This is a genomic window from Anaeromassilibacillus sp. An172 (assembly GCF_002160515.1).
Taxonomy (GTDB): domain Bacteria; phylum Bacillota; class Clostridia; order Oscillospirales; family Acutalibacteraceae; genus Limousia; species Limousia pullorum.
The window spans coordinates 1-82,628 of record NZ_NFKS01000010.1 but is presented as its reverse complement, the minus strand read 5'-3'; the positions used below and the strand labels follow the sequence as shown (position 1 = coordinate 82,628).

96 protein-coding genes and 8 tRNA genes are annotated in these 82,628 nt (G+C 40.7%); 21 read left to right on the top strand and 83 right to left on the bottom strand.

The window, feature by feature from the left end; translation table 11 throughout:
- The first annotated feature begins 113 nt into the window (after window positions 1–113).
- Window positions 114–1,064, top strand: a complete 951-nt coding sequence (locus B5F08_RS06660; protein WP_087377629.1) for a tyrosine-type recombinase/integrase — start codon at window positions 114–116, stop codon at window positions 1,062–1,064.
- Between the two features lie 503 nt (window positions 1,065–1,567).
- Here B5F08_RS06660 and B5F08_RS06655 read toward each other — a convergent pair.
- The 17 genes from B5F08_RS06655 to B5F08_RS06570 all read right to left on the bottom strand — a co-directional run bounded on the left by B5F08_RS06655 (window position 1,568) and on the right by B5F08_RS06570 (window position 15,797).
- The gene (locus tag B5F08_RS06655) at window positions 1,568–2,503 is read right to left on the bottom strand and encodes a DUF1848 domain-containing protein (RefSeq protein ID WP_087377627.1); all 936 of its coding nucleotides are present in this window, start codon (window positions 2,501–2,503) and stop codon (window positions 1,568–1,570) included.
- A complete protein-coding gene (locus B5F08_RS06650) occupies window positions 2,504–3,358 on the bottom strand; it encodes a hypothetical protein (protein ID WP_087377625.1) in 855 nt (284 codons plus the stop codon).
- A 7-nt stretch (window positions 3,359–3,365) separates the two neighbouring features.
- Entirely contained in the window at window positions 3,366–4,517 is a 1,152-nt protein-coding gene (locus tag B5F08_RS06645; protein WP_087377623.1) for a helix-turn-helix domain-containing protein, read from the bottom strand.
- 30 nt (window positions 4,518–4,547) lie between these two features.
- Window positions 4,548–5,300, bottom strand: a complete 753-nt coding sequence (locus tag B5F08_RS06640; RefSeq protein ID WP_087377621.1) for a DUF5986 family protein — start codon at window positions 5,298–5,300, stop codon at window positions 4,548–4,550.
- Between the two features lie 1,087 nt (window positions 5,301–6,387).
- On the bottom strand, window positions 6,388–8,178 hold the full coding sequence (locus B5F08_RS06635; RefSeq protein WP_087377619.1) for a hypothetical protein: 1,791 nt from the start codon (window positions 8,176–8,178) through the stop codon (window positions 6,388–6,390).
- Between the two features lie 857 nt (window positions 8,179–9,035).
- Complete coding sequence (locus B5F08_RS06630; RefSeq protein ID WP_087377617.1) at window positions 9,036–9,887, bottom strand: hypothetical protein; 852 nt, start codon at window positions 9,885–9,887, stop codon at window positions 9,036–9,038.
- A 13-nt stretch (window positions 9,888–9,900) separates the two neighbouring features.
- Complete coding sequence (locus B5F08_RS06625; protein ID WP_087377615.1) at window positions 9,901–11,103, bottom strand: ATP-binding cassette domain-containing protein; 1,203 nt, start codon at window positions 11,101–11,103, stop codon at window positions 9,901–9,903.
- A gap of 20 nt (window positions 11,104–11,123) precedes the next feature.
- The gene (locus B5F08_RS06620; RefSeq protein ID WP_158096240.1) at window positions 11,124–11,546 is read right to left on the bottom strand and encodes a DUF6363 domain-containing protein; all 423 of its coding nucleotides are present in this window, start codon (window positions 11,544–11,546) and stop codon (window positions 11,124–11,126) included.
- 23 nt (window positions 11,547–11,569) lie between these two features.
- On the bottom strand, window positions 11,570–11,974 hold the full coding sequence (locus B5F08_RS06615) for a patatin-like phospholipase family protein (RefSeq protein WP_087377611.1): 405 nt from the start codon (window positions 11,972–11,974) through the stop codon (window positions 11,570–11,572).
- A 1,151-nt stretch (window positions 11,975–13,125) separates the two neighbouring features.
- A tRNA-Cys gene (locus B5F08_RS06605) sits at window positions 13,126–13,200 on the bottom strand.
- A gap of 91 nt (window positions 13,201–13,291) precedes the next feature.
- A tRNA-Gly gene (locus B5F08_RS06600) sits at window positions 13,292–13,367 on the bottom strand.
- Window positions 13,368–13,372: 5 nt separating this feature from the next.
- Window positions 13,373–13,448: transfer RNA gene (locus B5F08_RS06595), tRNA-Phe, on the bottom strand.
- Window positions 13,449–13,453: 5 nt separating this feature from the next.
- A tRNA-Asp gene (locus tag B5F08_RS06590) sits at window positions 13,454–13,530 on the bottom strand.
- Window positions 13,531–13,533: 3 nt separating this feature from the next.
- Window positions 13,534–13,609, bottom strand: a tRNA-Val gene (locus B5F08_RS06585).
- Between the two features lie 186 nt (window positions 13,610–13,795).
- Window positions 13,796–14,692: an Hsp33 family molecular chaperone HslO gene (gene hslO / locus B5F08_RS06580; RefSeq protein ID WP_087377607.1), complete on the bottom strand. Its 897-nt coding sequence runs from the start codon at window positions 14,690–14,692 to the stop codon at window positions 13,796–13,798.
- Window positions 14,693–14,733: 41 nt separating this feature from the next.
- Window positions 14,734–15,483 carry a class I SAM-dependent DNA methyltransferase gene (locus B5F08_RS06575; protein WP_087377605.1) on the bottom strand — a complete coding sequence of 250 codons (750 nt, stop codon included), beginning with the start codon at window positions 15,481–15,483 and terminating at the stop codon, window positions 14,734–14,736.
- Complete coding sequence (locus B5F08_RS06570) at window positions 15,483–15,797, bottom strand: YerC/YecD family TrpR-related protein (RefSeq protein ID WP_087377603.1); 315 nt, start codon at window positions 15,795–15,797, stop codon at window positions 15,483–15,485. The genes B5F08_RS06575 and B5F08_RS06570 overlap by 1 nt, the downstream gene beginning before the upstream one ends.
- A 503-nt stretch (window positions 15,798–16,300) precedes the next feature.
- Here B5F08_RS06570 and glmS point away from each other — a divergent pair.
- Window positions 16,301–18,121 carry a glutamine--fructose-6-phosphate transaminase (isomerizing) gene (gene glmS / locus B5F08_RS06565; protein WP_087377601.1) on the top strand — a complete coding sequence of 607 codons (1,821 nt, stop codon included), beginning with the start codon at window positions 16,301–16,303 and terminating at the stop codon, window positions 18,119–18,121.
- 336 nt (window positions 18,122–18,457) lie between these two features.
- Here glmS and nadC read toward each other — a convergent pair whose 3' ends face one another.
- On the bottom strand, window positions 18,458–19,297 hold the full coding sequence (gene nadC, locus B5F08_RS06560) for a carboxylating nicotinate-nucleotide diphosphorylase (protein ID WP_087377599.1): 840 nt from the start codon (window positions 19,295–19,297) through the stop codon (window positions 18,458–18,460).
- Window positions 19,294–20,763, bottom strand: a complete 1,470-nt coding sequence (locus B5F08_RS06555) for an L-aspartate oxidase (RefSeq protein ID WP_087377597.1) — start codon at window positions 20,761–20,763, stop codon at window positions 19,294–19,296. The genes nadC and B5F08_RS06555 overlap by 4 nt, the downstream gene beginning before the upstream one ends.
- A gap of 167 nt (window positions 20,764–20,930) precedes the next feature.
- On the opposite strand from B5F08_RS06555, the gene hflX reads away from it, so the two are divergent.
- The 10 genes from hflX to B5F08_RS06505 all read left to right on the top strand — a co-directional run bounded on the left by hflX (window position 20,931) and on the right by B5F08_RS06505 (window position 28,545).
- On the top strand, window positions 20,931–22,181 hold the full coding sequence (gene hflX, locus B5F08_RS06550) for a GTPase HflX (protein WP_087377595.1): 1,251 nt from the start codon (window positions 20,931–20,933) through the stop codon (window positions 22,179–22,181).
- Between the two features lie 84 nt (window positions 22,182–22,265).
- Window positions 22,266–22,445 carry a DUF951 domain-containing protein gene (locus B5F08_RS06545; RefSeq protein ID WP_087377593.1) on the top strand — a complete coding sequence of 60 codons (180 nt, stop codon included), beginning with the start codon at window positions 22,266–22,268 and terminating at the stop codon, window positions 22,443–22,445.
- Window positions 22,446–22,506: 61 nt separating this feature from the next.
- The gene (gene prfA, locus B5F08_RS06540; RefSeq protein WP_087377591.1) at window positions 22,507–23,589 is read left to right on the top strand and encodes a peptide chain release factor 1; all 1,083 of its coding nucleotides are present in this window, start codon (window positions 22,507–22,509) and stop codon (window positions 23,587–23,589) included.
- A gap of 80 nt (window positions 23,590–23,669) precedes the next feature.
- Window positions 23,670–24,728 (top strand): L-threonylcarbamoyladenylate synthase, encoded by a 1,059-nt coding sequence (locus B5F08_RS06535; protein WP_242968322.1) that lies wholly within the window; start codon window positions 23,670–23,672, stop codon window positions 24,726–24,728.
- A complete protein-coding gene (gene coaE / locus B5F08_RS06530) occupies window positions 24,715–25,323 on the top strand; it encodes a dephospho-CoA kinase (protein WP_158096239.1) in 609 nt (202 codons plus the stop codon). The genes B5F08_RS06535 and coaE overlap by 14 nt, the downstream gene beginning before the upstream one ends.
- 1 nt (window position 25,324) lies before the next feature.
- Entirely contained in the window at window positions 25,325–26,011 is a 687-nt protein-coding gene (locus B5F08_RS06525) for a lytic transglycosylase domain-containing protein (RefSeq protein WP_087377587.1), read from the top strand.
- Between the two features lie 23 nt (window positions 26,012–26,034).
- Entirely contained in the window at window positions 26,035–27,444 is a 1,410-nt protein-coding gene (locus tag B5F08_RS06520) for an aminopeptidase (RefSeq protein WP_087377585.1), read from the top strand.
- 135 nt (window positions 27,445–27,579) lie between these two features.
- Window positions 27,580–27,656: transfer RNA gene (locus tag B5F08_RS06515), tRNA-Arg, on the top strand.
- Window positions 27,657–27,826: 170 nt separating this feature from the next.
- The gene (locus B5F08_RS06510; RefSeq protein ID WP_087377583.1) at window positions 27,827–28,039 is read left to right on the top strand and encodes a hypothetical protein; all 213 of its coding nucleotides are present in this window, start codon (window positions 27,827–27,829) and stop codon (window positions 28,037–28,039) included.
- The gene (locus tag B5F08_RS06505) at window positions 28,036–28,545 is read left to right on the top strand and encodes a hypothetical protein (RefSeq protein ID WP_143256364.1); all 510 of its coding nucleotides are present in this window, start codon (window positions 28,036–28,038) and stop codon (window positions 28,543–28,545) included. Before B5F08_RS06510 ends, B5F08_RS06505 begins: the two co-directional genes overlap by 4 nt.
- A gap of 1,407 nt (window positions 28,546–29,952) precedes the next feature.
- Here the strand turns inward: B5F08_RS06505 and pheA are convergent.
- From pheA to B5F08_RS06465, 8 genes are all read right to left on the bottom strand, one after another.
- Window positions 29,953–31,074 carry a prephenate dehydratase gene (gene pheA, locus B5F08_RS06500; protein WP_087377579.1) on the bottom strand — a complete coding sequence of 374 codons (1,122 nt, stop codon included), beginning with the start codon at window positions 31,072–31,074 and terminating at the stop codon, window positions 29,953–29,955.
- Between the two features lie 16 nt (window positions 31,075–31,090).
- Window positions 31,091–32,170 (bottom strand): chorismate synthase, encoded by a 1,080-nt coding sequence (gene aroC / locus B5F08_RS06495; protein ID WP_087377577.1) that lies wholly within the window; start codon window positions 32,168–32,170, stop codon window positions 31,091–31,093.
- Window positions 32,151–33,422 (bottom strand): 3-phosphoshikimate 1-carboxyvinyltransferase, encoded by a 1,272-nt coding sequence (aroA, locus tag B5F08_RS06490; RefSeq protein WP_087377576.1) that lies wholly within the window; start codon window positions 33,420–33,422, stop codon window positions 32,151–32,153. Before aroA ends, aroC begins: the two co-directional genes overlap by 20 nt.
- Window positions 33,423–33,428: 6 nt before the next feature.
- Entirely contained in the window at window positions 33,429–34,481 is a 1,053-nt protein-coding gene (aroB, locus tag B5F08_RS06485) for a 3-dehydroquinate synthase (protein ID WP_087377574.1), read from the bottom strand.
- Window positions 34,478–35,308 (bottom strand): prephenate dehydrogenase, encoded by an 831-nt coding sequence (locus B5F08_RS06480; RefSeq protein ID WP_087377572.1) that lies wholly within the window; start codon window positions 35,306–35,308, stop codon window positions 34,478–34,480. The genes aroB and B5F08_RS06480 overlap by 4 nt, the downstream gene beginning before the upstream one ends.
- A 58-nt stretch (window positions 35,309–35,366) precedes the next feature.
- Entirely contained in the window at window positions 35,367–36,383 is a 1,017-nt protein-coding gene (gene aroF, locus B5F08_RS06475) for a 3-deoxy-7-phosphoheptulonate synthase (protein ID WP_087377570.1), read from the bottom strand.
- Between the two features lie 167 nt (window positions 36,384–36,550).
- The gene (locus B5F08_RS06470; RefSeq protein WP_087377568.1) at window positions 36,551–37,078 is read right to left on the bottom strand and encodes a shikimate kinase; all 528 of its coding nucleotides are present in this window, start codon (window positions 37,076–37,078) and stop codon (window positions 36,551–36,553) included.
- A complete protein-coding gene (locus B5F08_RS06465) occupies window positions 37,075–37,914 on the bottom strand; it encodes a shikimate dehydrogenase family protein (RefSeq protein WP_087377566.1) in 840 nt (279 codons plus the stop codon). Before B5F08_RS06465 ends, B5F08_RS06470 begins: the two co-directional genes overlap by 4 nt.
- 274 nt (window positions 37,915–38,188) lie before the next feature.
- Between B5F08_RS06465 and acpP the strand changes: the two genes are divergently transcribed.
- The 3 genes from acpP (at window position 38,189) to metA (ending at window position 41,016) form a co-directional block, all read left to right on the top strand.
- Window positions 38,189–38,416 carry an acyl carrier protein gene (acpP, locus tag B5F08_RS06460; protein ID WP_087377564.1) on the top strand — a complete coding sequence of 76 codons (228 nt, stop codon included), beginning with the start codon at window positions 38,189–38,191 and terminating at the stop codon, window positions 38,414–38,416.
- A 178-nt stretch (window positions 38,417–38,594) separates the two neighbouring features.
- A complete protein-coding gene (gene proS, locus B5F08_RS06455) occupies window positions 38,595–40,034 on the top strand; it encodes a proline--tRNA ligase (RefSeq protein ID WP_087377562.1) in 1,440 nt (479 codons plus the stop codon).
- A gap of 46 nt (window positions 40,035–40,080) precedes the next feature.
- Window positions 40,081–41,016 (top strand): homoserine O-acetyltransferase MetA, encoded by a 936-nt coding sequence (gene metA, locus B5F08_RS06450; RefSeq protein WP_087377560.1) that lies wholly within the window; start codon window positions 40,081–40,083, stop codon window positions 41,014–41,016.
- A gap of 45 nt (window positions 41,017–41,061) precedes the next feature.
- On the opposite strand, the gene B5F08_RS06445 is transcribed toward metA, so the two are convergent.
- The 11 genes from B5F08_RS06445 to B5F08_RS06395 form a co-directional block, all read right to left on the bottom strand.
- A complete protein-coding gene (locus B5F08_RS06445) occupies window positions 41,062–41,736 on the bottom strand; it encodes a hypothetical protein (protein WP_087377558.1) in 675 nt (224 codons plus the stop codon).
- A gap of 91 nt (window positions 41,737–41,827) precedes the next feature.
- On the bottom strand, window positions 41,828–42,487 hold the full coding sequence (locus tag B5F08_RS06440) for a sigma-70 family RNA polymerase sigma factor (protein ID WP_087377556.1): 660 nt from the start codon (window positions 42,485–42,487) through the stop codon (window positions 41,828–41,830).
- Window positions 42,477–42,947 carry an anti-sigma F factor gene (gene spoIIAB / locus B5F08_RS06435; RefSeq protein WP_087377554.1) on the bottom strand — a complete coding sequence of 157 codons (471 nt, stop codon included), beginning with the start codon at window positions 42,945–42,947 and terminating at the stop codon, window positions 42,477–42,479. The genes B5F08_RS06440 and spoIIAB overlap by 11 nt, the downstream gene beginning before the upstream one ends.
- Entirely contained in the window at window positions 42,944–43,243 is a 300-nt protein-coding gene (locus B5F08_RS06430) for an anti-sigma factor antagonist (RefSeq protein WP_087377552.1), read from the bottom strand. The genes spoIIAB and B5F08_RS06430 overlap by 4 nt, the downstream gene beginning before the upstream one ends.
- Window positions 43,244–43,328: 85 nt before the next feature.
- Window positions 43,329–44,630, bottom strand: coding sequence for a bifunctional folylpolyglutamate synthase/dihydrofolate synthase (locus tag B5F08_RS06425; RefSeq protein WP_087377550.1), 1,302 nt, complete (start codon window positions 44,628–44,630; stop codon window positions 43,329–43,331).
- An 18-nt stretch (window positions 44,631–44,648) separates the two neighbouring features.
- The gene (rsmI, locus tag B5F08_RS06420; protein ID WP_087377548.1) at window positions 44,649–45,479 is read right to left on the bottom strand and encodes a 16S rRNA (cytidine(1402)-2'-O)-methyltransferase; all 831 of its coding nucleotides are present in this window, start codon (window positions 45,477–45,479) and stop codon (window positions 44,649–44,651) included.
- Between the two features lie 24 nt (window positions 45,480–45,503).
- Entirely contained in the window at window positions 45,504–46,265 is a 762-nt protein-coding gene (locus B5F08_RS06415) for a tRNA1(Val) (adenine(37)-N6)-methyltransferase (RefSeq protein ID WP_087377546.1), read from the bottom strand.
- Between the two features lie 90 nt (window positions 46,266–46,355).
- Entirely contained in the window at window positions 46,356–46,526 is a 171-nt protein-coding gene (locus B5F08_RS06410) for a DUF362 domain-containing protein (protein ID WP_087377544.1), read from the bottom strand.
- A gap of 76 nt (window positions 46,527–46,602) precedes the next feature.
- Entirely contained in the window at window positions 46,603–47,472 is an 870-nt protein-coding gene (locus B5F08_RS06405; protein WP_087377542.1) for a PSP1 domain-containing protein, read from the bottom strand.
- On the bottom strand, window positions 47,460–48,320 hold the full coding sequence (locus B5F08_RS06400) for a DNA polymerase III subunit delta' (RefSeq protein WP_087377540.1): 861 nt from the start codon (window positions 48,318–48,320) through the stop codon (window positions 47,460–47,462). Before B5F08_RS06400 ends, B5F08_RS06405 begins: the two co-directional genes overlap by 13 nt.
- Before the next feature lie 81 nt (window positions 48,321–48,401).
- A complete protein-coding gene (locus B5F08_RS06395) occupies window positions 48,402–48,887 on the bottom strand; it encodes a metallophosphoesterase (protein WP_087377538.1) in 486 nt (161 codons plus the stop codon).
- A 58-nt stretch (window positions 48,888–48,945) separates the two neighbouring features.
- On the opposite strand from B5F08_RS06395, the gene B5F08_RS06390 reads away from it, so the two are divergent.
- From B5F08_RS06390 to B5F08_RS06380, 3 genes are all read left to right on the top strand, one after another.
- Window positions 48,946–49,203: a hypothetical protein gene (locus tag B5F08_RS06390; RefSeq protein ID WP_087377536.1), complete on the top strand. Its 258-nt coding sequence runs from the start codon at window positions 48,946–48,948 to the stop codon at window positions 49,201–49,203.
- Window positions 49,196–49,690: a hypothetical protein gene (locus B5F08_RS06385; RefSeq protein ID WP_087377534.1), complete on the top strand. Its 495-nt coding sequence runs from the start codon at window positions 49,196–49,198 to the stop codon at window positions 49,688–49,690. The genes B5F08_RS06390 and B5F08_RS06385 overlap by 8 nt, the downstream gene beginning before the upstream one ends.
- A 63-nt stretch (window positions 49,691–49,753) precedes the next feature.
- On the top strand, window positions 49,754–50,125 hold the full coding sequence (locus B5F08_RS06380) for a hypothetical protein (RefSeq protein WP_087377532.1): 372 nt from the start codon (window positions 49,754–49,756) through the stop codon (window positions 50,123–50,125).
- 108 nt (window positions 50,126–50,233) lie between these two features.
- Here B5F08_RS06380 and B5F08_RS06375 read toward each other — a convergent pair whose 3' ends face one another.
- The 5 genes from B5F08_RS06375 to B5F08_RS06355 all read right to left on the bottom strand — a co-directional run bounded on the left by B5F08_RS06375 (window position 50,234) and on the right by B5F08_RS06355 (window position 54,989).
- A complete protein-coding gene (locus B5F08_RS06375) occupies window positions 50,234–51,478 on the bottom strand; it encodes a glutamate-5-semialdehyde dehydrogenase (RefSeq protein ID WP_087377530.1) in 1,245 nt (414 codons plus the stop codon).
- Window positions 51,479–51,647: 169 nt separating this feature from the next.
- Complete coding sequence (proB, locus tag B5F08_RS06370) at window positions 51,648–52,475, bottom strand: glutamate 5-kinase (RefSeq protein WP_087377528.1); 828 nt, start codon at window positions 52,473–52,475, stop codon at window positions 51,648–51,650.
- A 40-nt stretch (window positions 52,476–52,515) separates the two neighbouring features.
- On the bottom strand, window positions 52,516–53,286 hold the full coding sequence (locus B5F08_RS06365) for an amino acid ABC transporter ATP-binding protein (protein WP_087377526.1): 771 nt from the start codon (window positions 53,284–53,286) through the stop codon (window positions 52,516–52,518).
- 15 nt (window positions 53,287–53,301) lie between these two features.
- A complete protein-coding gene (locus B5F08_RS06360; RefSeq protein WP_087377524.1) occupies window positions 53,302–53,943 on the bottom strand; it encodes an amino acid ABC transporter permease in 642 nt (213 codons plus the stop codon).
- Window positions 53,944–54,119: 176 nt separating this feature from the next.
- Window positions 54,120–54,989 carry an amino acid ABC transporter substrate-binding protein gene (locus B5F08_RS06355; protein ID WP_087377522.1) on the bottom strand — a complete coding sequence of 290 codons (870 nt, stop codon included), beginning with the start codon at window positions 54,987–54,989 and terminating at the stop codon, window positions 54,120–54,122.
- Window positions 54,990–55,291: 302 nt separating this feature from the next.
- On the opposite strand from B5F08_RS06355, the gene B5F08_RS06350 reads away from it, so the two are divergent.
- On the top strand, window positions 55,292–57,319 hold the full coding sequence (locus B5F08_RS06350; protein ID WP_087377521.1) for a hypothetical protein: 2,028 nt from the start codon (window positions 55,292–55,294) through the stop codon (window positions 57,317–57,319).
- Window positions 57,320–57,726: 407 nt separating this feature from the next.
- On the opposite strand, the gene B5F08_RS06345 is transcribed toward B5F08_RS06350, so the two are convergent.
- From B5F08_RS06345 to rpsJ, 33 genes are all read right to left on the bottom strand, one after another.
- Window positions 57,727–57,803 (bottom strand) — tRNA-Arg (locus B5F08_RS06345).
- An 86-nt stretch (window positions 57,804–57,889) separates the two neighbouring features.
- The gene (rplQ, locus tag B5F08_RS06340; protein WP_087377519.1) at window positions 57,890–58,231 is read right to left on the bottom strand and encodes a 50S ribosomal protein L17; all 342 of its coding nucleotides are present in this window, start codon (window positions 58,229–58,231) and stop codon (window positions 57,890–57,892) included.
- A 51-nt stretch (window positions 58,232–58,282) separates the two neighbouring features.
- On the bottom strand, window positions 58,283–59,236 hold the full coding sequence (locus tag B5F08_RS06335; protein ID WP_087377517.1) for a DNA-directed RNA polymerase subunit alpha: 954 nt from the start codon (window positions 59,234–59,236) through the stop codon (window positions 58,283–58,285).
- A gap of 71 nt (window positions 59,237–59,307) precedes the next feature.
- Window positions 59,308–59,934 carry a 30S ribosomal protein S4 gene (rpsD, locus tag B5F08_RS06330; protein ID WP_087377515.1) on the bottom strand — a complete coding sequence of 209 codons (627 nt, stop codon included), beginning with the start codon at window positions 59,932–59,934 and terminating at the stop codon, window positions 59,308–59,310.
- Between the two features lie 27 nt (window positions 59,935–59,961).
- Entirely contained in the window at window positions 59,962–60,366 is a 405-nt protein-coding gene (gene rpsK / locus B5F08_RS06325; protein ID WP_087377513.1) for a 30S ribosomal protein S11, read from the bottom strand.
- Window positions 60,367–60,385: 19 nt separating this feature from the next.
- Window positions 60,386–60,754: a 30S ribosomal protein S13 gene (gene rpsM / locus B5F08_RS06320; RefSeq protein WP_087377511.1), complete on the bottom strand. Its 369-nt coding sequence runs from the start codon at window positions 60,752–60,754 to the stop codon at window positions 60,386–60,388.
- 48 nt (window positions 60,755–60,802) lie between these two features.
- Window positions 60,803–60,916 carry a 50S ribosomal protein L36 gene (gene rpmJ / locus B5F08_RS06315; protein ID WP_087377509.1) on the bottom strand — a complete coding sequence of 38 codons (114 nt, stop codon included), beginning with the start codon at window positions 60,914–60,916 and terminating at the stop codon, window positions 60,803–60,805.
- A 62-nt stretch (window positions 60,917–60,978) separates the two neighbouring features.
- A complete protein-coding gene (gene infA, locus B5F08_RS06310) occupies window positions 60,979–61,197 on the bottom strand; it encodes a translation initiation factor IF-1 (protein ID WP_087377507.1) in 219 nt (72 codons plus the stop codon).
- Between the two features lie 29 nt (window positions 61,198–61,226).
- Window positions 61,227–61,463 carry a KOW domain-containing RNA-binding protein gene (locus B5F08_RS06305; protein ID WP_087377505.1) on the bottom strand — a complete coding sequence of 79 codons (237 nt, stop codon included), beginning with the start codon at window positions 61,461–61,463 and terminating at the stop codon, window positions 61,227–61,229.
- Window positions 61,464–61,480: 17 nt separating this feature from the next.
- Window positions 61,481–62,233, bottom strand: coding sequence for a type I methionyl aminopeptidase (gene map, locus B5F08_RS06300; protein WP_087377503.1), 753 nt, complete (start codon window positions 62,231–62,233; stop codon window positions 61,481–61,483).
- Window positions 62,234–62,236: 3 nt separating this feature from the next.
- Window positions 62,237–62,869, bottom strand: coding sequence for an adenylate kinase (locus B5F08_RS06295; protein ID WP_087377501.1), 633 nt, complete (start codon window positions 62,867–62,869; stop codon window positions 62,237–62,239).
- A gap of 28 nt (window positions 62,870–62,897) precedes the next feature.
- A complete protein-coding gene (gene secY / locus B5F08_RS06290; protein WP_087377499.1) occupies window positions 62,898–64,205 on the bottom strand; it encodes a preprotein translocase subunit SecY in 1,308 nt (435 codons plus the stop codon).
- Entirely contained in the window at window positions 64,206–64,646 is a 441-nt protein-coding gene (rplO, locus tag B5F08_RS06285; RefSeq protein WP_087377497.1) for a 50S ribosomal protein L15, read from the bottom strand. It lies immediately after the preceding gene.
- 21 nt (window positions 64,647–64,667) lie between these two features.
- A complete protein-coding gene (gene rpmD, locus B5F08_RS06280) occupies window positions 64,668–64,838 on the bottom strand; it encodes a 50S ribosomal protein L30 (RefSeq protein ID WP_087377495.1) in 171 nt (56 codons plus the stop codon).
- A gap of 18 nt (window positions 64,839–64,856) precedes the next feature.
- Window positions 64,857–65,354 (bottom strand): 30S ribosomal protein S5, encoded by a 498-nt coding sequence (gene rpsE, locus B5F08_RS06275; RefSeq protein ID WP_087377493.1) that lies wholly within the window; start codon window positions 65,352–65,354, stop codon window positions 64,857–64,859.
- A gap of 18 nt (window positions 65,355–65,372) precedes the next feature.
- Window positions 65,373–65,732, bottom strand: a complete 360-nt coding sequence (gene rplR, locus B5F08_RS06270) for a 50S ribosomal protein L18 (RefSeq protein ID WP_087377491.1) — start codon at window positions 65,730–65,732, stop codon at window positions 65,373–65,375.
- Window positions 65,733–65,751: 19 nt separating this feature from the next.
- A complete protein-coding gene (gene rplF, locus B5F08_RS06265; protein WP_087377489.1) occupies window positions 65,752–66,300 on the bottom strand; it encodes a 50S ribosomal protein L6 in 549 nt (182 codons plus the stop codon).
- Between the two features lie 14 nt (window positions 66,301–66,314).
- Window positions 66,315–66,713 carry a 30S ribosomal protein S8 gene (gene rpsH / locus B5F08_RS06260; protein ID WP_087377487.1) on the bottom strand — a complete coding sequence of 133 codons (399 nt, stop codon included), beginning with the start codon at window positions 66,711–66,713 and terminating at the stop codon, window positions 66,315–66,317.
- Window positions 66,714–66,731: 18 nt separating this feature from the next.
- Window positions 66,732–66,917 carry a type Z 30S ribosomal protein S14 gene (locus tag B5F08_RS06255; protein ID WP_087377485.1) on the bottom strand — a complete coding sequence of 62 codons (186 nt, stop codon included), beginning with the start codon at window positions 66,915–66,917 and terminating at the stop codon, window positions 66,732–66,734.
- Between the two features lie 12 nt (window positions 66,918–66,929).
- Window positions 66,930–67,469: a 50S ribosomal protein L5 gene (gene rplE / locus B5F08_RS06250; RefSeq protein WP_087377483.1), complete on the bottom strand. Its 540-nt coding sequence runs from the start codon at window positions 67,467–67,469 to the stop codon at window positions 66,930–66,932.
- Window positions 67,470–67,484: 15 nt separating this feature from the next.
- Entirely contained in the window at window positions 67,485–67,805 is a 321-nt protein-coding gene (gene rplX, locus B5F08_RS06245) for a 50S ribosomal protein L24 (protein WP_087377481.1), read from the bottom strand.
- A 15-nt stretch (window positions 67,806–67,820) separates the two neighbouring features.
- A complete protein-coding gene (gene rplN, locus B5F08_RS06240) occupies window positions 67,821–68,189 on the bottom strand; it encodes a 50S ribosomal protein L14 (protein WP_087377479.1) in 369 nt (122 codons plus the stop codon).
- A gap of 38 nt (window positions 68,190–68,227) precedes the next feature.
- Complete coding sequence (rpsQ, locus tag B5F08_RS06235) at window positions 68,228–68,485, bottom strand: 30S ribosomal protein S17 (RefSeq protein WP_087377477.1); 258 nt, start codon at window positions 68,483–68,485, stop codon at window positions 68,228–68,230.
- A 17-nt stretch (window positions 68,486–68,502) separates the two neighbouring features.
- Complete coding sequence (gene rpmC / locus B5F08_RS06230; protein WP_087377475.1) at window positions 68,503–68,706, bottom strand: 50S ribosomal protein L29; 204 nt, start codon at window positions 68,704–68,706, stop codon at window positions 68,503–68,505.
- The gene (rplP, locus tag B5F08_RS06225) at window positions 68,706–69,131 is read right to left on the bottom strand and encodes a 50S ribosomal protein L16 (RefSeq protein WP_087377473.1); all 426 of its coding nucleotides are present in this window, start codon (window positions 69,129–69,131) and stop codon (window positions 68,706–68,708) included. The genes rpmC and rplP overlap by 1 nt, the downstream gene beginning before the upstream one ends.
- Window positions 69,131–69,799: a 30S ribosomal protein S3 gene (gene rpsC / locus B5F08_RS06220; RefSeq protein ID WP_087377471.1), complete on the bottom strand. Its 669-nt coding sequence runs from the start codon at window positions 69,797–69,799 to the stop codon at window positions 69,131–69,133. Before rpsC ends, rplP begins: the two co-directional genes overlap by 1 nt.
- An 18-nt stretch (window positions 69,800–69,817) precedes the next feature.
- Complete coding sequence (gene rplV, locus B5F08_RS06215) at window positions 69,818–70,153, bottom strand: 50S ribosomal protein L22 (protein ID WP_087377469.1); 336 nt, start codon at window positions 70,151–70,153, stop codon at window positions 69,818–69,820.
- Between the two features lie 21 nt (window positions 70,154–70,174).
- A complete protein-coding gene (rpsS, locus tag B5F08_RS06210) occupies window positions 70,175–70,450 on the bottom strand; it encodes a 30S ribosomal protein S19 (protein ID WP_087377467.1) in 276 nt (91 codons plus the stop codon).
- A 26-nt stretch (window positions 70,451–70,476) separates the two neighbouring features.
- A complete protein-coding gene (gene rplB, locus B5F08_RS06205) occupies window positions 70,477–71,310 on the bottom strand; it encodes a 50S ribosomal protein L2 (protein WP_087377465.1) in 834 nt (277 codons plus the stop codon).
- 83 nt (window positions 71,311–71,393) lie between these two features.
- Window positions 71,394–71,687: a 50S ribosomal protein L23 gene (gene rplW / locus B5F08_RS06200; protein ID WP_087377463.1), complete on the bottom strand. Its 294-nt coding sequence runs from the start codon at window positions 71,685–71,687 to the stop codon at window positions 71,394–71,396.
- Window positions 71,684–72,307, bottom strand: a complete 624-nt coding sequence (gene rplD / locus B5F08_RS06195) for a 50S ribosomal protein L4 (protein WP_087377461.1) — start codon at window positions 72,305–72,307, stop codon at window positions 71,684–71,686. Before rplD ends, rplW begins: the two co-directional genes overlap by 4 nt.
- Before the next feature lie 20 nt (window positions 72,308–72,327).
- Window positions 72,328–72,960, bottom strand: coding sequence for a 50S ribosomal protein L3 (rplC, locus tag B5F08_RS06190; RefSeq protein WP_087377459.1), 633 nt, complete (start codon window positions 72,958–72,960; stop codon window positions 72,328–72,330).
- 82 nt (window positions 72,961–73,042) lie between these two features.
- Window positions 73,043–73,354, bottom strand: a complete 312-nt coding sequence (rpsJ, locus tag B5F08_RS06185; protein WP_087377457.1) for a 30S ribosomal protein S10 — start codon at window positions 73,352–73,354, stop codon at window positions 73,043–73,045.
- 500 nt (window positions 73,355–73,854) lie between these two features.
- On the opposite strand from rpsJ, the gene B5F08_RS06180 reads away from it, so the two are divergent.
- A complete protein-coding gene (locus B5F08_RS06180) occupies window positions 73,855–74,370 on the top strand; it encodes a cob(I)yrinic acid a,c-diamide adenosyltransferase (RefSeq protein WP_087377455.1) in 516 nt (171 codons plus the stop codon).
- Window positions 74,371–75,010: 640 nt separating this feature from the next.
- Here the strand turns inward: B5F08_RS06180 and B5F08_RS06175 are convergent.
- The 7 genes from B5F08_RS06175 to B5F08_RS06145 form a co-directional block, all read right to left on the bottom strand.
- Entirely contained in the window at window positions 75,011–75,682 is a 672-nt protein-coding gene (locus B5F08_RS06175) for an acyltransferase (RefSeq protein ID WP_087377454.1), read from the bottom strand.
- A 12-nt stretch (window positions 75,683–75,694) separates the two neighbouring features.
- Window positions 75,695–76,267 (bottom strand): phosphatase PAP2 family protein, encoded by a 573-nt coding sequence (locus B5F08_RS06170; protein ID WP_242968320.1) that lies wholly within the window; start codon window positions 76,265–76,267, stop codon window positions 75,695–75,697.
- Between the two features lie 168 nt (window positions 76,268–76,435).
- A complete protein-coding gene (locus tag B5F08_RS06165) occupies window positions 76,436–77,593 on the bottom strand; it encodes a 3-phosphoglycerate dehydrogenase family protein (protein WP_087377452.1) in 1,158 nt (385 codons plus the stop codon).
- The gene (serC, locus tag B5F08_RS06160) at window positions 77,586–78,671 is read right to left on the bottom strand and encodes a 3-phosphoserine/phosphohydroxythreonine transaminase (RefSeq protein WP_087377450.1); all 1,086 of its coding nucleotides are present in this window, start codon (window positions 78,669–78,671) and stop codon (window positions 77,586–77,588) included. The genes B5F08_RS06165 and serC overlap by 8 nt, the downstream gene beginning before the upstream one ends.
- A 180-nt stretch (window positions 78,672–78,851) precedes the next feature.
- Entirely contained in the window at window positions 78,852–79,784 is a 933-nt protein-coding gene (gene pyrF, locus B5F08_RS06155) for an orotidine-5'-phosphate decarboxylase (RefSeq protein ID WP_087377448.1), read from the bottom strand.
- Window position 79,785: 1 nt separating this feature from the next.
- Window positions 79,786–81,057, bottom strand: a complete 1,272-nt coding sequence (locus B5F08_RS06150) for a dihydroorotase (protein WP_087377447.1) — start codon at window positions 81,055–81,057, stop codon at window positions 79,786–79,788.
- Window positions 81,054–82,175: a hypothetical protein gene (locus B5F08_RS06145; protein WP_087377445.1), complete on the bottom strand. Its 1,122-nt coding sequence runs from the start codon at window positions 82,173–82,175 to the stop codon at window positions 81,054–81,056. Before B5F08_RS06145 ends, B5F08_RS06150 begins: the two co-directional genes overlap by 4 nt.
- Window positions 82,176–82,411: 236 nt before the next feature.
- Here B5F08_RS06145 and B5F08_RS06140 point away from each other — a divergent pair.
- A tRNA-Pro gene (locus B5F08_RS06140) sits at window positions 82,412–82,488 on the top strand.
- Window positions 82,489–82,628: the final 140 nt, after the last annotated feature.

Here is an 82,628-nt window from a genome sequence, read left to right as displayed (position 1 = left end):
CATCCTCTATCTAATAACTACAATTATACAACATTATGTTGAATAATTATACAGTTGATTTTGGGAGATAGGCTCCCTTATCAACCTAAATTTATTATACAAGGAGAATCTTTATGACAGAAAAAACATTGACAGAATATTACAAATCGGTTTGGCTTCCATGTAAAAAAATAGAGTTAAAACCAACCTCATATGATCGCCTTTACAGAACAGTAACCAAAAATGTAATTCCCTATTTAGGACATATTCCGATGTGTGAAATTGAACTTCAGCAACTGTTGGATTTCTTTGAATTTGTATACGGAACCTATTCCCTGTCCACCTCAAAGAAAATATATGAAGCTGTAAACGCCTGTTTTAAGTTTGCACAGTACATAGGAGATGTTTCCAAAAATCCTATGCTTCCGATTAAGAAACCAAAGAAAAATAATTTTTCCCCATCAAAGGAAAAATCAATTTTAACTCCCGAGGAAATCAAACGCCTTAAATTCACCATATCAGTAAGAACCTATAAGAGCAGTCTTTTAGAGCCTTATATAGGCTGGGGATATTATTTTCTTCTGAACACAGGACTGCGCCCATGTGAATTATTGGGTCTTAAATGGAGCGATATTAAAGGCGATTATATATACATACAAAGAAGCGTTGTTTCCTATCACGACGAAAAGAACGATAACTATGTGGTTCTTCTCCAAGAAACCCTTAAAACCTCAAGCAGCAGACGAAAAATCTATTTGAATAATAACGCTAAATATGCACTAAAACAAATTGCAAGTAAAACCAATCCAAAAGGTAAATTTATAATGCAGCACGAGGGGAAGATAGTAAAACCCGATATGCTAAGACGAAATTGGTACGCCCTGTTAAAGGAAGCCGAAGTCACACCAAGAGAACTGTATTGTCTGCGTCATACATTTGCTTCCCTGCTCTTCAGAGAAAACTGTGATATAAAATCCGTAAGCCATATAATGGGACACTCCAGCGTCCGAACAACCTACGATACCTATATCCACCTGTTTGAAAAAAACTACAAGGAAACCAATGTGCTGGATAGGATAATATAAAATATTTAGGATAAAATTTATTGATATTATAACGGTATACCGTTATAATATCAATAATAGGAGGTGTTCACTGTGTCAACCAACAATAGCAACGCACAAAATAAATTAACAAACTGCACTGATGAAACTTCCAGTCGCATTGACTTTGAGCTTTTCAAAATCAATGTATGCCACCGCCTTAAAAAAAGGTAATATAATAAGCTTAATAAGGTATTTGCAAGCGAAAAAGTTGAAGTAACGATTTGATTGTTTAGAATAAGTAACAGATAAGCAAAATAACCGAAATATCTTAATGTAGATAGCCAAATGGTCTATGTTATAAAATGAGTATTATCTTAGATTCCTTTATGGAAGTTATATACTCATAAACTACAGCCCACAAACTCAAAATGAGTCTGTGGGCACTTCAATTTTACTTATATTTTTTATTTTGATTATTCCCACAAGTTATTTTGACAGTTGTTTTTTATACCAGATATAAAAATCTCACCATTAGATTAATATCAAAATAACTTCATTTGACAATTTCGAAACGAATGTACTTTTCTCTCTTTTATAACATCATCATCCCTAACCACACCAAACAGTAGTGGCGATTTCGAATCGTGAAGTCCAAAATTATTGGATACTGTTTTTTGACTAAAATTGGCATAACAATATAAACACCCATTTTTGCAGGTGTTATATGTTCCTATATCGATGCTTGCAAAACATCCACATTCGGTACGTTGATTTTTATCCTTATCAATATCAAGTGTATATTGCCCTATTCGTTCAAGCCTCTCTTTGTCAATACAATGAGCATGTTTTATTCCGAATTTATCAAGATCAATTTTTTCTGCACAAGTATCAATGTAAATGCCGTATTGCACAGCAATTTTAGAGAACTGTGTTACAAGTTGTTCGATTTGTATTTCTGTCGGAACTTGTATGTTAAGAGGAGAAACATTTCTTTGCGTATTTTTATATAAATCAATAAAGCTTATTGTACATTTTTCCGTATATCCAGCAATCTTATCAGCGAGCATTCTGAAATACTTGACATGATAATCCAATGTATACTTTTCGTTAAAAAAAATCGGATCATATCTCCACACTACTTTGTCCTTTCCGATTTTTTGAGATAATTTCTGAAAAGTTGGAATTACTATATTGTTTTTTGACGGAATATTAGGTTCAACATCCGCACCATATGAATTCAGAGTAAACTGAAAATAGTAAATATATTGATCAAGTTCATCCAATCTATTTAGCATTGGAGTAGGATTTTTTGTCCAAAAAACAATTCCATCAACGACATCGGGAGAAAGTGATATTTTACTTATCTGGTGGATATTCATAGGATTTCTTACATATACAAACCCATCCGTGAGTCGATTAAAAAACCACTCAGAATAATATGTTGGTATGTCTGTTCGTCGGCTTGCACTTATTATCATCTATTCCACCTCAAATATCAATTGTGCACTCTCACATCTTATTGCTGGCTTATATAATGTTTTTATTCTATCAGGAAGATTGAACTTGTTGGCATTTGAATGGTATCTTTCCGAGTAAGGAAAGAGTCCATTTTCTTTAAAATGCCTACGATACTCATGTTTTATCGTAAGACCTTGTGATTCAATTGAATCTCGTAATAATGGGAAATCGTTTCTTCCGATATAAATACTATCAGCATCATTAATAATTATGAGCATTGGAGAATTTGATGGTTTATAAGAAACAACTTGCTGTGCCAATTTATCAAACCACTCTATTAATCCTTCTTTGCCAATAGTTGAATAAAAGAAAGAAATAAGATATTCAATAACAATAACATTGCATTGCTCGATTGTCTCGTTGTCGAAAAAATCGAGGACATTTAATCCACGATAAAATTCAACTGATTCTGCTTTGTTCATTTTTTCAATACAATTGTGAATCTTTTTCCAACTTTCATTGATGTCTAAACCTATATATTTTACTCTTTGATTTAATTTCAAATAATCAAAGGCCATAAGATCCGGAGCGCCACCGCATCCTAATGAAAGAATATTGAAGTATGGATATTGACTTAAATCTACATTACTAAGGGCATAAATAATCTCCGAGCAGTATTTATACGAATATCTACATACATAATAGTCTAATAAGTGCTCACAACTATAATCCGTCCTTATTATGTTATTATGATAATGCAAATCATCAAGACATTTTTTACAATCATGATTGCACAAATGATTATTACGACATTCTGTACACTCATAAGACGAATATTCATTATCACAAAAATCAACAATTTCATCAATCAACATTGCTATGTCACTCCTTTGATTTAAGCATTACCATTTTCATAGGTTCTGTATTTTTAACAGATAGCGTTCCCTTTGACAGATTTAGTAAAACTTCCAATTCATCCGGATTCATAGCAAGTCCCATTTCACTTAATTCGTCAACAAATTCTTTCGGAGTAAAAACTTTATTGTCAATAAGAACATCAACGGCATCTGAAAATAATGTCGGTTTTACTGCTCTCATTGTATTATCCAGCGGCTCTGATTTTCGCCATCCCTTGTTTTGCATTATACGAATCATATACTGATATTGGCCTTGAGTGATAATACCAAGGTCACAGCTTCGGTAAAGCATTGCAGCAATAGACACTTTCCATTTGCGCTTAATCTGTTTGTAATAATCTAAGTTTTGTGGCTCCAACGCTACATCACTCGCAAACGATGTTTCCGGCATTAAGAAAGCTGCAGCAAATTCATTTGCTTCCTTTTCTTTTGCCTTAAATTCTTCACGAGTAAGAACTTCTTCATCTTCACTCCATTCATGCAAAAGAATGTGTCCCAACTCATGTGCAATGTCAAAATTAATTCGAAAAGCAGATTCTTTGTTGCTGGAAAGAGCAATCAAAAAGACATCTGTCCCATTCACATCAACATATTGACTAAATGCGTCAATATCATCAGTATCAGTGGCAAAAGTAGTAACAATAATTCCGTTTTGCTCCACAGTGCGCATAAGATTTTCTATCGGATTATCTCCAAGCTTCCAGTATTCTCGTAATGCTTTTGCAGCGTCAGTTGGTGAAAGATTCTCTCCACTCAAATCCGGCAAATTAAGTTCAGGAAATGTAACATATTCATTCAAGAAAGAATAAATGACAGCAATGTGCTCCATCTTAATTTCTTGTGCCAGTCGATACTTCTTACTTGTCTTCATAAGAGAGCGGAAATAGGTTGCCCCAGTCTGAAGATTCAAACAATTTTTCTGAATAAAGTATTTATAAGGAAAATTCAGAACATTTGAAATGGAAAGTATTTTATCAAAAGGAACATTTTCAATCTTTCCGGTTTCATATTGTGATACGGTCTGCTTGCTTACATTTATTTTTTGTGCCAATTCCTCAACTGTAAGTCCTCTGTATTGACGTGCTGCTTTTAGACGATTACCATTAAATAATTTCATAACTATTACTCCCTCTTTCAAAATAGGAAATTACGATTGTTTTTGTTTTTCCTTTTCTTTCAAAGCAACCAATCCTTTTTCTTTCAAACGATCAGTAGCTTTCGATTTCAGAGTGATTGCTGGTTTGTTATATTCACGCTCTGCAACCTCAAATTCGTTACTCATCATAGGCTTAGCCATATCAAGCCAGTTTTGTTCTTCAATAATATCAAAATTGCTATCTAAAATATAAGCTTGAAGAGAACTCAATGTTTTGTACTTGTTTGAAAAACAAACAAGTACATGATGAAGTCCATTAAACTCTATTGGGCAATCAAATCCTGAACACAAGTCGTAAAGAACTTTCATTAACTCAGTTTCGTTTTTTGACTCAGAGTTTGCTATGTCATCTAAAAGTGTGAGCTGTTTATTAGTAGCTTGAAGTTCGTTATTCAAAGCAATTAAAGAACGAATATATTGTGGCTGTTTGTCCCTTTTCAAATGTTTAATACTTTCAAAACGAGTATCCCTAATAAAAGTAATAAGCAATCCACTTTCAACATCATATAATAATAATACAGTCCACATTCCTCGTTTGTTTGTAGCATACTTGACATTATCATCACCAAAAGCATTAATAAGGTTTCGGTACATTAAGTCCCAGTTCATGAAAGGACGTGATACATGTGTTTTAAGTCCCAAATGTGCATCAGCTTCTTGACTGTCTTCACAAAGTGCTTGGAATATGCATTCATAAATTTTTTGTTTAACGTTCTGAGAGATTTTATCAAGAAAATTGTCCATATAAGTATGGCACCCCCAAAAATAAATTTATTTGTCTATTATAATAACGTAAACATTAAATTTTGTCAAGTAAATCTCATAAAAAGTTAAAATATATCTTGAAAAGAAACAAAAATCTATTTTACACTTATTAGAAATACTATTTTTGATTAGATAATCTCAAAATGGTTACTGATGAAATTCTTACAATAATCAGAGATTATCGGTAAAGTCCAATTGAATGTATAATATACAGTTGTGCTTCTTAATGCTATCAACTACTATGTGCGCATACAGGACAGATAGTAAAGAAAGTGGTATACATCGCTAACTGATATAGATATAAGAATTTACTTGAAATAAGGGTAATAGAAAACACAAAATTCTTAATAACTTTTAAACAATCTCAAAATAGAGGTTTAACGATATTTAATTGCCTGTATCGATAACCTGACAGAATTTTACGCTTCAATCAATGCCCACATTACCCCCAATTATATAATTCATTATCTGAGAAAATCTAGTAAACATGTGTCACACAAAGATTTTAAGTCTGTTTATTCTGCTGTTGATAAAGAAGTCTCCTTGAAACTTTGGAAATTTTTGCTCAATGCTATGACAAAATACTCTTAAAATATCTATGTCATAGAGAACTAATTCGATTAACCTTAACAAACATTTCAAATATCCCTGGCATTCCGAATTTTGATTTATACAACAAATGTAATTGACAGATTTTATCGTCAATTCTGTAAAGTAACTAACTCAATGTCAGTGTTTCCTACATATAACAACCTGTTTAAAATACTACAAAAAGCAGATTGGCATATATCATTATTGGAGTGATATGCATGCCCAGATAGCTGTATTTTTCAAGGATCGTTTGGCAGAATAATAACGCCTATAGGGCGTATATCAAAGATAAAATAAACAGCTTCGCTGTCCTTGACATACGCCCCATAGGCGTTAAGATGTAAATCAAACTGTAACACCAAAGAATACTGCTGCCTGTGTTACATTATAATCATTGTTTATTTTTCACAACTATACTTGGAGTACACAAAATTGGGGATTATACTATTTTGAGTATATTATTACTAGTCTGCTATTATATATAATTCATTACTCCAACTGTCCACACTTCTTGTAAATAATCTCTTTTAGGGGTCAATTTCCTTTCTTGTGCAATAAAAAGGAATTCATTATAATTATCTATAATTGCAGCAGATAATTCACAAACATTTGTAATACCTTTTTCTATAGAAAATCTTGCGAGTTCAGATATATATGTAGCAAGATAATCATATAGATGCTCCGTGTAACTAACCACAGAAATACGCTGTTTATGAGCAGAATGTGCGATTTCATTACGAATCCTATATAATCTATCGAGATGCCATTTGATTGTTTCGTGGTGACTTTTAATTTGATTAATAAATTCCATCTCATTGTTTAACAATAGATGAAACTTTTCACATCTATGCTTTAATAATGAATATACATCACAACGGGAATGAAGTTCTGTATAGAGAGATTCATTACGAAATATATTTATCATATTTTGTACTAATAGCTCTTTATTAGGTTCTTGACGGCTAAGGGTAAAACTATCAAAGTCAAGTGATATTTTGCATCTGAAGCAGTCTTCGATAAAATTCCTTATTTCTTTATACACATATCTTATAGAACAAGCTGAAGACACATTAATTATAATGTTTCCAATAATATTGTCATGAGAATCCAAACGAACCAAGGACTCAATTGCAATCCACATATTAATAAATTTTTCTTCAACTGAGACAGATAATCTGCTTAAAATTGCATAATTGAATGATGATAATAATTTCTGTACAAAACCTGTATCGCCTAAATTTGAGTTTATGAGTTTTTCAACCCTTGAGTATACACTAGAGGAACTATCAAGATATTCGTATGTCTCATATATATTATTTGGCACTAACTTTCTAGTATATGGATGGTCACAATTAAATACAACCCAGGTTTGATTAGAAATATCCCAAGATTCAGTTAATGAAAAAAAGCCGAACATATTCAACATATTTGATACTTTTGTAATCGCATTATGCGAAGCAGTGAATATATCTTTAGCCACACATTTAACAATCATATATCTTTGATCATTATTCAATAAACTGTCGTCAATATTTTTAAATTCTTCAATGATTTCATCTTTACTATTAACTAGTATATCAAATTTTTTCATCTGTTCGATTACATACTTTCGACTTTCTTCTTTTGTTTTTCCAACTGGCGGTAATATTTTAACTCTAAATGGAAACAGAACTGCATAGTTCTGTTTTTGAGAATTAAATATTTTATTTAAAAAAGTATTGATGTCATCTTTATTTGAATCTATTTTTTGGTATAATGCTCTAGCAGACCATCCTTGATTAATACATCTACTTATAAATATAGAGGTTAATTTTATTGTATTATCTGTATCCATATTATCAATTGAATTACACAAGCATTCAATCAAAGCTGCATCATAAAACATTTTTAATTCGTGAAGATAGAATCTCATCTTATATAAAAGAGCTTTGTAATTTAAATTGTTGACATACTTGGATCCAAGCGTACCTAACATGCTATTTTTCAAACTGTTACATTTGTTAATTAACACGTAATCGGTTTTGATCTCTTTGGTTAATTCACCGATAACTGCAACGATAGAATGTGTTGTTGATATCATATTTTCAAGGAAACACTCAATGTTATGGATTAATTCATAAGTTCCATCAACAACATTAAATAATTTATATTGATAAGAGTCAAACGTCCTCTTATCTGTAAGTTCTTTCCAGACTTGATAAAATATAAATTGCTTTTCATCAATGCCCTCTTGTGACAATTCTTGATTGCTATAATTTTTTACCATAAAAGTACCCTCTTGACTTTTTTTGAAAAATGTAATATTATTTAACTACAGTGTATAATATTTTTGAATATAAGGAACACGTTCGGTTGTTGTTGAGATGTAGTATCCACACAATCCAACCTGTTCCTTTTAATTATACTATTATTATGCTTAAATTCAATAATAATGTAGAATCATGCATATTTTTGCTATATATTCTACAAAAACAAAACATCCTTGTAAAATTATATTATAAGATTAAGATTATAAGGAATTTATTTTAACGCAATAGTCAAATCAACCAATACAAAATGCCGTCCAAAAATAATTTCAGGGATGGCATTTTGTATTTTACACTCATATTGACTTATGACATATTCTGTCAGAACATACCAAGGTAGCAAGCTTTTGGCTTTGTTCTTTTTTGGTAAAATCTATGTCAGAAGCAGTTTCTATGAGACAAATAAAAGATTTATAGTAATCGCTTGTATTCTCAACAGAGGTTAGATTATACTGAAAACGATTAAACTTCCCGTGATTTTCTTCACTGAATGTTCTCTGCACAATAGAGCTACATATAGCTCATGATTTGAGCTTTTTGTCAGACTCACGTAGAAACATGAAATTTACGCACAACATATTGACTGCTTGTTATGTTTGTCCTGTTAATTCAGTGTTTGTATTTCTCTTCCATAAAATATACTATATGTAGGTATTTACTTACAACATTTACCTTAATTTTATCAAACAATTTTATATTTTGACGTTCACTTATTTAAACATCTAAAGTAATATCTCTATACCACAATAATCCAGATATTTTAATTAATTTTGAGATAATTTCTAATTCTTATTTCTATAAAATTGAAATACAATTTCTAAACATCTGTTCTTTGAGAGCTGTTTTTACTAAATATAGCTTCTAAATGAACATATATAAATTCTTCGTTTAAATGTGAATATAAAGCATACATTAATAAAGCTCCCATTGACACCATTTCAAGAATAAAAGTATCTGTTGTATTGATAACATTTCTCAGATATATTTCTAGAAATATTAATAAAATACCCATTAAAACGGTCTTTAACCCATAGCTTATATAGATATGTTTTCCTATCCTTGATATTTTTTTATCAACGCCAATCACTAAACTTGAAATCCCTACAAAAAAATTTCCTAGTCCTAAATATAAAAGCCAATATGGTAAATTTATTATAGATAATACACCGCATAATAATGATAATAAATATAAAAAAATTATTATACTTTTTTTTGAGTAAAATCTTGTAATGCAATAATAGAAGCTAAAAACATAAAACAGCGAACATAAAGTTAGCACAAATTTTATTACTAATAAATTATCATTATTTGTGGCACAAACATAATTAGCCGCAAAAAAAATAATACTTAAGATAATTGATAGCCAAAACATTATTATAGAATTGCTGCGCTTGCTTTTCTTCATTCTGTATTTATCAATTTCTTCATTTATACTGATATTTTTTAAAAACTCTGTTACATATTGATCAATTGCAGCTCTAACATCTACTAACATTTCTGATTTTGCATATGATTCAAAGCTTTTTGCAATAAAATCATGAGCTATTTCATATACTTCGTCAGAATTATATACTGAATGTTTAATCAACTGCAGTTCTTGCAATTTATTAATAACTTTATTAAATGTTTGTTTTTCATATTTTATATCAGCAATACACAATATTCTCATAATATCTTCTTTTTCAAAAGAAATATGATGAGAATTTCCTAGGCTTAATAAATACATTATTCGTGAAGCAATAAAAAAAATTCCCTGTACTGCATAGTTGCACATCATAAAAACGTTTTAAGTAAAAATCTTCTGTATTTTCATTAAAATTTATAAATCCACTCGATTCTTTTTCATTTGCTAGTACATTAAAAATTATTTGCTGTTGAATTAATGTTAAATCATTAAATTTATTGTAATATGAAATTCCTCTTTTTTCTCCAAAAGCTTCTATACACTGGACTTTCATAGAAAGTTTCTCATTATTAATATTTCGTTCATTTTTTTCCATGTCATCCAAACAAAAAAGTAAATATGTATTTCTTCTGTTTAGTATATTATTACTATCTTTATCTAAATATTTATTAATTCCAATTACACCATGTTTTTCTATTCCATCAAAATTATTATTACCTAAGTCATTTATATTAAATATTCTAATAAACCTAGATAGATATTCTTCTCTTATTGAAAAAATTATCGCTATATTTTTTTCAGATAGTTTTACTATTATTTTTCTTATCTCCATCTGTTTTTCTTCGCTTTTATGAAAAAATTGTTCAAATTGATCAAATATAAATACATATTTCTGATTTAAATTTTTTATATTATTTTCCCAGTTAACACCTATATCTTTTACTATATGTCTTGTTATTGAATCATATTTTTTTGAATAATTAAAAATATTAATTTTGTTTGCATATTGTTTTTGAAATAAATATAATATTGTTGATTTCCCACAACCACTTTTTCCAACTAGACATAATCCTTGTTTTTTATCTTTCTCTGGTAAAATTATTTTAATTTTACTATACAAATATTCTATTTCCTCCTGCCTATTTATTAATCCATTATCTTCACTTAATTTTAATTTTTCAATATTGTCAACACAATACAATCCAGAAAATTGTTTTGTTGCCTTATAAGACTGTATATTTTTATCACTTTTATTAAAATAATTTACAATAATTAATACAAAAGCAATTGTAATTGTCAAAAATGCTCCGATTAAGTCAGTTTTATCAGAAGGTATAAACAATTTTATAAATTCTGATATAAATGAAGATTCTAGTATAATTATTACTCCATTTAAAAAAAACTCTTTATGTAATATTCTAGATTTAGTAAATATTCTTCTATGCAAACTTTTATTTTTTTTTATTTTTCTTTCAAGCATACTTATCACCATTTTATATCTTAATCATTTATAAAATTTATAATTTCATTAATCCTTTTTTCTGCTATTTCAAAACCTTGTTTATAAAACATATTTAATTTATTTTTATTATTCGTCATTCTACCAACAAGAACTTTTTGTGGTCTTATTACGAGAATTTGCTTATTTTTCTCAAGATTTTCTAAATAATTAATTATTTTATTATATAACTCTATTCGTTTATTCAAAGCAATAATTAACTCTGGATAATCTTTATACATCTTTTTTGATAAAAAATCTAGTAAAATACTATCTTTCTTTTTATACATATTATTTCTAGTAAGAATAACAATATTTTTTTTATATCCCTTATTTATCGCACGCTTAATTGGAATAGGATCCGTAATTCCGCCATCAAGATACTCAAAATTATTAATATTAACTTTTTGACATAAATATGGCATACTACAACTTGCACGACAAATATTCATAAGTCTTTTTTTTCTCTATTTTCTGATAGATATTCAGCTCTACCAGTATTACAGTTTGTAACTACGTATTCACTTTCAACTGAAGACTCGAAATATGCATTAAAATCAAATGGTACTAGCTTATTAGGGTATTCATCAAAAACCAAATCTAAATTTATAATACTTTTATTTATCATTAAATTTCTCAAATTTATAGGTGGTATATTTCTTCCATTAGGTATCATACATTCTCGAGTTCTACCTAATTGCTTTGAAACATAATCTAGAGCATTGCAACATCCAACTGAAACCGAAATAATATAAGGAAAATATACATTATAATTCCTAAAACAGTCTAATACTCCACTAGTAAATATTCCTCTATTTGCTCCACCTTCTAAAACTAACCCTATTTTATTCATGTTTTCCTCCTATTTCTCTTCACACCTCAAAATTCTGACATAATATTTTTTACATAATTACATAATATTAAATATATAAAATATTAAAAATTATACAAAAAAAGTCAATACTTCCCCTTCGTAAGTATTGACTTTGAAAATCAAAAGGACTATAATGTATTTGTGGAAACACAAATAAGCCTCACAGGCTGCCAATAACCGCAATTACTGACAGCCTTGCGCCATGAGAGTACGCCAATACTCAGCATGACTTATGAAGCCGGATTTCCGCACGCTTTGTGGTGTGCGTTTATTTTGGATATATTTTTTGCTGTAAGTCTGTACTTTTCTGACGTGTCAGAGGTGCAGGCTTTTTGTTTTTTCGCTGTACCTTGAAAAACAGGTAAGTGCTGTTTTGCTTACCTCACGCCTGACATAACGGATACTTGAGTCATATAAGCATTCGCCGTGACGATGAACCGTTCACCCTACCAAGACAACGGTTTGTCCAGCGAGCCACTCACTCATTGACAATCTTGGAGAACACACTTCGAAAAGATGATGTGCCGAGAAGAAAGCGTTATGAGAATCGGGCGTCTATGCGGTAACACTAATATGCTCAAAAATTTTGAACATATCAGTGTTACTACATCTTACTTTCAATACCTGTCTCTATTTACAATGTAGATACTTGTAATATTCCACAGTGCAATGCCAAAGAAAGTAACAAAAGCTGCAGCATAAAGACTGTTCGCTGTGAGGTACTTAGTGCTTTCAAATAAACCAAGTACAAGAGTCTCTTTGATTTTATCAACGCATGCTATCATTGCGAAACAAGACACAATAGTAAGTACAAAATTCACAATTAAACGTATATTTTTATTCATTAATATATCACCTCACTTTCTCTTGTTTTTTGGCTTTTAGTGATACTTCTATAAAAGATGATCCAGAAGAAATTGTGCTATTCTGTTGTCGAATCCATTTACAGTGTATTAGCAAAGATTCTTCTTTGACCAATATCAACCTATCATTATTTTCCAATGATGGTCAACTCCTCTTTTAAAAGTATTCACCCCCCTGCATTTAGCAAGGTTACCTCAAGGTTCAAAAGTAAGTGCGGTAATATATACCTGATTAGGGGAAAGTATACACTTTCCCCTATCGCTTTTTGGAGGCGTCACCCAGATTTGAACTGGGGAATCAGGGTTTTGCAGACCCATGCCTTACCACTTGGCTATGACGCCTTATTTACTTTTTCTTAACTACACTTTATTATATGCAGTTAACTCTTATGTTATGAAAAGCACTTAATAAATTTTATTAAGTGCTTTTCAATGGAGCGGATGACGAGGCTCGAACTCGCTACCTCCACCTTGGCAAGGTGGCGCTCTACCGGATGAGCTACATCCGCATTTATGGTGCCTCCGGGCGGAATCGAACCACCGACACGGGGATTTTCAGTCCCCTGCTCTACCAACTGAGCTACAGAGGCAAATTTGGCGACCCGGAACGGGTTCGAACCGTCGACCTCTAGCGTGACAGGCTAGCGTTCTAACCAACTGAACTACCGGGCCAAATGGTGGGAACAATAGGGCTCGAACCTATGACCCTCTGCTTGTAAGGCAGATGCTCTCCCAGCTGAGCTATGCTCCCATTTACTCACACCGTTTTTGCCGTTTCGGTGTGGTGTCTTTCAGCGACGTGTATTATAATACATCATCACAGGGTAAAAGTCAAGCGTTTTTTTTAATTTTTTTTAATTTTTTTATTTTATGACAATATCACTTAAAATATTCGTAATAACGCTAATAATTTACCCTGTTTTTCTGTATTTTCGCCTTATTTTTTGTCTTTTCTCTCGGAAATAATCTTCTCCAAATCCTCTTTTGTAAAAATAAATTTTTTATTACAGAAGTTGCAGGAGGCTTTTGCTGCCCCTTCTTTCTCTATTATTTCCTTTATTTCTTCGTCAGAAAGGCCTCTTATGGCGTTTTCTATTTTTTCTTTACTGCATCCGCACACATAGCTTACTGGGAATTCGTCCAAAACTTCTACTTCAAAGCCTTCCAAAGCTTTTTTGCAGATATCCAAAACTGACATTCCCTTTGCGAGCATTGTGGTTACAGGCTCTAAAGCGGCAACATTCTTTTCGAGCTTTTCTATTTTTTCGTCTGTAGCACCAGGCAGAAGCTGTATAAGCAATCCTCCGGCAGCCAAAACCAGTCCGTTATTTTTATCCACCAAAACTCCAAGAGCGCATACTGTCGGAATTTGCTCACTTGTGGCGTAATAGTTTGTTATGTCCTCAGCTATCTCTCCGCTTACCAGTGGAACCTGTCCTATATACGGGTCGCCGCTTCCGTAGTCACGCATAACTGTGAGTATGCCCTCTTTACCAACTGCGGCGGCAACATTTATCTTTCCGTTGCTGTAGTGCTCTGTAGGGCAATCCCAGTTTCCCACATAACCCTTTACATTACCTTTGCTGTTTGCAACGGCTACAACAGGGCCCAGAGGGCCGTTTCCCTTAACGCTGAGGTTTATCACTGCGTTCTTTTGTTTAAGCTGTGCGCCCATCATAGAAGCCGCTGTCAGCAGTCTTCCCAGAGCCGCTGTGCCGCAGCTTGTGGTGTGGTGAATCTCCTGAGCTGTAAAAACTATGCCTGTTGAATCTATAGCGGAAGCCATTATGCCTCCGTCGCTTGTTATACATCTTATGATTTTATCTTTATTCATTGTTTCACTTCCCTATTTATTATTTAGACACTATTATGCCATTATTTCACTTTTCTTGCAACATAAATTATTCTCTGTTCCTCAGGTTTCGGCGGTTCAAAGCTTAAATCACCGTATACAGCCGCTGTTTCAAATCCGGAATTATGAAGCATTTCTTCTATTTCCTCATGGCTGTAGGCTCTTTCCGAGAAATTCTCGCTGTATCTTCTGTAATCCTTTCCGTTTTCCATTGCGCAGAAAAAATCAAGCTGAATATTTACAACATTATTTTCAGAAAGACTGTTCTGCCATACGCAGAATACATCGTCGGTATCATAGACAAAGGTATTGTTTCCCAAAATCTGCTGATGTTTGTACAGAGAATTTACGTCAAACAAAAAATATCCGCCCTTGTTCATAAACAAAGAAACCTTATCAAAGGTCTTTTGCACCTTTTCTTTTTTTACAAGGTGGTTTATGCTGTCCAAAGTGCAGATACATGTGTCTATTGTTCCGTAAAGGTCTATGTTTTCCATTTTCTGACAGAGAAATAATATATCAAGTCCCAGCTCGTCGGCTTTCTCCTTTGCCTGAGCAAGCATATCATATGAGCCGTCTATTCCGTAAATATCGACGCCCTTTTTAAAAAGCTCTATTGTAAGGCTTCCTGTGCCGCAGGCAAGATCAAGGCTTAACCCCATATTGTGGCTAAGCCTCTCAAATACTTCTGTAATATAGTCGGCACGGCGCAGATACTCCACGTTTTCCGTAAGGGAATCGTAATAGTCGGCAAAAACACCGTAAGACGCCATCACTCTTTACCCTCTGCCTCTTTTTCCTTTTTTTCAATGCGTCGAAACGCAAGGTTATATCCATCACAGCCGTAAATCAAAGCACGATTTACACGGCTTATAGTCGCTGTTGATGCTCCTGTCTTGTTTACAATATCGCTGTAAACACATTTGTCTGAAAGAAGTTTTGCCACATAAAGACGCTGTGACATTGCCTTGATTTCCGGCACAGTGCAAAGGTCCTCAAAAAAGTCGTAGCAGTCTTCCATTGTTTCCAGAGACAAAATAGCTTTAAACAAAAAGTCTACTGTCTCGTCCTTAATTTTTGAATTCATAAGTTTCCTCCTGTAACTCAAAAAGGTTTCGATTTCATAAATCAGTCCTTTACAATTTTAACATATAAAAGTGTAAAAGTAAAGCTTTTAATTTAAGTTTAAAAAAGTTTATCAAATCGGTCAAAACGTAAGAAGTATAAATTCACGTTTAGAGAAAAATATAATTGAATAAATATTTAATTTTTAGTGTATAAAACTTTCGCATAATGCATAATATTAGAAATATTGATTGACTTTTATCTTAACCTGTAGTAGAATGTTGAAAGATTTTTTACAGAAGCTGTACGGCAAAACAAGCTGAAAGGGAGGTTTATTATCTGTAATTTATCAGCGCCAGACCGCATGCCTGTACTGCGGTGACGAGGGAAAGAGTTATCGAAAATTCGGCGGATGCTCTTTCGGTGCCGTTTTTACGGTGTCGTCAGTCTGATTGTTAAACCCTCTCCGCAAGGGGAGAAACAGAGCTTTCAGACAAGACAAACTCAGAAAGACAGGTAAATATTATGTGTGGAATAGTTGGATATGTAGGAGAACAGCAGGCAGCAGGAGTTCTTGTTGAAGGACTTAAAAAGCTTGAGTACCGTGGTTACGATTCGGCAGGTATTGCAATTCACCATGCCGGAGATTTTGTAACAGTAAAGACCAAGGGACGACTTAAAGATTTGGAAGAAAAAATCAAGCAGGTTGGAACTCCCGAAGGCACCTGCGGAATAGGTCACACACGCTGGGCAACTCACGGAGAGCCAAGCGACATCAACTCTCACCCCCACGGAAACGCCCGTATCACCATTGTTCACAACGGAATTATTGAAAACTACATGGAGCTTAAAACCAAGCTTCTTAAAAAGGGCTACAGCTTTTTAAGCGAAACGGACACTGAGGTTGTGGCTAAGCTTTTGGACTATTATTACAAGGGCGACCCTATGGACGCCATAAAAAGGCTTATAATGGCCGTTAAGGGCAGTTATGCATTGGGTATAATGTTCAGGGATATCCCGGAAAAAATCTTTGCTCTGCGCAAAGACAGCCCTCTTATCATCGGCATAGGAAACGGCGAAAACTTTATAGCCAGCGATATTCCTGCGGTTTTAAAATACACAAACCAATATCAGCTTTTGGATGAAAACCTTATAGCTGTTTTGGAAAAAGACTCTGTCACCGTTTACACAACGGACGGAGAAACAATTGAAAGGGAAACTCTCACAGCCGACTGGGACGTTGAGGCGGCGGAAAAGGACGGTTATCCCCATTTCATGCTCAAGGAGATTTTCGAGCAGACAAAGGCTTTAAACGACACAATAAGCCCACGTCTTAAAGATTTCTTAGTTGATTTCTCAAACGAAAAAATCCCCGATTCTCTCTTTGAAAACACAAACAAAATTCACATTGTAGCCTGCGGAACCGCAATGCACGCAGGAATGATAGGCAAAAATATTATCGAAGCTTTGGCAAGGGTTGACGTTGACGTACAGATTGCCTCTGAATTTCGTTATAGAAACCCTATTTTCCACGAAAACGACCTTATGATGGTAATAAGTCAATCGGGAGAAACGGCGGACACACTGGCGGCTCTGCGCCTTGCAAAACAGCAGGGCATTACAACCCTTGCGGTGGTCAATGTAGTGGGTTCATCCATTGCCAGAGAGGCAGACTATGTTATTTACACCTGGGCAGGCCCTGAAATCGCCGTTGCCAGCACAAAGGCTTATACGGTACAGCTTGGTGTTATGTATCTTCTTGCAATCAAATTTGCCCTTGCTAAAGGTAAAATTGATTTAGACTCTGCCAAAAAGATGGGCGAAACTCTTTTGACAATGCCCTCACAGATGCAGAAAATTCTTGAAAAAACCGACGACTGCAAATACTACGCCTCACGCTTTCAGAACGCCGCCAACATGTTTTTTATCGGCAGGGGTCTTGACTATGCCATATCTCTTGAAGGCTCATTAAAGCTCAAGGAGATATCCTACATGCACTCCGAGGCATACGCCGCCGGCGAGCTTAAACACGGCACAATTTCCCTTATGGACACAGACGTGCCTGTAATCGCCGTTGCCACCCAGTCAGACATCTACGAAAAGACCGTAAGCAACATAAAAGAGGTTGTAACGAGGGGCGCCAAGGTGCTTTTAATAGTGAAAGAGGGATTGCCCGTTGACATGAGTGTAGCCCGTTACGTTCTCTCAATTCCCAACGCTGAGGACATTTACATGCCTTTACTCTCAGTAATCCCCTTACAGCTTTTCGCCTACTACACCGCCGTTTTAAGAGGCTGTGACGTAGACCAACCCCGCAACCTAGCCAAAAGCGTAACCGTCGAGTAATTTTATATCCGCCTTGCAAAGTTTTTACTTGAAAATGAACGTCGTTTCAAGGCGGGCGAGACGTTTTTATTTCCGACGTGCATGAACTTAGCAACGGAAATTAACACCTGCACACGTCGGGCGAAACGTTATTCTTAATCTTTGGAATGGCTCGCTCTCGGTTGGCTTTGATTTTGAATATTTATAATTTTACAGCCATGGTTATATTTGAAGTAAACCATGGCTGTTTCTTTATTTTCTTTTGCAGAATTATATCCTATAAATTAAAACACAAAAAATTCCGGCACACCTTAAATAATGGTGATTGCCGGAATTTTATTTTTATCCGATTTTTTATTACTTCAATATTTTAAGAGAAATATCAAAGGCTTTTACTGAGTGTGTCAATGCGCCTATTGAAATTATATCAACGCCTGTTTCTGCAACGCCTCTCAGTGTTTCCGCTGTTATGCCGCCGCTTGCTTCGAGGATTGCTTTGCCGTCGGTGATTTTAACAGCTTCTGCCATCATCTCATTTGACATATTGTCAAGCATAATTACGTCAACGTCAACGCTTAAAGCTTCTCTTAGTTCATCAAGAGTTCTAACCTCAAGCTCAACCTTTGTCATGTGGCCAAGCTTTGATTTAAGCTTTTTAACAGCGTTTGTAATTCCGCCGCCTGCGTCAACGTGGTTATCCTTGAGCATTGCCGCATCGGAAAGGTTATATCTATGGTTCTTTCCGCCGCCAACTGTAACTGCGTATTTCTGCAAAGGACGCATACCCGGCAGTGTCTTTCTTGTATCAACAATGGAAGCCTTTGTTCCCTCAACAAGCTTTACAGCTTCGTTTGTAGCTGTTGCAATACCGCTCATGTGCTGAATAAGGTTCAAAGCTGTACGCTCGCCCTTGAGGATTGTTCTTGTTTTTCCGTAAACCTTGGCTATGATGTCGCCCTTTTTGAGAACGTCTCCGTCCTTCTTGAAAACCTCCGCTTTGAAATCCGGCTGTAAAAGCTCAAATACTCTCAAAGCCACGTCAAGTCCGCAGAGAACACCGTCAGCCTTTGCAAGAAACTGTGCGCAGCCCTCCTGGTCTTCATCTATAAGATAATCTGTTGTGACGTCTATGTAGTTTATATCCTCTAAAAGAGCTGTCTTTATAAGGTTGTCCACATACATCTGGTTTAACATCATAAGTTTATTCCTCCGTTTACTTCACCTAAAATAATTCCTGCAACTATTGCAAGGCTTCTTGCCTCTACATAGTCGGCATTTATCTCGTATTTTGTTGTTATGAGCTTGTTTACTATCTCGTCAACTCTCTTGTAGCTTTCCTCAACCTTGTCAAGCTTTGGAATTACAAAATATGTATCCTGCATTATCTCTCTGATTTCTGTTCTTATTCCCTTTGGCAGCGGTTCGCCGTGGATGTCATGAACAGGAGGCGCCGCTGTGATTTCCTGTCTGCCTCTCTCTGAAAGGTGACGCATGATATCCTCAGCCGCTCTTCTTGAGAATACAAGAGCCTCAAGCAGTGAGTTGCTGGCAAGTCTGTTTGCTCCGTGAACTCCTGTGTTGGAGCACTCGCCCACAGCGTAAAGTCCCTCTACAGTTGTGGCGGCATCCAAATCAACTTTAATTCCGCCCATAAGATAGTGCTGGCATGGGAATACAGGAATCCAGTCCTTTGTAATATCCACGCCCTCTTCCAGACATCTTGAATATATCATCGGGAATCTGTTTTTCAAAAATTCAGGGTCTTTATATGTTATATCAAGGTAGAACTTCTCACTGCCTGTGCGTTTTTCCTCCTCCATAATTGCGTGGGAAACAACGTCACGAGGTGCAAGCTCTCCCCTTGGGTCATAGCGTTCAACAAAACGCTCGCCGTTGCAGTTGAGAAGATATGCGCCCTCTCCTCTTACCGCTTCGCTTATGAGAAAACGCTCTCTGTTGTTTTCGGAAGCGAAAGCTGTAGGATGGAACTGCACACGGGAAAGATGGCTTATTGTAGCTCCCAGCAAGTGGGCAAAAGCTATACCATCGCCTGTGGCTATTGCGGAGTTGGTTGTGTACTTGTAAACTCTGCCTATGCCGCCTGTTGCCAAAACGCAGAAGTTTGAAGAAACACAGATGTTTTCTCCGTTTCTCAAAAAGCTTATGTAAAATCCGTTTTCAACCTTGTCAACGTCGTATACAAGAGCATTGTCAAGTATTGTTACATTTTTCTTTTGAGCCACAAGTCTTAAAAGTGTGTCAACTATTTCCTTGCCTGTTGAGTCCTTGTGATGAACAATTCGATTTCTTGAATGGCCGCCCTCTAAGGTTGCCATAAGCTCGCCGCTTTTGTTTCTGTCGAAATCAACACCCATATCCTTGAGGTTTAAAACATCGGAAGGGCCTTCTGTTACAAGCTTTTCAACAGCGGACAAATTATTTTTATATTTTCCTGCAATAAGAGTATCGGCAATATGCAGTTTGTAGTTGTCATGACTTGTATCCAAAACTGCGGCAACTCCGCCCTGTGCCAATGATGAATTGGACAAGGTAAGTTCCTTTTTTGAAAGAAGCAAAACCTTAACATCTTCCGAATATTGAAGGGCTCCGTAAAGTCCTGCAACGCCTGTGCCGACAATTACCACATCATATTGTTTATCCATTTTCCTTACCCCTGTTATTAAATGTTGGTTTACAAAATTATTTGAATATATTATACTACAATTAGTTTTGATTTAAAATAGTGTTTTCAATTTTTTTGTAATAAATAAGACAATTTGATAAAATCTATGTTAAAAACGAACTTTCAGTTTACAAACCGGAGGTATTTATGGAAATACAGAACAACGAGGAAAAAGTAACAAGAGCTTTGCTTGTAAGCGTTGATACAGGAGAATATGACGCTTTGTCATCTCTTGAAGAGCTTTTCGAGCTTACGGAAAGCGCAGGCGCAGAGCCTGTTGCAAGCATAACACAAAAGCTGGAAAGACCGGAAACCGCCACCTATGTGGGTTCCGGAAAGCTTGAGGAAATAAAGGAATACTGTGACATTCATGAGATAGATTTGCTTATTTTTGACTGTGAGCTTTCACCTACACAGATAAGAAACATTGAAGAGGCCACCGACGTTAGAGTTATTGACCGAACAATGCTTATCCTTGACGTTTTCGCTTTAAGAGCAAGGTCAAAGGAGGGCAAATTACAGGTAGAGCTTGCCCAGCTTAAATACATGCTTCCAAGACTTACAGGTAAGGGCGTTCAGATGTCACGTTTGGGCGGCGGAATAGGCACAAGAGGCCCAGGTGAAACAAAGCTTGAAACCGACCGCCGACACATAAGAAGAAAAATAGAAACCTTAAAGGAACAGCTTAAAGAGGTTGAAGAACACCGTGAAAGACTTAGAAAACGCCGTGAAAAGGACAATGTCATAACAGTTGCAATCGTAGGCTATACAAACGCCGGAAAGTCAACACTCATGAATTATCTGACACAGGCTGGAGTTTTGGCTGAGGACAAGCTTTTTGCTACCCTTGACCCAACCTCAAGGGCATTAAAACTTCCGTCAGGAATCACCGTTATGCTTATAGACACGGTAGGTTTTGTCCGCCGTCTGCCCCACCATCTGGTTGAAGCCTTTAAATCAACCTTGGAAGAAGCTGCAAACGCCGACATAATATTAAACGTATGCGACGTAAGCAACGATGAAGCAAAGCTTCACCTTGAGGTTACCGAGGATTTGCTGGCAAGCCTTGGCTGTAAAGACAGACCTGTAATTCCTGTGCTCAACAAATGCGACCTGCTTTCCGCAGAAAACGATATTGTATCAATCGGCAATTCCGTGAGAATTTCCGCAAAAACCGGAAAAGGAATAGACAAGCTTTTACAGGCTATTGAAGACAATCTTCCTGTAAGAATGAAAAGGGTAAAGCTTCTTCTTCCTTTCTCCATGGCGGGAATTTCCGCTGAAATACGCAAGTCGGGAACTCTTATCTCCGAGGAATACACAGCCGAGGGCATAGAGGTTGAAGCGGTTGTGGACGAAATTCTATACGGACGCATAAGGGATTACATCACAGAATAATTGTATCCGACTTTATTCGTTGTACAGGTTACAAAAATGTGGTATAATAATATGATAGCGTAAATCAAAACAGGGAGGCATAATATGGATGTAAAGGTTGGCGACAGACTTGAAATGAAAAAGTCCCACCCCTGCGGAGGTAAGGAGTTTTTGGTGCTCCGTGTGGGCATGGACTTTAAAATCCGCTGTACCAAATGCGGACATGAAGTAATGGTTCCGAGAAATAAAATCGAAAAAAATATTAAAAAAATTCAAAGAGATTAGCAGTCCCCTATTGTCCCGAATTTAACTTTAAACTTCAGGTAATAGAAAGGATTTGAAATAAATGTTTGAAAAAATCGAGATTTTCAGCAAAAGATACGACGAGCTTAACAACCGTCTTTACGACCCCTCTGTTGCGGCAGACCCCAACGAATATTCAAAGGTCATGAAAGAGGTCAAGTCTATTGAAGCCATTGTTTTAAAATACCGTGAGTACAAGGAAATTTTAAAAGCAATGGATGAAGCCCGTGAAATTATAGAGGACAGCTCCTCTGATAAAGATTTCCGTGAAATGGCTATGGCTGAAATAGACGACTGCAAGGAAAAGCTTCCGGAAATTACGGAAGAGCTTAAAATTCTTTTGCTTCCCAAGGACCCCAACGACAGCCGCAATGTTATTATGGAAATCAGAGGCGGAGCCGGCGGCGAGGAAGCAGCTCTCTTTTGCGGAGTTTTGTACCGTATGTACAGCATGTTTGCGGAAAAGCAGGGATATAAAACCGAGATAATAAACGCCAACGAAACAGAGCTTGGGGGTTTTAAGGAAATTTCCTTTATGATAAACGGCGAGGGCGCATATTCAAAGCTTAAATTTGAAAGCGGCGTTCACCGTGTTCAGAGAGTTCCGGAAACCGAAAGTCAGGGACGTATACACACTTCAACGGTTACGGTTGCGGTTCTCCCTGAGGCTGAGGACGTTGAGCTTGAGATAAATCCTGCCGACTTGCAGATTGATACCTTCCGAAGCAGCGGCGCAGGCGGTCAGCACATAAACAAAACCGAAAGTGCCATAAGAATCACCCACATTCCCACAGGAGTTGTGGTCGAATGTCAGGACGAGCGAAGCCAGTACAAAAACAAGGACAAGGCCATGAAGGTTCTTAAAAGCCGTCTTTTGCAGGCAAAGCGTGAGGAGCAGGAGGACTCTATCGCCGCAGAAAGAAAACAGCAGGTTGGAACCGGTGACAGAAGCGAGCGAATAAGAACCTACAACTATCCTCAGGGACGTGTAACCGACCACAGAATAGGTCTTACACTATATAAAATCGACGACATTTTAAACGGCAATATTGAGGAAATTGTGGACGCACTTATAGCCGCTCACAGAGCAAAACAGCTTCAGCAGTCCATGGAGGAAAACAATTAGATTTTATAAATTTCTACTAATCGAACATTTCACTTTCACATAAACACATTATAATAATGAGAAACAGGTGTAATTTTTAAATGCAGACAATAAGCAATGAGCCTTTAAATACCGTTATGCTTTCTTCCTCACCGGAGGATATAGAAAAAGCGGCAGAGATAATCCGCAATGGCGGTCTTGTGGGTATGCCCACGGAAACCGTATACGGTCTTGCCGCCGACGCTTTAAACGGAAAGGCTGTATCCAAAATTTTTAAAGCAAAGGGCAGACCCGGCGACAATCCTCTGATTGTCCATGTGGCAGCTTTTGAGGATATAGAAAAATACAATCTTGTAAAAAAGATACCCCAAGGGGCAAAAATTTTAGCCGATAAATACTGGCCCGGCCCTCTCACAATTATTATGGAAAAGTCGGATATTATCCCCGATGAGGTCAGCGCAGGTCTTGACACTGTGGCTGTGAGAATACCCTCTCACAAATCAGCCGCCGCACTCATAAGAGCGGCAGGAACTCCCATAGCCGCACCATCGGCAAATCTTTCCGGAAGCCCCAGCCCCACCACCGCCCAGCATGTTATGAACGACATGAAAGGCAGAATTGAAGCCATTATTGACGGCGGAGAGTGCAGTGTGGGCGTGGAAAGCACAGTAATAACCCTTGCCGGAGAAAAGCCGAGGCTTTTAAGACCGGGCGGAGTTACCTTAGAGCAGCTTCGAGAAGCTTTGGGCGAGGTTGAAATGGACGACGCAGTTTTGCACAAACTGAAAGACGGCGTAAAAGCCGCAAGCCCGGGTATGAAGTACAAGCACTATGCTCCGAAAGCTGAGGTTGTTATAATCAAAGGCTCTTCAAAAGCATACATTGACTATGTAAACAGCCATGATGACGAAAACACAGCCGCTCTCTGCTGGGAAGAGGACATAAAGGATTTGAAATGCAAAACCCTTTCCATGGGAAAAGAAAAAGACCAGGAAAGTCAGGCTCACAGACTTTTTGACGAGCTTAGGGAAATCGACAACGACGAAAGCATAAAGAAAGTCTTTGCAAGATGTCCCTCTATTCAGGGAATAGGTCTTGCAGTTTACAACAGACTTATCAGAGCCGCAGGTTTTGAGGTGATTGACCTTGAGAAAATATAATCTTGTAGGGCTTACCGGACAAACCGGAGCCGGAAAAGGTGTTGTGTCCTCTGTTTTCAAAGAAAAAGGCTGGGCGGTAATTGACGCCGACAAGCTGGCAAGAGAGGCTTTAGCACAAAACAGTCCCGCTCTTTACGGACTTTGCGCCGCCTTTGGAAATGATATAATAAAAGAGGACGGAAGTTTAGACAGACCTCTGCTTGCTAAAAGAGCCTTTTCCTCAAGGGAAAACACAGACACACTAAACGCCCTGACTCATCCCTATATTTTACAGCTTGTGCTTAAAAATATCGAACACCTTGTTTCACAGGGCATAAAAAATATTTTATACGACGCTCCTCAGCTTATTGAAAGCGGCTCCCACCTTTTGTGCGACCATGTTATAACTGTTTTAGCAAAAGAGAATATAAGGCTTGAAAGAATAATGAAAAGGGATAGTCTTAGCCGTGAAAATGCTTTGCTGAGAATAAAAGCCCAGCACGAAGAGGCTTTTTACATAGAAAATTCTGACACCGTTATAGAAAACAACGGTTCTCAGGAGGATATAAAACAAACCGCCTTTAATTTACAGAACGATTTGAAAAAGGGGGAATAATATGAGCCAACAGCGACAGCACAGATACAGAGTTGAAGATAATAGCGACTCCGTTAAAAACGGAAATTCCCACGGTCACAAAAAACACGCAAAAAACAAGGGCAAGAAACGCCTTATTATTGCGGGTGCGCTGGCTGTTTTGATTGTCTGCGCAGGACTGCTGGTTGTAAACCTTGTGTCAGAAGTAAGGGAAAGACTTTTTGAAAGTCAGTACCAGCTTCAATATACTGAATACGTGGATAAATACAGCGAAGAATATAATGTGGATAAGGTTCTCATATACTCTATAATAAATACAGAAAGCCATTTTGACCCAAATGCAGAATCTGCCGTAGGCGCAATAGGTCTTATGCAGATTATGCCCGATACATTCACATGGCTTCAAACTTACTCCGGCGCAGATGAGGTTTTGGACTCCTCTGCCCTTTACGACCCTGAAACCAACATAAAATACGGGGTAATGTTCTTGGATTACCTTGTAGACATGTACGACAGCAGAAGCGCAGTTGCCGCCGCCTACAATGCAGGATTTGTGGTAAGCGAATGGCTTGAAAATCCTGAGTACAGCGACGACGGAGTAAATCTTAAAACCACACCTTACGCTCAGACAACGGCGTATATAGAAAAAGTGGAAACAGCCTATGAAATGTATTCAAAGCTTTATTTCTCCACAGATGAAACAAAGTAAATTTACCTTAAGGGGTGTAATATATGTCTAAGAAAAAAGAAGAAAAATCAGAGATTAAGGAATTAAAGGAACAGCTTTTTACCAGAACCGACAAGGGTATTGCTTCTATGAAAGAAAGCGAAATCAAAAAAGCTGACAAATACTGCGAGGACTACAAAAAGTTTATCGACCACTCAAAGACAGAACGTGAAGCGGTAAAAACCGCCGTAAAGCTGGCTGAGAAAGCCGGATTTGTTCCTTTTGAGCAGGATAAAAAGTATAAGGCAGGCGACAGAATATACTATGTAAACCGCCACAAGGCTCTGGCTCTTGCTGTTATCGGCAAAAAGGGCGTTAAAGACGGCGTGAGATTGGCTATTGCTCACATAGACTCACCGAGAATAGATTTAAAGCCAAATCCAATGTACGAAGCAAGCGGCCTTGCAATGTTTAAGACCCATTATTACGGCGGACTTAAAAAATATCAGTGGACTGCTCTTCCTCTCTCACTTCACGGTGTTGTTATTAAAACAGACGGAACAAAGATTGAAATCAACCTGGGAGAAAAGGACGACGAGCCATGCTTCTGCATTACAGACCTTCTTCCCCACCTTGCAAAGGAACAGGTTCAGAAGCCTATGGCTAAGGTGTTCACAGGTGAGGAACTGAATATCCTTGCAGGTTCCCGCCCATATGACAACAACGGCGAAAGCGACCTTGTAAAACTGAACATTATGAGCATCCTCAACAAGAAATACGGTATCACCGAGGAGGATTTCCTCTCTGCTGAACTGAGCTTTGTTCCGGCACTTAAAACAAGGGATGTGGGCTTTGACGAAAGCATGATAGGCGGCTACGGCCACGACGACCGTGTATGCGCTTATCCGGCTCTTACAGCTATTCTGGAAACAGAAATGCCTGAAAACACAGTTATCACCATGCTTGCCGACAAGGAAGAAACAGGCAGTGACGGCAACACAGGTATGCAGAGCGATTTCCTCCGTTACTTTATTTACGATCTTGCAAAAGCCGAGGGTGAAGAGGGCTACAGAGTTCTTTCAAAGAGCAAGTGCCTTTCAGCAGACGTAAACGCCGCATTTGACCCAACATACGCTTCCGTTTACGAAACCCAGAACTGCTCCTATCTCAATAAAGGCGTGGTTATCTCAAAATACATGGGACACGGCGGAAAGTACGACACATCCGACGCCTCTGCCGAATACATGGGCGAGATCCGCTCAATGCTTGAGAAAAACAATGTAAGCTGGCAGACCGGCGAGCTTGGAAAGGTTGACATGGGCGGCGGCGGTACAATCGCAAAGTACGTTGCCAATATGAACGTGGATGTAATCGACTTGGGCGTTCCGGTACTCTCCATGCATGCGCCTTTTGAGATTGTTTCAAAAACCGACGTTTACATGGCATACAGAGCATTTTACTGCTTTTTTAACTGATTTTCCGTTATCTTAAATAAAAATAAGGTTAATACTACAGATTATTTGAGAGATCGTAAAAAAAATAAAAAAACACTTGATTTTTCCTTTGGTTTGTGATATTATACTATAGCGGTTCGGAAAGAGCCGCAAAATGCGCTGTTAGCTCAGCTGGATAGAGTGACTGGCTACGAACCAGTAGGTCAGGGGTTCGAGTCCCTTACAGCGCGCCAAAAGCATCTGCAATTTGCAGATGCTTTTTTGTTTATCATCTTTCATAAATGCATAATCCCCTGTTCACAATATTATAATATTATATAATTAGTATAATTTATTGATTTTTTTGACCAGAGGTGTTATGATTTATATGAGGGATAATATTAAACGACAGGAGGAATGTAAGATGGCTGTAATTTCAAAACCAAAGGATTTAGCTTTTTTCGTAAGCAGTGAAAAATCTCAGGAATTTCTCAGTGAAAAACCTGATACCGAAATGCTTTTAAAAAAATTTAAACGTCTGCGTCAGTGCGCCTTACTTTCCGGTAAAAATACTGATGACGATGAAATTAAGTATTTAGATAAAAAAATAAATGATTTAACACATATTGAAAAATGAATACTCAAAAAGAACTTGTAAATATAAAAGATATTCCCTCGCTATTGTTAAATAAATTTCAGTGTGGTAAAGATGTTATAGATGATTACTTTAAGCACAAGGCTATTGACGATGATGATGTTACAACTTTCGGGTTTATAAATAATGACCGTGTCGTTGCACTGGTGTCATTATGCTGCACCGGAATAATGATTGAATCCGGTATCAGAATTCAAATTATTCCCGCTGTTGAAATAAAGATGTTCGCTGTTTCAGAAGATTATCAACATAAATCATATCCAAATGTTGACAATTACAAATGGAGCGAATATTGTCTTGATAAAATAATTGCATTTATATATCACTTTACTGAAAATTACTGCGGTGCTTCTAGGATTGTTTTGTACTCAGTGCCAGAGGCGGTAAACTTTTATATACGGAGCGGTTTTAAAGAATTTGAAAAATTTATGCGCCCTTCTGAAAAAAGATTTCTTGAAGGATGTATTCCCATGTACATGGCATTATAAACTATTTGCAGATGCGAATTGTTTGTAATGCCTTTTTTTGGTGTTTTTTCGACTTTAAAGGGTTTTATATGACATAATTTTCACATTACTTGAACAAGCTGTTCTTTATTAACTTTTTACATAAGTTAAAAACATGTTGAAAAAATTTTATTATTTTTTTAATAAAAACTATTGACAAATCCCTTTTTATAGTATATAATTAAGTCAAACAAAAGGAAATCTTCCAATTCAATATTTAAAGTTGATTTAGTTGTTTTTTATTTACGAGGTGAGTCCAATGAGAATATCAGAAGGAACAGATTCACAGCTTTGATGTCCATGTTTTGAGAAGTTGTATTTAAGGAGAATGCCCATGAGAAAACATTATGAAAAGGGGTTTCACCTGCTGGCAATTTCAGTTAGGTAAACAGCATCAAATATAATTCAAGCAAATCAAATTGCTAATTAAAAAACGCAAATATGTGTTTTCAAAAGGTAATTGGAAATAAGTTGTTCGGTAAAAATAAATTTATGAAGGCTTGTTTATATTAAAGATTGCTGTTTACGAAATATTCGGAGTTTTAATTTGAGATAAGAGCGTAACGTAACATCAAGAATATTTCTAAGCTGAAACTTATTTTAATTATCAATTCAAAAACATATTTTAAAATCAGAAACAATCAAAAAATCAAAATGCCTTACATATTTCCTTTACAATTTATGGTGTACCCGGATATAGATTGATTAAAAGCCTACTGAAAATAATAACAGATCTGCATAAGCTTTACAAAATCATAAAGCGAAAGGTTGAGACCAATGGTTGTTAAATAAATTATCAAGTTGCTGTTTAGATACAGTTTAAAGATTGTTTTAATTTGATAATATGTGTTTTAGAAAAATCAGTTAAAGTAAGACTTGTAAATAAACCTTCCTTAAACAATATCCAAATCTTCAACAGCAGTGTTTTAAAATCTCAATAAAACAGTTGAAGAGCCCCTGAAAAACAGATATTGTAATAGTTTAAATATATTTTAATGATAGGAGACTAAGGTTTTAATTATGTTACTTCCATTTTGTTAAGGGAACTTTGATTTGATCCTGTATTAAATTAAAGTTCCCTTTCCGTTTGCTTTCTTTTCTGTTTTGTTTTTCTGATTTTATTTTTTGCAGTCCCGAAGATAAAATCCGAAAGATAAAAGAGCGAAAATATGACATGATTAACATACAAAATTGCACCTCCAAATAAGAATCCCCCGGCTTATATTTCAGTGATATCTGAAACAAAGTCGGGGGATTTCGTATATTTTTTAATTTAAAAGACTCTTTGTTAATAGTTAGTGAAAAGTAAATAAGACCTTGGAGGACGCTGTCCTCCAAACCACCAGCCCAAGGGACAGTGGTCCCTTGGGAATCCCAAATTTTTTTGTTCTAACAATAGTTTCCCAAGAAACTAAACTCCGGAAGCTCTTCGGAGAGAGCACAAAGCAGGTTCAATACATCGTCGTTGTATACGTTGCCTGTAAAATCCAAATAGAAAAGATATTCAAATTTATGGTCGGGCATTGGTCTTGACTCTATTTTTGTAAGGTTAAGACCGCTGGAATTAAATCTGCAAAGCACGGTATAAAGAGAACCTGTAACGTGAGGCAGGCTGAAACACAGGCTTATTTTATCGGCATTTTCTGGAATGTAAAGCTTCTTGGAAATCACGATAAATCTTGTTGTGTTGCCCTTGCTGTTTTGGAAATCTCTCTTTAATATCTTCAGTCCGTATTCCTCCGCCGCACTTTCTGAGCAGATTGCGGCGCAGTTTATTCTTTTCTCTTCAAAAATTTCCTTTGCCGCCACCGCTGTGTTGGAGCATGGAACGGCTTTCATGTTGTTTTCGGCTATAAACTCCGAACACTGTGAAAGAGCCTGAGGATGTGACCAAACCTGCTCTATATCCTCAAGACTGCTCTGCTTAATTCCGCAGAGACAGTGGTTTATTTTCAGCTGTTTTTCCCTTACGATATAAAATCTGTTTTTAAGAATAAGGTCGTAAACATCGGAAACAGAGCCGGCTGTGGAGTTTTCAACGGGAAGTACACCAAAGTCCGCTTCTCCCTTGTCTACCGCCGCAAAAACGTCAGACCATTTTTTATAGAACACCGGCTGACAAAGCGGAAAAATCTCTGTAGCCGCCTCGTGGGAGTTTGCTCCTTTAATTCCCTGGCAGGCGATTTTCAGATTTTTTTCCGGCAGTACCTTTACAGCTTCGGTTATTGTTCTGCGCATGGCTTCTCCGCTTCCCACAATGTTGTGCTGTAACGCACGGGAAAGCTCCATAATATTGGCATAAAGAAGTCTGGCGTAGTGGCCGTACTCTCCGCCCTTTTTCTGAACCTCGTCAAGAATTTCGTCCTCACGTTTCTGATTGAGTATGGGCACATTGTTTGCTTTCTTGTACTCCCCTACAGCCTTGGCGCAGTCCATTCTTTTTTTGAAAAGCTCAATAAGCTCTTTATCAATTCCGTCAATTTCTTTTCTGATATCGGCTAAATCTCTCATAATACAAACACTCCCATCACAGAACAAGCTGGGCAACCGCCAAAGCGGCGGCGGCTTCAACAACAGGAACGGCTCTCGGCACTATGCATGGGTCGTGTCTGCCTTTAACGCTTAATTTAGCGTTTTTCATTCCGCTGAGGCTTATTGTGTCCTGTTCTATAGAAATGGACGCTGTGGGCTTTACAGCGGCTTTAAACACTATCGGCATACCGTTTGTGATGCCGCCTAAAATTCCTCCGCAGTTGTTGGACTTCGTCTGTATATTTCCGTCTATTATTTCAAAGGGGTCGTTGCTCTCGCTTCCGTGCATTTCGGACAGCTCAAAGCCCTTTCCGAACTCGATACCCTTTATTGCAGGAATACCGAAAACAATTGAAGAAATAATATTTTCCACTCCGCCGAACATTGGGTCGCCGTAACCTGCCTTTACTCCTGTTACAATGCACTCTACAGTTCCGCCTACGCTGTCGCCTTTTTCAGCGGCATTGGCTACTTCCTGTCTTATGTTTTCCTCAATGTCCTTATCGATAAGGGCAAAGCGGCTCTTTGAAAGCTCTTTTAAAATATTTTCATCTGGAAAAACTCCCAAATCGTAAAAGCTTTTATCCTTTACAGAGCCAACGGAAGCAATGTGAGCGGCTATATGGATGCCCTGCTTTTCCAAAATCTGACGGCACAAAGCACCTGCAAAAACTATGGGAGCTGTAAGACGTCCGGAGAAATGTCCGCCGCCTCTTATATCGTTTTGTCCTTTATATCTCACATAGGCGGGATAATCGCTGTGTCCCGGTCTTGGACAGTCCAGCAAATTGCTGTAATCTCCGCTTTTTGTGTTGTTGTTTTCAATAACTGCGCAGATTGGCGCACCTGTTGTCACGTCGTTTAACATTCCCGAAAGAACTGTGGGAATGTCGGTTTCAAATCTTGGCGTGGCTGTCTTGTCCTTGCCGGGAGCTCGTCTTGCCATCTGCTCGTAGACCTGTTCCATATCTATTTTGTGTCCGGATGGAAGACCATCTATAACAACGCCTATTCCCTTTCCGTGACTTTCTCCGAAAACGGAGATTTTTATTTTATCACCCCAAGTCGATGACATCTGCTTTACCTCCCAAACTATTGTAGTCCTCAAAGAAATCAGGATAGGACTTGTTTATGCTCATAGGGTCGGTTACATAAATCTCTTTTTCACTTCCCACAGCCGCTGTCGCCATAGACATAACAATTCTGTGGTCGTTGCATCCCAGAGCTTTTCCGCCTTTTAAAGACTTCACTCCCCTTATGATAAGTCCGTCCTCTGTTTCCTCTATATCTCCGCCGCAGGCATTTACAGCCTGTGAAATCGCCTGCAAACGGTCGCTTTCCTTTATTCTCAGTCTTTCTGCATTGTAAATCACAGTTTCGCCCTGAGCATAGGCGGCGGTCACTGCCAAAACCGGAACTATATCCGGAATCTGTCTTGCGTCTATTTTTATTCCATGGAGAGAGCTTTTTCTCACCTTTACAAAATCCTCGCCCCAGCTTATATCTGCACCGAAATCTTTCACAAGGTCGCAGATATCCTTATCTCTCTGGGATGAGCTTTGGGAAACGCCTTTCACAGTCACATTGCCGTTTATTGCGCCGGCGCAGATGAAAAACGCCGCCTGTGACCAGTCACCCTGGGTTTTATAGTCTGCGGCGGTATACTGCTGATTTCCCTTTATAAAGTAGCCGTAATCGGTTCTCTGAGCCTCTACACCGAATTTTTTCATAACATCAAGTGTTAAAGTTACATAGCCCTCGCTTTCAAGCTCTGTGGTCAAAATAATGCGGCTGTTGCCGGAAAGCAAAGGAAGGCTTAAAAGCAGTCCTGTTATAAACTGAGAGCTTATATTTCCCGGAAGAGAAAAATCTCCGCTTTGAAGCTGTCCTGAAATCTCAAAGGGCAGTCCGCCTGAGGTTATGCACTTAACTCCGGCTTTTGGAAGAAATTCCGTGTATATGCCGATAGGTCTTTCCGGAAGCCGTCCCTCTCCGGTAAACAGGGCGTCAATACCGCCTGCCGCCGCAATGGGTATTACAAATCTCAGGGTTGAGCCGCTTTCACAGCAGTGGAGGCGGCAGCTTTTATTTGAAAACATCTCTCTGCCGTCCACAATAAGGGCGTCGCCCTCAAATCTTGTTTTTGCCCCCATGGCGGTTACACAGTCTATTGTTGCCTTTATGTCCTTTGAAAGGGCAACAGGCTCAATTCTGCTTATTCCTTTAGCAAGGGCGGCGCAAAGCACCGCCCTGTGAACATCGCTTTTTGACGGGGGAACAGTTACCTCCCCTTTGAGAAAAGAGGGAGTAAACATTGCTGTCGTCATATTTAATCAATCCACCTTGATAAATTCCGCCAATTCTTCATGGGGAATTTTCTTAACAAAACTTTTTCCAATCTCGCTTATAAGCACAAGATTTATGCTGTTGCCGCTGCTCTTTTTATCGTTGAGAGCCGCCAAAGCTATATCCTGTGACTTTTCGGGATTTTCTATAGGCAGTCCGTATTTGCGGCAGACCTTTGCAATCTTCTTGCAGGTTCCGCCCTTTGTAAGTCCTGCCTTTTCGGAAGCGGCGGTCATCATAACCATTCCTATTGCAACCGCTTCGCCGTGACTGAGGGTTTTAAAATCGCCTAACTTTTCAAGAGCATGACCCAGGGTATGTCCGAAGTTTAATAACATTCTCTCCCCTTTTTCATGCTCGTCGGCTGAAACCACGTCACGCTTTATTTTAACGCACTTGTATATAACCTCGTCGATATTTTCAAAAGCGTCCTCGTTTTTAAGGAAGTTAAAGAACTCCTTGTCCTTTATACAACCGTACTTTATAACCTCTGCCATTCCGTCGCTTACAAAGTGCTTTGGAAGTGTGTCTATTGTGTCCGGGTCGATAATAACCAAAGACGGCTGCCAAAAGGCTCCTACAAGGTTTTTACCCTGCTTTATGTCAAAGCCTGTTTTGCCGCCTACGGAGCTGTCAACCTGAGCAAGCAAAGATGTAGGTATCTGAACAAACTCGATTCCTCTCAGGTAGGTTGCCGCAGCAAAGCCTGCCATATCGCCTGTTACTCCGCCGCCCAAAGCCACAATCATATCCTGTCTTGTAAAGTTGTTGTCAGCAAGACAGTCGTACATATGACAGATTGTTTCAATGCCTTTTGACTGTTCTCCGGCTTCAAAGGCAAAAACCGTAACTGCAAATCCAGCTTCTTTGAGGGAAGTTTTTACGGTTTCTGCGTATATAGGCGACACATTGCTGTCGGTTATAACTGCTATTCTAACAGCCTTTGTAATTTCCTTTATGATTTCTCCGCATTTTTTAATAAGTCCTCTTTCTATGAGGATATCATAAGGTCGTCCGGTTTCAACCCTTACGGCTTTCATTCTCCCAGCTCCTCCTTGATTTTTCTGCCTTCTGCCAAAAGCTCCGTAAGCTTTTGTTTATCTTCGTTTTCTATCTCTTTTTTAATTTTTCCTATATTGTAAATGAGAAGATCAAGCTCTTTTACAAGGTTGTCCTTGTTTTCCAAAAACAGCTCGCTCCAAAGCTCTGCATTTATGTTTGCAACACGGGAAACGTCGTTGTAGCTTCCTGCGGAATAGCCCACATGGTTTTTACAGCATGGGCTCATAACATAGGCGCAGGCAAGCACATGGGGAAGCTGTGAAGTAAAGGCAATCATTCTGTCGTGCTCCGCAGGAGAGGTTATCATAACTCCGCCGAAGCCCATAGCCCTTGCAAGTCCGCTTATAACGATTACGCTGTTGTCGTCTGCGTCGCAGGGAATAACGATATAGCTTGCACCTTTAAAAATTTCAGGGTCTGAGGCTTCATATCCGTTTTTCTCCTTGCCTGCCATTGGGTGGCTTCCCACAAAATCAAAGGAATATTCCATGGAAAGCTCTACAAGCGCCGGACATATCTCGTATTTTATACCGGCTGTGTCGGTAACTATTGCGCCCTGCTTTATATATTTTCCGTTTTCTTCCACATACTGCACAGCCGCACCGGGATAAACGGCAAGATAAATAACGTCTGCAATTCCCAGAGAATCTATATCTCCGATTTCGTCAATGGCTCCGTCTGAGAGAGCTTTTTTCTCCACCTCATGGTTTTTATCTATGCCGATAATGTAGTGTTCTGTATTTTTCTTCAATGCTTTGGCGATGCTTCCGCCGATAATTCCGAGTCCGACTATAACTATGTTCATAAAAATCTTCTCCCTGAAAGCGCACAAGGGCGGTACTTTTCCCCACCCTTGCTTTACGTTAAATATTATCTTTCATATAGTCTTTAAGCTTGAATACCTTTTTAGCAAGGCTGTCAAACTGGTCAGGAGTCAATGACTGAGCTCCGTCGCAAAGTGCATGGGCAGGGTCGTTGTGAACTTCGATGATAAGTCCGTCTGCGCCTGCTGCAACTGCGGCAATAGCCATCGGCTCTACAAGCCATGATTTACCTGTTGCATGGCTTGGGTCAACAACAACCGGAAGGTGTGACAATGACTTTACAATCGGAATTGCTGAAAGGTCAAGGGTGTTTCTTGTGAAAGTCTCATAGGTTCTGATACCTCTTTCACAAAGGATAACCTGGTCATTGCCACCTGCCATAATGTATTCGGCGCTCATGAGCCACTCTTCAATGGTTGCGGAAAGTCCTCTCTTCAAAAGGATTGGCTTGTTTACCTTGCCAAGCTCTTTCAAAAGCTCGAAGTTCTGCATATTTCTTGCGCCGACCTGAATAATATCCACATTTTCAAACATATCAATGTGGGAAACTCTCATAATCTCTGTAACTATAGGCAAGCCTGTTGCCTTTCTTGCGGCTTTCAAAAGGTCAAGGCCTTCGGCTTTAAGACCCTGGAAAGCATATGGTGAGGTTCTTGGCTTAAATGCGCCGCCTCGAAGGATTGACGCACCGGAAAGCTTAACTCTCTTTGCAATTTCAGTAACCTGTTCTTCTGACTCAACAGAGCAAGGTCCTGCCATTATCTGCAAGCTTCCGTCGCCGATTTTAACACCGTTTGAAAGCTCAATCACGGTGTTTTCCGGATGGAACTTTCTGTTAGCCTTTTTATAAGGCTCCTGAACTCTTTTTACGCTCTCAACAAAATCCTGAGCATCTATATAATCAATATCAATCTGAGTAGTATCTCCGATAAGACCGAGTACGGTTGAATGAACGCCTTCCCATTTGTTTACCTTCACGTTATACTGGCTTGTAAGCATATCGGTAAACATTAAAACTTGCTCTTTGGAACATTCCGGCTTCAATACAATAATCATTTTTCTTTACCTCCATTTTGCGGACTGCCGCAATCCCGTCATACGGCAACCTTTATAATACTCAAAAACAATGCAGACCTTGAAAAAAGTATGCATTATTGTTTTTATGATATTTTATCACCACTTGCGGAGAATTTCAATACTTTAAAGCAAAAAAATCTGAATTATTATGCGTATTTTTGCCGTAACATTCTTATAATTTCATCACATACTTTCATAGGTGACATGGAAGCGTCCACCGTCATGGTGGAATTTTCCCTGTAAAAGGGCAGTCGTCTCTCGTAAAGGTCGGTCATAATCTGCCTTTTGTTTACCCTTTGCAAAAGGGGTCTTGTTGTGTCGTCTTTAAGTCTTTCCCAGAGTGTTTCCAAGTCAGCTTCAAGCAAAACTATCTCTCCGGTTTTCCTCAAAACCTCGGCGTTTCTCTTAAATGTCAAGGCTCCGCCGCCGGTGGAAATCACAAGGTTCTGCATTTTTGCCAAATCACAGCAGGCACGGTATTCCAGATATCTGAAATACTCCTCCCCCTGTCTTGAGAAAATCTCCGGGATTTCCATCTTCTGAGATTCCTCTATGTATTGGTCTGTATCCATAAATTTTCTTCCGGTTCTCTCGGCAAGCATTTTTCCTATGGTTGTTTTTCCGCATCCCATAAAGCCGCAGAGAACTATATTTATCTGACTTAATCTGCTCATTTGTTCCTCAGCTCCGCTGCTGCGTCAAGACACAGCTTATCAATATCCTGTTTATCATACTTACTGTTGTCCCATATCTCATGGGCTACCACTGCCTGCCATACAAGCATTGACATTCCGCCCAAAGCCTTGCAGCCCATTGCTTTGGCTTTTTTAATAAGCTGTGTTTCCAGAGGATTGTAAACGGCATCAAATAAAGATTTTGTCTTTGAAAGAACCTTATCCTCAACCGGCTGTGCGTCCATCTTAGGATACATGCCTATCGGTGTGGCGTTTACCAAAAGGTCAATATCGCCCTCAATCTGATTAAGCTCACAGAAGCTTACATCCTTATCAAGTGTATACTTAATTTCCTTGCAGAGAGCTTTGCAGATTTCTGTATCTTCTTTTCTAACCGCAAAGCTTAAATCGGCATTTTTCAAAGCCGCTTCATATGCCATGGTTCTTGCAACGCCGCCGCATCCGAGGATTACTACTCTGCCTGCAGGCGCAATGTTTTCCGCCTCCAAAGCTTTTAAGAAGCCGTCAGGGTCGGTTGTATAGCCGCAGGAACCATTTTCACCAAAAGCCACTGTGTTGACGCTTCCGTACATCTTAGCCTTTGGGTCAAGGTTCTGGAGTAAAGGTATTATCCTCTGTTTGTGGGGAATTGTAATATTGAATCCGTCCAGTTTTGACAAAACGGTTTTATACTGATTTTCCAAATCCTCCGGGGCTATATCAAAAACACCGTACTGTGCCTCTATTCCTGAAAGCTCAAACAGTCTTTTATGAATAAAAGGCGACATTGTGTGCCCCATAGGATGACCGATAACAGCATATTTTTTCAGACTCATAATAAAACACTCCCATTATACCAATCTGTTTGTAATTAACAAATTATAACATATAATGTCGTAAATAGAACTAAAAACAGGTTGAAATTATAAAATTTTAAAAAATTTTCAAAATAAGTATTGACAAAGTATGGAATAAACCATAATATGATGTTTGTAACGTGCTATTGAGGTTCAGCACCTTAACTCATTATAGCATATGTACCGACAACTTGTCCACAGACAAGCTGTAAAACAAATAATAATTTTGATAAGTGTTTAGGAGGAAACTAAAATGGTTTTGGAAAAAGTAAAGAACATTTTGGCAGAACAGTTCGACGTAGAGGAAGACAGCATCACAGCTGAAACAAATCTCCAGGAAGACCTCGGCGCTGATTCACTTGACGTTGTAGACCTTCTTATGTCTATCGAAGATGAGTTCGAGACAGAAATTCCTGATGAGGAAGTTGAGAACATCCACACTGTTGGCGATCTCGTTTCTTACATCGAGGCTAATTCTTAATTGATTTTTTAAACTAAGGGTCGGATTTTCCGACCCTATTTTTTTGTCTTTTACTGCTTGAAATGTGGATAAAAAGCCTGTATAATAGGAATGTTAAGGCATAAAAAACATATATTGCCTGATTTTTTCGTAAACACGACAAATTAACTTAAAATACAAAAGATGGAGTGATTTTGCCATGGCAGAAAATAAAAAGCTGGTGGAAGCGATTACAAGCAGAGATGAAGACTTTGCAAAATGGTACACAGATATAGTTAAAAAGGCAGAGCTTGCCGACTATTCAGGCGTAAAGGGCTGTATGGTTATCCGCCCTTACGGTTATGCAATTTGGGAGAATATTCAGGCTGACCTGGACAGACGTTTCAAGGAAACAGGCGTTGAAAACGTATACATGCCATTGTTTATTCCTGAAAGCCTTCTCCAGAGAGAAAAAGACCATGTTGAGGGTTTTGCACCTGAGGTTGCATGGGTTACTCACGGCGGCAGCGACAAGCTCAGCGAAAGACTTTGCGTAAGACCTACTTCCGAAACTCTTTTCTGCGAGCATTATCAGAAAATCATCAACACATACAGAGATTTGCCAAAGCTCTACAATCAGTGGTGCAACGTTGTAAGATGGGAAAAAACCACACGTCCTTTCCTGAGAACCTCAGAATTTTTGTGGCAGGAAGGTCACACAATGCACGAAACAGAGGAGGACGCAAGAGAGGAAACTTTGAGAATGCTCAAGGTTTACGAGGACTTCTACAGAGAAACACTTGCTATCCCTGCTGTTGTGGGTAGAAAGACTGAAAAAGAAAAGTTTGCCGGCGCAATGGAAACCTACACAATCGAGCCAATGATGCACAACGGTGTTGCTCTCCAGGGCGGCACATCCCACTATTTCGGCGACGGCTTTGCAAGAGCTTTCGACATTAAGTTTGCAGGAAGAGACAACAAGCTCCACTATCCTCACCAGACCTCCTGGGGTGTTTCCACAAGAATGATAGGCGCTATCATCATGGTTCACGGCGACGACGACGGACTTGTACTTCCTCCGAAGATTTCACCAATTCAGGTTGCAATTATTCCTATAGCAATGCACAAGGCAGGCGTTCTTGACAAGGCAGCAGAGCTTAAAGCAAGACTTGCAAAAAGCTTCAGAGTAAAGCTTGACGACAGCGACAACTCACCGGGCTGGAAGTTCAGCCAGTATGAGATGAAGGGTGTTCCTGTAAGAGTTGAGATTGGCCCTAAGGACATAGAGAAAAACCAGTGCGTGCTTGTAAGACGTGACACAAGAGAAAAAATCTTTGTTTCCCTTGACAATCTCGAGGCAGAGGTTGAGAAGGCTTTGCAGCTTGTTCATGACGGAATGTATGAAAAAGCTCTCAAAAACACTCAGGATAAAACATTTACAGCCACAAACTTTGAAGAGTTCTGCGACATTGCAAAGAACAAGCCGGGCTTTATCAAGGCTATGTGGTGCGGCGATGTAGAGTGCGAAGAGAAAATCAAGGACGTTACAGGCGGCGTAAAGAGCAGATGTATTCCTTTTGAAGAGGAGCACATAAGCGATGTTTGCGTATGCTGCGGAAAGCCTGCAAAGCATCAGGTTTACTGGGGCAAGCAGTATTGATAATTTCCTTTTATTGTAAATTAAAAATAAAGGTCAGGTGTGACAGATGCCTATTAAGGTAAAAAACAATTTGCCGGCTATAGAGATACTTGAAAGTGAAAACATATTTGTAATGCCGGAGGAAAGAGCATTAAAGCAGGACATAAGACCTCTAAAGCTTCTTATTCTCAACTTAATGCCTACAAAAATAGAAACCGAAACACAGATTTTAAGACTTTTGGGTAACAGCCCTTTGCAGGCTGACATTGAGCTTCTGCAAATGGAAACCCACAAATCCAAAAACACATCTTCCCTGCACCTTACCACTTTCTACAAAACCTTTAAAGAAATCAAGGACAGTAAATTTGACGGTATGATTATTACCGGAGCCCCTGTAGAGCTTCTGGAGTTTGAAGAAGTGGACTACTGGGAAGAGCTTAAAACAATAATGGAATGGTCAAAAACCAATGTCTATTCCACATTTCATATTTGCTGGGGCGCACAGGCGGGACTTTATTACCACTACGGCGTAAGAAAATACCAGCTTCCGGAAAAGCTTTCCGGCGTGTTCAGTCACAGAATACTCAATCACAATCATCCATTGCTGCGTGGTTTTGACGACACCTTTGTGATTCCTCATTCAAGAAACACAGGTGTGTATCAGGAAGACATTGAAAAATGTCCGGAGCTTGAAATTCTGGCAACCTCCAACGAAGCCGGAGTTTCAATAGTATGCAACAAAAACGGACGTCAGTTCTTTGTAATGGGTCATGCGGAATACGACCGCAACACCTTGGCTTCCGAATATTTCCGTGACAAAAACAGGGGCATAAACCCACACGTGCCGGAGCATTATTTCCCCAATGACGACCCCACAAAGCTTCCTCCGCTTATTTGGAGAAGCAACGCCACTTTGCTTTATACAAACTGGCTCAACTACTACGTATATCAGCAGACACCATACGACCTGGAAGAGCTTAAAAAGATGTACGAGGAAGATTGATTTAAACAACAGCACCTCAGCGAAATTAACGCTGAGGTGTTATTTTTATGGTAAATTAAAAAATTTTTTCGGCACGTATCCCAGAATGTTTTTACATTCCTTAATACATTCACTTTCACAGTGAGTTTTTCTGTATTCCTCTATATATTCAAAGGCTGTCCTTTCCTTAAATTTAAAAGGATAATTTTTCAGCAGGTCTATGGGGAGAGCCGCAAGGTTTTCATCCTTAAAGCTTTCTTTTGTAAGTCCTATTCTTTTTGTAAAGAATACTTTGTGATTTCTTTTCAGTTCAACAAGCACATTGTCGGGATTTTCAAAGCTGTATTCCTTTTGGCTGAGTATTGCATTTAATTCCACCTGTTTGCAGAATTTTCCGCCTATCAGAGAATTTTTTATTAGAAAGGAAAGATAATAATCTCCCAATGACATCACTATATCAACGCCGCCCAGCCTGTTTGACTGGGATATTTTCTTTTCTGTGTGGAGATAAAGCTTTCCGAAGCCGTCCTTTTGCTTTGATTTTCTGTGGTCGTTAAAGTCCTCAAATTTGCCCTTATGAAAATAGTATGCTTCAACCCAGAGGGGTTCGATCACAACACCGCAGGCATTTATTGCGTAATCGGTTATGAGAAGCTCAGAAATTTTCTGCAACAGCTTTATCTGTTTTTCTCTATTGTGTTCATTTTCCAGTTCTGCCACTGTGTTTTTTAAATCTTCCATTTGAAATCACCACAAATTTATTATAATCATATAAAACTTTACCGTCAACAAAAAACACACCGGAAAACACTTGTTTTCATTGCGTGTTTTTTTATACTGCAAGTGAATTTCTCAGATTTGCTAAAATCTTTTTCTCACGTCTGCTCACCTGTACTTGGGTAATGTTCAGCACCTTTGCCGTCTGAGTCTGGGTCATGTGCTTATAATACCGCAAAATTATAAGCTTCTTATCCTCTTCCTCCAAGTCTTTGACCGCCTGCCTCAAGGAAATTATTTCAGAGAGCCTTTCCTCAACCGAGTCAACGGGAATATCCGTCACATACTCGTCCCCGTCACGGTCAAGGTTATTTAGAGAAACCGGCAGTCTTGAGGCGTTTAACGCCTGTACAACCCTGTCAGGCTCGGTTTCAAGAATTTCCGCAAGCTTATTCACGGTTATCTCTTCCCCGTGCTGTCTCAGATACTCGTCGCTTATCTTCGAGGCTTTCAGGGAAAGTTCTTTAAGGCTTCGGCTCACCTTAACAGTTCCGCTGTCACGGAAAAGCTGTTTTATCTCCCCTAAAATCACGGGAACAGCATAGGTTGAAAGCTTTATTCCTCTGTCCCAGTCAAAATTATTTATGGCTTTTAAAAGACCCACACAGCCGGCAGAAAAAAGGTCATCGTATTCTATTCCCCTGCCCTTAAATCGCTTTGCGCAGGCGTGTACAAGGCCTAAATTGGCCTTTGCAATCTCCTGTTTATTCTCCATGACCTAAATCAGCTCCTCCCGAGCTGTTCCTGTGTCGGATTATATTTTTCTCAAGGGTGACTGTGGTACCCTTTCCCACTGTTGAGGAAACCTTTATTTTGTCCGTAAAGCTCTGCATAACCGCAAAGCCCAGTCCGGCACGCTCCTCGTCCCCTGCTGTGGTGAAAAGAGGCTCCATTGCCCGTTCAATATCGGGAATACCGCAACCCTTGTCACGGATTTTTATTATTACTTTTCCCTTATCGGTTATTTTTACATTTATGTACACTGTCCCGTCCCCGTAGCCGTAGCCGTGGACGATACAGTTTGTAACGGCTTCTGACACTGCCGTTTTTATATCTGCAAGCTCGTTTATGGTTGGGTCAAGCTGCAAAATAAAAGAGGCGACGGCACTTCTTGCAAAGCTTTCGTTGGAACTTTTAGCAGGGAAACTCAAGTCCATCTGATTTACAATATTCATTTTACCACCCCCAGTGAGCACACGCCGGAAAGACTTATTATTCTGTCCAAGGATTTTGGAATGTTTACAACCTCAAGAGAGCCGCCCAAAAGGGAAATCTGGCGGTATCTTCCCATTATCAAACCTATTCCGGAGCTATCCATAAATTTCACACCTGAAAAATCAAGGCGCAGGATTTTGGGTCTTAAAGACTCGGATTTTCCGTCTATTTCGCTTCTTATGGGAGCCGCCGAGTGGTGGTCTATCTCGCCTTTTAAATAGGCGGTCATCACATCGTTTTCGTATGTAATCTCCATCTTTTCACTTCCTAAAATAAAAATACGTTCATACCAATATAATAATTAGTATGAACGTATTTTTTTGTTTTATTCTGTTGTCGAATTATTTTTTCAGAAAATTATTTTCAAGTTTATTGAGTACCTCGCCGCACAAAAACAGAGAACCGCAGACAACAAGAGGTTTTCCCTCGATTTCAGCCTGTTTCAGGGCGATTTTCAAGCCCTCTTCCACGTTTCCGCACATAATGGCGTCCTGACCCATATCCATGAAAATTTTGCTTACAGCCTCGTCTGTGGCTGTTCTTGGATTATCAACAGTGACGGTGTAAATCTTTGAAAAAACTCCTTTAAGATTTACAAGAGAATTTTCAATCTTTTTATCCGCCATCATGCCGCACAATGCGATTGGCTTTTCATCCGGTAAAAGCTTGTGCAATGTTTTTGCAAGCTGGGCAGTTCCGTCAGGGTTGTGAGCGCCGTCTATGATGATTAGTGGATTTAAGGAATAAACCTGAAATCTCGCCAAATGCACAGCCTCATCAAGACCCTTATGCACGCTTTCAAGGGTTATTTTAAATCCCAGCTTTTTTGTAACATTGAGGGCACTCAGTGTTGCAAAGACTGTTTTTACATTTATAATCTGATAGCTGCCCAAAAGGTTTAAAGAAAATCTTTCGCCCTTGTATGTAAAATAGGTTTTTCTTATGGAATACTCAATATCATCAAGTTCCACATCCTGGGCAAAAAAGATTATATTGTTTTTATCCTTTGCTTTCTTTCTGATTATCTCCAAAGCCTTTGACCTTTGGGGAGCGGTTACAGTTATGCCGTTTTCCTTGATTATTCCGCATTTTTCCGTTGTTATCTCTGAAATTGTGTTTCCAAGCACCGCTGTATGGTCAAAGCCTATAGAGGTTATAACTGTGCAGAGTGGGTCTTCAATAACATTTGTGGCGTCCCATTTTCCGCCAAGTCCCGTTTCAAGAACAACTATCCCGCAGTTCTCAAGGGCGAAAATTTCCATTCCCAAAGCGGTTACGGCTTCAAATTCGTTTACTATTACGCCTTTGCTCTGAAGCACCTTTATATTTTTATAAACCCTTTCCCATGCTGAAACAAAGGTTTTTTCATCCACCGGCTTGCCGTTTATCTGTATTCTTTCCTCAAAGCGGCAAACATAGGGAGAAATAAAAAGACCTGTTTTTAATCCGCTGTTTCTGAGAATTGACTCAAGCATTACGCAGACAGAGCCTTTTCCGTTTGTTCCAGCCACATGGATAAATTTTAAATCCTTTTGGGGATTTCCAAGACTTTCAAGAATTTTCCCTATTCTATCCAAGGTTGGTTTGTCGCTGAATCTGGGCATACTGTGAATTTCCTCAATAGCATTTTGATAACTTTTCAAAATTATCCCTCTTTTTCATCACTGGTTTAAAATTCGGTAAATTTCGTTTTTCTTAAATCCTGTAACTGACGCCGCTTCCTTTGCCGCTTCGGACTTCTTTTCTCCCCCGTCTATAAGGGATTTTGCGAGATTTACCGCATCTTCCAAGGTATATTCTTCTTTTACTTCTTCCTTTGCGCCCTCAAGCACAAGGACGATTTCACCTTTCAGGCTTCCGTCCCCGTAAAGCTCAAAGGCTTTATCCGTGGTGGTTCTTATAACCTCCTCGTGGATTTTTGTAATTTCCCTTACGATTGTAAGCTTTCTTTCAGGAAAAGCATTTTTGAAATCCTCTAAGGTGTTGGGAAGCTTGTGGGGCGCTTCGTAAAATATCATTGTGCGCCTTTCTCCCTGAAGCTCGCTGAGGTGTTCTCTTCTGCTTTTCTTATTTACGCTTAAAAATCCCTCAAAGGTAAATCTTCCGGTTTCCAGTCCCGAAACCGCCAAAGCGGAAATAACTGCGCTGGGGCCCGGCACAACTGCGGTTTTTATTCCGTATTCGCCGCACTGTCTGATAAGCTCTTCGCCCGGGTCGGAAATACAGGGCATACCGGCGTCGGTTACAATGGCTCCGTTTTCACCGGACATAAGACGGCGGCATATAATCTTCCCACGCTCTTTTTTATTGTGCTCGTAATAGCTTATCATTGGCTTTTTTATCTCAAAATGGTTTAAAAGCTTCAAGGTAACCCTTGTGTCCTCCGCCGCTATAAAGTCAACCTCTTCCAAGGTCTGCACGGCTCTTGGGGACATATCCGAAAGATTTCCTATAGGCGTTCCCACCACATACAGAATTCCGTATTCCGACATAATAAATTCCTTTCCGAAACAGGATTAAAGACTGTTTCTGCCATCCTTGTAACAGCCGTATATATCTTTCATCTCCTGTGAGAAATCACCTGTTTCATCCTCAATAAAAAGTGTGGGCATAACCTGCATAAAGCCTTTTTTGCCCCCTCTTCTGCCCTCTGCCAAAAAGAGCTTTGGTTCTTTTCCCTCTCTTTGCTGGACAAATCTCAGTCTTTTAGGCTCTAAATCGCTGTTACGCATAGCCTGCAAAACATCAGTAAGCCTTTCAGGGCGCTGACAGATACAAAATCTTCCGCCGAACTGCAAAAGATTTTTCGCCGCCTCGGTTATATCCTCAAGACTGCATCCGTATTCGTGTCTTGCAATCAAATCGCTTTCCGCAGGATTTAAAACCCCCGTTCCCATAAGCTTGTAGGGAGGATTTGAGACTACAAGATTATAGCTTCCGAAACTTAAAACACCTTTAAGTTCTCTCAAATCTCGGTTTATAACCTGTATTTTTTCTTCAAAGCCGTTGGCCTTAATGCTTCTTCTAAAAAGGTCGCAGGCTTTCTCCTGTATTTCAACAGCCGATACAAGCTTCGGCACATTGTCCCTTGCCCAAATAAGAGTAATAGGGCCGCAGCCTGAACCAAGCTCGCAGGCAATATCGTTTTTTCGTGGCTTTGAGAAATTTGCAAGCAGCACCGTATCCGTAGAAAAACGGTACTCCTTATTTACAATTATCTTTACGCCCTTTCCCAAAGGCTCAAAATGTTCTCCCTCTAAGAGAATTTCATTTTCCATCTATTTCACCTGTAAAAAAGTATTCAAATAAAAAGGCATAAACAAAAAACGGCAAGGCATAAAAACCTCGCCGTTTTCATTAAAAACAACTTATGCCTGTGCTGGTGCAGAAACAGGACATACATCTGCGCAAGCGCCGCACTCGATACATGTATCAGCGTCGATCTCGTACTTGCCGTCACCCTCAGAAATAGCACTTACAGGACACTCATCTGCACAAGCGCCACAAGCGATGCATTCATCAGAAATTGCGTATGCCATTCAAATACACCTCCTTTTATTATTAAGCACATTATACCATATTCAGAAAAAAAATCAATGATTTTTTCATTATTTCTTATTCCTCAAGGCCCTTAAGCTCTTCAAGCTCTTTCTTATCAACCTTTATATAGCCGTTCTTTATAATTTTTACTTCTTTAACTTTAAAAGCATGTGGGGGAGCTGCTTCCGGTGTGTTGTCAAGCTTTACTTTCAGTGTGCCTGTAAGGAGGTTTGACTCAACCACAAGACCTTTTCCGTTTGGAGTTTCAACAATAGCGCCGATTTTCGGTGTCTTTTTCAGCATATCGGTATAGGCTTCCTGCTCGTATTTAAGACAGCACATAAGTCTGCCGCAGGTTCCGGAAATCTTAGACGGAGAAAGTGACAGCCCCTGTTCCTTTGCCATTTTAATTGAAACAGGCTGAAATTCTCCCAAAAAAGTGTGACAGCAGAAAGGTCTGCCGCAAATTCCCAAGCCGCCCAGCATTTTTGACTCGTCACGGACGCCTATCTGGCGAAGCTCTATTCTGGTTCTGAACACAGCCGCCAAATCCTTTACCAAAGCACGGAAGTCTATTCTGCCGTCTGCGGTAAAATAAAACAGAACCTTGCTGTTGTCAAAGGTGTATTCAACGTCGATAAGCTTCATTTCCAGCTTGTGCTGTGCAATTTTATTTTCACATATGGTAAAAGCTTCTTTTTCTTTTCTTTTGTTTTCCTCTAAGTGCTGTAAATCCTCAGCAGTTGCAATTCTTATAAGCTTTTTAAGAGGATGCACAATCTCCTCGTCATCGGCTTCTCTGTTTGCAAAAGCCACCTGACCGCACTCAACACCTCTTGAGGTTTCAACAATTACCATGTCGTTTATATTCAATTTATTGTTATCCGGGTCAAAGTAATAAACCTTGCCCGCCTCTTTAAATCTAACTCCTATTACTTCTGCCATGCAATCCTCCTGTATTTTCCGCAAAGACAAGCGGAAAGTAAATTCATATCGCCGTTTTGATCGATATACATTAAGGCGTTGTCCGTCGCCTCCATAAGTTTTAATATCTTAAGTTTATTCAGCTTTAACGATGCTTTTTCTGCGGTCTGTGAGCCTGTTTCCACCATAAAGCACTGGGATAAACTTTTTCTCAAAATTTCCTTTACCTGCAAAAGAATTTCTTTAGCCTTTGCCCTGTCGCCCATTATAGGGGCAAGGGATTTCATGAGAGGAAATTCCCTGTTTTCCAAAATAGACAGCACAATATTTTCTGCGGTTTCCAAAATTTCCCCTGAAACCTGCTCTTTGCTGTCAAGGGACAAAAGGGTAACTCTGCTCCTTATTGTGTCCAAAAGGGCTTTTTCGCTTTCACAGGTCATTATAAACACAACTTTTTCCGGCGGCTCTTCCAATGTTTTTAAAAAGGCGTTCTGTCCCTCACGCATAAGCTTCTTGTCCACATCAAAGAGAAAATAAACCTTGTATTTTCCCTCGTTGGCTTTAATTACGGAATCCGCCGAAATTCTTCTTATTTCCTCAATGGAGATAATTCCGGTTTTACCGCTTCCCTTTGCGGTTATTACGTCGCTGTGACAGTCGGACATAACCTTAACGCATTGTCCGCACTTGCCGCAGGGAGGGTTTTGGGAAATGCACTGAAATTTCATCGCCATATATTTGGCGCAGTCCTTTCTAAGCTCTTCATCTCCGCCACGGAGCAATATTCCGTGAGGAATTCTTCCGCTTTGAAATAGAGCGTCTATTCTTTTTTTTGCGTTTTCATTGTTTAAAAAAAGACCGCTCTCCATTGTGTCCTCCGAAAAAATAATTTATATCACAACATAAAATTATATATGATTTAAAAATACATGTCAACTTATTGTAAATACTTAAAAGCTGTCGCAGGTTGAGGCTTTGAGAATGTTTGTCACAATTCCGTCCTTTGTAATATCCACATAGCCGAAGCTTGCGTTGTATCCGTTACAGCTGCCTGGATTAAGAATAAAAAGTCCCTCGTCATAATCTGCAACTGCATTATGTGTATGGCCGAACAGTACAACGTCGCAGTTTGTCTCCTTTGCTTCGTATATAATTCTGTTGAGTCCGTATTTTACCTCAAAAAGATGACCGTGGGTTACCATAATCTTTTTGCCCTGCACCATAAAAATTTCAATCAGGGAAACCTGGTTTTCTCCAAGGTCGCAGTTGCCCCTTACGTTTATTATTTTCTTTTCGGGATAAATATCCTGTATTCTGTCTATATCCCTTACTCCGTCACCGCAGTGGACTATTATATCAGCCTCCTGATGAGCGTCTACAACCTTTCTCAATGTTCTGAAATCTCCGTGTGTGTCCGAAACAACAAGTATTCTCATATTAAAAACTCCTATCATAGTTTTACTTTTTCCGCATAATATGTATCGAGGTGTTTATATGGCTAATAATGATAAACTTTTTAATCTTTTGAACGCTCTGTTAAAAAACAATTCGGCAGGTCAGAATATTTCCGCCGAGCAGGTACAAAACATGGCGCAGCAAGGCTCGCCCAACGAAATTTTAAAAAATCTCGACCCGCAAAACGCTCAAAAAGTTAAAGAGATATTGAACAATCCAAAAGAAATGGAAAAAATTATGAACAGTCCACAGGCTCAAAGCCTGCTGAAAAAACTGAGGGGTAACTCAAATGGATGATATTCAGGAGCTGATAGGGAAAATCATGTCCGACCCTCAGGCGATGAGTCAGCTTGAGTCCATGGGAAAACAGTTAGGTCTTGATATTCCCAATAACAATTCAGGAAATAACCGCAATCAAAATAATTCGGAAAACAACAATCAAGGCGGTTCTTTCCCTCAGATAAATCAAGACCTTTTGTCCGGACTGATGAACAATCCCCAGCTTCTGTCCCTTTTGGGAGTAATGAACAACAATTCCGGCAATCAAAATCATCAATCCGGTCTTGCCAAAAGCCATTCTTCTTTCGGCGGCGAAGCTTTGACATCCGTTGCAAAGCTTATGCCCCTTTTATCCTCTTTAAACACAGAGGACGACACTACACGTCTTTTGGAGGCTCTGCGCCCCTTTCTGGGAAGCGCAAAACAGAAAAAGCTGGATGAAGCCAAGAAGATGCTCAGGCTTTTAAAAATACTTCCCCTGATAAAATCTAAGGGCATATTGTGAGTGTGATTTTTCATGGCAGGATTTGACAATTTAAGACAGGAAGCAATGAGGAGGGTCAAAGAGATGCAGCAAAACGCATCCTCTCAGGAAAATAACTCAAAACGCCAAAACAGAAACGACAACAGGGGAAGTTTTCCTCCCCCTCAGACTGACGCTCATCATGCAGTTCATAACGAAGCGCAGACCTTTTCCGGCGGACAAAACGGCAATAAAAATCAACAGTCCCAAAATTACGAAACTGAAAACATCGACCTGCAAAAGCTTGCAGAAAGCTTCAGCGGCGATGATATAAAAGCGGCGAAAACAGGCGGTGAAGTTCTCGACGCCTGTTTTCACGATAAAGAGAAAAGTCTGATACTTATACTTATTCTTCTGCTTTCGTCAGATAACGCTGATACCGGACTGCTCCTCGCCTTAATGTACCTTTTGATATAAATGATTTCCGTAACCAATTCATATCCACTCTTCCGTGAGCTGTTCCGGGATTCCAAAGGGACCACCGTCCCTTTGGCTGGTAGTCTGAAGGACAGCGTCCTTCAGGAATTATCTGATTTGTCCGTTTCCGAGGATTATAAACTTTGAGCTTGTAAGCTCGTTAAGTCCCATAGGACCACGGGCGTGAAGCTTCTGGGTGGAAATTCCTATTTCTGCGCCCAAGCCGAACTGTCCGCCGTCGGTAAATCTTGTTGAAGCGTTTACATAAACCGCAGCTGCGTCCACCTGATTTAAGAAATCACAGGCTCTTGTGTAGTTCTCGGTAACTATACATTCGCTGTGGCCGCTGCTGTATTTTGCAATATGGTCTACCGCTTCTTCAAAGCTGTCTACAACCTTTACTGCAAGTATATAATCAAGGAATTCCTTATAGTAATCCTCTTCTGTGGCAGGCTTTACACAGCTGCCCAGAATTTCCGCTGTTTTCGGACAACCTCTAAGCTCCACATTTTTCTCGTCAAGTCTTGCCTTTATTGCCGGCAGGGCTTTTTCTGCAACTGCGCTGTGTACAAGAATTGTTTCGATTGCGTTGCACACAGATGGTCTTGAGGTCTTTGCGTTAAATATAATATTTGCCGCCATATCTATATCCGCATACTCATCAACGTATACATGGCAGTTGCCAACGCCTGTCTCAATAACAGGAACCTTTGCATTTTCCACAACGGCTCTGATAAGTCCTGCTCCGCCTCTTGGGATAAGAACATCAAGATAATCGCTTAAACCCATAAGCTCTGTGGAGCTTGCTCGTGATGTATCCTCAATAAGCTGTATGGAATCCTTAGGAAGTCCTGCTTTTTCAACAGCTTCACGCATAATATCGGCAATAGCCTTATTCGAGTTTATGGCCTCTTTACCTCCACGGAGTATTACTGCGTTTCCTGCTTTAAGGCACAAAGCGGCGGCGTCTGCTGTAACATTTGGACGTGCTTCATAAATAATTCCGATTACGCCCAGGGGAACTCTTATTCTTCTTATTTCCAAGCCGTTTTCCAGCTTATTTCCGCTTAAAACATCGCCGATAGGGTCTTTCAAAGCGGCAACCTGCTCAACGCCTACTGCAATTCCCTCCACTCTCTCCTCGGTAAGTCTGAGTCTATCCAGAAGAGAAACTGTAAGTCCTGCATTTTTTCCGTTCTCAATGTCGATTTCATTGGCTTTTAATATCTCTTCACATTTCTCTCTCAAAGCCTTGGCAATGCTCATAAGAGCCTTATTTTTTTCTGTTCCCGCATTGGCAAGAACCCTTGCGGCTGTCTTTGCCCTTGCGCCCATCTGCTCTATAACGGTCATCTTTTTTCCTCCTTTTCTTGAAAGGCTCTGCCTTTCAAACTTTCCGCCAAAGGGACGGTGGTCCCTTTGGAATCCCAAATTGGCTTACATAAAAGTTTTATATTGAAACTGTCTTCTTTTTAAATTTAGGCTTTATCATTCTAACCCATACACGGCAGAATCAAAAAAATCAATAATTATTAAGGTATTTACTGTTCAGTACACTTACGGGTTGGGCTAAGAACTTTGTTCCAACCTCAACGCCGTCGATAACTGAATAAAGAATTGACGGTGAGCTTCCGTTTACAACTATGCAGTCAATTCCGTTTTCTGTTGTCAGTGTTGCGGCTTTAAGCTTTGTAGCCATTCCGCCTGTTCCACGGTTTGAACCGCTTCCCCCTGCCATTTTTAAAATGTTCTCGTCGATTTTCTCTACAACGGAAATTTTCTTTGCTGTTGGGTTAAGTCTTGGGTTTGAATCGTACAAGCCATCTATATCTGTAAGGATAATAAGCTGGTCGGCGTCGATTAAAACCGAAACAATAGCTGAAAGCATATCATTATCGCCGAAGTTTGCGCCTTCAATTTCATCGATTGCTACTGTGTCGTTTTCGTTTACAATAGGAATAATTCCCATGCTCATAAGGGTATTCATTGTATTGAGAACATTTTCCTTTTTATGGTCTGTTTCTATTGAATACTTTGAAAGAAGTATCTGGGCTACTGTGTGGTTATATTCACCGAAAAGCTTATCATACATAAACATAAGCTCGCACTGACCGACAGCCGCCACAGCCTGTTTTTCCTTTGTAAGGGTTGGGCGCTTTTGAAGTCCCAGTTTTCCCATTCCAACGCCCACAGCGCCTGAGGAAACCAATACAATTTCATGACCCATATTCTGCAAATCGGAAAGAACCTTGCAGAGCTGTTCAATTCTTCTGAAATTCATCTTTCCGTTTTCATATGTGAGGGTGGATGTTCCCACCTTTACTACAAGTCTTTTTTTATCTGTAAACATACTTTTTCCTTTCCTCTCCCATAGCGGAGAGTTTTTTTATTTAACCTTCCCTGTCCTCATTATATTTAGCCAGGAACTCCAATGTTCTCGGGTTCTTTGTGTTTTCAAAAACTTCCTGAGGTGTTCCGCTTTCCACAATTACGCCGTCTGCCATAAATATTACCCTGTCGGCAACATTCTTTGCAAATGCCATTTCATGGGTTACAACTATCATTGTCATTTTTTCTTCTGCAAGACTGCGGATAACCTTTAAAATTTCACCTGTAAGCTCAGGGTCGAGAGCTGATGTAGGCTCGTCGAAAAGCAAAAGCTCAGGATTTAAAGCCATTGCACGGGCAATGGACACTCTCTGCTGCTGACCGCCTGAAAGCTGATAGGGATAATAATCCCCTCTGTCTGCAAGTCCCATTTTCTTCAAAAGACTTTTTGCTGTTGCTTCCGCTTCTTCCTTTGATTTTCCCAAAACATTTATAGGAGCGGCTGTTATATTCTTCATAACGCTCATATGCGGGAAAAGGTTGAAGTTCTGGAAAACAAGTCCGTAATGCATGTTTATTTTGTGTCTGTCTTCCTTGCTGGCGTAAACCGCCTTGCCGTCAACAGTCTTTACCAAAGTGTCGCCGCAGATTACAATTTCACCCTTGTCTATTGTTTCAAGCTGGGTGATACATCTTAGCAATGTACTTTTTCCGGAACCTGACGGGCCGATGATTGCAAGGACTTCGCCCTTATTTACATCAAATGATATATTTTTTAAAACTTCAAGTTTATCGAAGGATTTCTCTATATTTTTTGCTTCCAGCATTTTCATATCGGTATACCTCCATTATCTGTAATAGCTGAGTTTCTTTTCCGCAATGCTGAAGCACTTGGAAACAACGCCGTTCATAACAAGATAGAAAATAGCGGCGATGATAAACGGAACAAAGTTTGCCGCAGAGTTTGCCCAGTCTGATGTAACCTTCATAAGCTCTACAACTGAAATTACCTTTGCAAGGGATGTATCCTTTACAAGGGTTATAAACTCGTTGCCCATAGGAGGCAATATTCTCTTTATTACCTGAGGAAGAATAATTTTAAAGAATGTCTGCTTTTTGCTAAATCCCAAAACATTTGCTGCTTCGTACTGTCCAACCGGAATACTCTCCATTCCGCCTCTGTAAATCTCTGCAAAATATGCAGCATAGTTTAAAACAAAAGCCACAACCGCAGCCGGGAATCTGTCGATTCTGAAAGGCAACAGCGGATTTACAACGTAGAAAACAAACATAAGCTGGAGCATAAGAGGAGTACCTCTCAGCAGAAGCAAGTAAAACTTTACCGGAATATTTATAATTTTAAATTTTGAACGTCTGCCCACACAAAGTATAAGTCCCAAAGGCAGAGAAAACAACAATGTAAGTCCGAAAAGCGCAAGGGAATTTAATGTACCCTCCAGCATCTCAGACAGTAATATACTATAATTCACAAGAACACCTCTCAAAATTCTTTCTTTTTATTCTGCAATTATTATTTTGATACCTGCAATTTCATCCTTGTTCATGGCATAAATTAGGTTTTATACCAGTTTTATGTTATTAAACCAAAACAAACTTAAGGGCAGGCCATAGCCCACCCTTAAATTTCTATTTCGTACCATTAAAATCAGATAGTAGTAACGTCCTCTTCAAACCACTTTGTGGAGATTTCTGCCAACTTGCCGTCCTCTTTCATCTCTTTAAGAGTTTCCATGATCTTCTCCATCAAAGCCTGATCGCCCTTTCTGAAAGCGATTACATACTCTTCCTCGGAAAGTGTAATCTCTTTGCCGTCAGCTTCCAAAATTCTGTATTTGCCAGGCTTCATGTTTATGTAGTTTGTAGCAACCTTCTCGTCGAGAACAATGCCGTCTACTGTGCCGTTTTCAAGCTCTGTGATTGCGCTGAGGTAATCCTGAATCTTGATGATGTTTCCAAGGGAGTTTTTGAAGTCTGCGTTTTCGTCAGCATTGAGAGCGTTGTCGCCTGAAGAACCGGACTGAACAGCGACTGTCTTTCCTGCAAGGGAAGCAAGGTCAGTAAAGTCTGAACCCTCAGCAACCATAACTACCTGAGTATTCTGCATATAAGGGGCTGAAAGAAGCATTGCCTCTTCACGCTCAGGTGTTGCGGTAAAGCCGTTCCAGATGCAGTCTATGTTTCCGCCGTTAAGCTCTGTTTCCTTTGTTTCCCAAACGATTGGCTGGAGCACAAGCTCGATGCCAAGTCTTGAGCAAACTTCTTTTGCAAGGTCAACGTCAAAGCCTACGATTTCGCCTGTTTCAGGGTCCTTATATCCCATTGGAGGGAAGCTGTCGTCAAGACCCAAAACCAATTTGCCGGCGGACTCTACCTTTGTCCATGACTCCTCTGCGCCGCCAACCTCTGATGTTGAACCGTCTGTTGAATTGTTCTCTGTTGCGTCATTACCGCCGCAGCCTGCTGCAACTGTACCGAACATGAGAATTGCCATAAGCATTGCAAGTATCTTTTTCAAAATAAATTCCTCCGAATAATTTTTATTCCGGATTTTAATCCGGTGACTTTTTTGTATTCTATCACATTATCACGGTAAAGTAAAGTCTTTTTAAGAATTTTGCAAAAAAAATAATTTTTTTCGTTTATCACTGCTTAAAGCAATGACTTTTCTGTCTTTTATTAAATATATAAATCTTTTGTCCTCTTATAGGCGACTTGGAAAAAATTACTTTCCTTTTATTGACACCATATTTATATTTATATATAATCATATTACAAGTTTATATTTAATAACTTATGTTTTTTATTTAGGAGGTAAATATGAAAAAAATCTTTGCAGTGCTTTTAGCCGCAATGGTGATTTTTGCTTCCGGATGCCAAAGTCAGGATACGGGAAAAATTGACTACAGTGACAGTTCTTTCTCTCTGTCTCCTAAACCCCTGGCTGCGAAATCTGTCAAACAAAATCCCTATTTGGCGAAATCTGAGTCAAATATCCACAACGACGGCTACAATTCAGACTCCACCGACGCCATTTTGCCTTTGGGTATTTACACGGAGGTTAACTCTTCCCTTGAAACAGTTGGTATACAGGCTCCTCCCGCCATATTCTACGATGAATACGGCAACGCTATTTCACCGCTTTTGGGTGGAATTACCATAAGAGATTTAAACTCTGACGTTATAACGACAATCGGTTCTTTCATCCCATCGAAGGATGACAACGGAAGCTATTCCATTCAGTCCTCTTACTCCTTTGTAGACGCTCAAAACAACATTGTCTGCCCAACCTCACACAACCATGTTTTGATATTAAAGACAATGGACGAAGACGGAAATATTTTGGAAACCTTTGAAAAGATTGCAGATATTGATATTAAGAAATTAGTTGAAGCAGTTATCGACAGACAAACCGACCAAAACCTTTTAGCTGTTACATACGACTATGAGGGAAATCTTTGGTTTGTAACAGGCGGTTTTCGCATTTATCCCGACCGTGAACAGGTTGGATATATAGGATATATCGAGGCACAAGCCATTGAAGATTTAATGGAAGGAAAAAGAAGCAGCGTGCCTGAGGAATCTGTATACGTTTACGAAACAATCCCAGGCGAGGGAGCAGAAAACGGCATTGCCTCCTGCGAGGATGGCTGTGTAATACTCACTAACAAGGCCTGCTATCTCCTTAAAGCCAACGAAGGTGTATACGTTGTATGGCGCACAGAATACGGCAGCAACGGCGCAAACGACAGCGAAGCAGGCAGCACAACTACAGGCGGCGGTCTTTCCTGGGGCGGCGGTTCTTCACCGACACTTACACAGGATTATGTGCTGTTTACCGACAACCTTGACCCTGTAAATCTTATTGCTCTGGATATTAAAACCGGTAAATTGGCTGCAAGCGCTCCGGTTCTCGACGATTTGGCAGAGGGTCAGCAGGTTTCCGTTGAAAACTCTATAATCGTTTACGACGGCGAAGAGGCTGTAAGCACTATTGTCTGCAACTGGTTCGGCGCAGGAAGCGCAGACTTAGCAAAAGATGACAGCGACTCCTCAATCCAATCCTTTGAAAATATTTATGACGTAAATTGGATGCAAAACGGCAACGAATACATAATGCCGGGAATCGAAAGAGTTGACCTGATTGAAACCGAAAACGGCAAGGAAATGAAAACCATTTGGAGCAGAAACGATATAAGCTCAACATCCATTTTCAAGCTTTCAACCGCCACCGGATATCTTTACGGCTACGACCAAGACCCGGAAACAAAGATGTGGCGTTATATTATCCTTGATTTTGAAACCGGAAAAACAGTATATACAAAGGATGTTTCCAGCCTCAGCGGCTATAACAATATGGCTATCGGAATGTTCACAGGCGGTGACGGAAACACACTTTACTGTCCAACAGGCTGTATGGAGCTTTTAAGATTGCAGGATAGATTTGTATATCTTCCGGAAATACCTTACAGAGAGGTTGATTTGGACTCTGCCGAAAGAAGCATTTTAACAGATGAAGAAAAGCTGAAAGCCGGAATCCACGGCGACGCCGCTTCCTATGTTTTCACAGCCTCTGTTGAAAATGTTCACACCACTACAACAGTAGCTTTCAGAGGAAACGGCCTTGAGGGCACAGGCGAGGGATATACCCTTTACGCCTACTCTTCCGATGGAAACTTTAAAAAGGTAAACGATGAAAACTGGAGCTTTGTATTTGACGGAGAAACTCTCAGCACATCAGATGTCTACGAAATACATATTCCAATAGACGACAATTCAATCTATGATATTGACGAAGCAGAAAACAACATAAGAGTTTCAGTAGTCCTTGTAAATGAAAATCAGTAAATTTTAATACAAAATCAAAACCCCCATTGTTACGAAATCTATAACAATGGGGGTTTTTAGTATTATAAAACATTTAGTAACTATTATATAACGTAATTCTTAATAACTTCACAATAATAAAGCCTAATGTAAGAAAACCATTCCAAAGCTTTAAAGTAAAGGTCTCGCCCGCCTTGAAATGATGTTAATTTCTAAACTAAACCTTTTTAAGGCGAAAATAAAAAAAGAGACTCTGTTCTCTAAGCCTCACATTAAAATAACCATGGTTTCCTTGTAATCATTATAACTTCACAATAGATAAATCCTACTGTGAGAAAGCCATTCCAAAGCTTTAGAGAAAAGGTCTCGCCCGCCTTGAAACGATGCTAATTTCTAAGCTAAACCTCTGCAAGGCGGAAATAAAAAAATGGCCCGCCCGGAGGGATTCGAACCCCCGTTCTTCAGAATCGGAATCTGCTGCGTTATCCGGCTGCGCCACGGGCGGGTATATAAATTCTAATTTGAAATATTTTAAAATGGGAGCGGACATATAACCGCTCCCAAATGTAAAATCATATACAATCAGACAAATCAGATAAGTTCGATAATTGCCATTTCAGCAGCATCGCCACGACGTGGTCCGATCTTAGTGATACGTGTGTAACCACCGTTTCTGTCCATGTACTTAGGTGCGATTGTATCGAAAAGACTCTTTGCAACGTCCTCTTTTGTTACGAAAGACATTACAAGACGCTTATTGTGAAGACTGTTTGTCTTTGCTATTGTTATCATTTTCTCTGCCATTGCTGATACTTCTTTGGCACGAGTAACTGTTGTTTCAATCTTGCCTTTTTCAAAAAGGAAGGTAACCATTGCTCTCAGCATAGCGATTCTGTGAGCAGATGCTCTTCCCAGCTTTCTTGTTCCTGGCATTTGTATTCACTCCTTTTCAATATGGATTGATATTAAAAACGGGCTGTCAAATTATTCGTCCTCTTTCTGAAGACTGAAGCCCAGGCTGTTGAGCTTATACATAACCTCTTCGAGAGACTTGCGTCCGAGGTTACGAACCTTCATCATATCCTCTTCGGATTTACCGATGAGATCCTCCACTGTGTTAATTCCGGCTCTCTTGAGGCAGTTGAAGGAACGAACGGAAAGGTCGAGCTCTTCGATAGTCATCTCAAGAACCTTCTCCTTGCCCTTGTCGTCTTTCTCTACCATAACCTCTGCGCTGCTTGCCTTATCTGAAAGGTCAACAAACAGATTGAGGTGCTCTGTGAGAACCTTGGCTGCCAATGAAACAGCCTCCTGTGCGTTCAGCACGCCGTTTGTCCAAACATACATAGTAAGCTTGTCGTAGTCGGTAATCTGACCTACACGGGTATTTTCAACTGTGTAGTTTACCTTTTCTACAGGCGTATATATGGAGTCAACCGGCAAAACGCCGATTACGTTGTTTCCGTCGATGAGCTTATTGCGCTCTGCCGGAACATAACCCCTGCCTTTGTCCAGTGTTATCTCCATATGAAGCTTTGCACCTTCGCCCAGTGTAGCGATATGAAGATCCGGTGTGAGGATTTCAACCTCGCTGTCGCACTTAATTGTGCTTGCAGTTACTTCGCAAGGACCCTCGGCAAAAATTTCCACAACTTTCGGATCATTGGTGTGAAGCTTTGCAACAAGTCTTTTCATGTTGAGAACGATCTCGGTAACGTCTTCTTTTACTCCCGGGATTGTGGAAAACTCGTGAAGCACACCATCAATCTTGATGGATGTAACCGCAACTCCTTCCAAGGATGAAAGGAGCACACGTCTCAAACTGTTGCCCAATGTGTTGCCAAATCCTCTTTCGAGAGGCTCTACAACAAATTTACCGTACTTGCCGTCGCTTGATAACTCTTCGGTTTCTATTCTTGGCTTTTCAATCTCTATCATTAGCGAATCCTCCTTGACGTTAGGCGGCATTTAAGCCGCTGAGTTTGTAACCTGCCTGCGTTTTTTGGGGATTACTTGGAGTACAACTCAACGATAAGTGTTTCATCAACCGGTAAATCAATTTCTTCACGCTTTGCAACGGAAACTACCTTGCCCTCGAAAGCATCGTTGTTTACTTCAAGATACTTTGGAACAGGCTTTGTTGCATTTGCCTCGAGAAGAGCTTTAAACTTTGCGCTGCTTCTGCTCTTCTCAGCGATTGTAATAACATCGCCCGGCTTTGTAAGGTATGATGGAATATCAACCTTCTTGCCGTTTACTGTGAAATGACCGTGAGAAACAAGCTGTCTTGCCTCTGCGTGTGAAGAAGCCCAGCCGAGTTTGTATACAACACTGTCGAGACGGCTCTCGAGGATTGCCAGCAATGCCTCACCTGTCTTACCTTCTTTTTTCTCTGCCAACTCATAGTACTTTCTGAACTGGCTCTCCAAAACGCCATAGTAACGTCTTGTCATCTGCTTTGCACGAAGCTGAGTACCGTACTCGGAACTCTTCTTACGACCCTGACCGTGCTGTCCTGGTGCGTAAGCTCTGCGGGATAATGCGCACTTATCTGTGTAGCAGCGGTCGCCCTTTAAGAAAAGCTTCTGACCCTCTCTGCGGCACTGTCTGCACACAGCTCCTGTATATCTTGCCATAATGGGACACCTCCTGTAATATTACGGTTATACACGTCTTCTCTTTGGAGGACGGCATCCGTTGTGAGGAATCGGAGTAACATCCTTAATCATGCTAACTTCGAGACCTGCGGACTGAAGAGCTCTGATAGCTGCTTCTCTTCCCTGACCAGGGCCTTTTACGTATACTTCAACTGACTTGAGGCCATGCTCCATAGCTGCCTTTGCAGCTGTCTCTGCTGCTGACTGAGCAGCAAAAGGAGTTGACTTTCTTGAACCTCTGAATCCAAGCTCTCCGGCGCTTGCCCAAGAGATTGCATTACCCTGTGTATCGGATATTGTAACTATTGTATTGTTAAATGTTGACTGAATATGTGCTGCGCCTTTTTCGATATTTTTACGTTCACGGCGACGACGCACGGTTGCCTTCTTTCCGGCTTTTGGTGCTGCCATAAGCTTTGTCCTCCTTTACTTATTTCTTCTTGTTTGCCATAGTCTTACGGGGACCCTTACGAGTACGAGCGTTAGTCTTTGAACGCTGACCTCTTACCGGGAGACCCTTTCTGTGGCGAACGCCACGGTAACAACCAATTTCAATAAGTCTTTTAATATCAAAAGCTATGTCACGGCGAAGATCACCTTCAACACGGCAGTTATGATCGATATATTCTCTCAGCTTTGATACATCGTCTTCTGAAAGATCTCTGACACGAGTGTCAGGATTAACACCTGTTGCAGCAAGAATGTCGCTTGCAGTTTTACGTCCGATACCGTAGATGTATGTCAAACCAATTTCAACTCTTTTATCTCTCGGTAAATCAACACCTGCTATACGAGCCATAGTTGCACCTCCATAATTATTTCAAAATATAGTTTAATTTACTTATGATTAACCCTGACGCTGCTTATGCTTTGGGTTCTCGCAGATTACCATGATTTTTCCGTGTCTCTTGATAACCTTGCACTTATCGCAAATTTTCTTTACTGAAGGTCTGACTTTCATTTATAATCATTCCTTTCTAAATAGTCAATCAATTTATTTAATAAAGCGTATATGCTTTGCAATTACTTTGAGCGCCATGTAATTCTGCCTATTGTAAGGTCATATGGTGACATCTCAACTGTTACCTTATCGCCCGGAAGAATTCTTATAAAGTTCATTCTCAGCTTGCCTGAAATAACGGCAAGAATAACATGACCATTTGGCAGCTCTACCTTAAACTGTGCGTTTGGGAGAGCTTCTTTTACTGTACCCTCTATTTCGATAACGTCTTGCTTCGACACAACTGTAACCTCCTAACGGATTATTAAAATCAATCGCCTCTGTAATTTTTGAGGATTTCCCGAATCTTTCGGTTGCTGTTAAATTCGTCTGCCATTTCTGCGGTAGGCGCAAGATGCAGAACATTTTTGCGTTTAGGCTTTTCAATTCTTCTGGTCTTTCCGTCGCATATATACGCTGTATTCTTGTATATATCCACAACCACAAAGAATTTGTCTTTATCTCTGCCTGCCTTGGCTTTTACGATTCTTCCCTTGACTATATCCATAAGATTATTCCCAATCCTTAATCCGGAAGTGTTAATATCTTTGGACCGTCCGGAGTTATTGCTATTGTATGCTCAAAATGAGCGGACAAGCTTCCGTCCACTGTAACCGTGGTCCACTCGTCTTCAAGAACCTTTACACGGTAGCTTCCCATGTTTATCATAGGTTCTATTGCGATTGTCATGCCGGGCAAAAGCCTCGGGCCTCTTCCCGGTGTACCGAAATTTGGTACAGATGGTTCTTCGTGTAACTTCGCACCTACTCCGTGGCCGACAAAGTCACGTACCACCGAGTAACTGCGCTCTTCGACATACTGCTGAACCGCTGAGCCGATGTCTCCGATTCTGTTTCCCGGCTGAGCCTTTTCGATTCCTTTAAAAAGGCTTTCTCTCGTTGCGTCAAGCAGCGCCTGCGCTTCATCGCTTATCTTTCCGCATGGGAATGTCCATGCGTTATCTCCGTGGTATCCGCCTATATAAGCTCCCACGTCAACGCTTACAATGTCGCCCTCTTTGAGAATGCGTTTCTTGCTTGGTATGCCATGGATAACCGTGTCATTTACCGATATACAAGCACTGTTCGGAAATCCGCCGTACCCGAGAAACGAGGGAACGGCTCCCTGTTTCTCGATGTACTTGCGAACTAAAGTATCGATTTCAAGAGTCGAAACTCCCGGTTGAACAGCTTCGCCGGCAATTTTTAATGCCCGTGCAGATATTTTGCACGCCTCTCTCATAAGAGAAAGTTCACGAGCGGTTTTCAACACAATCATACTTTACGCCTCTACTTCTGCAAGAACCAACTTAGAAGTATCTTCTACAGTGTCCTGTCCTTCAACTACAACAAGCTTGTTCTGCTTTGCATAGTAGTCTTTGAGCGGCTCTGTCTCATTGTGATAAATATCAAGACGAGCCTTTACGGTCTCAATGCTGTCATCCTTACGCTGAACAAGGGTGCCTCCGCAGTCGTCGCAGATACCTTCTGCCTTTGGCTTCAAGCTCTCAAGGTGATAAGGTCTTCCGCACTTCTCGCAAACACGGCGTCCGGACAATCTGTTCACTATTACCTCGTCGGCTACCTCAATGTCGATAACCTTGTCGATAACAACGCCCATTGCGTCCAGAGCCTCGGCCTGTGGAATTGTTCTTGGGAAACCGTCAAGGATAAAACCGTTTGCGCAGTCGTCCTGTGCAAGTCTTTCCTTAACTATGCCGATTACTACCTCATCCGGAACCAGCTTTCCTGCGTCCATGTAGGACTTTGCCTTCAATCCCATTTCAGTGCCGTTTTTCAGCGCTTCTCTGATGATGTTTCCTGTTGAAATTGTAGGAATATTCAACTTTTCGCAAATAACAGCTGCCTGAGTGCCCTTACCTGCACCGGGAGCTCCCAACAAAATGATGTTCATGTGAATTCTCCTCCTAAGGTAAAAAGTATTAGTCCAGGAATCCCTTATAATGACGCATCATCATCTGAGATTCCAGTTGTTTTACTGTTTCAAGAGCGACACCAACCATGATGATAACGGATGTACCACCCATTGTGAGGCCTCTCAAACCTGTCACTGACGAATAAATAATTGGAACCAAAGCTATGAATGCAAGGAACAAAGCACCGATAAGTGTGATTCTGGAAAGAATCTTTCTTATGAACTCCGCAGTAGGAGTACCAGGTCTGATACCTGGGATTGTGCCGTTGTTCTGCTTCAAGTTGTTTGCCATTTCTACCGGATTGTACTGAATTGAGGTGTAGAAGTATGCAAACATCAAAATGAGTAAGAAATAAAGTAATGCATATGCCCAGCCGTCAGCTCTGAATGCTGCAAAGAAGCCTGCCCAGATGCCTGTTGGCTGCCAAAACATTTCAATTGTACTTGGAATTGAGAGAATGGAGCTAGCAAAGATAACCGGCATAACACCGCCCAAAGCAACCTTGATTGGAAGGTGGCTGGACTGACCGCCGTACATCTTTCTGCCAACAACTCTCTTTGCGTACTGAATCGGAATTCTTCTCTCGGAATCCTGCATGAATGTGATAATCCAAATAACTGCAAGGAAGAGAATAACCCAGAATGGTACAAGAATAAAATACTGAGCGCTGCCGGAAAATCCCAATGAGAAGTACTGTGCCAAAACATTGATTGTCCAAGGCAGACGAGCAACGATACCTGCAAAAAGGAGAATTGAAATACCGTTTCCGATACCGTTTTTATTGATCTGCTCACCCATCCACATCATAAGAGCAGTACCTGCTGTAAATGCGAGGATGATAACGATTGCTGAGAACCAAAGGCTGAAGCCTTCGTTGTAAACTGTTATGTTCTGGTTGCGCAGATAGAAGAAATATGCAGTACCCTGAATAAGTCCAAGTGCAACAGTTACATAACGAGTTATTGTAGCAATTTTCTTTCTTCCAGTTTCTCCTTCTTTTGCCATTCTCTCAAGAGGAGGAATAGCAATTGTCAAAAGCTGCATGATGATGGAGCTGTTGATATATGGTGAAACGCCCATTGCAAACAGTGTTGCGTTGGAAAAAGCGCCACCGGAAAGAGTATTAAGATAAGCAAGCATTGAGTTGCCGGTTTCAACGCCGTTAGCGTTCATAACCTCTCTCAGTGCAGCCATATCCAGAAATGGAACCGGGATAACGGAACCAATTCTGAATACGATTATAATCATTAAAGTGAAAAGTAACTTTCTTCTGAGATCTGGGATAGCCCAGGCGTTTCTAATTGTCTTAAACAATTAAATCACCTCAGCCTTTCCGCCTGCAGCCTCGATTTTAGCCTTAGCGGACTCTGAATATGCATCTACTTTAACAGTGATGTTCTTCTTAAGCTCACCGTTGCCCAGAATTTTAATACCGTCAAAATAATTCTTAACAAGACCTGCTTCAACAAGTGCTGCTGCATCTACAACTGCGCCGTCTTCAAATCTGTTGAGAGAACCTACGTTGATAGAAACGATTTCCTTAGCGAAGATGTTGTTGAAACCTCTCTTAGGAATACGTCTCTGCAAAGGCATCTGGCCGCCTTCAAAGCCAACACGCATACCTCTGCCTGCTCTTGCCTTCTGACCTTTGTGACCCTTACCGGAAGTTTTGCCCCAGCCTGAACCGTGACCTCTACCAATTCTCTTGGCGTCCTTCTTTGAGCCTTCAACAGGTGAAAGTTCATGTAACTTCATTTTTCGCACCTCCTTGATTGATTAACCTTCAACTACCTCGATGAGGTGGATTATTTTTGCTACTTTGCCTTTTGTCTGAGCGTTGTCTGGCTGTGTTGTAACATCGCCGATTTTCTTAAGACCCAAAGCATGGGCAGTTGCGATCTGATCCTTTTTAGCTCCGATGAGGCTCTTAACTAATTTGATTTTCATTTCGTCAACCCCCGTTTATTATAAAATTTCTTTTACAGACTTGCCACGGATTGCAGCAACTTCTTCTGCTGTACGAAGAGCCTTAAGTCCCTCGAGTGTAGCTCTAACTACGTTGCATGGGTTGTTTGAACGAAGAGCTTTTGTTCTGATATCTTTGATACCTGCTGCTTCAACAACGGCACGCACTGGACCTCCGGCGATAACTCCTGTACCGGGAGCAGCCGGCTTCATCAAAACTCTGCCTGCACCGTACTCACCGATAATTTCGTGTGGGATTGTTGTGCCTCTGAGAGAAACCTTAATAAGGTTCTTCTTAGCATCCTCAATGCCCTTGCGGATAGCATCCGGAACTTCGCCTGCTTTACCGATACCGAAGCCTACTGTTCCGTTCTCGTCGCCTACAACTACCAAAGCTGCAAACTTGAAGATACGTCCGCCCTTTACTGTTTTAGATACGCGGTTGATAGCAACAACGCGCTCTTTCAAATCCAATGTTCCTGCGTCAATAATTGCCAAAGTTATTCCTCCCCTTCCTTAGAAATTGAGGCCGCCCTCACGGGCGCCTTCGGCCAATTCCTTAACACGGCCGTGGTAGATGTTGCCGCCTCTGTCGAATACAACATCAACTATATTCTTCTCTGCTGCACGCTGAGCAATGAGCTTGCCTACTGCACGTGCTGCCTCTTTGTTACCGCCGTTTCCTTCGATGCTCTTGTCAAGGCTAGAAGCTGAAGCAAGTGTAACACCGTTAACGTCATCTATAAGCTGTGCATAGATGTTGTTAGTGGAGCGGAATACACAAAGGCGTGGACACTCTGGTGTGCCGCTTATTTTACCACGAATTCTCTTGTGGCGATTCAAACGAGCTTTTTTTGTATCAGGTCTCTTTACCATTAGTCATTTCCCTCCTTAATTACTTCTTGCCGCCCTTACCGGCCTTGCCTTCCTTGCGGCGGATGTGTTCGTCCACATACTTAATACCCTTGCCCTTATATGGCTCTGGTGGACGCTTCTCTCTAACTTCGGCAGCAAACTGACCAACCTTTTGCTTATCTGCGCCGTGGATGATAATTTTATTTGGGTTTGGAACTTCGATTGTAATATCGTCTGTATCCTCAATGATAACCGGATGTGAGAATCCAAGGTTCATTGTAACTGTCTTACCCTGCTTCTGAACACGGTAACCAACGCCGTTAACATCCAGTTCCTTCTTGTAGCCCTCAGTTACACCGATCATCATATTGTGGATAAGTGTTCTTGTAAGACCGTGAAGTGAACGGTTAAGCTTGTCGTCATTTGGACGCTTAACTTCGATAATGCCGTTGTTGATTTCTACCAGCATGTTTGGGTGTACATTCTGAGTGAGTGTACCCTTAGGACCCTTTGCTGTGAGAACGCCGTTTTCGAACTTAACTTCTACACCGGCGGGAATATTTATAGGTTTTCTTCCAATTCGAGACATTTTCGCACCTCCTATTACCAAATATATGCGAGAACCTCGCCGCCTACGTGCTCTTTGCGAGCCTCTCTGTCAGTCATGATGCCCTTAGAAGTTGAAATGATTGCAATTCCAAGGCCCTTCATAACCTTTGGCATATTCTCTACATCGCTGTATATACGCAAACCTGGCTTTGAAACTCTCTTAAGGCCGGAAATAACTGGAGTTTTGCCCTCGCCGTATTTCAAAACAACCTTGATCATGCCCTGCTTGCCGTCTTCGGTTACTGTAAAGTTTTTGATGTATCCTTCATCAAGAAGAATCTGGCAGATAGCCTTCTTCATGTTTGATGCTGGGATTTCAACACTGTCATGCTTTGCTGTGTTTGCATTACGAATTCTAGTAAGCAAATCAGCGATGATATCTGTACTCTGCATACCGTTTACCTCCTCTGATTACCAGCTTGCCTTTTTTACACCGGGAATCTCGCCCTTGTAAGCGAGTTCTCTAAAGCAAATACGGCAAATTCCGTACTTACGGAGGTAGGCGTGTGGTCTACCACAGATTTTGCATCTTGAATATTCTCTTGTGGAATATTTCTGAACTCTCTGCTGCTTAACTTTCATAGCAGTCTTAGCCACAACAATTCCTCCTTACTTCGCAAATGGTGCGCCCATAAGTGTCAAAAGCTCACGGGCTTCTTCGTCTGTAGTTGCAGTGGTTACGAAGCAAATGTCCATACCACGTACTTTGTCGATCTTATCGTACTCAATTTCAGGGAAGATGAGCTGTTCCTTAAGACCCATGTTGTAGTTGCCTCTGCCGTCAAAGGAGTTAGCGTTAATTCCTCTGAAGTCACGAACTCTTGGGAGAGCTACGTTGAAGAGTCTGTCCATGAACTCATACATTCTGTCGCCTCTGAGAGTAACCTTAGCGCCGATTGCCATACCCTCACGAAGTTTAAAGTTAGCAACTGACTTTCTTGCACGGCAAACCATTGGCTTCTGACCTGTGATTGCTGCAAGATCTGTGCAGATAGCGTCGATAACCTTAGAATTATCTTTAGCCTCGCCTGCACCTACGTTGATAACGATTTTATCAAACTTTGGAATCTGCATCACACTCTTATAAGAGAACTTTTTCATAAGAGCAGGTGCAACTTCTTTAGCGTATAACTCTTTAAGTCTTGCCATTTCTTAATCCTCCTATTAAAGTGCTTCCTTACATTTTGCACAAACTCTAGCCTTTGTGCCGTCTTCGTAGGTCTTATATGCAACTCTTACTGCCTTGTTGCAGTTAGGGCAGTAAAGCTGTACCTTGCAAGCGTAGATTGCGCCCTCAGCATCAACGATGCCGCCCTGGTCGCCCATCTTTCTTGGCTTAACATGCTTGTGAACCATGTTGCACTTCTCTACGATAACTTTACCTTCCTTAGGGCTAACTGCAAGAACCTTGCCCTTTTTGCCCTTGCTCTTTCCGCTTATAATTACAACGGTGTCGCCTGTTTTTACATGAAGTTTCTTATTCATCTGCTGACACCTCCATTAAAGTACTTCCGGAGCCAAAGAAAGAATCTTCAGATAATCCTTATCACGAAGCTCTCTTGCTACCGGTCCGAAGATACGAGTACCCTTAGGGTTCTTATCTTCCTTTATAATTACGGCTGCATTCTCATCAAAACGAATGTAAGTGCCGTCCTCTCTGCGTACGCCCTTTGCAGAACGTACAACAACTGCCTTTACAACGTCGCCTTTTTTAACAACGCCGCCGGGTGCTGCTTTCTTAACGGAAGCAACGATTACGTCGCCTATATTGGCATACCTTCTTCTGGTTCCGCCGAGAACACGAATGCACATAAGTTCCTTAGCGCCGGTGTTATCGGCAACCTTGAGGTAAGTTTGCTGCTGAATCACAGTGCGTTCCTCCTTTTCTCAAAGCCCAATAAACGGAATTATTTAGCTTTCTCTATAATCTCGACGAGTCTCCATCTCTTATCCTTAGAAAGAGGACGGGTCTCCATAACTTTTACACGGTCACCAACACCGCACTCATTGTTTTCATCATGTGCTTTGAGTCTGACTGTGCGCTTAACGATTTTATTGTAAAGCTTATGCTTAACGCTATCTTCGATTGCTACAACGATTGTCTTATCCATCTTGTCGCTTACAACCTTGCCGATAGCTACTTTTCTCATGTTTCTTTCGCTCACTGCTATGCCCTCCTCAATTATGCTCTTGTATTCTCAAGCTCAAGCTGGCGAAGAACTGTAGAAACTCTTGCAATGTCCTTCTTAACTGCCTGAATACGCATTGGATTCTCGAGCTGGTTAATGGCAAGCTGAAAACGAAGATTAAAAAGCTCTTCCTTGAGCTCCTTGAGCTTTAATTCAAGCTCGTTTACAGACAATTCTCTGAGTTCTTTTGCTGTCATTATTGCTCAACCTCCGTTTCCTCTTTCTTTACAAACTTACATTTAATAGGAAGCTTCATAGCTGCAAGACGCATAGCCTCTCTAGCTGTAGCCTCGTCAACACCTGCAAGCTCGAACATAACTCTGCCCGGCTTAACAACTGCTACCCAATACTCAGGTGAACCTTTACCGGAACCCATTCGAGTTTCAGCAGGCTTCTCTGTGATTGGCTTATCCGGGAATATCTTAATCCAAACTTTACCGAATCTCTTGCAGTAACGTGTCATAGCGATACGGGCAGATTCGATCTGGTTTGATGTAATCCAGCTTGGCTCTAATGCCTGAAGACCATAATCACCGTAAGTAACCTTGTTGCCACGGTATGCTTTACCGGTCATACGACCTCTGTGTACTCTTCTGTACTTTACACGCTTTGGTAACAGCATTATTTATTGCCTCCTTCCCTGCGAGGTCTCTTCTTTACTTCGTTGAGAACCTCACCTTTGTACAGCCATACTTTAACACCGATCTTACCGTAGGTTGTGTCAGCCTCTGCAAAACCGTAGTCGATGTCTGCACGGATTGTCTGAAGAGGGATTGTACCCTCGTGATACTGCTCGGATCTTGCGATTTCTGCGCCGCCGAGACGTCCTGAACACTGAGTTTTGATACCCTTAGCGCCCAGCTTCATAGCTCTTCCGATTGCCTGCTTCATAGCACGGCGGAAAGAAATTCTCTTCTCAAGCTGCTGTGCGATGCTCTCTGCAACCAGCTGTGCGTTCAAATCCGGGGACTTAACCTCCACGATGTCGATTACAACAGCCTTGCCCAGCATTTTCTCGCACTGGAGTCTGAGCTTCTCTATCTCGCTGCCGCCCTTGCCGATAACCTTACCAGGCATAGCGCAGTGAATGTGAATTCTTACTCTTTTACCGTCACGCTCAATTTCGATTTTTGGCACGCCTGCACCTGCAAGCTGCTTCTTAAGAGTCCTGCGGAGGTTGTAATCCTCAACAAGAGTATCGCCAAAATCTTTCTTATTTGCAAACCAGCGTGAATCCCAATCTTTAATTACGCCTACACGCAAACCGTGTGGATTAACTTTTTGGCCCATAATCTTACCTCCTCCTCATTATTCTCTTTCCTTGAGCACAAGGGTAATGTGGGATGTTTTCTTGTTAATTCTAAATGCCCTGCCCTGAGCTCTCGGACGAATTCTTTTGAGGGTTGGGCCCTGGCTTACGCTGCACTCTGCAACGTAAAGTCTTGATACATCCATATCGTGGTTATTCTCAGCATTTGCCATAGCTGACTTGAGCAACTTTGAAAGTGGCTCGCAGGCGGCCTTTGGTGTCTGTGCAAGAATAGCCTTTGCAAGTTTTGCATCTTTGCCACGGATGAGATCCAAAACAATAGATACCTTGCGGGGTGAGATACGGACATAGTTTAAATATGCCTTAGCTTCCATTGCAATAACTCCTTCCGCCTATTACTTCTTAGATGTTTTTGAACCGGCATGGCCTTTGAATGTTCTTGTTGGAGCAAACTCGCCGAGCTTGTGACCAACCATATCTTCTGTTACATATACCGGAACGTGCTTGCGGCCGTCATGTACCGCAAATGTATGACCTACGAAATCTGGGAAAATTGTTGAGCTTCTTGACCAAGTCTTGAGAATTCTCTTCTCGCCAGCTTCGTTCATCTGCTGAATCCTTTTGAGCAGCACAGGCTGAACATAAGGACCCTTTTTTGTGCTTCTACTCATAATTTAAAGCTCCTTTCTGCCGCCTATTACTTACCGTTTCTACGCTTTACGATAAACTTATCAGAACGGTTGTGTGTCTTTCTTGTCTTATAACCAAGTGCAGGCTTACCCCACGGAGTAACAGGACCCGGACGTCCAACCGGAGATTTACCTTCACCACCACCGTGCGGGTGGTCGTTAGGGTTCATTACAGAACCTCTTACTGTTGGTCTCCAGCCCATGTTGCGCTTACGACCAGCCTTACCGATCTTAACGTTTTCATGGTCTGTGTTTCCTACCTGGCCGATTGTAGCCATGCAAGCATCAGGAACATTTCTAAGTTCGCCTGAAGGAAGTCTCAGAAGAGCCATTCCGTTCTCTTTAGCCATAAGCTGAGCCATGTTACCGGCTGCTCTAGCAAGCTGAGCGCCTCTGCCTGGGTAAAGCTCTACGTTATGGATAAATGTACCTGTAGGAATTGAGCTCAAAGGAAGTGCGTTACCAACCTTGATATCTGCATCCTTACCGGAAACTACTGTGTCTCCAACCTTGAGACCCTGTGGTGCGATGATGTATGCCTTCTCGCCGTCCTCGTACTGTACAAGAGCGATGAAAGCTGAACGGTTAGGATCGTACTCAAGTGTAAGAACCTTTGCCGGTACATCGAACTTCTGTCTTTTGAAATCTATGATACGGTACTTTCTGCGATTGCCGCCGCCTCTGTGGCGAACTGTAATTCTGCCGTAGCTGTTACGACCCGAGTTTTTCTTTACGGGAGCAAGCAGACTCTTTTCGGGGGCAACCTTTGAAAGACCTGAATAATCTGTAACCGACATGTTACGGCGTGCGTTTGTAGTCGGCTTATAAACTTTAATGGCCATTTGGTTTCACTCTCCTCATGATGGGCTTTGCGGGGACTGGCTTTCATCCCCATACATACTGCCTGTTATTATTTTTTACAGGCTTACATCATGCCTTCAAAGAATTCGATTGGCTTGCTGTCCTCTGTGAGGGTTACAACAGCCTTCTTCCAGCATCTTGTGTAGCCTTCGTATCTACCCTGGCGGCGAAGCTTGCCTCTTACGTTGAGTGTGTTAACCTTCTTAACTTTTACGTCCTTGAAGATTTCCTCAACTGCTTTAGCAATTTCAACCTTACCGGCGTTTTTGGCAACCTCAAAGGTGTACCTTTTTTCCATTATGCCCTGCATGCTCTTTTCAGTGATGATTGGGCGAATGATGATGTCATGTGCTATCATGCGTACACCTCCTCGATTTTGCTAACCGCATCCTTAACAATTACGAGCTTATCTGCATTGAGAATGTCGTATACGTTAAGTGTGTTAACCTGAGCGGTCTTAACGCCCTTGATGTTGCTTGCGGATTTGATAACCTTTGCATCAACCTCGGGCAGAACGATGAGAGCTTTCTTCTCGGCGCCAATGGCCTTGAGCATCTCTGCGATAACTTTTGTCTTATATGCGTCAGCCTTGATTGCATCGATTACGATGATCTCATTAGCTGCTGCCTTTGAAGAGAAAGCAGACTTCATAGCGAGTCTTCTTACCTTCTTATTAACTGTAAATCTGTAACTTCTTGGCTTCGGAGCAAATACGATACCACCGTGTGTCCACTGAGGAGCTCTTGTTGAACCCTGTCTTGCACGGCCTGTGCCCTTCTGTCTCCATGGCTTTCTGCCGCCGCCGGAAACTTCTGCTCTTGTCAGTGCAGACTGTGTACCCTGACGCTGATTAGCAAGATAGTTAACTACCATATGATGCATAACTGCTGCATTTGGCTCTATACCGAATACGGACTCAGCAAGATCGATTGTTCCAACCTGCTTGCCTGCCATATCTACTACTGCTACGTTTGGCATTTATAAATCCTCCTTCCCTTTTAAGCCTTAACGGTATCTTTAATTACTACTGTACCGCCGTTAGGGCCGGGGATAGCACCCTTGATGGCGATAAGGTTGTTCTCAACATCAACCTTAACAACCTGCAGGTTCTGTACTGTAACTCTCTCAGCACCCAAGTGACCTGCCATCTTCTTGCCCTTCCATACTCTTGATGGGTCAGAGCAAGCACCGATTGAACCGCCGTGACGAGCAACCGGACCTGAACCGTGTGTTTCCTTAAGTCTCTGGAAGTTCCATCTCTTAATTACACCGGCGTAACCTTTACCTTTGCTGGTACCTGTTACATCAACTCTGTTGCCTGCCTCAAAAGCGTCTACCTTAACAATGTCGCCTACCTTGTAAGCATCAACATCGTCAAAACGGAACTCTTTGAGAATTCTCTTTGGAGCTACATCAGCCTTCTCGAAGTGACCCTTCATTGGCTTTGTAACCTTGTGTGGCTTTAAATCGCCCCAGCCCATCTGAACTGCTGCGTAGCCATCGTTTTCAACTGTCTTAATCATTGAAACAACGCATGGACCTGCTTCAACGACAGTTACAGGAACTACAATTCCCTTTTCATCGAAAATCTGTGTCATTCCAACCTTTTTTCCGATTACTGCTTTTTGCATTTCTATATCCTCCTTATAAGGTTATTGGTTGGCTTTCGCCAACATGACCCTGTCTGCTTGTAGGTTGATATGCCTATTAAGATTAAAGCTTAATATCAATATCAACGCCGGCAGGGAGCTCTAAGCTCATAAGAGCCTCGACTGTCTTGTTTGACGGTCTTAAAATATCAATAAGACGCTTGTGTGTTCTCATCTCGAACTGCTCACGGCTATCCTTGTACTTGTGAACAGCTCTGAGGATTGTAACAACCTGCTTCTCTGTTGGAAGCGGAACCGGACCGGAAACTCTGGCACCTGTTCTCTTTGCTGTTGCAACGATTCTTTCTGCTGACTGATCAACCAACTGATGATCGTAGCTCTTAAGTCTTATTCTGATTTTTTCCTTGACTGCCATTGTCGTCGCCTCCTTAATTTTTAGTTGGCGGGCTTTTAAAATTCTTTCCACATTGCCGGGTGTTTCCTCTCACCCTAACAATAAACCCGTCTGGCTTTTATCAACCAACGGGTACTCACAGAAAAGCATTCGGACACAATACGACACAGCAACTCCTTATGTCGCAAAAACCCCGAATTTATTTCGTTATCGCCCGGTTTAAAATCGGACATACTCCACGGAAAAACCGGCTAACTGCCGCAACCTCCCGCTTCATCGCATATCATATATAGTGCAGTCACGCAGGTATTATTATACACTATGAACCCCTGTTTTTCAAGAAAAATCACAAAAATTATGCGAAAATATTTCATTCAATATGTATGATATTTTTGTATATTTTGTACATAATATTTTTAAGAAAATCTTCATCACCAAAGCTTGAAAAATAATCCATTTCCGTTTATCATATACATAATTCTATTGGTCTGGAAATATATTACGAAAAGGAGTATCTTTTTATGATACACATTTATTACGGCGACGGTAAAGGAAAAACCACCGCCGCAACAGGTCTTGCCGTAAGAGCAGCCGGCAGGGATTTAAAGGTTCTTTTTGTTCAGTTTTTAAAAACCATGTCAACAGGGGAACGAACATCTCTAAAGCAGCTTTCAAACATAACTCTTGCCCCATGTCCCGTGGAGCTAAAATTCACCTTTACCATGTCAGAAGAGGAAAAGGAGAACTGTGCCCGTCTTATGGGAGAGATTTTCCGAGTATCCGCTGAAAAATCCATAGTGGGCAAATTTGACATGATAATCCTTGATGAGCTTTTGACCGCTGTTTCCTTAAATATGGTATCCCATGCAGAGGTTTACGAGTTTCTTTCCAACGCCCCACAAACTCTGGAAATAGTTCTCACCGGTCATGAAGTCCCCGAGAAGTTTTCCGTTCTTGCTGACTACATCACCCATTTCGTAAACGAAAAGCACCCCTACCAGCGAGGCATCCCCGCCCGAGAAGGCATCGAATTTTGATTTTTATTTCCGACGTGCAAAAGTTTACCTATGAAATAAACACCTGCACACGTCGGGCGAGTCTTTTTGTTCCGCCGAGCTAAAGTTTTCTATAGATATCAACGCCAGCACTCGGCGGGCGAGTCTTTTTGTTCCGCCGAGCTAAAGTTTTCTATAGATATCAACGCCAGCACTCGGCGGGCGAAACCTTTCGTTGTACGCCTTAGAATGGCTCGCTTTCGATAGGGTTTAATCTTTTATTATTTTAATATATATAAAGTTTTTCATAAAAGTTAACGACAGCACTCGGCGGGCGAAACCTTTCGTTGTGCGCCTTAGAATGGCTTGCTCTTAATAGGGTTTGTTCTTTTAGCTTTAATATGTATATTATGGCTTTCTATTATATATAGTAACCGCTGCGCAAGTTGAGTGTTATTTTTCATTAAACATTATAATAATAAAAAAATGGCTCTGCACGAAGTTAACCGTGTCAGAGCCATTTTTTATTTCTAAAACCAAGGTCTCGTCCGACCTGTGTGGAAGTTAATTTTTATATCTTTCCTTTGCAGGTCGGAATCAAAAGTCTCGCCCGCCTTGAAACGATGTTTATTTCTACAACTAAGTTTTGCAAGGCGGAACTAAAAAAAGGCGGACAAAAAAATCATTTATCTTCTATGATAACTACTTCGTTTCTGTTCTTGTATATGCTGTGCTCGGGAACATAGCCACGAACCATTGAAAGAGGATAAACTCTTGTGCCTCTGCCGACAACTGTGCCCGGGTTCAAAACGCTGTTGCAACCGATATCCGCAAAGTCGCCCAGCATTGCGCCGAACTTCTTAACGCCTGTTTCAACCTTTTCTCCGTCACACATAACAGTAACAAGCTTTTTGTCTGATTTAAGATTTGAAGTGATTGCGCCTGCACCTGTGTGAGCCTTGTAGCCCAAAATGCTGTCGCCCACATAATTGTAATGAGGAACCTGAACCCCGTCAAAGAGCACTGCATTTTTAAGCTCTGTGGAATTGCCCACAACTGCTCCTGCTCCGACTATTGCGCTGCCTCTGATAAAAGCACAGTGGCGGATTTCCGCATTTTCGCAGATTATAAGTGGGCCGCCCAGATATGCTGATGGAGCAACCTTTGCGCTTTTTGCAACCCAGATATCCTCTCCCCTTTTCTCGTAAATCTCAGGGTCAAGAGTGTTGCCCAGCTTTACAATAAACTCCTTAATCTTCGGAAGAACTTCCCAGGGATAAACAGCGCCCTCAAAAAGATCTTTCGCAATAGTTTTGTCAAGGTCAAACAAGTTTTTAATCATCAATTTTTCCATGATAATCTCTCCTCATTTATTAAGGTTTAAATCTTTTTTGTCATCAAACAAATTATATTTTTTAAATACCCAAACTACAACCGATGCAAGCAAAATACCCCAGAGCATACCTGCCAATACGTCGGTGGGGAAATGCACATAATTGTACAGTCTGGAGAATCCAATCAAAGCGGCAAGAATCAAAGCTCCTATGCCCCACTTTTTATTCATACGGAAAATAACCGTAGCGCAGGCAAAGGATGAGCTTGTATGTCCTGACGGGAAACTGTAGGAAGACGGTCTGTCAACCAGCATATCCACCGCCAAATTTACATTGCAGGGTCTTACTCTTCCAATAAGATTTTTCAGAATCACTTCTCCGGAAAGCCAGGTCACAAGCATAGCCAAAAGACCGGCAATCGCCCACATTCTGGTCTTTTTAGGAAAAAGCATACCTATGCAAATTACAATCCAAACAATGCCGGCTTCACCTATTGCACTTAAAAAAGGCATAAGGAAGTCAAAAAAAGGATTTCTAAGATTCTGCTGTATAAAATCCAGAATACCAAAGTCAATATTTGTCACATTTTGAATAAAAGTTTCCAAGTATTCACCTCCAACCAATAAAAGGATATTACAAGAGGCATTATACCACAGTTTATATTCAATTTAAAGTGTTAGTTTTCTAAATATTTGCTAAGTTATTGATTTTCTGCATATTTTAAAAACAAAAAAGCTGTACGGAAAACCCATACAGCTTTTTATTATTTATAATCAGATAACTCTTACTCTGATAACTCCTTCGATTGCCTCGATGGATGCCTTTACAGCCTGGTCTGCGCCTGTTGCGTCAACAACTGTATAAGCATACTCACCCTTGCTCTTGTTCTCCATACCCTCAACGTTTGCACCGTTTGATGTGATGCAGTCGAGAATCTGTGTGAGCATCTTAGGAGCATTCTTGTGCATTACGCAGAAACGAATATCTCCGGATCTTGCCATTGAAAGTGCAGGATAGTTAACGGAATTTGTGATATTTCCGTTCTCAAGATAATCCTTAATCTGGTCTGCTGCCATAACAGCGCAGTTGTCCTCGCTCTCAGGTGTAGATGCGCCAAGGTGAGGCATAACGATGATGTTTTCCTCGCAGAGGATATCATCTGTAGCAAAGTCTGTTACATAGCATGCGATTTTTCCTGACTTAACTCCTGCAAGGATATCTGCGGAATTAACAAGACCGTCACGGGAGAAGTTGAGAATTCTAACTCCGTCCTTCATCTTTGCGATTGTAGATGCGTTGATTCCCTCTCTTGTTGAATCGTTGAGAGGAACATGAACTGTAATGTAGTCGCACTCTGCATAAATCTGATCTACTGTCTGTGCGTGCTTTACGTTGTGTGAAAGCTTCCAAGCAGCGTCAACAGAGATGTATGGATCATAACCCAAAACTTCCATGCCAAGGTCAGCAGCAGCGTTAGCAACGAGAATACCGATTGCACCAAGTCCGATAACGCCAAGCTTCTTACCCTTAATTTCAGGGCCTACAAACTGGCTCTTGCCCTTTTCAACCATCTTGCCAACTGCGTCGCCGTTGCCCTTGAGTGTCTTAGCCCACTCAATACCTGCAAGAACCTTTCTTGAGCTCATGAGCAAGCCTGCGATAACAAGCTCTTTAACTGCGTTTGCGTTTGCGCCTGGTGTGTTGAATACAACGATACCCTCTTCTGCGCATTTTGCAACAGGGATGTTGTTTACGCCTGCGCCTGCTCTTGCGATAGCAAGAAGAGTTTCAGGCATTTCCATATCGTGCATAGCGGCAGAACGTACAAGAACTGCGTCAGGATTTGCTACGCTGTCTGAGCAAGCATAATTGTCGCCCAGTCTGTTTGTGCCAACTTTTGCAATTTTATTTAAAGTTAATATATTATACATTTCTCTCTTCAAACTCCTTCATAAAGGCTACAAGCTTCTCAACGCCCTCGATTGGCATTGCATTGTAGATAGAAGCTCTCATACCGCCAACTGAACGGTGGCCCTTGATATTAACAAAACCGTGTTCTGTTGCCTCTTTAACAAACTTTGCGTCCATGTCTGCATCGCCTGTTACAAACGGAACATTCATCAAAGAACGGTCCTCAGGAACAACTGTGCCCTTGAAAAGTTTAGAGCTGTCAAGGAAATCATAAAGGATTTTAGCCTTTTTCTCGTTGTACTCTTTCATCTTCTCAAGTCCGCCCATTTCGTTCTTAATCCACTCAAGAACAAGCTTTGCAATATAAATTGTGTAGCAAGGAGGTGTATTGAACATAGAACCGTTGTCGGCGTGTGTCTGATAGTTGAACATTGTTGGTGTAATGTCCATAGCGTGGCCGATAAGGTCTTCTCTGATGATAACAACTGTAAGACCTGCAGGAGCCATGTTCTTCTGTGCGCCTGCATAGAGAACGCCGAACTTAGAAACGTCGATTGGCTGAGAAAGAATGCAGGAAGAAATATCAGCTACAAGAGGAACATCTCCTGTGTCAGGAATCTCGTGATAAACTGTTCCGTAGATTGTATTGTTCATGCAGATATGGAAATAGTCTGCATCCTTTGTAAAGGTTGAAGGGTCAAGCTTTGGAATATAAGAGAAAGTCTTGTCTTCGGAGGAAGCAACGATGTTTGCCTTTCCGTAACGTGCGCCTTCCTTGTATGCTTTTTTAGCCCACTGACCTGTGATAACATAGTCGGCCTTGCCGCTCTTTGTCATAAGGTTCATTGGAACCATTGCAAACTGAGATGAAGCGCCGCCCTGGAGGAACAAAACCTTGTAATTGTCAGGTATGTTCATAACTTCTCTCAAAAGAGCCTCTGCTTCTTTAATGATTGCGTCATACACCTTGCTGCGGTGTGACATTTCCATTACAGACTGACCGCTGCCCTGATAGTCCAGCATCTCGTCAGCTGCTTTTCTGAGTACAGACTCAGGAAGCATAGAGGGGCCTGCCGAAAAATTGTATACTCGTGCCATTATTATCTACTCCCTTAAATAAGTTTTGACGCTTACCTCGTGAAAATTTTAACGAGAAAGCATGATACTCGATTGGAATAATTATATTCCTTTTATGCCATTTAGTCAATAGAAAATGGTCATTTTGCTTAAAATATCCTGCTGTTTTTTCGTATTTTCATATATTTATTGGATATCAAATCAGAGCTTCATTTCTCCTACTACAGCTCTGATATCATCTCTCATTCTTATAGCTTCTCTTCTTGCTGCCATTGCGTAATCTTCCTCCGGGCAGCCTTCCTTTTTCCATGCGCACATAATAGCACGGCTGGAGTTAACGATTGCGCCTATACCGTTCTTATCAAAAGCGTGCTTTATATCCTGAGCGCCGCCGCCCTGTGCGCCGTAGCCGGGAACAAGGAAAAATGTTCTTGGAAGCTCTCTTCTAAGCTCCTCAAGCTGTTCCGGATATGTTGCGCCTACAACTGCGCCTACGCCTGAGTAACCGTACTTGCCCGGGAGAGATTCGCCCCAGTTTTCGCACATCTTGCCCATGTGGAGGTAGATTGTCTCGCCGCCTGTGAGCTGAAGATTCTGGAGTTCTCCTGAGCTTGGGTTTGAAGTTTTAACAAGAGCGAAAATACCCTTGTCGCCCTTTTTGCAGATGTCAACCAAAGGCATAATACCGTCAGAACCAAGATATCCGTTTACTGTGAGAGCGTCGCCGCCGAAAGCCTCACAAGCTTCACCCTCGATATCTGTTGTGCCAAGGTGAGCTGCTGCATAAGCTTCCATTGTTGAGCCGATATCGTTTCTCTTACCGTCTGTGATTACAAACATTCCCTTGCTCTTAGCATATTCGATAGTTCTTGCAAGTGTTCTTACACCCTGCCAGCCGTACATTTCATAGTATGCTGCCTGTGGCTTAACTGCCGGAACGATATCGCAAAGAGCGTCAATAAGTCCCTTGTTGTACTCAAAGAGAGCCTCTGCTGCGCCCTCAAGGGTCTTTCCGTACTGTGCATATGCCTTTTCCTTGATGTAGGAAGGGATGTAGTCAAGCTTAGGGTCAAGTCCTGCTACAGTTGGATTCTGTTTCTCCACAATATTTTCAATCAGTCTGTCAAATGCCATTTTATATTCCTCCAAAAACTATTTTTCCATCTAAGATGGTATATTCAACCTTACCGTAAAGTTCTCTGCCTTTAAACGGGGTGTTTTTACTTTTTCCGTGAAGCTTCTCCGGGTCTACCGTCCACTTCTTGTCAAGATTTATAAGGGCAATATCTGCGCTTGCGCCTACTTTGATTTCTCCTCCCTCAATTCCCAGAATTTTTGCCGGGTTTGTGCTCATTTTCTTTACAAGCTCGCACAATGTAATCTCTCCAGTTTTAACCAATGCGGTATAGCTGGCTGAAAATGATGTTTCCATACCTATTGAGCCGTTTGGAGCTTTTTCAAAATCTGATTTCTCCTCCGGTGTATGTGGCGCATGGTCTGTTGCTATTGCGTCCAGTGTACCGTCCTTGAGTCCCTCAATAACAGCAAGTCTGTCCTTTTCGGTTCTCAACGGCGGATTCATTCTAAAGTCCGCATCACGGGAAAGAAGCTCTTTTTCTGTAAATGTTACATAATGAGGGGCTGTTTCTCCTGTCACCTTAACGCCTCTGTTCTTTGCGTCCCTGATAAGGGCAACGGATGTGGCTGTACTTACGTGACAAATGTGTACAGGCACATCATAAGCGGCGGCAAGGGCAATTTCTCTTGCTGTTCCGCAGTCCTCTGCGGCGGCCGGAATTCCTTTTACGCCCAGAGCCTTTGAAACCTCTCCCTCGTTGATTTTACCGCCCTTGGCAAGGAACAAGTCCTCACAATGGGCAACAACCGTCATATTGAGTTCCGGCGCCTTTTTCATTGCTTCGGCAAGGATTGCTGTGTTTTCAACAGGTCTTCCATCGTCAGTAAGTCCGACTGCTCCCGCCTTTGCCAAAGCTTCCAAATCTGTAGCCTCGTGGCTTTCAAGTCCCTTTGTTATACTTGCGGCAACATAAACCTTTGCGTCCGCTCCTTTAGCCTTATTTAAAACATATTCAACAGTTTCGGGATTATCTGTTGTAGGCAGTGTGTTCGGCATAGCCAATAGAGAAGTAACTCCTCCAGCTGCGGCTGCCTTACAGCCTGTTATAATATCCTCTTTCTGAGTCTGTCCCGGGTCTCTCAGATGAACATGTATATCCACAAATCCCGGCACAGCCACAAGGTTCTCACCGTCGATAACCTTGTCAGCCTCCTGAACATGGGTGTAAAGCTCTTTTATCTTTCCGTCTTCCACCAATATAGAGCATTTTTCCTCTTTTTCTTTCTCAGGCAGTACCGCATAACAGTTTTTAATAAGAAGGGTACTCAATTTTCATCATCACCTTTCTGCTGGTCGTCAAATACATTATATTCTTCGGCGTTTTTAAAAGCTTCAAGGGATTTTTCCCTTTTCTCCGCCTGTTTTTTCTCCTGTCTTTTTTCAAAGAAATTCTTTTTCTTTTCCTTGGGTTCGGGGACATTGTTTTCCCCTTTGTTATCAAAGAATTTGTCCAGGTACTCCTCTTTTTTGCCTTCTTCAGCCTTGGAGTCCGTTTCCTTATCCTTTTTATTTTCCTTTTTATTTTTTTCCTCGCTTATAGCTTCGTCTATGCTCTTTGTAACATAATCGTGCTTTTCAGCATGTTTAGCCCTTACAACCATAAGGTCGTCTGCTTCCTGACCGTCAATATATGAGGGAAGTTTGCGGCTGCTGCTGGCTGTGATTTCCATATTGTTTTTCTTTCTGTTTTTTAATATTATCACAAACAAAATTACAACCACTGCACAAAGAAAAGCGATAAGCAGAGTTAAAATCATATTTCCGGTAAACACACCTGTATCGGGTTCTCTTATTTCAACGGATTTTAATATAGAGTCAAACTCGTTTCTCTCTGTTTGAGTGAGGGCAGAGCCTGTCTTTTGAATAACTATGTTATAGTTCATTCCGTTTTCAACCACATTCCCCTGTATTCCGTAAACATCAACCCCGCTGGCTGTGCTTTGAAATTCCAGAGAAATCATCTTGAGCTGACCTAACTCCGTTACTTTTGCTTCTTTGTACATTTCCGAAGCCATAAAACCCTGCTGAATAGTTTCCAGCTGGCTTTCATCAAGATTATTGTAGCTGACAATTTCTTTGCTGGACTCATCTATATTCATGGTAACAGCTATAATCTTCGTATTATCGCTGTTATAGCCCTGTAAATAAACATTCGATTTTCCCAGATTGGTCATTACACTGTCGTAATCCAAACCCACCTGCTCAAATACCGGATCGTCAGATGGAGTATCTCTCATAATAATTCTGTATTCGTTAGGTATATCAATTTTCAGACCTATGCTGTTTATCTCGTAAGACATTAAAACCGCAAAACCGCTTACCGCAGAAATAACAAGAAGCAAAGCGGCAATAAATAGGGATACAAAAGCTTTTGAAAGTTTTTTCAATAAAACCACCTCTTTTAATATCAGGGATAAATTGATAACAGTGTATTCTTTTTAATTATAACCCTTTTGCACAAAAAACACAAGTAAAAACGCTTAAAAGAGGGAGATAATAGATTATTCGCCATAAAACGCTTTAAAAACAGGCAAAAATATTTTTTAAAACTTTTTTCAAAAAAAGCTTGACAAAACCACAAAGAGCATATATAATAATAGACGTTGTCAGCACCGACAAATATCGAGGTGTGGCTCAGTTTGGTAGAGCGCTTGGTTTGGGACCAAGATGCCGCAGGTTCGAATCCTGTCACCTCGACCACTAAAAGCAAGGAAACCGATACAAATGTATCGGTTTCAGCCTGTCGAAAAAGCTCAGCTTTCGCTGGGCTTTTTTCGATAAAAGTGGTAAAATAGAAGCAGGTGATAAAAATGATAGAGAAAAACAGAAAAAACAGAGAG

Coding starts and splice junctions, on each gene's coding strand:
- B5F08_RS06660 (WP_087377629.1), top strand. CDS start 114: ATGACAGAAAAAACATTGACAGAATATTACAAATCGGTTTGGCTTCCA.
- B5F08_RS06655 (WP_087377627.1), bottom strand. CDS start 2,503: ATGATAATAAGTGCAAGCCGACGAACAGACATACCAACATATTATTCT.
- B5F08_RS06650 (WP_087377625.1), bottom strand. CDS start 3,358: ATGTTGATTGATGAAATTGTTGATTTTTGTGATAATGAATATTCGTCT.
- B5F08_RS06645 (WP_087377623.1), bottom strand. CDS start 4,517: ATGAAATTATTTAATGGTAATCGTCTAAAAGCAGCACGTCAATACAGA.
- B5F08_RS06640 (WP_087377621.1), bottom strand. CDS start 5,300: ATGGACAATTTTCTTGATAAAATCTCTCAGAACGTTAAACAAAAAATT.
- B5F08_RS06635 (WP_087377619.1), bottom strand. CDS start 8,178: ATGGTAAAAAATTATAGCAATCAAGAATTGTCACAAGAGGGCATTGAT.
- B5F08_RS06630 (WP_087377617.1), bottom strand. CDS start 9,887: ATGAGAATATTGTGTATTGCTGATATAAAATATGAAAAACAAACATTT.
- B5F08_RS06625 (WP_087377615.1), bottom strand. CDS start 11,103: ATGCTTGAAAGAAAAATAAAAAAAAATAAAAGTTTGCATAGAAGAATA.
- B5F08_RS06620 (WP_158096240.1), bottom strand. CDS start 11,546: ATGCCATATTTATGTCAAAAAGTTAATATTAATAATTTTGAGTATCTT.
- B5F08_RS06615 (WP_087377611.1), bottom strand. CDS start 11,974: ATGAATAAAATAGGGTTAGTTTTAGAAGGTGGAGCAAATAGAGGAATA.
- hslO (WP_087377607.1), bottom strand. CDS start 14,692: ATGAATAAAGATAAAATCATAAGATGTATAACAAGCGACGGAGGCATA.
- B5F08_RS06575 (WP_087377605.1), bottom strand. CDS start 15,483: ATGGCGTCTTACGGTGTTTTTGCCGACTATTACGATTCCCTTACGGAA.
- B5F08_RS06570 (WP_087377603.1), bottom strand. CDS start 15,797: ATGAATTCAAAAATTAAGGACGAGACAGTAGACTTTTTGTTTAAAGCT.
- glmS (WP_087377601.1), top strand. CDS start 16,301: ATGTGTGGAATAGTTGGATATGTAGGAGAACAGCAGGCAGCAGGAGTT.
- nadC (WP_087377599.1), bottom strand. CDS start 19,297: ATGATGTTAAACCAGATGTATGTGGACAACCTTATAAAGACAGCTCTT.
- B5F08_RS06555 (WP_087377597.1), bottom strand. CDS start 20,763: ATGGATAAACAATATGATGTGGTAATTGTCGGCACAGGCGTTGCAGGA.
- hflX (WP_087377595.1), top strand. CDS start 20,931: ATGGAAATACAGAACAACGAGGAAAAAGTAACAAGAGCTTTGCTTGTA.
- B5F08_RS06545 (WP_087377593.1), top strand. CDS start 22,266: ATGGATGTAAAGGTTGGCGACAGACTTGAAATGAAAAAGTCCCACCCC.
- prfA (WP_087377591.1), top strand. CDS start 22,507: ATGTTTGAAAAAATCGAGATTTTCAGCAAAAGATACGACGAGCTTAAC.
- B5F08_RS06535 (WP_242968322.1), top strand. CDS start 23,670: ATGCAGACAATAAGCAATGAGCCTTTAAATACCGTTATGCTTTCTTCC.
- B5F08_RS06525 (WP_087377587.1), top strand. CDS start 25,325: ATGAGCCAACAGCGACAGCACAGATACAGAGTTGAAGATAATAGCGAC.
- B5F08_RS06520 (WP_087377585.1), top strand. CDS start 26,035: ATGTCTAAGAAAAAAGAAGAAAAATCAGAGATTAAGGAATTAAAGGAA.
- B5F08_RS06510 (WP_087377583.1), top strand. CDS start 27,827: ATGGCTGTAATTTCAAAACCAAAGGATTTAGCTTTTTTCGTAAGCAGT.
- B5F08_RS06505 (WP_143256364.1), top strand. CDS start 28,036: ATGAATACTCAAAAAGAACTTGTAAATATAAAAGATATTCCCTCGCTA.
- pheA (WP_087377579.1), bottom strand. CDS start 31,074: ATGAGAGATTTAGCCGATATCAGAAAAGAAATTGACGGAATTGATAAA.
- aroC (WP_087377577.1), bottom strand. CDS start 32,170: ATGTCATCGACTTGGGGTGATAAAATAAAAATCTCCGTTTTCGGAGAA.
- aroA (WP_087377576.1), bottom strand. CDS start 33,422: ATGACGACAGCAATGTTTACTCCCTCTTTTCTCAAAGGGGAGGTAACT.
- aroB (WP_087377574.1), bottom strand. CDS start 34,481: ATGAAAGCCGTAAGGGTTGAAACCGGACGACCTTATGATATCCTCATA.
- B5F08_RS06480 (WP_087377572.1), bottom strand. CDS start 35,308: ATGAACATAGTTATAGTCGGACTCGGAATTATCGGCGGAAGCATCGCC.
- aroF (WP_087377570.1), bottom strand. CDS start 36,383: ATGATTATTGTATTGAAGCCGGAATGTTCCAAAGAGCAAGTTTTAATG.
- B5F08_RS06470 (WP_087377568.1), bottom strand. CDS start 37,078: ATGAGCAGATTAAGTCAGATAAATATAGTTCTCTGCGGCTTTATGGGA.
- B5F08_RS06465 (WP_087377566.1), bottom strand. CDS start 37,914: ATGAGTCTGAAAAAATATGCTGTTATCGGTCATCCTATGGGGCACACA.
- acpP (WP_087377564.1), top strand. CDS start 38,189: ATGGTTTTGGAAAAAGTAAAGAACATTTTGGCAGAACAGTTCGACGTA.
- proS (WP_087377562.1), top strand. CDS start 38,595: ATGGCAGAAAATAAAAAGCTGGTGGAAGCGATTACAAGCAGAGATGAA.
- metA (WP_087377560.1), top strand. CDS start 40,081: ATGCCTATTAAGGTAAAAAACAATTTGCCGGCTATAGAGATACTTGAA.
- B5F08_RS06445 (WP_087377558.1), bottom strand. CDS start 41,736: ATGGAAGATTTAAAAAACACAGTGGCAGAACTGGAAAATGAACACAAT.
- B5F08_RS06440 (WP_087377556.1), bottom strand. CDS start 42,487: ATGGAGAATAAACAGGAGATTGCAAAGGCCAATTTAGGCCTTGTACAC.
- spoIIAB (WP_087377554.1), bottom strand. CDS start 42,947: ATGAATATTGTAAATCAGATGGACTTGAGTTTCCCTGCTAAAAGTTCC.
- B5F08_RS06430 (WP_087377552.1), bottom strand. CDS start 43,243: ATGGAGATTACATACGAAAACGATGTGATGACCGCCTATTTAAAAGGC.
- rsmI (WP_087377548.1), bottom strand. CDS start 45,479: ATGTCGGAATACGGAATTCTGTATGTGGTGGGAACGCCTATAGGAAAT.
- B5F08_RS06415 (WP_087377546.1), bottom strand. CDS start 46,265: ATGGAAAATGAAATTCTCTTAGAGGGAGAACATTTTGAGCCTTTGGGA.
- B5F08_RS06410 (WP_087377544.1), bottom strand. CDS start 46,526: ATGGCATACGCAATTTCTGATGAATGCATCGCTTGTGGCGCTTGTGCA.
- B5F08_RS06405 (WP_087377542.1), bottom strand. CDS start 47,472: ATGGCAGAAGTAATAGGAGTTAGATTTAAAGAGGCGGGCAAGGTTTAT.
- B5F08_RS06400 (WP_087377540.1), bottom strand. CDS start 48,320: ATGGAGAGCGGTCTTTTTTTAAACAATGAAAACGCAAAAAAAAGAATA.
- B5F08_RS06395 (WP_087377538.1), bottom strand. CDS start 48,887: ATGAGAATACTTGTTGTTTCGGACACACACGGAGATTTCAGAACATTG.
- B5F08_RS06390 (WP_087377536.1), top strand. CDS start 48,946: ATGGCTAATAATGATAAACTTTTTAATCTTTTGAACGCTCTGTTAAAA.
- B5F08_RS06385 (WP_087377534.1), top strand. CDS start 49,196: ATGGATGATATTCAGGAGCTGATAGGGAAAATCATGTCCGACCCTCAG.
- B5F08_RS06380 (WP_087377532.1), top strand. CDS start 49,754: ATGCAGCAAAACGCATCCTCTCAGGAAAATAACTCAAAACGCCAAAAC.
- B5F08_RS06375 (WP_087377530.1), bottom strand. CDS start 51,478: ATGACCGTTATAGAGCAGATGGGCGCAAGGGCAAAGACAGCCGCAAGG.
- proB (WP_087377528.1), bottom strand. CDS start 52,475: ATGTTTACAGATAAAAAAAGACTTGTAGTAAAGGTGGGAACATCCACC.
- B5F08_RS06365 (WP_087377526.1), bottom strand. CDS start 53,286: ATGAAAATGCTGGAAGCAAAAAATATAGAGAAATCCTTCGATAAACTT.
- B5F08_RS06350 (WP_087377521.1), top strand. CDS start 55,292: ATGAAAAAAATCTTTGCAGTGCTTTTAGCCGCAATGGTGATTTTTGCT.
- rplQ (WP_087377519.1), bottom strand. CDS start 58,231: ATGCCAGGAACAAGAAAGCTGGGAAGAGCATCTGCTCACAGAATCGCT.
- B5F08_RS06335 (WP_087377517.1), bottom strand. CDS start 59,236: ATGATAGAGATTGAAAAGCCAAGAATAGAAACCGAAGAGTTATCAAGC.
- rpsD (WP_087377515.1), bottom strand. CDS start 59,934: ATGGCAAGATATACAGGAGCTGTGTGCAGACAGTGCCGCAGAGAGGGT.
- rpsK (WP_087377513.1), bottom strand. CDS start 60,366: ATGGCAGCACCAAAAGCCGGAAAGAAGGCAACCGTGCGTCGTCGCCGT.
- rpsM (WP_087377511.1), bottom strand. CDS start 60,754: ATGGCTCGTATAGCAGGTGTTGATTTACCGAGAGATAAAAGAGTTGAA.
- rpmJ (WP_087377509.1), bottom strand. CDS start 60,916: ATGAAAGTCAGACCTTCAGTAAAGAAAATTTGCGATAAGTGCAAGGTT.
- B5F08_RS06305 (WP_087377505.1), bottom strand. CDS start 61,463: ATGGATATAGTCAAGGGAAGAATCGTAAAAGCCAAGGCAGGCAGAGAT.
- map (WP_087377503.1), bottom strand. CDS start 62,233: ATGATTGTGTTGAAAACCGCTCGTGAACTTTCTCTTATGAGAGAGGCG.
- B5F08_RS06295 (WP_087377501.1), bottom strand. CDS start 62,869: ATGAACATCATTTTGTTGGGAGCTCCCGGTGCAGGTAAGGGCACTCAG.
- rplO (WP_087377497.1), bottom strand. CDS start 64,646: ATGAAGTTACATGAACTTTCACCTGTTGAAGGCTCAAAGAAGGACGCC.
- rpmD (WP_087377495.1), bottom strand. CDS start 64,838: ATGAAAATCAAATTAGTTAAGAGCCTCATCGGAGCTAAAAAGGATCAG.
- rplR (WP_087377491.1), bottom strand. CDS start 65,732: ATGGTAAAGAGACCTGATACAAAAAAAGCTCGTTTGAATCGCCACAAG.
- rplF (WP_087377489.1), bottom strand. CDS start 66,300: ATGTCTCGAATTGGAAGAAAACCTATAAATATTCCCGCCGGTGTAGAA.
- rpsH (WP_087377487.1), bottom strand. CDS start 66,713: ATGCAGAGTACAGATATCATCGCTGATTTGCTTACTAGAATTCGTAAT.
- rplE (WP_087377483.1), bottom strand. CDS start 67,469: ATGGCAAGACTTAAAGAGTTATACGCTAAAGAAGTTGCACCTGCTCTT.
- rplX (WP_087377481.1), bottom strand. CDS start 67,805: ATGAATAAGAAACTTCATGTAAAAACAGGCGACACCGTTGTAATTATA.
- rpmC (WP_087377475.1), bottom strand. CDS start 68,706: ATGACAGCAAAAGAACTCAGAGAATTGTCTGTAAACGAGCTTGAATTA.
- rplP (WP_087377473.1), bottom strand. CDS start 69,131: ATGCTGTTACCAAAGCGTGTAAAGTACAGAAGAGTACACAGAGGTCGT.
- rpsC (WP_087377471.1), bottom strand. CDS start 69,799: ATGGGCCAAAAAGTTAATCCACACGGTTTGCGTGTAGGCGTAATTAAA.
- rplV (WP_087377469.1), bottom strand. CDS start 70,153: ATGGAAGCTAAGGCATATTTAAACTATGTCCGTATCTCACCCCGCAAG.
- rpsS (WP_087377467.1), bottom strand. CDS start 70,450: ATGAGTAGAAGCACAAAAAAGGGTCCTTATGTTCAGCCTGTGCTGCTC.
- rplB (WP_087377465.1), bottom strand. CDS start 71,310: ATGGCCATTAAAGTTTATAAGCCGACTACAAACGCACGCCGTAACATG.
- rplW (WP_087377463.1), bottom strand. CDS start 71,687: ATGATAGCACATGACATCATCATTCGCCCAATCATCACTGAAAAGAGC.
- rplD (WP_087377461.1), bottom strand. CDS start 72,307: ATGCCAAACGTAGCAGTAGTAGATATGGCAGGCAAGCAGGTTGGAACA.
- rplC (WP_087377459.1), bottom strand. CDS start 72,960: ATGCAAAAAGCAGTAATCGGAAAAAAGGTTGGAATGACACAGATTTTC.
- rpsJ (WP_087377457.1), bottom strand. CDS start 73,354: ATGGCAGTCAAGGAAAAAATCAGAATAAGACTTAAGAGCTACGATCAT.
- B5F08_RS06180 (WP_087377455.1), top strand. CDS start 73,855: ATGATACACATTTATTACGGCGACGGTAAAGGAAAAACCACCGCCGCA.
- B5F08_RS06175 (WP_087377454.1), bottom strand. CDS start 75,682: ATGGAAAAATTGATGATTAAAAACTTGTTTGACCTTGACAAAACTATT.
- B5F08_RS06165 (WP_087377452.1), bottom strand. CDS start 77,593: ATGTATAATATATTAACTTTAAATAAAATTGCAAAAGTTGGCACAAAC.
- serC (WP_087377450.1), bottom strand. CDS start 78,671: ATGGCACGAGTATACAATTTTTCGGCAGGCCCCTCTATGCTTCCTGAG.
- pyrF (WP_087377448.1), bottom strand. CDS start 79,784: ATGGCATTTGACAGACTGATTGAAAATATTGTGGAGAAACAGAATCCA.